Consider the following 111,392-nt stretch of genomic DNA (forward strand, 5'->3'; position numbering starts at 1 on the left):
CGACACACCTGCACTTCGAATACATCGCCCGCATGGGCGCCGTCATCGACAGGCTGAAGCTCCCGGGGCAACCCCTCACGGCCGTGCACCTCGGCGCCGGGGCGCTGACCCTGCCCCGCTACATCGCGTGGACGAGGCCCGGGTCCCGCCAGCAGGTCGTCGACATCGAGCCGACCCTCGTCGACCTCGTCCGTGCCGAACTGCCGTTCCCGAGCGGGGGGCCGAGCGGCGCATCCATCCGTGTCCGAATCGGCGACGCGCGCGCGGTGCTCGGGCGCCTGCCCGCGGGACTCGTCGGCACCGTGGACCTGCTCATCTCGGACGTCTTCGCGGGGGCGCAGACCCCCGCCCACCTGACCTCGGTCGAGTTCTACCGCGCGGCCGCGGCCGTACTCGCTCCCGACGGCGTGCTGCTGGTCAACATCGCCGACGGACCCGGCCTGCGCTACGCCCGCCGCCAAGTCGCGACGGTGCGCGAGGTGCTGCCCAACGTCATCGTGCTCGCCGAGGTGCAGGTCTTGAAAGGTCGGCGCTTCGGCAACCTGGTGATCGCCGCATCCGCCGCCAAACTTCCGACGGCCTGGCTGCCGCGCCTGATGGCCGCCGGCCCGCACCCCGCCAAGGTCGCCGAGGGTGCGGAGCTGGATGCGTTCGTCGCGGGCGTCACTGTCACGACGGATGCCGACGCCACCGATTCTCCGGCCCCGTCGTCGTCGCTGTTCGACCGCTGAGAAAACAACACGAAGCGAGCAGCGGCGCGCCCGGCGCGGCTCGGCCGGTTGTGCGCCCCCGCGTTGCACACTGGAGGAGCGAAACACGCGGTGAGGAGGTCACGGTGAGCTATATCCACGGGTACGACCCCGAAACACTGCGCGAGATCGTAGACATGAACGAGTGCCGCGAGCGCTTGCTGGAACTCGGCGACCAGCGGAGCCTTCCCGCCCTGCTCGAGCGCGTCTGGCTGCTGAAGGTGCTCGACCGTCTCGAAGAGGCGAACGTCATCTCGGACGAGTCCGTGCGCGTGGCCCGCATGGCCGGAACGCGCAAGGATCTGCTGCGCGCCCGCATCCTGCACGCCACCGTCCAGCAGTGGCGCGGAGCGTACGCCGCTGCCGAGCACGAACTGTCGACGTGCGCGGGCGAGGCAGAAGGCCAGGGTTGGTCTGCCATCGCGGCGTTCTCGTACCAGCACCGCGGCAAGGTCCACTACGACGCGGGCGACTACGAGTCCGCGCGTCGCGACTTCAAGCGTGCCCTCTTCCTCCGTCAGGAGTCCGGCGCCCCGGATGAGCAGCTCGAGGCGACGCTGCTCGCCGTCGACGCCGCGGACCGCCGTCGCGCACGCTCGTCCGTCGCGAGCTGACGACACCTCTCACGAGCGCCCCGCAAACCTCCGCGGCCGATGTCGTAGGGACGGTTTAGGTTTTTCGACATGTCCGATCTGCAACGCGTGCGCACCTGGGCCGACGCCCTCATCTCGCTCCACCTGGATGCTTCGTGGTCGTTCGGATTCGACAACGCCAAGCGCCGCGCAGGGCTCTGCGACTACACGCGCAAGCGGATCAGCGTTTCGCGCTACCTGTCCGCACGCTATGACGACGACACGAACCACCAGACCCTGCTGCACGAGGTCGCACACGCGATCGCGGGTCCGGCCGCCGGCCACGGGCCACGGTGGAAGCAGGTCGCCCGGAACCTCGGCTACGTGGGCGGCACAACGCACGCCGGCGAGACCGCGATCGAACTCGCCCCGTGGGTCGGCGTGTGTCCCGCGGGGCACCTCGCGCACCGGCACCGACGCCCGACCCGACCCGCCTCGTGTGTGAAGTGCGCGCCGCGATTCGATGAACGCTTCCTGTTCCGGTGGGAGAAGCGCGAGATCTCACGCGCCGAGCGCCTCGCGGCGATGCAGGAACGCTGAGGCTGGACCTCAGCCGCTCAGGCGTACACGCGCAGGTCGCTCGGGATCATCCGGAAGCTGATCTCGTACCGGCCGTCGGCGTCCTCGTCGAGGCGTGTCTCGAGCTCGCCGTCGTGCACGAAAACCGGGATCGAACCATCCACGGGCAAGACCGCCAGCGTGAGCTCGCGCACGAGGCGACGCTCGATGTCGGACGAGCGCGGCATCAGGTGCAGCGCTCGCGCGACAGCAGCGGTCCGTCGGCCGAAGGCGAGGGAGGCGACCGCGCGATACCGCGGTCCACGCGCGTGCAGCACCCGGACGTCGAGCACATCGTCATCGACACTCCAGCGCCGCATCGTCGCAATCCGCTGCGGGTCGTTGCGACCGACGCTGGCGAACACCGACCAGACGCGCATCCTCTCGCCATCCAGCTCGATCTCGATGGGCTCGGCTTCGCGCAGCACACCCCAGGCCGCGACGACGCCCCCGAGCCACTTACCCAGACGGTCCCGATAGCCCTCGCGCCGCGCGACGAAGTCCGGATAGATGCCCACGGATCCGGCGTTGAGAACAGTCACGGGTTGTCCGCCGGTCGACAGTTCGGCGGCGGCGACGCGCATCCCCCGCCCGTCGCGGAGAGACTGAATGCCCTGTTCCACCGTCTCGGCACCGACGGCGCGGGCGAAATGATTGAAGGTCCCGCCCGGCAGCACCAGCAGGGGAAGGTCCGTCTCGCGCGCGACCGCGGCCAGTGTCGAGACCGTCCCGTCCCCGCCACAGACTCCGAGAACCCGCGGAGGGGATGCGCTCGCCAGGGCGCGAGCGACGACGGCGGACGGCGGATCGTCGGGGTCGAGCTCGCTCAGCCGTGCGCTCGGTAGCTCTTTTTCGATCTCGCTGCGGGGGTCGGTGCGGATGACCTCCACACCCGACGAAGGGTTCACGAAGATGAGCACTCCCTCACCGTCTGGCGACGACGGGAGGTCGATGCGCTCGCCCCGCTCCGGCGCCGGACCCTCGGGCGAGGGGCGCGCGGGCACGAGGGCGCGACCGACGAGCGCCACTCCCGCACCGATCGCGAAGCCCCCGACGACATCCGAGAGCCAATGGGCACCCACGTGCATGCGCGAGTATCCGACCGCGGCAGCGAGGGGCGCCACCACGGCCCCGGCGAGCGGTGCCTCGACCGCGACTCCGGTGGCGAATGCCGCGGCGCTCGCGGAATGACCCGAGGGGAACGACGCCGACGTCGGGTAGGCGGCGAGACGTCGGCCGACCGGTATGTCCTTCAAGACCGGGCGCGAGCCGCCGAACAGCTTCTTGCCGATGAGGTTGGCGATGATGCTCGCCACCGTCAGTGAGGCGACACCGCGGAGCGCGGCCCGCGAGCGTCCGGAGACGACGAGCACGCCTGCGAGGACGAACCAGAGCCGTCCGCGGTCTGCTGCGCGCGAGAGGCGGCGGTACCCGCTGTCGAGTGCGCGCCGATCGTGCCGGGCATTCACACGACGGTTGGCGGACCGATCCGCCCGGCGCACCCACCGCGGCATCACGGTCGTCCGGCGGTGGGCGATGAACGGATGCCGCAGGGTGCCGAAACGCATCCCCCGAGGCTACGCTCCGGGCCCGCAGGGCGGGAGTCCTCGGGGCGGCAGTCCCCGGTCCGAGGGTGCGTCTCGTAGCTTGGTGTCAATTCCTGCGGGGTTCTCGTCGTCGTTGACGTAGGAGGGCCATCGTGGGATGACCAGTTGTTTCCGCCAAGAAGCAAAGAAGAGATCCCACGATGACCCAGAATCAGTCTGCCTTGACGACCCTGATCGCAGAAGTCCTCGCCGATCCTGACCTCGCCCATTCCGACGTGTTCCGTCGGATGCTGCAGGCGGGGCTGCAGGACCTTGTTGACGCGGAAGCGACCGCGAAGATCGGCGCGGCCCGTTACGAACGCACGGCGGAGCGCACCACGCGTCGCAACGGTGCTCGCGCGAAGACGCTCGCCACGCCCGCGGGGGAGGTCGACATTCAGATTCCGAAGCTGCGGGAGGGGTCGTTCTTCCCGAGCCTGCTCAGCCCACGCCGCCGTGTCGACAAGGCGCTCTACGCGGTGATCTGCCAGGCCTGGATCGACGGAGTCTCCACCCGCAAGGTCGACCAGCTCGTCCGCGCGCTGGGCAACGACACCGGCATCAGCCGGTCCACCGTCTCCCGCATCTGCTCCGAGATCGATGAGGTGGTGCACGAGTTTCTGCACCGCCGGCTCGATCACACCTGGTTCCCGTACCTGTTCCTGGACGCCACCTACCTCGACGTGCGCCACCGTGGCCGGGTTCTCTCCCAAGCCCTCATCGTCGCGACCGGGGTCAGCGGCGACGGCCGTCGGGAGATCCTCGGGATGGCTCTCGGCGACGCGGAGACGACGGACTTCTGGACCGAGTTCCTCCGCTCCCTCCGCGACCGCGGTCTGAAAGTCTCCACCGACACAGACCCGCTCGGCGTGACCCTCGTCACGTCCGACGCTCACGCCGGCATCAAAGCCGCCGTCAAAGCGATCCTCCCCGGATCGGGCTGGCAGAGATGCCGCGTCCACTTCGCTCGTAACGTCACCCAGAAGCTCGGATCGGCACGCTCCAAGCCCGTCAACGCGCTGATCTCGACGATCTTCGCGCAGACCACCCCCGAGGCCGTGATCGCCCAGTATCACCAGGTCTCCACGTCCCTCCGCGGGTCGTTCCCGGAGATCGCAGACATGCTCAATGCTGCCGAAGCAGACCTCACCGGATTCGCGCCGCTCCCGCGTGAGCATTGGCAGAAGGTCTGGTCCAACAACCCGATCGAGCGCCTCAACCGTGAGATCAAACGCCGCGCCGACGTCGTGCAGATCTTCCCCGACCGCGACTCCGTCACCCGCCTCATCGGCGCCGTCCTGCAGGAGCAGCACGAGGAATGGCAATACGGTGAACGCCGCTACCTCTCCGACATCTCCATGCGCAAACTCGTCCACACACTCCAAGACCACGCCGAGCCTGAGCGCCCCGACCTGTTCCTCACCGCCTGACCCTCACCCATCAAGGAAGCAGCCGGATTGACACCACAACACGGGACTTGACCCGGTCCGACGTAAATCTGACAGGAATATCGGACCGCGAGGGGCCTGGAATCGCCTCACCAGTCACATCAGACCGCACCGTTCCTTTCAGATTCACGCAAATACGGCCGAGGCCGCCCCGACAGCACCGCCTAGCCACCAGCCCCGGTGCGACACTGGGGAGATGCGCATCCTGCTCAAGCTCGTGATCGACTGCGACGCGGATGCCGCGTGGCGGGCCCTGCACTCCCCCCGAGCCGTGGCCGAGCTATACGGATCGCTCGTCCGCCTCGAATCCGCCGAGCCGGGCGGCCTGCCGACGCGGTGGGAGCCGGGAACGGATGCCGTCGTCGACATGTCGATCGGCGGCATCGTGCCGATGGGCCGGCAGCTCATCCACGCGAGTGACAGGATCGCGGAGGACTCGCGGGGGCCGGTGCGCATCTTCCGGGACAGCGGCATCCCCCTCACCGGACCGCTCGCCTCGCTGGATGTCTGGGACCACCAGCTCGCCGTCTCACCCGCACCCGGCGACCCCGCGCGAACTCTGTGGCGCGAGCGCCTCACCATCGGCGGCCGCACCGCTCCCCTGCTCTGGCCCGGACTCTGGGCGGCGTGGCAATGGCGGGCCCTGCGCATCCGGGCCCTCGCCCCGACGTGGGTGCATGATCTCGACACGACGGACGCGGCTGGGGTCGCACCCGCCGGCTGAGACCCGCCAGACCTACCCGGGCAGGATCGGCCGGTTCTCGTAGAACGTCTGCAGAACGACCGTCGTGCGCGTACTCACGGACGCGACGCCCCGGATGCGCCGGATCAGCGTCTCGAGTGCGCGCGGTGACGCGACCCGAACGAAGAGCATGTACGCCGCGTTGCCCGCTATGGAGTGACACGACTCGATCTCGGTGATGTGTTCGAGCAGCTCGGGGGCATCGTCGGGCTGCGCGGGATCGAGCGGGGTGATCTCGATGAACGCGGCCAGGGGCTTGCCGACGGCCTCGACGTCCACGATGGCGCGATACCCGGCGATGACACCCCGGGTCTCGAGTCGCCGCATCCGCGCCTGCACGGCCGAAACCGACAGTCCGACGGCAACCGAGAGCTGCGCGAGGGTGGCGCGGGCGTCTCGCGAGATCTCGCGCACGATCGACAGATCGACCGGGTCGTCCAGCGCCGTTGGGTGACGCGGCGCATCCTGATCTTCCATGCGGCGAGCATATCAACCGGACATTTTCCTGTCGGCAAGCAGTGTGGCCACACGAGTTCCTACAATTCTCGAGATGATGCCCGCGCGGGGCGCAGCACGGAACGGAGACGGACATGACGATCGACACAACCCTGGACAGCGACACCGCTGCGGGCCCTGTGGGCGACGTCGAGACGAGCCTCGCCTGGATCTCGCTGCGCCACGCCGCGGTCGACCTGCAGACGCTGCAGGCGCACGATGGCTCGATCCCCGATCACACGCAGCACGCCGGGGCTGCCGGGCTTGTCGACGCGATCGTGCACGGCATCCGTGAGCTCGCCCCGCTCTTCCCCCACGATGCGGAGTACCTCGAGGCGTCCGTCGGCGACTTCGAGCGCTGGGTGCGCGGCGACTTCGGAGTGCCGGACTTCCTCGACTCGCTTTTTGCCTTCCAGCCCCAACAGCACCGCGTCAACGGGTTGCGACACCTCGTCATCTTTCCGATGTACACGCAGAACGGATCGAGCAACCGGTACGTCGAGGCGCTGATCGTCGAGACCATCTGGCCCGAGTTCATCGCCCTCCTCGAGGCCGGCGACTACACGAACCGGCTGTTCGTCTCGCTGCGCCTGATCGATTTCACACCCGGATATCACACGAACTCGGCGGTGCTTTTTCCCGAGACGGTCGCGGTGCGCGAGATCCCGACCTTTACGTGGGGTGCGATCTTCCAGGACCGCGAGGCAGCCCGCTATCGCCGCGTCGTCCGCGCCGCGGCGGAGATCACGCGCCTCGAACTGCCCGCCGAAGCGGCCCGCCTGCTCGACGACCAGGCCCTCGCCGAGCGGACCTTTGTGATGTGGGACCTGATCCACGACCGCACCCACATGCGCGGCGACCTGCCGTTCGACCCGTTCATGATCAAGCAACGGATGCCGTATTTCCTCTACTCGCTCGAAGAGTTGCGGTGCGACCTGACCGCGTTCCGGGAATGCGTCGCGATCGAGAAGCGCCTGACCGAGGCGGGCTCGAACGACGCCGAGACGCTCGATCACGCGCGTCTCGTGCAGTACGCGGTGATCTTCGACCGCATCTTCCGCTTCGCGATCACGGGGTCGCGGGTGCGCAACTACGACGGGCTCGGCGGCCAGCTGCTGTTCGCCTGGCTGCACCAGCGCGGGGTGCTGCACTGGACCGACACCTCGCTGAGCTTCGATTGGGACGGCGTTCCCGCGGCCGTTGTTGCCCTCGGAGACGCGATCGACGAGCTCTACTGGCGCTCGATCGATCGCCCGAAGACCGCCCACTGGCTGGCGGCATACGAGCTGATCCGCGGCGTGCTGGAACCCCACCCGGGCTCGACCTGGGCCGCGGGGCTGCCGCGCGACATCCTGATCGGTCCGCCGAAGGGCTTCACGGATGCGGTCATGGACGACGAGTTCCCCCTGTCGATGTTCTACGAAGCCCTCGACCGCAAGATGGCACCGGTCATCGCGTCCACGACCGGCATCCGCGGCGATGCCTGAGCGCGGCCTGGCGCCAGCATCCCCCGATCTAGGCTGAGAGCGTGACCCGACTCCACGACGCCGCCGTGCGCGGCTTCGCCTCTGACAACTACTCCGGCATCCACCCCGAAGTGCTCGCGGCGATCGCGACCGCGAACGAGGGCCACGAGGTCGCGTACGGCGAGGATGCGTACACCGCACGCCTGAACGAGGTCATGGTCGACCAGTTCGGCGCGGGCGCCGAGGCGTTCCCCGTCTTCAACGGCACGGGAGCGAACGTCGTCGGGCTGCAGTCGATGCTGCCGCGGTGGGGCGCGGTTGTTGCAGCCGCGAGCGCACACATCAACGTCGACGAGGGTGGGGCGCCCGAGCGGGTCGCCGGAATCAAGCTGCTGACCGTGCCGACCGAGGACGGAAAGCTCACGCCCGAACTCGTGGATCGCGAGGCGTGGGGCTGGGGCGACGAGCACCGCGCCCAGCCGCTCGTCGTCTCGATCACGCAGTCGACCGAGCTCGGCACCGTGTACACACCGGATGAGGTCCGCGCGCTCGCCGACCACGCGCATTCGCTCGGCATGCGTCTGCACATGGACGGCGCCCGCCTGTCGAATGCCGCCGCGTCACTCGATCTGCCGCTTCGCGCTTTCACGCGCGACGCGGGCGTCGACGTGCTGAGCCTCGGCGGCACGAAGAACGGGGCGATGCTCGCGGAGGCGATCGTCGTGCTCGATCCCGAGGCATCCGAGGGTCTGAAATTCTTGCGCAAGCTCAACATGCAGCTCGCGTCGAAGATGCGGTTCGTGTCGGCGCAGCTGATCGCCCTGTACGAGGGCGATCTGTGGCTGCGGAACGCCGCGCACGCGAACGCGATGGCAACGCGACTGCGCGCGGGCATCGAGGCGGGGATCGCGGATGGCTCGATCCGGGGTGTCGCGTTCAGCCAACCGACGCAGGCGAACGGCATCTTCGCGACGCTGCCCGCCGGGGTCGCCGACCAGCTACGTGAGCGGGTGCGCTTCTACGATTGGGACGCTTCGCTCAGCGAGGTGCGCTGGGTGTGCTCTTTCGACACGCACGAGGACGACATCGACGCGTTCGTTGCCGACATCGCGCGGGTCACGAGCGCGGTCAACTAGCCGAACCACTGTGTACACAAGTGCTATAGTTACCACTATGGACACACTTTCGGACGAAATGTCGACGCGCGACCTGCGCGCGCAACTTTCCGACGTGCTGGGGCGCGCCATGTACGCAGGCGAACGAATCGGCATCACACGCAACGGCAAGCTCGCCGCGGTCGTTGTTAGCGCCGCCGATCTGGAGGCGCTCGAGGAGTTCGAGATGGCTCAAGACGTCGCCGCCTACCAGGCTGCGAAGTCCGCCGACGACGGCGAACGCGTCACGCTGAGTGAATTGCGGAACGAACTGTCGTCGTGAGATATGCGGTCGACCTCAGTTCTGCGGCCGCCCGCGAGATCAGAAAACTCCCGAAACCGGCGCGCGATCGTGTTCTTGACGCGATAGAAGACTTGGCGGACGACCCGCGACCGCGCGGAAGCAAGAAGCTCGTCGGAGAGCAAACGGCCTGGCGCATCAGGGTCGGCGACTATCGCGTGATTTACGACGTCATCGACGAACAACTCACAGTCACCGTCGTTCGAGCCGCTCACCGACGCGAGGTCTACAAGGGCTGACCCAGGGTCGCTTCGAGGCGGGGATCGCGGATGGCTCGATTCGGGGCGTCGCGTCCAGACGGCCGACGCAGGCGTACGCCATCTTCGCGACACTGCCCGCGGGGGTCGCGCGGGTCACGAGCGCGGTCTAGCCCGCCGCTCGCGAGGCTCGAGCATCGCGCACGGCGACGGCGACGCCGACCAGCGCTGCCGCACCGACCGTCGACGCGAATCCGAGCGGGATCAACCCCGTCAACCCGTCGGTATACCCGGACGAGATGTTCCCCCAGACGATGACGACCCACGGGACCACAGCGCCCGCCGCGCCGCCGACGACCGCTCCGGAAACAGTGATGGCAGCTGACACAACCCGTCCGCCCCGGACCCTGTCGATGATCACGAGCGCGACGAGCGCTCTTATCGATGCCCCAAGACCGCTGATTCCACCCAAGTACCCGCCTCCCATCGTGAGGCCCAGCAAACCTCGAGCCCCGGGAGACGACCATTCATTCGCGGCGAGATACGAAACAATCGCCAATAACGTGCCCAGGATCAGGCACGACACGACACGACGACGAGGAAAAACGTCAAACCGTAGCGCCGCCATGCCAGTCGCTCGGAGCCCATGCTTGAAGCTACGGCGCGCGGCTCGGTTGGCGGCGTGGGTGCTTCGGCGAGTCCGCTACGCCCGCGCCACGGATGCGTGCTCGTCGTCCCCCTCGACTTCGAGATCGCGCTCTGCCGCGTCGTTCTCGTCAGCATCTGTGTCGTTCTCGTCAGTACCCGCTTCGCCGGCCGAGGCATCCTTGTCCTCATCCTCGTCGTCCAGCGGCACCTCGCCGCGGATGAGCTCCTTGACGCCAGCCATGAAGCTCGACATCTCGTGCTGCTGCCAGCGGAGCTGGCGCGTACGGTCCTCGGCGTCGCGCATGACCCCGGTCGAGTGGGTCGTGACCAGATCGATGATGCGCTGCGCCTTGTCGCGCGCCCGATCGAGCTGTTCGTTCGCGCGCACATTGGCGTCGGCCTCGATCTGCGCGGCCTGGGCGCGCGCGAGGCGCTCGTAGTCCTCCGCCTTGGCCGAGATGCGCTTCGCGTGCTCCAGCGATGCGGCGACCTGCTCGTTCGCGTCCTGCGTGATGCGCTCGGCATGGGCGACAGCCTGGTTGTGCAGTACGAGGAACTCCTGCTGCGCGTCATCCTGGCGCCGCGTCAGCGATTCCTCGAACTCGAGCACGCGTGCCCGCATCTCGCGGACGGCGGCCTCGGCATCCGCGCGGTCCTGAGCCGTCTCGCGCGAGACGAGCGCCCGCAACGCGGCGGCACCCTTCTCCGCCTCGGTGCGGATCGCGGCGGCCTCCTGCTCGGCCTGCGAAACCTTCTCGGCGGCGTGTGCACGCTCGCGCTCGAGCATCGCCTCGTGCGCGGTCAGCTCGGTCTCGATGCGCAGGCGCGCCTGCTGGGCGTCGCTCTCCGCCTGCGAACGGATCGCCTCGGCATCCGCCTCCGCTTCACGCCTGCGCGTCCGAATCTCTTCGCGCGCCGACTCGAGCAGGCGCTCGGTCTGCACGGTCGCGTTCTTGATGAGCACGCTCGCCTGCCCCTCGGCGACGCGCAGGATCTCTTCGAACTGCTGACGACCCTCGGATGCTTCGGATGTCGCACCGACGAGCTCTTCGGTCAGCGCCTGCACCTGCTGCTCGACATCCGCGGCCCTCGTCTGTGCCTCGCGCAGGTCGGCCTCAAGCTTCTCGATCGACTGCCGGGCCTGCGTCAGCTCACGGCTGCGGGTCGTCGCGGCCTTCTCTCCGCGCCGGATGCGCGCCTCGAGCGCCGAGACGCGATCACCGCGTTCCTGCAGACGGGACGACAGGGTCGCCACCGCCGCATCGACCTCGTGCTTCTCGTAACCCCGGAAAGCCGTCGTGAACGAGAGGGAATCGCCCGCGTCGCCCGCTCCGCCGATCAGCTCGTCAAAGGCCGACGCCGCCGCATCCGGCTGCTCGTTGCCCGTGTTCTGCGTGGTCATGTCGCGTCCCCGTCTCTCTGCTCCGCGACGGTCTGTTCTCCAGACAATCCGGAGGCACCGTCGCCGATCTTCCCGCCACGCACGCGCGTTCCCGTCCGCGCGAGGACGCGGCCCACGCCGCGCCGCGCCGGGTTGTGCGGGAGAGGTGCGGGGTACGTCGTCGCCCGCGGACGGATGACGACGATCGGGTGTTGCGTAGCGGGTGCCGCCCGATCACGACGAACAATACCGCTACGAGCTATCGCGCAGGCGACGTCATTCACAGCCTTGTTCTGAGGCCGCCCCTGCCGCGTGTCAGCGCCCGGAAGTAGGCCCGGCCGGACGGCCCGTCACGAGCGACGCGAGTGTCGGTCGCCAATGGCGTGAGACATACTCGACCGCTTCGTCCACACCCAGCGCGCGGGTGGAGTTGCCGACGCGCACCCACAGGTCGGTGGAGGGTCCCCCGTCGCGTGGCGCGGTCAAGAAGACCGGCTTCGGCGACGGCGGGCAGTTGAGGGCGCACACCGTGCCCGCATCCGCGAGCGCCGCGAACTGGATGTGCGGCAGCGCAGCGGCGTTGCGCCCCACGAGAGTCGAGAGCAGGTCGCGCAGCCAGAGCTCGAACCGGTCGTGGTCGGGTGTGCGAAGGGTCGAAAGGTCCCGTTCCAGGCCCCGCACGACACCGTCATCGCTCGCACCGATCACGAGAACCCCGCCATTGCTGTTCAAGAAGGCGGCGACGGTCTTCGCGATCGCGAGCTCCATCCGCGGGTCCTTCTTGTGCTCGCGGACGTTCCATCGTGCGGTCTCTTTGAACTCCACGTGGTCGGATTCGCCCGCAACGAGCAGAGCCGCCACATCGACGTCGCCGTAGTTCGGGCGGATGAACGCGGCAATCGACGCCGCGACGAACGTGAGCCCGATGCTCGACCCGAAGGCGAGCAGGAGGGTCGTCGGCATCCACAGGTACTGACCGTAGAAGAGCAGTCCCGCCAGGAGGAGCCCGACGCTGATGCCGAGCAGCGAGATCACGGCCATCGTCGTCAGGCCTAGGCGCAGTCGACGACCGAACAGCCGACGCACGACCCACGCGACCGCGTAAGCGAAGGCGAGCGCGATGGGCAGGGCGATCGCGAACTCGACGAGGAGGGGACTTGCAGGCATCCGCTGTGGGCCCGACTCAGCGCAGGGCGCCGACGCTCGCCAGCGCCAGGCGGACGAGCGTGCCGCGACCACCTTCCATCTCGGCGGCGAGCGCGTCGGACGCGGCCTCTTCTGGCGACATCCACGTGACCTCGAGCGCATCCTGGCGGGGCTCGCACGTCCCGGTCACGGGCACGACGAAGGCGAGCGACACCGCGTGCTGACGATCATCGTGGAACGCGGTGACACCGGGTATCGGCAGGTACTCGGCGACCGTGAAGGGCGTCACCTGAGGAGGCAGCAGGGGGAAGGCCATCGGGCCGAGGTCGTTCTCGAGGTGGCGGAAAAGCGCGTCCCGCACCGTCTCGCCATGCCGTACACGGCCACTGACGAGCGAACGGGTGATCTCGCCGACCGGTGTGGCGCGCAGCAGGATGCCAACCTCGGTCACGGAGCCCACGCCATCCGTCCGCACGGGCACGGCCTCGACATAGAGCATCGGCAGCCGGCGCCGTGCCTCGGCGAGCTCGACCTCGCTCAGCCAGCCGGGATTCGCCGCGCTTCCCGTCGTCGGCGATCCGAACGAACCGTCGTCGCGCGGATCGCTCGAGCGTCCGAACGACGCTCCCATGCCGCTCAGCCGATCGGGCCCCTCGGGGCCGTCGTCTTCGGAGGGATCGGGGTCAGGTGTGCGCACCGGCATGTCTCTTGTATACCTCAGCCGTCCGCGCGACCCCGTACATGCGAGAGGAACGGTGGGACGGATGTGTCGGATGTGACACCTGCGGCGCCCCTTCAGTCCCGTGGGTCACTACGTTCCTCCGAGATGTCCGCTCTCGTGGTGTCGGCGGGGTTTGCGAGGATGGGGGCATGTCGCCCGAGTCGCCGTCGCCCGAGCCGTCCACCACGCCTTCGCTCGAACCGCCGCACCTCGATGCCGATGCGGCGCTCTGGTCGGATGCTCCGGCCGGGCGTCCGCTGCTGGTGCTGCTGCACGGCTACGGCTCGGATGAACGCGACCTTTTTGGTCTGGTGCCGCATCTGCCGCCCGCCTTCGTCTTCGCGGCGCCCCGCGCTCCCCTGACCCCGCCGTGGCCGGCTCCCGGGTACTCGTGGTACCCCCTCGACGGCCTGAACGGCCGAGACTCCGCGACCGTCACGCGGGCGGCCGAGCGACTCTGCGCCTGGCTCGACGAGCACGCGGCCGGGGCGACATCGATCGGCCTTCTCGGGTTCTCCCAGGGCGCGGCCATAGCCCTGCAGGCGCTGCGACTGCAGCCGGAACGGTTCGCCTTCGCGGTCAACCTCAGCGGCTACGCCAGCGCCGGAGCGCTTCCCGGCGACGAGGTACTCGCCGTCACCAAGCCCCCGGTGTTCTGGGGCCGCGGAACACATGACGACGTCATCCCCGAACCGCTCATCGCGCAGACGACCGCCTGGCTACCCGAGCACAGCACCCTCAGCGGATCGGTCTACCCCGGCCTGACGCACAGCGTCTCGCAGACCGAGCTGGACGACGTGACGGCCTTTCTCGAGGCGCGCCTGAAGCAGCTCTCGACCTGACCCTCCCCCGCGGCCAGCGCAAGACCCGAGCCGATGTCGGTGCGGGGGACGAAGATGGACAGATGGCCGATGTCTGGGCGAAATTCGGTCCTGCCACGCAGGACTGGTTTCGTGGCGCCTTCCTCGAGCCCACTCCCGCGCAGGTCGGCGCGTGGGATGCGATCTCTGCCGGGCGGCACGCGCTCGTCGTCGCGCCGACCGGCTCGGGCAAGACCCTGTCCGCCTTCCTCTGGGCGATCGACCGGGTCTTCCGCGAGAAGCCACTCGAGGCGGAGCCCCGCGCGGGCGGGCGGAGAAAACGGGCGGATGCCCCGCAGCCGACCACGGGCATCCTCTACATCTCTCCGCTGAAGGCGCTGGGCGTCGACGTGGAGCGCAACCTGCGTTCGCCGCTCGTGGGCATCGCCCAGTCGGCACGTCGGCTGGGCATCGCTCTGCCCGACGTCACGGTCGGCGTGCGCTCGGGCGATACGCCGTCGAACGAGCGGCGACGACTGGTGCAGGATCCGCCCGACATCCTGATCACCACCCCCGAATCGCTCTACCTGATGCTCACGAGCCAGGCGGGCGAGACGCTGCGGGGCGTGCACACTGTCATCGTCGACGAGGTTCACGCCGTCGCGGCCACCAAACGCGGAGCGCACCTGGCGGTCAGCCTCGAGCGACTCGACGCCATGCTCGAGCATCCGGCGCAGCGCATCGGGCTGTCGGCGACCGTCCGCCCGATCGACGAGGTCGCTCGGTTCCTCGGCGGCGCGGCGCCCGTCGACATCGTGGCGCCCCCCGCATCGAAGACCTTCGATCTGCGCGTGACCGTGCCGATCGACGACATGCTCAATCCCCCACCCCCGCCCGGTTCGGGCGCGCCGGGCTCGGGTGGGAGTGGGTCGGGCGGTCCGGATGGCGGAACGGATGGTTCGGGTTCCGCCAACGCCCGGGATCCGGACAGCCGTGGCACCGACGACACCGGCAACGGCGGCGATGCCGGCGACGGCGACGGCGACGGACCGGACTGGTACAACGCCGACAGCCGCCTGCGCCCCGAAGCGACCGAGATGACGGGGTCGGTCTGGCCGCACGTCGAAGAGGCGATCGTCGACCGCATCCTCGAGAACCGCTCGACCATCGTCTTCTCGAACTCCCGCCGACTGGCCGAGCGCCTGACCGGTCGGCTCAACGAGATCTACGCCGAGAGGCTCGGGCTCGAACTCCCCGACCCCGCCGTGCCCGCAGCCGTGATGGCTCAGGCGGGCTCGACCGCCGGCGCCGATCCGGTGCTCGCCCGCGCGCACCACGGTTCGGTGTCGAAGGAGCAGCGCGCTCAGGTCGAAGAAGAGCTGAAGGCCGGTCGTCTGCGGTGCGTCGTCGCGACCAGCAGCCTCGAGCTCGGTATCGACATGGGCGCGGTCGACCTCGTCATCCAGGTCGAGTCGCCGCCATCGGCCGCGAGCGGGCTGCAGCGGATCGGGCGCGCCGGGCATCAGGTCGGCGAGGTCAGCCGCGCGTTCCTGTTCCCCAAGCACCGCGCCGACGTCCTGCACACGGCGATCGTCACCGAGCGGATGCTGGCCGGACGCATCGAGTCGATCTCGGTGCCGCAGAATCCGCTCGACATCCTGGCGCAGCAAACCGTCGCGGCGTGCGCGCTCGGGGCGATCAACGTCGAGGACTGGTACGAGTCGGTGCGCAAGAGCGCCCCGTTCCGCACGCTGCCGCGATCGGCCTACGAGGCCACACTCGACCTGTTAGCCGGCCGCTACCCCTCGGACGAGTTCGCCGAACTCCGGCCTCGCGTGGTTTGGGACCGCGACGCCGGCACACTGACGGGGCGCCCCGGCGCTCAGCGCCTCGCGGTGACGAGCGGCGGGACGATCCCGGACCGCGGTCTGTTCGGCGTCTTCGTCGCGGGTGAATCACGGGGCGGTCGCGTCGGCGAGCTCGACGAAGAGATGGTCTACGAGTCGCGCGTCAACGACGTCTTCACCCTTGGCACGACGAGCTGGCGGATCGTCGAGATCACTCACGATCGGGTCAATGTCGTGCCGGCCTTCGGGCAGCCGGGCAAGCTGCCGTTCTGGCATGGTGATGGGCTGGGACGCCCCGCCGAACTCGGCGAGGCGCTCGGAAAGTTCTCAAAAGACCTGTCCGAGGCGACACCCGACGCGGCCCGCGAGCGGCTCCGCGACGGGGGTCTCGACGAGCGCGCGAGCGACAACCTGCTGGCCTACCTCGCGGAGCAGCGCGAGGCGACCGGCACGCTCCCGACCGACACAACCTTCACGGTCGAGCGCGGGCGCGACGAGGTGGGCGACTGGCGCATCATCCTGCATTCCCCGTACGGCATGAGTGTTCACGCGCCCTGGGCACTCGCCGTCAACGCGCGCATCCGCGAACGCCTCGGCGTCGAGGGATCCGCCGTCGCGAGCGACGACGGCATCATCGCGCGGGTTCCGGATGCCGCGGCCGAGCCGCCGGGTGCGGAGCTCTTCGTCTTCGAGGCCGACGAACTCGAACAGATCGTCACGGACGAGGTCGGCGGTTCTGCCCTCTTCGCCTCACGATTCCGTGAGTGCGCGGCCCGCGCGTTGCTGATGCCGCGCGTCAACCCGAACAAGCGCAGCCCTCTCTGGCAGCAGCGCCAGCGATCGGCGCAGCTGCTCGAGGTCGCGCGGCGGCACCCGACGTTCCCGATCATCCTCGAGACGCTGAGAGAGGTCCTGCAGGACGTCTACGACCTGCCCGCGCTCCTTAGGCTCGCGCGTGGGATCGCCGAGCGCCGCATCCGCCTGATCGAGACGACGACGACCCAGCCCTCGCCGTTCGCACGCGACCTGCTGTTCGGATATGTCGGAGCGTTCATGTACGAGGGCGACTCGCCTCTCGCCGAACGCCGCGCTGCCGCGCTGTCGGTCGATCCCGCCCTGCTCTCGGAGCTGCTCGGTCGGATCGAGATGCGCGAGCTGCTCGACCCCGACGTCATCGCGCAATTCGAGCGCGAGGCGCAGCGACTCGATCCCACCCGCCGCGTGAACGGCATCGAGGGCGTCGCGGATCTGCTGCGGATGCTCGGGCCCCTGGACGCCGCCGAGGTCGCCGCGCGCCTCATCCCGGCCGATGTCGACGGCTCGGTCGTGCGCGCACTGCGGGCGGATCCCGCCGACCCCGATGCGGATGCACCCGCGGAGGATGCGGCACCGGCGCTGCCCGACGCGACGGCGGCGGAGGCATCCGCTCTCCTGACCGCACTCGTCGACGCCCGGCGCGCGATCCCCATCACGATCGGCGGCACGCACCGCGTCGCCGCGATCGAGGACGCCGGTCGCCTACGCGACGCGCTCGGTGCGGCGTTGCCCGTCGGAATCCCGCTGGCGTTCCTCGAGCCGACCGAGGACCCGCTCGGCGATCTCGTCGCTCGGTACGCACGCACGCACGCCCCGTTCACCGTGGATGCGCTCGCCGAACGGCTCGGGATCGGTCCCGCCGTGGCACGTCATACGCTCCTGCGCCTGGAGTCGCAGGGGCGCCTGACGAGCGGATTCTTCCTCCCCGCAGGAGTGGACCGACGGGATGAAACGGAGTGGTGCGACGCCGAGGTGCTGCGCCGCCTGCGCATGCGCTCGCTCGCGGCCATTCGCGGCAGCGTCGAGCCCGTGCCGCCCGAGGCGTTCGCGCGGTTCCTGCCGGTGTGGCAGCACGTCGCCCGGCCGCTGTCCGGGATCGACGGCGTGGTCGCGGCGATCGATCAGCTCGCGGGCGTGCCGCTGCCGGCGAGCGCGTGGGAGTCTCTCGTGCTGCCCTCCCGCGTGTCGGACTATCACCCCGGGCTGCTCGACGAGTTGACGGCGGCCGGCGAGGTCATCTGGTCCGGCCAGGGCTCGCTGCCCGGACGCGACGGATGGGTGGCTCTGCACCCCGCGGACGCCGCGCCGTACACGCTGGCCCCGCCCGAGGACGAACCCGCCGCAGACTCGCTCGATCGACGTGTGCTCGATGCCTTGGCCGTCGGGGGCGCCTACTTCGCCTCTCAGCTGCGCGATGCGGCCGGTGCCGAGAACGAGCAATCCGTGACAGACGCCCTCTGGCGCCTGACCTGGTCGGGTCATGTCACGAACGACACGTTCGCGCCGCTCCGGGCCCTGACGGCCGGTGGATCGCAGGCCCACCGCACGACGCGGCGCCCACCCCGTGCCCGTCTCTTCCGCGGCGCCGCCCTGCCCCGCCCGGCCGCTCCCCCGCGCCCGACCGGTGTGGGCGGACGCTGGTCGCTGTTGCCCGAACCGGAGTCGGATGCTTCGGCGCGGGCAACGGCATCCGCGGCACTGCTGCTCGATCGCTACGGCGTCGTCACGCGCGGGTCGGTCCAGGCCGAGGGCATGCCCGGCGGTTTCGCCCAGGCTTATCGGGTGCTCGCCGGCTTCGAACAGGCCGGTCACTGCCGCCGGGGGTATCTCATCGAAGGGTTGGGGGCGGCACAGTTCGCGGCATCCGCCACGATCGACCGACTGCGCGAGTTCGCGGCCCTGCCCGATCCCGCCCCCCTGCGTGCCGTCACTCTCGCCGCGACCGACCCCGCGAACCCCTACGGCGCGGCCCTCCCGTGGCCCGTGATCGACGGCGTCACCCACCGCCCGGGACGCAAGGCCGGCGGCATCGTCGTGCTGGTCGATGGGGCCCTGGCCGTGTACCTCGAACGGGGCGGCAAGAGCGCGCTCGTCTTCACGGAGGACGATGACGTGCTCGCGGCGGCCGCCCTCGACCTGGCGACGACCGCACGGGCACGACGCCTCGACACACTCACGGTCGAGCAGGTCAACGGCGCTTTCGTCTACGGCACTTCAACCGCTCGCGCCCTCCGCGAGGCGGGGTTCGTCGAGTCGCCGCGCGGCCTGACGCTGCGGCGGACGACGGCGGGAGATGCGATTCGAGCGGGCGCTCGTGCCTGAGGGCGACACCGTCTTCCGCGCCGCGCGACGGCTGTCCGAGGCTCTCGCGGGTTCGGTCGTGACGCGGTTCGACATCCGCGTCCCCGGCAGTGCGACAGCCGATCTGCGGGGCGAGACCGTGCATGACGTCGTTCCGCGCGGCAAACACCTGTTGCACCGGATCGGAGACTTCTCGCTGCACTCGCACCTCAAGATGGAGGGCGAGTGGCACGTCTACCGGCGGGGCGAGAAGTGGCGAAAGCCGGCATTCAAGGCGCGCGCGATCGTCGGGACCGCGGACTGGGATGCCGTGGGGTTCGATCTCTCTATGGTCGAGGTGCTGCCCACGACCGATGAGGAGCGCGTCGTCGGGCACCTGGGTCCCGACCCGCTCGCCGACGACTGGGATCCGGTCGAGGCCGCGCGGGTGCTCGCGACCGACCCGCGACCGATACACGTGGCGCTGCTCGACCAGCGCACCGTGGCGGGCTTCGGCAACGAATACGCGAACGAGATTCTGTTCGTCCGAGGCATCCTGCCCTCGCGTCCGGCGACCGAGGTAGACACCGCCGCGGTGATCGATGTGGGGGCACGGATGCTCCGCGCCAACCGCGACCGCACCCCACGCACGTTCACGGGCGATGCCCGAGCGGGCCGCACGACGTGGGTGTACGGGCGGGCACGGCGGCCCTGTCGGCGGTGCGGAACGGCGATCCGGGAAGGCTCGCTCGGCGCTACGGCGACGTCCGAGCGCAACGTGTTCTGGTGTCCGAACTGCCAGCGCTGACCAGAAACCTCACGCCTATCAGTGGCCGACGTAGCGGCCCGGCCGGTGGTTGAGCGCGAGCACCAGGCTGAGCAGCACCGCCCCCGCGGCCGAAAGCAGCACGAGCGGCCAGGGCACGACCCAGAGAGCCGCGACGATGATCGCGACATCGAAGATCATCTGCACCCAGCCCGCGCGGAAGCCCCACCGCTCCTGGACGATCAGCGCGATGATCGTAATGCCGCCGAGGCTCGCGCGATGCCGGAAGAGGATGAGAAGTCCGATCCCCACGAGCAGATTGCCCCCGAAGGTGCCGTAGACGGGATCGATCTGCGGGATCGGGAACGCCAGGTTGTGGAGCACGGAGAAGGCGGAGACGAGACCGATCGCCACGGCTGTCCGCACCGTGAAGTCCAGCCCCTTTTTCCAGAGCGCGAGCACGGCGAACGGAAGATTCACGATCGCGAAGAGCGCCCAGAAGGGCAGCGTGGTCGCGTAGTCGAGCAGCAGGGCAACGCCGGCGGTACCACCCGTGACCGCTCCACTGGCCTGCAGCAGGTGAAGCCCGAGCGACGCGGTGAACGTTCCCGTCAGCAATCCCAGGATGTCTTCGGGCACGGTGTGCGCCAGGGCCGGATCGCCGAAGACCGGGTCGGTCGGAGCAGCGGTGCCATCAGAGCGGATGTCGTGTGCGTGTGTCACGGGGTCCTTCGTGAGGTTCGTGGGTCTGGACAGGAGGGGTCATCCGTCCGCACTCATCTTCGCAAACTCGGCGTCCTCCGAGAACGGCACCCTCGCGGAACCGAACGGGGACTTTCACGCAAAAGAAGTTCACGAACGACCCATCGGGAATACCCATGCCTACGAATGAGTTACAACCGGTGACTTCGGCTTTACATACCGCCGTAGGAGGGAATCGTGGGCAAGAACTACGTGGACATCGAACGCGATAACGGAGAAACCCTGCGTTACCGCAAGCACGTCAATGGTCGCGGCCTGATCGCGCACGGCGCGAAGGTGCACGCGAGCGCGCTGATCGAGGCGGGCGCATATGTCGAACCCGGGGCGCAGGTTGCCGCCGGAGCTCGTGTGCTGCGTGGCGCGTGGATCGAGGCGGACGCCGTCATCGGGCCGGACGCCGTCATCGAGGAGCACGCGCACATCGGCGCGGGTGCAGCGATCGGTTCCGGTGCACGCATCGGCGTCCGCGCGTCCGTGGGCGATCGCGCACGGGTCGCGGGCGGCGCCAAGATTCGCGACGACGAAATCGTCGCGAACGGCCAGATCGTTGCCACCGACAAGCGCGGACTGCGCTTGGCGGCGTAAGCCACGCGAGCGCGGACTGCGCTTGGCGGCGTAAGCCACGCGAGCGCGGACTGCGCTTGGCGGCGTAAGCCACGCGAGCGCGGACTGCGCTTGGCGGCGTAAGCCACGCAAGCGCGGACTGCGCTTGGCGGCGTAAGCCACGCGAGCGCGGGCTACGCTGGCCGGATGGTTAAGGGTGGTGGGGCTCCGAGACGCCCGCGCCGTCCTGTGCGTGCGGCATCCATGCGCCCCGCGACTCCGAAGAAGGCGGCACGCTCGAAACCCGCGCCTTCTGTCGAAGAACCGCCCGGTCCCGTTCTGGTCGGGCCGCTGCGGCTGGGCGTGTTCCCGGGTGCAGCACCCGGAATCTGGGTCGATCGTTGGCGGGAACGCCTGCCCGACGTACCTTTCGAACTCGTTCCGACCGAGGCGGCGAATCAGGAGCGGGCGCTCCGTGCCCACGAGGTCGATGCGGCCCTAGTCCGTCTCCCGGTCCAGCGCGAGGGATTGCACGTCATTCCGCTCTACGAAGAGACCACGGTCGTCGCGTTCGGCACCGATTCGTCGCTCGGAGCCGCGGAAGAGCTGGCGTTCGACGACCTCGCCGGCGAGATCCTGTTCGTCCCCGCGGACGATGTGCTGGGTCCGCTCGACATTCCCGGCGTCGTCCCGGCTCGCGGGCCGCAACTCGCGACGACCGCGGACGCGTTGGAGACCGTCGCCGCCGGCGTGGGGATCGTAATCCTGCCCCTGTCGCTCGTGCGCCTACACCGCCGCCGCGACGTAACCCACCGGCCGCTCGCGGGTGCCCCGACATCCGCCGTCGCCCTGGCGTGGGTCGCCGAGAACACGAGCCCCGAGATCGAGGCGCTGGTCGGCATCGTTCGGGGCCGCACCGCTCGCTCGTCGCGGGGTTGACCGCGCCCGCCGATTACACTCGGGCAACATGACCTATGCCGGCACGGGGACCGATGGCGCCCGACCACTGCTGTACCTGTGCGTGCGCCCCCAGGCCGGTGCCGCCGAGGGTGAATATCGCTCGTTCCGCGAGGCCGCGCACCTCGACGAGGACCGCCTGCACGCCCACGACCTCGTGCGCGAACCGCTGCCGGCCGACGCTCTCGACACGTACGCGGGGTTCCTCGTGGGCGGCAGCCCGTTCAACGTCGCCGACCCCACGGGCACGAAGACCGACGTGCAGCGCCGCCTGGAGGCGGACCTCGAACGGATCGCGGATGCCGCGGCATCCGGTGTCACGTCGGGGCTGTTCACCTGCTACGGCATCGGCATTGTGACGCGCATGCTCGGTGGCGAAGTCACGCGGGCCTACCCCGAAGACACGGGTCCCGCGACGATCACGCTCACCGAGACGGGCGTGCAGGACCCGCTCTTCGGGATACTCCCCCCGCGCTTCTCGGCCCTCACGGCGCACAAAGAGGGTGCGGCCACGCCGCCGCCGGGCGCCGAACTTCTCGCCACGAACGATGTCTGTCCCGTGCAGGCGTACCGCGTCGGCGACACCCTGTACGCGACGCAGTTCCATCCCGAACCGACGGGTCGAGCCTTCACCGAGCGGATGGTCGTCTATCGCGACGACGGATACTTCGATGCCCGCGCCTTCGACGAAATCGCGGCGCGCGTGCTCGGTGCGTCGATCAGCGAGCCCGCGCGCATCGTGCGCGCATTTGCGGAGCGCCTGGCCTGAGGCTCGCGTCTCCACCGCTCTGAGCGGTCAGTCGCCCTGCGGCCGGAGGATCCGGAGCCCCGCGATCGCGAGCGGTGTGCCGACGACCGCGACAGCCGCCACGATCGCGGCGATGCCGATCTCTTCGCTGCGCGGCTGGTCGGCCAGGCGCGCGACGGCGATCCAGGCGAGTCCCCACCCCAGCGCAAGGCCGGGTGCGACGCGCCATCCGCTCGCCCAAGCGATCGCGAGACCGATGACCGCGACGACGACGATGACCGCGATACCCCAGGCGTGAGCGTGATCGGCCCAGTAGGTCGGCCCGATGGCGGTCAGCCAGGCGGCGACGTTCGCGACGGAAGCGACCGCGACCCAGCCGAGATGCAGGCCGGTCACCCCGTCGACCAGGATCGAGTCGGTGATGCCGCCGCGAGGCATCCGCGTCACCACGGCGCGCTGGAAGGTGATGCACAATGCGGCCAGCAGCACGAAGATCGCCAGCGTGGTGCCCCAGAGTGTGAACACCTGAACCGTCACGATCCAGAGCCCGTTCAGCACCATGCTGAGCGCGATCCACCATCCCATCGAGCGCTGCCGCGCCGAAGCGCGCTGCGCGGGCAGGGCCTGCCAGATCGTGTAGGCCGCGAGGCCTGTGTAGATGACCGACCAGATCGAGAACGCGGGGGTGGCTGGCGCGAGCAGGGTCGCATCCGCGGCGAGCGCGCCGCCCTGAGCCTGGGCGATCGGTGTGCCCCCGAAAACTCCGACTCCCACCATCGCGGCGATGAGCATGAACACGAGCGCAGAGATCACGACGATCTGGCGCACAAGATCGAGGCTCTGGGCCTCGGTCGGCCGTCCCGGATGGGTCATTTCTTCAGCCTATGCCGGGCTGGATCGGGGCGGCGGAGCATTGACAACCGCGCCTCAGCGCTCCGGACCCACGACGACGGCGGCCTCGGGCGGCACGACGACCTCGTCGTCGGCGACGAGCGCCGTAGCGTCGGTCGTCAGCAGAATGACGCGGCCGGGCGCGACATCCCACGACACGGCCTCGTCCGTGAGGTTCACGAGCACCGACAGATCGCCGCGGCCGAGAGCGAAGGCCCGTGCCCCGACGTCGCCCGAGGCTCCCTCCGCCGATGCCGCACGCAGCGCCGCGAACGACGGGTCGGTCAGCTCGGGCCATGCACTGCGCAGGGCCGCCAACTCGCGATAGAGCTGCAGCAGACGCGCGTGGTCGCCCTCGGATGCCTCGGCCCAGTCGAGCTTCGACCGCGTGAACGTCTCGGGGTCCTGCGGGTTCGGCACGACGGACTCGTCCCAGCCCATGCGGGTGAACTCCTCGAGCCGGCCCTTGGCGGTCGCCTCGCCGAGCTCGGGCTCGGGGTGCGAGGTGAAGAACTGCCAGGGCGTCGAGGCGCCCCACTCTTCGCCCATGAACAGCATCGGTGTGCCGGGCGCGGTCAGAGTCAGCACGGCGGTGACGGCGAGGCGGCCGTACGACAGCGACTGCGAGAGCCGGTCGCCGGCGGCACGGTTGCCGATCTGGTCGTGGTCCTGAGCGAATGTCACGAGGCGCCACGTCGGCACCTCGGCCGGAATCGGGAAGCCGTGCTCCCGCTCGCGGAACGACGAGTACGTGCCGTTGTGGAAGAACCCGTCGGTCCAGACCTTCGGCAGGGCGTCCAGCGCGCCGAAGTCCTCGTAGTAGCCGACGGTCTCGCCGGTGACGGCGACGTGCGTGGCGTGGTGCCAGTCGTCGCTCCACTGGGCCGTCAGTCCGTAGCCGCCTGCCTCGCGCGGCAGGATGAGCTTCGGGTCGTTCATGTCCGACTCGGCGATGAGCGTCAGCGGCCGACCGAGGTGCGCCGAAAGGGCGTCGGATGCCTCGGCCAGCTCTTGCAGGATGTGCTTGTCACCGCTGTCGAGCAGCGCGTGCACGGCATCCAGGCGCAGCCCGTCGACGTGGTATTCGCGCAACCACATGAGGGCGTTGTCGACGATGTACGACCGCACCGCGGGCTCGTCGAGGTTGATGGAATCGCCCCAGGTGTTGCGTTCACCGCTGCGCAGGTACGGTCCGAACTCGGGCAGATAGTTGCCGCTCGGCCCGAGGTGGTTGTAGACGACGTCCTGGATGACCGCGAGCCCGACGGCGTGGGCGGCGTCGACGAACCGCTGGTAGGCGCGTGGCCCGCCGTACGCCTCGTGGACGGTGTACCAGAGCACCCCGTCGTACCCCCAGTTGTGCACGCCGTTGAAGCCGTTCACGGGCAGCAGCTCGATGTGGGTCACGCCGAGTTCGATCAGGTGCGGGAAGCGCTCGGTCGCGGCATCCAACGTCCCCTCCGGCGTGAAGGTTCCGATGTGCAGTTCGTAGATCAGTCCGCCCGCGAGCTGGCGCCCCGTCCAGTCGTCATCCGTCCACGCGAAATCGGTCAGATCGACGTGAGCGGATGCCTCGTGCACACCGTGCGGCTGGCGCTTCGAGCGGGGGTCGGGGCGCAGAGCTCCGCCGTCGATCACGAAGCCGTACTCCTCACCGTCGGCGAGGTCGACCGGTGCTGACCACCAGCCGTCCGTGACCCGCTCGAGGTCGAGCTCGCTCGCATCCCCCCGACGGAGTTGGACCTGGCCTGCGTTCGGTGCCCACACCTCGATGCTCATGTACCCAGCCTGTCATCCCGGCCGGAATCATCCCACCTCTTGACGCGCCCCCGCGCCGTCGGTAGCGACTGCGGGTCGGCGTCCCGCTCGACATTTCACGAGATCGATACATCCCCGAAAATCGCGGGGCGGTTTGCCTCGAGAACATGGGTTTCTATCACCTGACAGAAACCCATTCATCCATCGCAACGTTCTCACCGCACCGATCTCACACAGGGAGTCGCCTTGATCATCTTCGGAGTCGCACTGACCGTGCTCGTGATTCTCGTCGTCGGGATCGTCGTCGCCAGACGAATAGACGGCGATAGTGCCAACTTCCTCGTCGCCGGTCGGCGCCTCGGCGTTCCGCTCGTGGCGGCGTCGCTCACGGCCGCGGCCGTCGACGCGAACGCCACCGTCGGCAACACCGACCTGACGGCCGACTTCGGGTTCTGGTCGGGCGCGTCTCTCGCACTCGGCCTGGCGATCTGCCTGACCCTGGTGGGCCTCTTCCTCGCGAAGCCCCTGAACGCGATGAAGCTCTTCACCCTCGGCGACTACTTCCGCATCCGCTACGGCCGCACGAACGAGGTCTTCGCGAGCGTCATCATGGTCATCGCGTTCACGATCCTGCTCGCCGGAAACCTGGTCGCCTGCGGATACCTCATGGAGCGGTTCGCCCGCATCCCCTACGCCTGGGGCGTCATCATCGCGGTCGTGCTCGTGCTCTCGTACACGATCGCCGGTGGGCTCGTCTCGGACGCCTACACGGGCGCCATCCAGACCACCATCACGGTCGTGGCCTCGGTCGCCCTGTTGATCTGGACGGCCTTCAGCTTCGGCATCATCATCCCCGAGGGCATGGGGCCGTTCGACTTCGAGCAGCTCTCCAGCGCCGAATTCGGGGCACCGATCAACTGGGCAACCCTCATCGCCCTCGGCATCGGCGACATCGTCGCGATCGACTTCATGCAGCGTGTGTTCGGCGCCCGCAACCCGCAGGTCGCGCGTCGCGCATGCCTGAGCGCCGCGGCGCTGACCGCCGGTGTCGGCATCATCTTCGCGCTCGTGGCACTGACCGCATCCGCTGCTCTCGGTCTTACCGCCGCCGACGGACCGGTGCTCTACCAGCTGCTGGATGGCTGGGCCCCGCCGCTGCTGTCGATCCTGGTGCTCTCGGGCATCGTCGCCGCGTCGTTCTCGACCGCGTCCGGCGCGATCCTGGCAACCTCGGCCGTGACGGTGCGCAACATCTTCCGCGTGCGTCGCCCGGCGGACAGCGAGCGCGACCCGCTGCTGCGCTGGACCCGCGTGGCGATGTTCCCGGTCGTCATCATCGGCTCGCTCCTGGCGATCCAGACCAGCCAGACCGCGATCCTGCTGACCCTGGCCTTCGACCTGATGCTGGCGTGCCTCGCCGGTCCGTTCATCATCGGCATCTTCTGGAACCGTCCCGGCCGCAACGCGCTGTTTATCTCCGCGGCCGTCGGATTGGTGGTGCGGATCGCTCTGCTCGGCGTGCAGCCGACGCTGTACGGGCTCGAGAACAACATCTTCTACATCCCGAACACCCTGTTTGACACGAGCATCGACGGGTGGGCGACGCTCATCGCCTTCGCCGTCAGTCTCGCCGTCTTCTTCCTCGTCACGTGGCTGTCGCCGCGCACCGAGGGCGAACTCGCGGACGAGCGCGACGCCGTCGAGGCTCTGCGACTCGAGCAGGCCGATGTCCTGGGCGAGGCCGCCGCGACGGACGGGGCGGCGGATCCCGTGCGAGCCTGACCCTTCCGCACGAGCGGAATCCCGCGGCGGTCTGCCTCAGCTTGCGTCTTCGACCAGGCGCAGGCAGGCCGCCGCGATCCGGTCGGGCAGGTCTTTGGGTACCGCACCCTCTTGGCGAAAGCGCACGACGACATCGACCAGCTGGATGCAGCACGTCCCGAGAAACTGGGCGTCTGCGTCCGGACTGATGCGCGTTGCCAGCTCGCCGTAGATCCGGATCAGCTCGTCGCGGGCCGCGCGGAACGGCGCGAAGGCCTCCCCCGCGATCTCGGGGGACAGGTACATCGTGCCGATGTTGTGCGGCTCGGCGAGCAGTGTCTGGACATCGGCGCGGGCGAGCGCGAAGAGCGCCCGGCGAGCGTCCGGCTCGGCCAGGTACTCGGCCGCGCGATCGAGAGTGGGATCGATGGATGCCTGCAGCAGCTCGAGCAGGATCTCTTCCTTGCCCGAGAAGTAGTAGTACATGCTGGCCTGCCGCATGCCGGCTCGCTCGGCGATCCGTCGTGTGCTGGTGGCCGCGTACCCCCGTTCGGCGAACAGGGAGGCCGCGGCATCAACGAGCTGCTGGCGGGATTCGACGCCGGGCTCGCCCGGCTGGAGGCGCGGACGGCCCGGCATCGACGTCGTCATCCCTCTATTCTGCGCTCTGATCCCGGCGGAGGTAGGCCAGCCATCCGCCGTACGCGCTGATGTCCGCCGCGCCCTCGAGGGCAACGGGCTCGGCGAGGAAACCGGCCACGCTGCTGCCGTCCTCGAGCGTGACGCGGCCGATCGTCATGGGCTGGGGCAGCGCGGCGACGAATGAGCCGAAGCCGTGCGCCGGGAGGGTCCAGACCTCGCCCGCGATCGCCGCACCTCTCGCTTCGACACGCCCTTCGTCTACACGACGGAGCCCCGGCTTGGGTGGCACCGTCGGCAGGGCGTGCAGGCGGTACGACGCTGCGGTGCGCACCGCGCGCGAGAAGCGCCCGCCGGCCGCGGTCAACTGGTGATTGAGCGGCTGTCCCGTGAGGTGAGCGCCGACGACCAGGATGTCGATTTCGGCGTCCACGATCCGCCGCGCCAGCTCGGCCAGGCGGCGGTCGCTGAAGGCGGGCGCGGTCAGCATGACCCCGAACGGGAATCCGTCGACCGTGCCCGCGGGCAGGGCGAGCGAGGCATAGTCGAGCAGGTTGGCGAAGTTCGTGTACCGCCCCATACGAGCGTTGGCGCCGATCGGGTCGGCCGCGACCTCGGTGAGCGTGGGGTGCCAGGTCGTCGTCGGCGTCAGCAGCGCCGCGGTGCCCTCGAGCAGGCGCGCCCCCGCGAGCCCCAAGCGACGCAGGCGTTCGCGATCCCGGAAGGCATCAACCGCGGTGAACTTCTCTCCCCCGCCGACGATCGTCGCGACCGTCGGGTCGATGTCGGAGCCGACGAGGTCGGCGTTCTCGCGGATGAAATCGCCCACGGCCGCGGTCCGTTCCGCGACGAAGGCACCGCCGTAGAGAAGCACGGCGCCCTCGAGCAGCGGAGCGATGTCGACCTCGACGATCTCCACTCCGGATGCCGCGAGCCGATCGACGACCCCGCGGAACGCCTCGACCCATCCGGGCGCCAATCCTTCGAGGTGCTCGGGCGTCGGAATCGCGACGCGGGGCGCGGGCTCGAGCCCCGGCAGAGCTTCGGCGACCCGGATGAGCGGGTCGATCCCGTCCGCGCCCTCCATCGTCTCGGCGGCGAGGCGACCGAGACCGAGGTCGCGCGCGAATACGGTGACGACATCGATCGACCAGCAGGCCGGCACCACGCCCGTCGTCGGCACGAGACCGACCGTCGGCTTGATGCCGAAGATGCCGTTCAAGGCCGCGGGTACGCGCCCGGAGCCGGCGGTGTCGGTTCCGAGGGCGATATCGACGAAACTGAGGGCGACCGCGACGGCGGATCCCGAGCTCGACCCACCCGAGATGCGGTCGGGCCGCCACGCGTTGCGGACGGCGCCATAGGGGCTGCGCGTACCGACCAGGCCGGTGGCGAACTGGTCGAGGTTGGTCTTGCCGAGCACGATCGCACCCGCGGCCCGCAGTCGGGCCACGGACGGCGCGTCGACCTCTGGCGCAAACGCGAAGGCGGGACATCCGGCCGTCGTCGCAAGACCCGCGACATCGATGTTGTCCTTCACCGCGACCAGCACACCGGCGAGCGGCAGACGCTCGCCCGCGGCGACGCGCGCATCGATGTCGCGAGCCTCGGCGAGCACCTCGGGCTCTTCGCGCAGGGCGATCCAGACTTCGGGACGGTCGGCAGCCGCGATCCGCTCGTACGCCTGCTGAACCTTCTCGACCGCACTCACATTGACACTCACGACTCAACCTCCACTGCTGCGAGAACCTGCCCGGCGGCAACACGCTCGCCGGGTGCGACATAGACGGCGGCGACGCGCCCGGCCACCGGGGTAAGCACGGGCGACTCCATCTTCATCGCCTCCAGAACGACGAGTCGGTCATCGACCGCAACGCGGGAACCCTGCTCGACGTCGACGCGCCAAACGCTCGCCGCGAACGGAGCCGTCACGGCTTCGCATCCCTCGGGCACGACGATGTCGGCGGCCGGGGCCGGAGGTGCGTCGTAGGTGCGCTCGAACTCGCCCGAGGCGCGCCACGCATCCTTCTCGGCCGAGAACGCGGCCTGCTGGGTCGTGCGGAAAGCCTCGATCGAGTCGGCCTCGGTCGCGAGGAACTCCTCGTACTCGGCGAGCGCGAAGCGGCCTTCTTCTGTCCGGAAGTCGCCGCGTCCGGCATCCACTTCGGCGCGCAGGTCGAGCAGTTCCTCGGCCGACACGGGGTACCACTTGATGCGGTCGAACGGCCGGAGTGCCCAGGGGTTCTGATCGAACAGGCCACCCCGTCGGAAGCGATTCCAGATCTGCACCGTGCGTCCCACGAACTGGTACCCGCCCGGACCTTCCATGCCGTAGATGCACATGTAGGCCCCGCCGATGCCGACCGAGTTCTCGGCGGTCCAGGTGCGGGCCGGGTTGTATTTCGTCGTCACGAGTCGGTGGCGCGGATCGACGGGGGTGGCGACGGGCGCACCCAGGTAGACATCGCCGAGGCCCAGCACGAGGTAGTCGGCCTCGAAGACGATGCGCTTGACGTCGTCAACGCTGTCGAGGCCGTTGACACGCCGGATGAACTCGATGTTCGAGGGCGTCCAGGGGGCGTCGTCGCGCACGCTCGACATGTACCGGTCGATCGCCAGCTGCGTCGCCGGGTCATCCCACGACAGCGGCAGATGGACGATGCGCGAGGGCACCGTCAGCTCGCGGGTCGCCGGCAGTGCGGCCTCGATGGACTGCAGTTCACCGAGCAGCTGCGATGCGCGGAGCACCGCCGGATCGGTCTGGATCTGCAGCGAACGGATGCCGGGGGTGACGTCCCGCACGCCCGCTATGCCGCGAGCCAGCACGGCCTCTTCGAGGGCGTGCACCCGCATCCGGAGCCCCAGATCGAGCACGTTGTCGCCGTACTCGACGAGGATGTGGGCGTCGCCGTCACGCCGGTAGGTCACGGCCGGTGCGAGCAGGTCGTCGCCCTCGGTGATCGCGGCGCGCCGGGCGAGGATGCCGTCATCACCGTCACCGTCGCTGTCTCCGCCGCCTGCACCCCTCCCCGCGACGAGCGGCGCCGCGAACACGAGCGCGTCTTCCTCACGGATGGCGGCGAAGCGGACCGTGTCGCCCGGGCGCAGCTGCCCGACCTTCCAGAACTCGCCGCTGGCGACGACGGCGGGGCAGACGAATCCCCCGAGGCTCGGGCCGTCGAGCCCGAGGATGATCGGGGTGTCGCCCGTGAAGTCGAGCGCCCCGACGGCGTACGGGGTGTCGTGGATGTTGGAGGGATGCAGGCCCGCCTCGCCGCCGTCCTCGCGCGCCCACTGGGGCTTCGGGCCCCGCAGTCGCACGCCCGTGCGCGCCGACTGCACGTCCACCTCATAGACCGCCCGATACAGCTCGTCGATGTCTTCGCGGGTGAAGAATTCGGGCGCCGCGTGCGGCCCCTCCAGCACCCCGATGACCCATTCGTGTGTCAGGCGGGGGCGCCGCTCGAGCGGAGTCGCCATCGGAGCGGCGATGCCCTCGCCCGCCCCCGGCCGCAGGACGTCCCCGGCTATCAACGAGCGACCTCCGTGGCCCCCGAACCCGCCGAGCGTGAACGTCGAGGCGCTGCCGAGGTACGACGGCACGTCGAACCCGCCGCGCACGGCAAGGTAGGAGCGCATGCCGAGGGTCGTCGCCCCGACCGCCACGACTCCGCCGGCGGGAACCTCGAACGGCTCCCACGCCGCGACCGCGCGGCCGTCGACGGTGACGGGAGCCTCGGCGCCCGTCACACACACGATGGTCGGCGCCGAGAATCGCAGGCGCGGGCCGGACATCGTGATCTCGAGCGCCGGGGCATCCGCATCGTTCCCCGCGGCGAGGTTCGCCTCGCGGAAAGACACCGGATCCATGGGTCCCGACGGCGGCACGCCCACGTTCCAAAGCCCGATGCGACCGGGCAGATCCTGCACGGTCGTCATCAGGCCCGGGGCCAGCACGTCAATGCGCGGACGCGGGTCGTCCGGGTCGCCGAGCGTGCCCGTATCGTGTGCCATGGCGCGCACGACGGGATCGTGGCACAGGGCCTCGAGCATCCCGATCCCCGTGACGATGCCGTCGATGCGGGTCTCGGCGAGGGCGTCGCCGAGCAGGTCGAGCGCCGCGTCGCGGTCGGCGGCGTGCACGATGACCTTCGCGAGCATGGGGTCGTAGTCGGAGGTGACCTCGAGCCCGGTCTCGATCCAGGCATCAACGCGGATGCCGTCGCCCTCCGGGAACGATGCGTTCGTGACGAGTCCGGGTGACGGTGCGAACCCGCGCGCGGGGTCTTCCGCGTACACGCGAGCCTCGAAGGCGTGGCCGCGCGGCACGTGCTCGGTCTCGAACAGGCCGCCGTCGAGTGTGCCCCCGCGGCCGAGCTCGAGCATGAGGGCGACGAGGTCGATGCCGAACACGGCCTCGGTGACCGGGTGCTCGACCTGCAGTCGCGTGTTGACCTCGAGGAACGCCGCCTCTTCGCGCACCGGGTCGTAGATGAACTCCACCGTGCCCGCGGAGCGATAGTTCACGGATGCCGCGAGCCGGCGTGCGGCGTCGTGCATCTGTCGCCGGACGGCATCAGGGAGGTTCGGCGCCGGGGCCTCTTCGATGACTTTCTGGTTGCGGCGCTGCAGCGAGCAGTCGCGGTCGCCGAACACCGCGACCCGGCCCTCGCCGTCACCGAAGACCTGCACCTCCACATGGCGCGCGTGCGTGACCAGGCGTTCGAGGAACACCCCGCCCGCTCCGAAGCTGCGCGCCGCGATCGCGGCGACATCCCCGTACCCCTCGCGCACCTCATCGGCGCTCGAGCAGACCCGCATCCCGATCCCGCCGCCACCGCCGGTCGCCTTGAGCATGACGGGCAAGCCGATGCGCTCGGCCTCGGACACCGCCTCTTCCGCGGAAGAGAGCAGCCCGGTGCCCGCGAGCATCGGGACCCCCGCGGCCTCGGCATACGCGCGGGCGGTGTGCTTCAGCCCGAACGTTTCGATCTGCTCGGGCGTCGGGCCGATCCAGACGAGCCCCGCCGCCTCGGCCGCGCGGGCCGCCTCGACGTTCTCGGACAGGAAGCCGTAGCCCGGATGAATCGCCCCCGCGCCGTGCTCTAGCGCCGCGGCGATGATCGCGTCGGCGCGCAGGTACGACTCCGCGGCGGGCGCTGGCCCCAGGCGCACGGCGATATCGGCCTCGCGCACGTGGGGCGCGGCACGGTCGGCGTCCGAGAAGACGGCGACGGTGCGCAGCCCGAGTTCTTTCGCCGAGCGGATGATGCGGCGGGCGATCTCGCCGCGGTTCGCGACGAGCAGGGTATCGAAAGACATCGGAGCCTCAGCGGTTCAGGGGCGGGTGATGATGGCCCGCAGCGGCGTGACGTTGAAGTCGTTGCAGGGGTTGTTCATCTGCGGGCAGTTCGAGATGACGATGATGACGTCTTTATCGGCCCGGCAGGCGACGCGGCGGCCGGGAGCGGACATCCCATCAACGATCCCGAGCGCACCGTCCTGCTCGACCGGGACGTTCATGAACCAGTTCAGGTTCGACACCAGGTCGCGCGCGCCGAGCCCCCACTTCTCGCCCTCGAACAGGAAGTTCTCGCGGCATGCGTGCTGGTAGGCGGTGTGGTGGCCGTAGCGGAGGGTGTTGGACTCCTTGCTGCACGCTCCGCCGATCGTGTCCTGGCGGTCGATCTCGTTGCCGACGACCGTCATGAGCGGCTCGCCGAGGTTCGAGCGCAACACCGTCCCCACGTCGACGTAGGCGTTGCCCTGCCACGCGAGGGTGTCGGGCACGCTGTAGCGCTCCGACGTGTCGTCGAGGGCGAAGATCAGGCAGTCGCCGGACTGGTTGCCCCCGACATCCACGAGCGTGAAGACCTCACCCGCTCGCACGATGGCGGACCAGGAAGCTCGGGGCGCGATGACGTCGTCCACGACGTTCTCACCGGGAACGAATGCCTCGGACCAGTCGAGGGGGCTGCCGTCGGCGTAGACCGGACGCGGCGGGACGGTTGTCTGAACGGTTGTGGCCATGATGGGGTTCCCTTCAGAGCCCGGCGAGGCCGGCGTAGGCGATGGAGTTGGCGTAGGCGCGCTGGCGCTCCGGGGTGGCATCGACGTGCGCGTCACCGGTCCGGCTCGCTCGCTCGGCCCAGGCGTGCACGCGCAGCGGCGAGGCGACGTAATCGGGCCGCGGATCACGCGGGTGCGGCGCATTGGCGATCAGCACGATCAGCGGCAGCTCGGCCAACAGGTCGACGTGTGTGCCCGCACCCGCAGACCCGCGCCAGTCGAGCGCGCCATCCTCAAGCACGTGCACGCCCTGGAAGAACGACACAGCCGGGGGGATGTCGCGCCGGTCGAGCCCGTGCTTCGAGCCGGCCATCCGCAGCAGCGCGTGACCCGACGGCGTCGGGCCCTCGGGCGTCGCATCGCCGTACTTGTACACGTTCCAGGCGTCGCCGGACGCCCCGCAGAATGCGTCGTGGTGGCCGGACGTGTCTTCGAGAACCGTCGCGAGCACGCGCCCGTCACCCGAGAGCAGCGGATGCTCCGCGCCGAGGTACGCCTGCCACGGGATCTTCTGGGTGTCGGCGACGTTCAGTCGCTCGCCCGTGTTCAGGGCGTTGAAGAGAACGACGCTCGCCGAGGCATCCCCTTCGGGATCCTCCAGACGGATGCGGGTGCCCCGCGCCACCCGAAGGTGCGTATAACCGCCCGGCGCCACGGTTTCGGACCACAGCAACGCCGCCCTGTCGATCCCCTCGGGAGGCATGGGAGTCGTGCTCGCGGGCACGAACGGCATCCACTTCGACTGCGTCGCCCGGGCCCGCGCATCCGCTCGCGCCTGCTCCACGCTGCCGAGCGCTTCGCTTCGGCCCATATTGTCGAGGCCGGTGCTGTCCAGCCCGGTGTTGTCGCTCGCCACGATCGGACCCCATTTCTATCGACTGACAGAAATGGAATCAGATCTACGTTTCGCCCACGTTTCGGGGGCGACCGTTCGCGCTACTCGTTGGCGAGGAGCGCTACGGGGTAGGTCGACAGCAGCTCGGCCAGCGCGACCTCGCCGCCCTCGTAGCGGCGCCCGGTCAAGAGGTCGATCGCGGGCACCGACGGGCGCAGCAGGACGGTGTCCTGCCACCCGCCGAGAGCCTCCAGCCCGGCGGGCAGCCGGGTCGCGACAGTCTGAACGCCGCCCCGATCGAACCCGATCGCGTGGTGCGCCGCGGACCCGACGAAAGTGAGGGGCGTGTAACGCGTGAAGAGCTCCGGCCGGTAGCGGCGCGTGCGGAGCGCACGAGAGGTCACGAGCAGCTTCGCGGCACCCGACGCATTCACCGCTGGCAACTCGCCCGCCTCGAACCCGGCGTCGATTCCGGCGAGCATCTCGGCGCGCGCGCCGAAGTCGACGGCGCGGCGGTTGTCGGGGTCGACGAGGCTCGTCTCCCACAACTCCGACCCCTGGTAGACGTCCGGCACACCGGGCGCGGTCAGCTGCAGCAGCTTCGCCGAGAGCGAGTTCGACCACCCGTAGGGCGCGATCTCGGCGACGAGCGTCTCGAGGATCGCGGATGCCTCGGCGTTGTCGAACGCGGCGTCCACCAGCGCGTGCATCCGGGCCTCGAAGGCCTCGTCCTGATCCCACCAGCCGGTCGACTCGGACGCCTCGCGGGCCGCCTTCTCGGCGTAGGCGTGCAGGCGCTCACGCGAAGCGGGCCAGGCACCGACGATGGCCTGCCAGAGCAAGTTGTCGAAGCCGCCGTGTCCCGTGGAGGCGATGGCACGGAGAGCCGTGAGCGCTTCGAGCCACCGTGCGGGCAGCTCCGACAGCACCGACAGGCGCGCACGAACGTCCTCGCCACGCTTCGTATCGTGCGTCGAGAGTGTCGTCATGGCGTGCGGCCAGGATGCCTCGCGCACGACCTGGGCGGCATGGAACCCGGCCACGTCGAGCGCGAACTCGGACGGGTCGGCGCCGACCTCGGTCAGGGTACCGAGGCGCGAGGCGCGATAGAACGCGGTGTCCTCCACGCCCTTCGCCATGACGGGCCCGGTCGTCTGCTGGAACCGGCGGGCGACCTCGAGCGAGGCATCCGCCAGCTGAGGCAGCACCCGGTCGAAGGCGCCGGCGAGGTCGGGACGCCGGCGCATGGCCTCCTCCGCTGCGGCGTCGAACTCGTCGCGGCCGGCGGGAAGGTACGAGCGGTAGACAGGGAAGCAGGCGAGCAACTCGGCGATCGCGTCGGCCGCCCCCGTGACGGGTTCGTCGAGCAGTCGCACCAGGCGCGCGACCTCGGCACCCTGAATCGTCTCGGCGATCGTTCGCTTGGTGTCGTGGATGAGGTCGCTCCACGATGCCTGCGGATCGAGGCCGTCCTCGGTGCGGACCGCGGCATCGATCGCATCCAGCGCCGCTTCGCCAGCGGGATCGATCAGCACCCGGTCGATCACGGCGAGCGCGTCGTACCCGGTCGTGCCATCCGTCCGCCACCAGCTGGGGAGCGTCTCGCCGTGCTCGAGGATCTTCTCCACGAGCACGTACACGCCCCCGGTCGCCTCGGCGAGCCGGTCGAGATAGGCGCCGGGGTCGAGCAGCCCATCGGGGTGATCAACCCGGATGCCGTCGACGAGACCGTCTCGCACCCAGCGGAGGATCTCCGCGTGAGCCTCGTCGAAGACCCACGGCACCTCGACGCGGACGCCCGCCAGGGTCGTGACCGCAAAAAAGCGGCGGTAGTTCAGCTCGGCGGCCTCTCGGCGCCAGAACATGAGTTCGTAGTGCTGACGGTCGACGATCGCGCGCACCGTTTCCGGGTTCGCGAGCGTCTCACGCTCGTCGCCGTGCACCGACTCGGGCGCGAGCGGGAACACGTTGTCGAAGTAATGCAGGGTGCCGTGCGGGGCCTGTTCCGTCTGCGTGAGCTCGATGCGGATGTCGCCCGCGCCGATGATCTCGTCGAGCTCGCCGCCCAGCACCGGTACGCGGATGCGGCCGCCACCGAACTGCCAGTCCACGTCGAACGCCTCGGCGTAACGCGAGTCACGCCCGTAGGTCAGCAGGTCCCACCACCACGGGTTCTGCGACGGAACCGCGACCCCCATGTGGTTGGGGACCGTGTCGACCAGGATGCCGAGTCCCGCATCGCGGGCGGATGCGGCAAAACGATCGAGTCCCTCGGCTCCCCCACGGGCGGGGTCGACGAGGCTCGGGTCGACGACGTCATAGCCGTGATCCGAGCCCTCCGTCGCCTTCAGCAGCGGCGACAGGTAGGCCCAGTCGACCCCGAGGTCACGGAGATATCCGGTAACGGATGCCGCGGCATCCAGATCGAAAGAGGAACGGATCTGCAACCGGTAGGTCGAGAGGGGCTTGTGAGTCACTGCAGCTCCGAGCGGATCGGGTCACCTGAAATCTCATCCACCTGACTCTGAGCCAGCACGGCGAGTGACGCGGCGACGGAATGGTCGACGTCCGGTTCGGGCACGGTGTGTGCGCGCAGCACCACGAGCGACGACGCCGCGAGGCGGATCGCTCCGCCGGGCTCTACGGGCTCGCTGTCGGCGAGTTCACCGGCCGTGTCGACGATGATGTCCCACTTCGGCGAGTACGCCCGGTGGGGGATGTGGAAGTCGATGATCTCGTCGCCCGCGTTGAACAGGATGAGGAAGTGCTTGTCGACGATGGGCTCACCGCGGCGATCGCGCTCGCGGATGCCGCCGCCGTTGAGGAAGACTCCGACGGCGCGTCCGAACCCGGAATCCCAGTCCTCGGGCTGCATGGCCGACCCATCCGGTCGCAACCACACGATGTCGGGAATAGGCGAGCCCTCCTGCATCTTCACCGGGCGACCGTCGAAGAAGCGGCTGCGGCGGAACGTCGGGTGGTCCTTCCGCAAGCGCGCGAGGGCCGCGGTGAATTCCAGCAGTGGGTTATCGACGGAGTCCCAGTCGACCCAGGTCAGCTCGTTGTCCTGCGCGTACCCGTTGTTGTTGCCCTGCTGTGTCCGACCGAGCTCATCGCCATGCAGCAGCATCGGGACGCCCTGCGAGAGCAGCAGCGTCGCGATGAAGTTCCGCTGTTGACGGGCGCGCAGGGTCAGCACCTCGGGGTCATCCGTCGGACCCTCGACGCCGAAGTTGAACGAACGATTGTGCGATTCGCCGTCGTTGTTGTCTTCGCCGTTGGCCTCGTTGTGCTTCTCGTTGTAGCTGACGAGGTCGCGGAGCGTGAAGCCGTCGTGTGCCGTGACGAAGTTGATGGATGCCACCGGCCTGCGACCCGAGTGCTCGTACAGATCCGCGGATCCCGTCAGGCGCGAGGCGAACTCGCCCAATGCCTGGGGCTCGCCGCGCCAGAAATCGCGCACGGTGTCGCGATACTTGCCGTTCCACTCGGTCCACTGGGGCGGGAAGTTGCCCACCTGGTACCCACCGGGGCCGATGTCCCACGGCTCGGCGATGAGCTTCACCTGCGAGACCACCGGGTCCTGCTGCACGAGCTCGAAGAACGTCGCGAGGCGATCCACCTCATAGAACTCCCGCGCCAATGTCGAGGCGAGGTCGAATCGGAAGCCGTCGACGTGCATCTCGAGCACCCAGTAGCGAAGCGAATCCATGATCAGCTGCAGCGTGTGGGGGTTGCCCACATTCATGCTGTTGCCCGTGCCGGTGTAGTCGGTGTAATACCGCTTGTCGTCGTCCTCGAGGCGGTAGTACGCGTTGTTGTCGATCCCGCGCATCGAGAGCATCGGGCCCATGTGGTTGCCCTCGGCCGTGTGGTTGTAGACGACGTCGAGGATGACCTCGATGCCCGCCGCATGGAGCGCGCGGACCATCCCCTTGAACTCCTGCACTTGCTGCCCGAGGTCGCCCTGGGACGCATAGGTGTTCTGCGGCGCGAGGAACGCGATCGTGTTGTAGCCCCAGTAGTTCGCGAGCCCGTTCTCTTGGAGCGTGCTGTCGTTGACGAACTGGTGCACCGGCATGAGCTCGATCGCCGTGACCCCGAGCTTGACGAGGTGATCGATCATCGCGGGGTGGCCGATGGCGCTGTAGGTGCCGCGGATCTCTTCGGGGATGCCCGGGTGCCGCATCGTCAGACCCTTGACGTGGCCCTCGTAGATGAAGGTGGACGCGTAGGGCGTCTTGGGCTGGCGGTCACCGGCCCAGTCGAAGAAGGGATTGACCACGACGCCCATCATCATGTCGGCGGCCGAATCCTCGTCGTTGCGAGAATCGGGATCGCCGAAGTTGTAGCCGAAAACCGACTGGCCCCAGTTCACCTGCCCGGCGACCGCCTTGGCGTAGGGATCGAGGAGCAGCTTGTTCGGGTTGAACCGGTGCCCTTCCTCGACATCGCTCGGGCCGTGCACGCGGTAGCCGTAGCGCTGACCGGGCCCGACCTGCGGAAGGTAGGCGTGCCAGACGAAGGCATCGAGGTCGATGAGCTCGACGCGCGTTTCGGTTCCGTCCTCCTCGAAGAGGCAGAGCTCTACGCGCTCCGCCGCCTCACTGAACAACGCGAAATTCGTGCCGTTCCCGTCATATGTCGCACCGAGTGGGTAGGTCGAGCCAGGCCATGTTTGCACTGCCAAAGACTACCCATCGACGCACGATGGCGCTGTGGCTTGCGCAACGCCAGCGGGTGCCCTATAGCGGTGCCGAGGGTCCTCAGCTGAGTTCCGTGGCCGCGTCCCAGGCACGGGAATGGGGACCGCGTGGCAAGAGTTCGCCCTCGACGATCTCGTAATCGATGCCCCCGTCGAAGAAGTCCTGGGGCAGGCTCGTCGAAGATCGGTTCGCGCCCATCGGATTCTTGCCGGTCATTTAGCACCCCTGACTTGTCCCGCCCTGCCGACCTGTCCAGCTCTTACTGTGCGGCACGGGTCGCGATAGCGGAACCCGATTGACTTCGCGGCGACAGACGCGTACGGAGAAACCCGTCGGTATGGCAGCAGACAACGATTAGTCTGATGGGGTGGGCACCATTTACTACGGCGGGGACGCTTCCGCCATCGACATCGAAGACCGTGCGCTGGCGCACCTCAAGGTCGTCATCGCGACCAAGCTGCGCCGCGGCGAGAGCTTCACGCTCACGTGGCGCCACCCCGAAGACCAGCCGCGCGGGCGCAGCACCGTATGGCTCAGCCCGTCGATCCCTCTGCGGTTCGTCTTCGACGACCCCGAGCCCGCGGTCCTGAGCCGGGAGTGGATGGAAGAGCTCGCTCAGTCGGCCAACTCGTCGGGCGGCATCATGCTCGTCGCTGAGCACTTCGACGTGGATCCTTCCGAGAATGAGTCGACGATCGAGGTCGGCGCGATCGTCGCGAAAGAAGTGGACGTCGAGAACGCCACGGTCGGTTCCGTTCAGCAGGAGGCTCGGGCGAAGGCGAAGTCCAAAGCAAAGGTCGACGCCGGCGACTGATCAGCCGACTCTCCCCCGCGCCTCCGTCAGGAGTCGAACGGCATTTCTTCTTGCGGTTCCGAGACCACGAACAGGCCGTTGGGGCTACTCGCCGACACCATGAGCGCCTCGATCCAGAGTCGGTTCAGCCGCGGTTCGCGGCTGCCGTGGAAGGCGAACTGCAGGGGTACGGACGGATGCATCCAGAAGCTCCGCCGCGAGATGCCCTCGCTGTCCAGGTCGACGGTGAACATGAACGACTCCGAGCGGCGCAGCTTGTTCATGATCACGATCCGCAGGTGGGCGAGGGTGCGGTCCTCGATGTCGATCGAGTTGTTCAGCGTGTCGTAAATGAAGCGGCCCATGCGATGAGCCTAATGGCGTGTACCCACCCGAGGAATCGCGATCATGCCCCCTGCGGCGGCTGCAGCAGAAGTGCCACGCGTTCCTCGAGATAACCCGCCAGCGGCACGTGTCCGGCGGCCGGACTCCAGCGGATGCTGGGGGTGCCGTTCACCAGGGCGAGGGGTCCCGTCGGTTCGCCTCGTCCCAACGCGGCCAGGTCGAGCATCTTCCAGTCCAGGTGGACGGTTTCGCCGTCACCGAATCCGCCGCGCGTCGCGGCAGCCGCCACTTCTGCGCGGGCGCGTGCCGCATCCGACGCGAACCCACGCCGGCCGGGGTCGCCCGCGCGCACCACATTTCCGGCGGCGTACACGGTGCCCTCACCGACCAGCAGGACCCCGAGGCGCCAGGCGTCGCCTCGGGGCACGATCTTCGGCGCGCGGAGCCCCGCGAGAACGCGCGGTCGTACGACCTCACCCAGTCGCTCACGCGGCGCGTCCGCGGCCACCAGGCGAGCGCGGGCAGCGTTCAGGAGAGTCGCCGCGTCATCCACCACATCGCTATTGTGCGCGATCGAGCGGCCGACCATGAGCAGGGCGTGTGGAATCAGCGCGCGGGCGTATGGAAACCGTCAGGATCGCCAAACCGGCCGCACGCGAGGAGTGAGATCGAGTTCGCGGGGCACCCCGTGCCCTCTTGCCCAGAACCTCACCAGGAGTTCCCGTGCTCGATCTGATCTACGTCCTCGCGACCGTCGCGCTCTTCGCGCTCGTCGCCCTCGTCGCGCGGGGGGTCGAGAAGCTGGGCCCACGGTCCGGAGGCTCCGTCCAGCGCGAAGCGATGGATGGAGGGGACCGGGGATGACATTCTTCACGATCCTTGCCGTCGTGCTCGCGGTGGCCGCGCTCGTCTACCTCGTCGTCGCACTCGTGAATCCGGAGCGCTTCTGATGAACCCGTTCCTGAACACCGAGACCATCCTGTTCGGCGTACTGCAGGGCGCCACGCTGCTGATCCTGCTCGCGCTGATCTACCGCCCGCTCGGCGATTACATCGCCCACGTGTACACGAGTTCGCGCGACCTGCGCGTTGAGCGCGTGACCTACCGCGCCGTTGGCGTCGACCCTCGCGCCACTCAGACCTGGCAGGCCTACCTCCGCGGCGTCCTGTTGTTCTCGCTCGTCGGGGTCCTGCTCGTCTACGCCCTGCAGCGCACGCAGGCGATCCTGCCCGGCTCGCTCGGCCTGCCGGCGGTCGGCGAGGGCCTGTCGTTCAACACGGCCATCTCGTTCGTCACCAACACGAACTGGCAGTCGTACTCGCCCGAGGTGACGCTCGGCTACACGGTGCAGCTCGCCGGACTCGCGGTGCAGAACTTCGTCTCGTCGGCGGTCGGCATCGCCGTGGCGATCGCGCTCGTCCGAGCCTTTGCGTCGCGTCGCTCGGGCACGATCGGCAACTTCTGGGTCGATCTCGTGCGCGGCATCACCCGCATCCTGCTGCCCCTCTCGATCATCGCCGCGATCGTCCTGCTGGCGGGGGGCGTCGTGCAGAATTTCGCGGGCTTCACCGATGTCACGGCGATCACCGGCGCCACGCAGTCCATCCCGGGCGGACCCGTCGCCTCGCAAGAGGCCATCAAGCTCCTCGGCACGAACGGCGGAGGCTTCTTCAACGTCAACTCGTCGCATCCCTTCGAAAACCCCACCCCGTGGACCAACCTCGCCGAGATCCTGCTGCTGCTCGCGATCCCGGTATCGCTTCCGCGGGCGTTCGGCCGAATCGTCGGCGACAACCGTCAGGGCTACGCGATCCTCGCGGCCACGGCGACGATCGCGATCGCGTCGATCACGATCGGCTCGTGGCTCGAGGCGATGGGCAACGGCACCGCACCGCGGCTTGCGGGAGCCCCGCTCGAGGGCAAAGAGACCCGCTTCGGGATCCTCGGTTCCACTCTCTTCGCGGGCGCCACGACCCTCACCTCGACGGGCGCGGTCAACTCGATGCACGACAGCTACACCGCACTCGGCGGCATGATGCCGATGCTCAACATGATGCTCGGCGAGGTCGCGCCGGGCGGTGTCGGGTCGGGCCTCTACGGCATGCTGATCCTCGCCATCCTCGCCGTCTTCATCGGCGGCCTGCTCGTCGGCCGCGGACCCGAGTACCTCGGCAAGCGGATCGGACCGCGCGAGATCAAGCTCGCCAGCCTGTACATCCTCGTCACGCCCACCCTCGTGCTTCTCGGCACGGCTGCCAGCTTCGCCATCCCGGGCGTGCGGCAGGACGTCGAGTCGGTGTCGATCTGGAATCCCGGCATCCACGGCCTGAGCGAGGTGCTTTACGCCTTCACCTCGGCCGCGAACAACAACGGCTCGGCGTTCGCGGGGCTCACGGCCAACACCCCGTGGTTCAACACGGCGCTCGCCGTCGCGATGCTGCTCGGACGCTTCATCCCGATGGTGCTGGTACTCGCGCTCGCGGGCTCGATCGCGGCACAGGACTCGGTGCCCGCGACATCCGGCACCCTGCCCACCCACCGGCCGCAGTTCGTCGGCCTGCTCGTCGGTGTCACCGTCATCGTCACCGCACTCACCTACTTCCCCGTGCTCGCGCTCGGGCCTCTCGCCGAAGGGCTTGTCTGACCATGTCCACCGCAACCCACACCCCCACTCCGGCCCCTGCTCCCGCCGAGGCGGCACCCGCCCGCGCGTTCGGGTGGGGAACCCTCGTGGCGGCCCTGCCCGGCGCGTTCCGCAAGCTCAACCCCGCCGCCCTCGTTCGCAACCCCGTCATGTTCCTCGTCTGGGTCGGCGCGGCACTCACCACGCTGATCGCGATCGCCGAGCCCTTCGTCGGCGGAGCGGAAGAGTCCGGCGGGGCCCCCGTTCCCGCGGGCTTCACATGGGGCATCGCCATCTGGCTCTGGATCACGGTGCTGTTCGCGAACGTCGCCGAATCGGTGGCCGAGGGCCGCGGCAAGGCGCAGGCCGCCAGCCTGCGGAAGACCCGCACGAGCACGATGGCCTCCCTCGTCACGCGATACGACGCCGAAGCGGATGCCTCCGCCGAACGCGCCGAGCTGGCAACCGTCGCCTCGGGTGATCTTCGTCCCGGCGATCACGTCGTCGTCACGGCGGGCGAGCTCATCCCGGGCGACGGCGACATCGTGTGGGGCATCGCGACCGTCGACGAGTCGGCCATCACCGGCGAGTCCGCGCCCGTCGTCCGCGAATCCGGCGGCGACCGCAGCGCCGTCACCGGCGGAACCCGCGTACTTTCGGACCGCATCGTCGTCCGCATCACCTCGAAGCCCGGCGAAACATTCGTCGACCGGATGATCGCGCTCGTCGAGGGCGCGAGCCGCCAGAAGACTCCGAACGAGATCGCCCTCGGCATCCTGCTCGCGAGCCTGTCGATCGTGTTCTTGATCGTCGTGCTGACGCTCAACCCGATCGCCTCGTACGCCGCTTCGCCCGTCAGCATCCCCGTGCTCGTGGCGCTGCTCGTCTGCCTCATCCCCACCACGATCGGGGCGCTGCTCTCCGCCATCGGCATCGCCGGTATGGACCGTCTGGTGCAGCGCAACGTGCTGGCCCTCTCGGGGCGGGCCGTCGAAGCGGCGGGCGATGTCACCACCCTGCTGCTGGATAAGACCGGAACCATCACGTACGGAAACCGCCGTACGAGCGACTTCGTGCGGATGCCCGGGGTCGCTGATGACGAGTTAGCCCGAGCCGCGGCGCTGTCGTCGCTCGCCGATCCGACACCCGAGGGCACCTCGATCGTCGAGCTCGCGACCGCGCGAGGCTTCACGGCGACGCAACCGGCCGGCGCGGTCTTCGTGCCGTTCACGGCGCAGACCCGCATGAGCGGACTGGACCTCGCCGACGGTACGCAGGTGCGGAAGGGAGCCGGGTCGGCGGTCGCGGCGTGGCTCGGGGCATCCGGGGTCGACGTTCCCGCCGACCTGCGCACGCACGTGACCGACGCCGCCGACGCGATCGCTCAGAGCGGCGGCACCCCCTGGTCGTGGCACGCATCCGCGCACTGACGCGGCGGATCGCGCCAGTACCGGCGGATGCCTCACCCGTCGTGCGGTTCGGCGATGCGACGGTCGACCTCGTCGCCCACGCGGTGACGCGGGGCGCGGACGCGCGGGCGGTGCGGCTGACGCCGACCGAGTGGCGGGTGCTGGAGTTCCTCGTGCGAAACCCCGGCCGGCTGGTCACACGTCAGACACTGCTGACCGAGATCTGGGGCAGCGAACACATTGCCGACACCGGATACCTGCGCCTGTACATCGCACAGCTGCGCAAGAAGCTCGAGGACGACCCCGCGCATCCGGTGCACTTGCTCACCGAATCGGGCATGGGCTACCGCTTCGTGCCCGACGAGTAGGCACCCTCACACCGCGAAACGGGCACCCTCGCGCGCAGAACGGGCACCCTCGCTCCGCGGAACGGGCACCCTCGCCGAATCAGCCGAGGCCGGCGCGATCCTCGTGGCCGTCGTCCGGTAGAACGTGACCCGCGACCGGCTTACGCGAGAGCCCGACCGCCCCAGCCTCCGGACCCTTCGCGGTTGCGGCGGCAACGGCGACGGACTCGTCGACGTCGGCGTAGCGCGGGCGCAGCTGCACGGCCTGAAGCCGCTTCTGCTCGCGCTTGGCCTTCCGCGACGAGTACGTGAGGTTGAGCGCCTCGACCAGGATCGCGAACGCCATCGGCGCGTAGATCAGGGCCTTGTCGATCGAGACCCCGAAGCCCTCGGCGATCAGGAACACACCGATCAGCAGCAGGAACGACAGCGCCAGCATCTTCACCGTCGGGTGCTTGTTGACGAACGTGAAGATGAATCGTGCCGCAAACAGCATGATGCCGAACGACAGGACGACCACCGTGATGATCACGAGCAGGTTCTCGGTCATGCCGACCGCCGTGATGACCGAGTCGAGCGAGAAGACGATGTCGAGCAGCAGGATCTGCGTCAGCACCGAGGCGAACGTGATGGTCTTCGGACCAACCCCGCCGTGTTCCTCTTCGGCGCCCTCGAGCTTGTGGTGGATCTCGGTGACGGCCTTGTAGACCAGGAACAGACCGCCGGCGATCAGGATGAAGTCCTTCACCGAGAAGCCCATGCCGAACCAGACGACCACGTCGTCCTTCAGCGTGATGATCCAGCCGGCGAAGAACACCAGGACGACGCGGATCACCATTGCGAGCGTCAGCCCGAGGTTTCGCGCCTTCGCCTGCTGCTCGACCGGCAGCTTCGACGCGAGGATCGAGATGAAGATGACGTTGTCGACGCCGAGAACGATCTCGAGCACGAAGAGGGTCAGGAAGACGGCGATCAGGTCGGGCGTCAGGTCCAGGGAGAAGTCCACTCGCTCATGTTAGGCGGATGCCTCGGCCAATCTCACCCGACATCCTCATCGACCACGTCCCGATCGACGACGCGTACACCACGCAGGGTCGTTCCGATCAGCGGGTACAGCAGCACCGACAGCATCCCGGCACCGACGAGCGCCGCCGCCAGACCGGGCGAGAGAAGCTCTTCGGATAGCCCGATGCTCGTGACGGCGACGATGACCGGCAATCCCGTCGCGCCGAGGAATGCCAGCGCGAGACGATCGCGGGGCGTCGATCCCGCCGGGGCGGAGAGCATCGACGGCAGCCCGCGGATGATGAGCAGCAGCACCAGGAAGACAGGGACGAGGACGACGGTCGCGCCGTCCGCGAGCAGAGCATCGAGGTCGAAGGTGACCCCGGTGTAGATGAAGAAGATGGGTACGAGCAGACCGAAGGCGACGGCTTCGATCTTCGACTCGACCTGCGCGCGGTCGTCCTCGGGCGCGTTGCGCATGATCAGCTGCCAGATCACCCCGGCGACGAAAGCACCGAGCAGCATGTCGAGGTCGAGCAACAGGCTGAGCGCGACGAGCAGCGCGAGGATCAGCACGATCGCACGGATCGCGAACTGTCCAGACGTGTGCAGCGTCGCGGTCACGATGCGGTGGAGGCGCCCGTGCGGCATCCGCGAGGCGAGGAACACCGCGGTCGCCGCAACCACCACGAACAAGAACAGCACGATCGTGGCGACGCCGATCTCGCGTCCGCCGAGGAAGAGCGAGATCGCCACGAGCGGCCCGAACTCGCCCACCGCACCGATGCCCATGACCGCACGTCCGAACGGGGTCGGCAGCATTCCGGCATCCCGCAGGATCGGCAGCAGCATGCCGAGCGCCGTCGAACACAGGGCGATGCCGATGACCACGGCCGCCTCGCCCGGCGCGATCACGAGCCCGACGGCGATGCCGGCGACGAGGCCGATCAGCCAGCCCCCGACGGCGCGGGCGCCCTCGCGACCGCGCAGGACGCGAAAGTTGATCTCGTTGCCGGCCATGAAGAACAACAGCGCCAGGCCGAAGTCCGCGAGGCGCTCCGAGATCGGACCCTCCTGGATCCAGCCGAGCACGCTCGGGCCCGCGATGATTCCCAGCACGAGTTCGAACACCACGATCGGGATACGCAGGCGGCTCGAGAGCCCGCGGACGAGCAGCGGGGCGATGACCGCGATCGCCGCGATGACCACGAAGTCGAGATCGCTGAGCTGCACGGGCTCACGCTATCGTCTGCGCGCTCCCGCGCGTGTGCCGCCCGTCCGGCCGGGGATCAGCGCCAGACGTCGTCCGCGATCGCCACGACCTCGCGGATCTTCGCCCATTGCTCGCCCTCGGTGAGCACGTTGCCCTCTTCGGTCGAGGCGAATCCGCACTGCGGGCTCAGGGCGAGCTGTTCGAGCGGGGCGAAGACGGATGCCTCGTCGATCCGGTTCTTGATCGCGTCGACGTCTTCCAGCTCGCCCGACTTCGACGTGATGAGGCCGAGAACGACCGTTTGGTCGCCCTCGGGCAGGAAGCGCAAGGGCTCGAAGCCGCCGGCACGCTCACTGTCGTACTCCAGGAAGAAACCGTCGTAGGCGACCTCGCCGAGGAGCTGTTCGGCGACGGGTTCGTATCCGCCGGACGAGATCCAGGTCGAGCGGAAGTTCCCACGACAGACGTGGGTCGTGATGACCATGTCGTCAGGCTTGGCCTCGAGAACCCCGTTCAGCAGGCCGGCGTATCGCTCAGCGAGTCCGTCCGTTCGGATACCGCGGTCCCGCGCCTTCGCGAGTTCCTCGTCCGAGCAGAGGTACGCCCAGGCGGTGTCGTCGAACTGCAGGTAGCGGCAGCCCGCGTCGTAGAACGCGGTGACGGCATCGCGGTACGCCTGCACGAGGTCGTCGATGATGTCATCGCGGCCCGCATAGACGTTCGGATCGATGTGATCGGGCTCGAGGCGGAAGTCCAACACGGTGGGTGCGGGGATGGTCGCCTTCGCCAGTGCGCCGGTGCCGGTCGTCAGCGCCTGCAGCGAACGGTAGTGCTCGAGGAACGGATGCGTGTCTGAGAACCCGACCGGTCCGCTCAGGTGCAGGCCGCGGGGACGCGTCTGCACGCCCTGGAACTGAATGCCGTGGTCGAGTTCGACGACGTCGACCCCGTCGAGCATCCCGAAGAAATCGAAGTGCCACCACGACCGGCGGAACTCGCCGTCCGTCGCGACGCGCAAGCCGTTGTCGGCCTCTTTGCGCACGAGATCGGCGATCTCGGTGTCCTCGACGGCCCGCAGCGCGTCCGCGTCGATCTCACCGGCGGTGTGGGCGGCACGCGCGCGCTTGAGCGCTTCGGGACGTAGGAAGGAGCCGACGATATCGGCACGGTACGGCGGATTGATGCTCACCCCGACACTTTATCGACGCGCTCTCCGCGACGCTCCCGGCGCGTCACACGGCGAAGCACTGCACGAAGCTGGACGCGCGGCACGCCGCGTGGAGCATCCTTCTGTCAGCGCTTCCGCGCGGGCGGCGTCTCGCGCGGCACACGCACCGCAGCTCCCGCGACGGCGAACAGTGCCGCAACACCCAGGTGCGCCACGATCCACCAGGGTCCCTCGGTCGGCACCGGAAAGACCGGGTTCCAGACGATCGCGACGGCGAAGAACACGAGCGTCCACCACCACTGCGCGCCCTGGAGCGCGTACCAGGCGACGATCAGCGCCATGATCGCGACGATGAAGCGGATCAGCAGGTACCAGTCCGCCTCGAGCAGCGGGATCCCCGAGAGCAGCGCCGCAGCGGCGATGAGGCTGGGGACGAACGCGGGGCGGTACATCTGGCTTTTCGGGGGTGTGGCGGCCATGGCCCTATCCTCACAGACCCACGTGCTCGTCGAGCCAGACCATCAACCCCGACAGCGAAAAATAGGCGATCGTCGCGTGCGTCGCGTTCGGAACCTCGGACAGCGTCACGTCCAGGCCGAGGGATGCCTCGTGCTTCGCGAATTCGCGGGTGTCATCGGGGTGGATGAGCGTATCTTCGAGGCCCTGGGCGATGTACAGCGGGGCGTCGAAGGCGACGCTCCCCGCGGAATTCTGGGCGAGCAGGTCGTCCCACGGCGGGGTGGTGGTCGGGTCGCTCAGCACGAAGTTTCCGACGAGCGGCTGCCCGATCGCGTGCAGTTCTTTCGTGTGCGTGAGCAGGCACAGCTCGTTCATCTCGGGTGCGGCCGCGACGGCCGCCTGCGTCAGGATGTCGGACAGCTGTGCCCCGGGCACCGTATCGCCGTAGACACCGGCGTACGCCGTGAAGGCGTACGAGCCGATCGTCACGCCCGAGATGTCGTCGATGTCGGCGTCGAGCAGCGCCGTCAGGTCTGCCGCGGGTGCCGCGACCGCGACCGCGCGGACATCGAGCTCGGGGGCGTAGTCCGCGGCGCGCTCGGCGGCGAACAGCACGGCCTGGCCACCCTGCGAGTGACCCCACAGCACAACGGACTCTCCGGCGCCCGTCGCGGGGATCGACTGCGCGGCTCGGACGGCGTCGAGCACATTGTTGCCCTCGGTCGCGCCCACCAGATACGAGTCCGGGCCGGGATACCCCATGCCGGCATAGTCCGTCGCGACGACGACGTAGCCGCGATCGAGCATCAGGCGCAGCCCCTCGATGTCGAGGAAGGGGTCGGCCGCGAGCGACGGGGCGCACTCTCGGGCCGAGCCGGTCGTCGGGTGACCCCACGACAGCACCGTCCGCCCCTCGGCGGGCGCGGGACCGAGTGGCGCGACGACAATGCCCGAGACGATCACGGGTTCGCCGTTCAGGTCGGTCGAGCGGTACAGGATCCGCCACGCCCGCGTGTCGAAAGGTAGGCCGATCAACTCTTCCGAGCGGACGATCTCGCCCGGAGCGCCCGAGCCCTCGGGTACGGGATCCAGATAGAACTCCTCGAGTCCCGGCCGCTCGAGCAGGTCGCCGACGATGCGGGCCTCGAGCACCGCGACACCGCCACCCACGAGCGCCAAGACCGCCGCGAAGAACGGGATGGCCCATCGGTGCTGCAGCGCGTGCCGGTGTCGGTTCGCACGCGCGGGACGCGGGCCCTCTGATGTCACGGAGCTACCGTCTCACGACGACCTCCCCGAGCGCACGCCTCAGAACACGTCGGCGCCTGTTTTCAGCATCCGCTACGTCCATGGAACGCGCGGATGCGGCGATCAGCAGCCGTCCTGGGGCCAGCGGACTAGACCTGGACGGGGGTAGCGTCCGGGCGGGACGCTCGGCCGTGGACCTCCCTGTGCAGGCGCTCCATCCGCTCGTCGAGCTCGGCGGCCGTCTCGGCGGCATCGCGCAACGAATCGAGCAGGCGCGAAGGCACCTGCTTGTCGTACTTGTAGTAGATCTTGTGCTCGAGGCTCGCCCAGAAGTCCATGGCGATCGTGCGGAACTGCACCTCGACCGGCACATCGACGCGGCCGCTGGAGAGGAACACCGGCACCTCGACGATCACGTGGAGGCTCTTGTATCCGTTGTCCTTCGGTACGGCGATGTAGTCCTTGACGGCGCGCACGGTGATGTCGTCTTGCGTCGTCAGCAGATCGAACAGGCGGTAGGCGTCCGCGACGAAGCTGCACGTGACACGGATGCCGGCGATATCGGTGATGTGCTGCCGGATAGTGGGGAAGTCGGGTTCGATTCCCCGTCGCGCGACCTTTTCGGCGAGGCTGTCGGGCGTCTTCACCCGACTCGAGACGTGCTCGATGGGGTTGTAGTCGTGCATCAGCTGAAACTCGTCGCGCAGAATCGTGATCTTCGTCTCGACCTCCTGCAGGCCGAAGCGGTACTCCAGCAGGAAACGCTGGAACTCATCACGCATCGCCCGCATCTCGGCGAGAGTCGCGGTAAAGGATTGCTCGCCGGTGGGCATACTCATGGCTCCACGCTAGGACTCGGGACTATGAGGGCCCCGTGAGTCGCTCCGCCGCACGGCTCGCCGTGCGCAGGCGATCGGCGCTCGCACGGCGCGCAGCCTCGGCCTCGTCGCGCTCGGCGGTCGCGGCATCGGCGTCGGCACGGATCCGCGCGAGCTCGCTCTCGAGGGCCTCGACCCGCTCGCGCAACAGCGTCTCGCGCTCGCGCGCGGTCGCCAGTCGGGCCTCGGCGCGCGCGGCGTCACGCTCGGCATCCGCTGCCTCGCGCCGGACCGCGGCGGCGGCGCGTTCGGCCTCGCGGAGAGCACGCCGCTCGGCGAGATCGTCCCGCCCGCGAGCGGGCGCGGGTTCCGCCGCGACGGGCGCCTCGCCCGCGACGGCGTCCGTCAGATCGACAGGGTCGACGCCGGATGCTTCCAGCGGACGCAGCAATCGGCCCGTCCGGACGGCGGCGGCCGCGGCCTCATCCCGCGCAGCAGCCCCCAGGGTGCGCTCGACATCGGCAACGATGCCCGCCCCCGTCGCGACGCCCTCGCCCTCGGCGAGGTCCGTTGCGGTGCGGACGAGCTCGGCCACGAGCATCCGCCTCTCTTTATTGAGAGAGGTCAGACGAGCCGCATCGCGATCATCCTGAGCCTCGCGCATCTCGGCCGCGAGGCTGGACAACTTGCCGACCGCTTCTGCCGCGCGGCGTGAAAGCAGGTTGACGACCCAGACCGACGTCGGGGGCTTGCGCAGGCCTCGGATCTGGGCTGCCGTCTCGCGATCCGGCGCGGCGGCCGCGAGCGTTTTTCGGGCCGCGATGAAATCGGCCGGCGCGAGCCCGTACAGCTCCTCGGCAGCTTCTTCGAACGTCGTGTCGGCCATCCGGCCATTCTGACTGATCGGCGTAGATAGCACCCCGGGGGTCTGCCGGCAACCCCCGCCACCCGTCCGGACAGCGGCCATAGCGTGGATTCCGTTCGAAAGGACCAGCGGCCTCCGGCCGCTCGAAAGGAGAATTCCGATGGCAAACGCATCGACAAAGAGCGCCACGCAGGACAAGACGCAGGCCAGCACGCGAGGACGCCGCCGGCCCGCGAAGGGTAGCGCCGGGGCAGCTCTGACCGACGAGCAGAACGCCGAGAGCGGCTTCCAGGCCTCGAAAGAACTCAGCGAGAACCTGCAGAAGGTGCTCGTCGATCTGCTCGAGCTGCAGCTGCAGGGCAAGCAGGCCCACTGGAACGTCGTGGGAACGAACTTCCGCGACACTCACCGCCAGCTCGACGACATCATCGAGGCGGCGCGCGGGTTCAGCGACACGGTCGCCGAGAGGATGCGGGCCCTCCACGCCGTTCCCGACGGTCGCTCCGACACGGTCGCCGAGACGACGACCCTGCCCGAGTTCCCGCACGGCGAGGTCGACACGACCGAGACGATCGACCTGATCACCGAGCGGCTCGAGGCGACGATCTCGACAGTGCGCGAGGTGCACGACCCGATCGATGACGAGGACCCGACGAGCGCAGACATCCTGCACGCCGTGCTCGAGAGCCTCGAGCAGTTCGCCTGGATGGTGAGCGCCGAGAATCGCACCCCCGCCACGTGAGCGGACCTCTGGTCACCACCGACGCTGACCTCGCGGTCCCGCTCGAAGACGGCGAGCCGGGTTCGGCCGCGCTGAGGGCGGAGACGACCCTGCGGTCGGTCGTGGCCTTCGGCACCCACGTCGATGCGACGATCGATTGGGCCGTCGAACTCGGCGGCGCTGTGCCGGTTCCGGGACGCGGGAGCACACGCGAACGCTGGGAAGCGCTCGCCACGGCGGCACGGGCGGATGTCGCGGGCGCGCGCATTCTCGAACCGCACCTGGACGCGCTCGCGATCCTGGCGGAGGCCTCGACACAGGGCCTGGTGACGACGGCCGACCTCGTCCGGATGGGCGCCGACGCGAATTCTTCCTGGGGCGTCTTCGCCGCCGAGGGTGACGGCGTCCGCCTGGAGGCACGCCAGGCGGAGGATGGGTCGTGGACGCTCAACGGCGTCAAGCCGTGGTGCTCACTCGCCGACTGCGTATCGCACGCGCTCGTCACCGCGTGGACGGGTCCGGGCGAGCGGCGCTTGTTCGTGGTGGCGATGCGGGACCCATCCGTTCGTCCGCAACGCGACACCTGGGTCTCGCGCGGACTCGCGCAGATCAGAAGCACGCCGGTCGAGTTCGACGACGCGGCCGCCCTCCCGGTCGGCGGCGATGGCTGGTACCTGCGGCGTGAAGGCTTCTGGTGGGGCGGCGTCGGCGTTGCCGCGTGTTGGTGGGGCGGCGCGCTCCCCCTGCTCGATGCCCTCGCCCACGCGGCCGCCCGCCCCGATGCGGATCAGCTCGCGCACACCTCCTACGGCGCCGCGGACGCGCGCCTCTGGGCTGCGCGTCTCGCGCTCGCCGACGCCGCACGGCTCGCGGATCGCATGGACCCGGTTCCCGCACGGCTGATCAGCGAACGCGTACGTGCAATCGTCGCCGACGCCGTCGAGACCGTGCTGACGATCGCCGATCGTGCACTCGGCCCCGCGCCCCTGGCATCCGACGAAGCGCACGCCCGCCGCGTCGGCGACCTGCGCATCTACCTGCGCCAACATCACGCCGAGCGGGACCTGGCTCGGCTCGGCCGGGCGTTGACGCAGTCCGATGCGTCCCCGCGGACGACGTGAGCGTCGCGTTCGACCATCGCGAGCCCGGCACACCCGAGTCGGAGTGGCAGCGTGCGCGTCCATGGGCGACCGCGCGCCCGCTTGATCTGGACGTCGACATCGACATCGACATCGACGTGCTGATCGTGCTGGCCGCGCACCCCGATGACGAAACACTGGGCGCCGGCGGCCTCATCGCGACGGCAGCGCTCCGCGGCATCCGCGTCGTCGTCGTGGTCGCGACGGATGGCGACGCTTCGCACCCTGATTCGCCGACGTGGCCGCGGCAGGCTCTTGCGCGCGAGCGCCGCGTCGAACTCACGCGGGCAATCGACCTGCTCGCTCCCGGAAGCGCCCTCCGCTTTCTCGGCCTGCCGGACGGCCAGCTCAGGGAGCACAGGAAGCGTCTGACACGACAGGTTCGTTCCGCGATCCTCGAGGAGACGACGGAAGACCCGCTGCGCACCCTGGTCGTCGCGCCCTGGCGCGGAGATGGGCACCGCGATCACCGCGTTCTCGGAGAGGTCGCCGAGGAGTTTTCCGCCGAACTCGGCCATCGGGCTCTGGGGTATCCGATCTGGTTCTGGCATTGGGCGCACCCGTCCGACACCGGCATCGGCACCGGCATCGCGACCGAATCCTGGACCGTGCTGACGCTCGGGAGGACCGCGCACGCGGCGAAACGCCGGGCGCTCACTGCGCACGCGACGCAGGTGCGCCCTCTCTCTTCGGCGCCCGGCGACGAGGCACTCATCCATGAAGGCATGCGCGCGCACTTCGAACGCGATGTCGAGGTGTTCGTGGTTCCCGCGTCGGGGGGCGGCGGGGCCGAAAGCCTCGCGCCCTCCTTCTTCGAGGACTTCTACGCGCGTCACGACGACCCGTGGGGGTTCGACACGCGCTGGTACGAAGAGCGCAAGCGGGCGCTCATGATGGCCGTTCTGCCCCGGGCGCACTTCCGTGACGTCCTCGAGCTCGGCTGCGCGACCGGGGCACTGACTGTCGAGCTGGCAACACGGGCCGATCGTGTACTCGGGCTCGACGCATCCGACGAAGCCCTCGCCCGCGCCCACGAGCGCCTGGAGCGGCAGGGCGACGCCGAACACGTCACGCTCGAGCGCGCCACCCTGCCCTCCGAGTGGCCGGAGGGCGAGTTCGAGCTGATCGTGATGTCCGAGATCGGTTACTACTGGAGCCGCTCAGACCTGCTCGATGCCGCGCGACGCACGGTCGCCAGCCTGTCCTCCGACGGCGTCCTGGTCGCGTGTCACTGGCGCCATGCCGTCGCCGAGTATCCGGGCACCGCCGACGACGTGCACGCGGCCCTCCGGGACCTGCCGGGCCTCCGGCTGTTGGCGCGGCACGAAGAAGAAGACTTCTTCCTCGACGTTCTGGTCCACAGCGGTACGCCGTCCGTGGCTCGTGCCGCCGGGCTCGTCTGATGACGGCACCTACGGCGATGGCGGTCGTCATCCCCGCGCACGACGAGGAAGAGTTGATCGGTGCGTGCCTGGACTCGATACGCGCCGCCGTCAGAGACGTGCGGCGCGTCGTCGGTCGCGCAGTATCTCGCGTGAGCGTGCATGCCGCGCTGGATGCCTGCTCCGACGCGACCGCACGGATAGCCCGGGCTGCGGCAGCGGACGTGATCGTTCCCGCGAGGCGGGGGGTCGGTGCTGCACGGGCTGCGGGTGTCGCCGCGGCTCTCGCGGCGCACGAGCACACGCCCCTGCGCCGCCTGTGGATCGCGCACACGGACGCCGACTCGGTGGTTCCCGCGAACTGGCTGACGCATCAGTGGGAGCTGGCCTCGGCGGGCGCGGATGTCGTGCTGGGCACCGTCCGGCCCGACTTCCGGGATCTTTCCGCCGAGCAGACGACGGCCTGGTGGGCGACGCACGTGCCGGGCACCGCCAACGGTCACGTGCACGGGGCGAACCTCGGCACGCGCGCGAGCATGCTCGTCGCGGCGGGCGGGTTCGAGCCGGTTCTTGAACACGAGGACGTCCTGCTCGTCGCCGAGGCGAGAGAGCGCGGCGCCCTGCTCGTAGCTTCTGACGAAGCCTGGGTGCAGACGAGCGGTCGCTCCGTCGGTCGCACATCAGGCGGGTACGCGGGGTATCTGCGCGAGCAGCTCATCCCGCTCGCCCTGTCTCGCGCGGCATACGCCCCGACCGCCTGAGCGTCGGCGAGAACAGGAGATCTCGCCGGAACAGGACGATCCTGCACATATCGTCCTGTTTCCGGCGGATCTCCTGTTCTCAGCGAAGAAGGACCCGCACCGCGCTGTGCGGTGCGGGTCCATCGAGTACGAGCGGGATCAGCCCAGGATGTCGCCGAGCATGCCGTCGACGTCGGAACCGATGTCTCCGGTGACACCATCGACGAGGTCACCCACCTCGGCGCCGATGTCACCCACTCCACCGATGTCGCCGATCGAGGTGTCGGTGTTGTTGCCCGATCCCACGGGCGCCTCAACAGGCGCCTCGACAGGAACATCGATGTCGTTGCCGGAACCGATGGGGGTGTCGTTGCCCGACAGCACGTCGCCGTTCAGCGAGTCGCTGACGACGGGTCCCTCCACCAAAGGAGCGTTGATGATGCCGCCGTCTACGCCGACGTTGCCGGCGTTCGTGTCGGGCGAAACCGTCAGGTCACCGGCCGAGACACCGGCGAGAAGGTCGTCGACGATGTCGAACATTCCCGTGACACTGGTCTGCGTCGACGTGTCTTCCGTGGTGGATTCCGCTGCGTTCGCGGGGATCGCGAAGCCGGCGACGGCGAGGGCCGCAGCTCCCAGTCCCGCGGCGCCCATCATTCCGATTCGAGTCGTGTTCTTGCGCATGAGATTTCTCCTTCACATCGCTTTCGTGACGTGCGACTTGCGCCGCACGAGGGGTCATCCGACGCAGGTCGATAATCGGATGGGTCCCGTCGGCGAACGGCGCCTTCGGGCGCACGGAGCGGCCCTCAGACTCCCGCAAAACGACGGGGATCGGCGCGTCTTCCTGGCAGGTTCGTGTGAGCGTCGATCCGCGCTCGTGCGAGATGCCTCAGGTAATGGCGGAGACGGCGCGGGCGATCACGAGCACCGACATGATGAACCCGGCGAGTGCTTCGACCGCCATGAACGCCTTCGCGCGGCGTGTGATCGGGAGCGCGTCTGCCGGCGAGAACGCCATGCCCGCCGTCAGCGAGATGTACAGGTAATCGAAGTAGCGGGGCCGCCACACCCCGAACCCCGGAGTCGAGTCCTGCGGAAAGATGAAATCGGCCTTCGTGACGTCACGCGTTCCCCGAGCACGGGCCACCGGGCCGCCGAGATCGAGCTCCCAATACAGCAGTCCGAACGCGATGGCGTTGGTCACCCACAGTTGCAGGGCGGCGAGCAGGATGCTGATGCCCTCGGCATCCGGGGCCGTCAGCAGTTCGTAGACCAGCTGCACGAGCAGCGCCTGCGTCACGAGCAGCAGCAGAACCCCGAGGATCAGCGAGAACCAGCGGGACCAGGTCGTCTGCCGCACGAGATGGTGCGGGTTCAAGACGATCAACGGAATGACGAGCAGGGCACAGACACCGACGGCCACCCACCGCAACGGCTCCAGGAAGAAGCTCGGCAGCAGCAACCACAGCACGAGGACGGTGAGAACGCCGGCGATGGCCGGCCACCGGTGTTCGTACGGCGCCCTGGTCTCTTCCGCCGTGGTCATGCGCTCATTCTGTCGGAACGGCGGCTCGAACCCGCGCCGCCGTTCCGACAGGGGATGCGTTCAGCTCGCGAGCTGGTCGGCCTCGCGCAGGTGGCGGTACGAGCCCTTGAAATACAGCAGCGGCTCGCGCGTGTGCCACTCCGGCGCGCTCATCTCCACGACCTTGCCGATCACGATCAGGTGGTCTCCGGCGACGTATTCGTCCCAGAGCTCGCAGTCCACCCACATGAGGGTGTCGTGGATGACGGGATTGCCGGATGCGGCGGGTGTCCAGTCGATCCCGGCCCATTTGTCCGTTCCCTTGCGGGCGAACTGGTTCGAGACGTGGAGCTGATCGTGCGCGAGCACGTTGACGGCGAAGCGCCCGCTCTGCTTGATGCGCGGGTAGGTCGTCGACGTCAGCATGACGCTGAACGAGACGAGGGGCGGATCCATCGAAACGCTGTAGAACGACTGGCAGGTGAAGCCGACGGGTTCGTCCGCCTCCAGTCCGCTGATGACCGTGATGCCCGATGCGTAATGCCCGAGCGTGTCACGGAACAGTCGCGCGTCGATTGCGGTCGGCGCTGAGATGGGCGCCGGGGTGAGTGCTGACTCGTGCATGGTGTTCCTCCTATCGGTGACGACGCAATCGGGTTCAGGGGAGAGGTGCTGCCGTCGCGCCTGCCACGTGCGCCAGGCGCGCGAGGTTCGCCGCGTACTCTGCCGCAGCCGCGCCCACGACGTCCTCGAGCTGATCCATCTGGGTCAGCGAGAGGTAGAAGCCGCGACCCGGAACCATAGCGCCCAGCTCGACGAGCAGGGGCGCGAGGTTGTAGGTCGGACCCATCGCGTGGCTGAAGTCCGCGCCGGTGTGCACCGGGATCGCCGTGACGCCCGCCAGGCCGTTCGCCGGGTATCGGTCGAGAAACGCCTTGAGCAGACCCGTGTAGGTGGCCTTGTACGTCGGCGACGCGAAGACGACCAGGTCGCTCCCGGCGACGGAGGCGTTGAGGGCCGCCATCTCTTCCGAGGGCCAGGCGAAGATCTCGGCCGTGTGATCGGCGAGATCGATCACCTCGAGCGAGTACGCGCCGGGGGCGAGGAGCTTCTCGACGAGCAGCTCCGCGACCTTGCGCGTGCGGGATGCCGGCTTGGGATTGCCGACGACGATCGTGACTTTGAGCGACATTTCACTTCTCACATCTGTACCGATTGACAGGAAATCGAAGGTGTCGTGTCGCCGTGCACACGCATGCCAAGCCGGGAACGAGGCTGACGACGCCTTCACACCACCGGGATTTTTTGGCCCGGCGGGCCCGCAACGGCTTACGCTGCGACATCAGTATGCACGCGGTTTGTTTCGCGCGTGTCACAGATTCCCGAATATGGAAGGGCACATTACGCCGGGCGTCGCGAACACGGAGCCGCTGCCCGACACGGGGGATAGCGTGTGAGGATGACGACCGAATCCGAGCCGACCCCCGACCGGATCGCGCCCACCGAGGGCGCGACCGCGTTTCCCTCGCTGTCGGCCGACGACTTCAAGGCCGTGTTCCGCGGTCACCCGGGGGGCGTTGCCGTGATCACCGCCGACGATGGCACCGGTCCGGTCGCGCTGACCGCGACATCCGTCTCGTCCGTGAGCGCCGACCCGCCCCTCCTCGTGTTCTCGGTTTCCGCTCAGTCCTCGAGTGCCCGCGCCCTTGCGGCAGCCGACACCGTCGTTGTGCATCTGCTCGACGCTCAGGATCTGCCCCTCGCTCGATTGGGCGCAACGAGCGGCGTCGATCGTTTCGCCGACACCGATTCGTGGTCGCGTCTGGTCACCGGCGAACCGGTCTACCACGGCGTACGGGCGTGGATCCGCGGCGCCGTCGTGAACCGGATGGATGCCGGCGGCTCCACGATCTTCGCGGTGCATGCCCTGCAGTCCAGCCTGTCGCGGGATCCCGCGGTGGGCGAGGCGGGCGACGCGCTGGTCTACCACAACCGCACCTGGCATCGGCTCGGCGACCACTCGCGCATCGACTGAGCGCCGGCTCGGACCGACGGCGGCGTCGTGTCAACCCCCGTGACCGCAGGCGAGGTCCGCTCGTAGGTTGGGCACCATCCCGATGAGGAGGTGGCCCATGGCCGAAATTCGCGCACTCGCGCTCAACTGCACGCTGACGAAGTCCCCCGAGCCCTCGAGCACCGAGCTGCTCACGACCCAGATCCTGCAGGCCCTCGCCGATCTCGGCGCGCAGACAGCCCAGGTGCGTGTCATCGACGAGAACGTCGCACCCGGCGTCGAGAAGGACATGGGCGAGGGCGACGGTTGGCCGGGCATCCGGAAACAGATCCTGGCATCCGACATCGTCGTGATCTGCACGCCGATCTGGATGGGTCACATGTCGAGCGTCGCGCAGGGCGTGCTGGAGCGCCTCGACGCCGAGCTGTCCGAGACGGACGACGCGGGTCGCCCGATCCTCTTCGGCAAGGTCGCCGTGACCGGGATCGTCGGTAACGAGGACGGCGCACACAAGGCGACCGCTGACCTGTACCAGGGTCTCTCGGACGTCGGTTTCACCCTGCCGGCGCAGGGCGGCACGTACTGGGTCGGTGAGGCGATGCAGACGGTCGACTACCGGGATCTCGACGAGACGCCCGAGGCCGTGTCCAGCGCCACGACGACACTGGCCCGGAACGCCGTGCACCTGGCCACGCTGTTGCAGGAGCATCCGTACCCCTAAGTTCGAAAGCACCGAAGGTGCAGGGTCGAGAACGGGAGTCGGATATGAGTGATCCGTCGAGCTTCATCAACCCCGAGATTCCCCCGAGCGGAACCGGATGCGTCGAGTGCGACGACACGGGCAGTTGGTGGGTCCACCTGCGCCGATGCGCGGCGTGCGGCCACATCGGCTGCTGCGACGATTCGCTGGGCCGCCATGCGACGGCGCACTGGCAAGAGACCGGGCATCGCGTCATCCGCTCGTTCGAACCCGGCGAGGACTGGTTCTGGGACTACGAGACCGAGGCTGGGATCGACGGGCCCGACCTCGCTCCCCCGCAGGCGCATCCGGTGGATCAGACCGCGCCGGGGCCGGCGTCGCGCGTTCCCGGTGATTGGCGGCGCATACTCATGCGGCGAGCGCGCTAGCCAGAATCGCCTGCAGCACGACACCGGGGGATTCGATCGCGGCGAAGTGTCCGGCATCCGGCACACGTTGTTCACCGAAGGCCGGAATCGTCCGAGCGAACCACGCGCTGTCGGATTCGGATGAGAACGCGTCCCGCTGACCGCGCACCGAACGGACCGGGCACGTGATCCGCTCGAAGCGTCGCAGGTCATAACCCGCCACGGCACGGGCGGCGTGCACGAACGAAGCTGGCCGCAGCTCGTCGGCGAACGCGCCGATCACGCTCGCGTCGATCACACCCCGATCGGCGAACAGCGGGCTCGAGAGCAGACGAAGCATCCCGACGCGACGCAGACCCCGCACGATACCGATGCTCCCGAACACGTCGAGGATGCGCATCGCCAGCAGCATTCCCGCGAACCACGGCAGACGGATGCCGCCCCGCACCGGCCTTCGCACCGCTTCGACGACTGCGGGCCCCGTGGGAGAGACGAGCACGACGGATGCCGTCGCCTCCGGTGTGCGTGCGGCAAGATCCAGCGCCAGGAATCCACCGAGCGAATGGCCGACGAGACGCCAGCGCCGATAACCGAGGGCGAGCGCGATCTCGGCGATGGCCCCCGCGTATGCGCCGATGCTCGCCTCTCGCCAGTCGGGGGCCGCGGACTCGCCCCAGCCCGGCAGATCCGGAATGACCAGATCGACCAACGGCAGCCCGTGTTCGTCGGCGTAGGCGATCAGGGGCGTCCACGTCGTCCACGATCCGGCGGCGCCGTGCACGAGGATCGTCGCGGTGTTGCTCGAGCGGCGTCCCGACCTCACCACGACGCGTCCGAGCGATGTCTCGACGACGGCACGCTCGAGCCCGAGCGCCGTCTCGTCGAGGATCAGCTTCATACCCCCTATTCGGAGCGGCGGTCGACAGAGATTGGCGGCCCAGCGCGGAATGTCCACCGCGTGTCGGGCAGGTGTCGATCGCGCATCGGTCTTCACCAATTTCCCCGTCGCGCTCGAAAGCGTGTCACGCTGGGCCTAGGTAGACGTGTGACCGGGGTCCTCGACGTTTCCCTCCTGAGTAAGGAAGGGACCTCGACCATGGTCCAGAAGTTCATTCACAGAGGCGCTGTCCTCCTCGCGTCCGTCGCCGTCATCGGTGTTGCGATTCTCCCGACTGCGGCATACGCCGACACGACGATTGATGGCCCGATCGGCCTCGGCGTGGCAGAAACCTTCGCGGTCCTGGGTGGATCCGCCGTCACGGTCGCCGCCAGCGGCAGCCCGAATACCACAACAATCAGCGGAGACATCGGCATCAGCCCGACCGACTCGTACACCGGCGAGTCGAACGTGGTGCAGACGAACGGCACCGTATACCGCCCCGGGTCTCTGGCGGATCAGGCGCAGATCGACCTCACCACCGCGTACAACACCGCCGCGAGCTTGACGCCGATCCAGTCCGGCCTGACGGACCTCACCGGTCTGTCCCTTGTACCAGGTGTGTATTCGGGTGGCGCTCTCTCGGTTAACGGCAACCTCACGCTCGCCGGCGGTGACGCGGACTCGGTCTGGGTCTTCCAGGCATCGTCCTCCCTGATCATCGCGGGCGCCGCGACGATCACCGTGGATGCACCGGCGAACGCGTGCAACGTCTTCTGGCAGGTCGGCACCTCTGCCACCATCGGCGGCGGCGCGGACTTCGTCGGCACCGTCATGGCCGACCAGGCGATTTCCGTCGGGGCCAACGCCACCGTCGAAGGACGCCTGCTCGCGCGAATCGCGGCCGTCACGCTCGACAGCGACACGATCATCCGTCCCGTGGGATGCTCCGCCACCGGCGGCGCCGTCAGCACGAGCCCGACGATCACCTCCGCCGGCCCCACGGCGGGCACCGCGGGCACGCCGTACTCGTACACCGTCACCGCATCCGGAACGCCGACACCGACCTACACGATCACGGGCGGCACGCTGCCGACGGGCCTCGGCCTCGACGCCACCAGCGGCGTCATCTCGGGAACCCCGACCACCCCGGGCACATACACCTTCACCGTCACCGCCTCGAATGGCACATCAGCCGACGCCTCGGCGACGTACACCGTCGTGATCGCGACGCCCACGGTCGCCGCGCAGACCGTGGCGGCGGAGGCCGTGGCGGCGGGCGAGCAACTCGCGGAATCGGGCTCTGATCTGACCCTTCCGATCGTGCTCGGCGGCGCGCTACTAGCCGCCGGTGCGGCGTTCTTCTGCATCGCACGGGGCGCGCGAATCGCCCGGCGGCGCTAGGGTCGTCGCGGACCGGCCCCGCGGGTCGGTTCGTGGCACAGGCCTTGTCATTTATGACAGGCCTCTCATATAGTTCTCATGTACCTACCGGCTCTGGGGAGTTAACGGGGAGAAAGTGACGGCGTTGTATGTCGTCTATCGCCACGAGCGACCCTGTGCGCGTCACGCATCCCACGGAGGCGTGGGTTCGCGAGTACGCCGTCGAGCGGGCCGAGGGTACCTCGGCGCTCCGCGGACTCGTCGTCGGAGCCATATTCAGCCTTCCCCTGTGGGCACTCCTCATCGCGGGCGGCAACGCGCTGCTCTCACACCTGACCTGATCCCCCACACAACGAAGAAGCCCGCCGCAGAGGATGCGGCGGGCTTCTTTGTTTACGCGTCAGGCGTCGTACCTGCGGGCGTCAGACGCTGGCAGATGCCTCACGCTTGGGCAGCACCCATCCCCGGCGGGGGAAGTGGCACGTGTAGCCGTTCGGGATGCGCAGCAGGTAGTCCTGGTGCTCGGGCTCGGCCTCCCAGAACGGACCCGCGGGCTCGATCGTGGTGACGGCCTTGCCCGGCCAGAGACCCGAGGCATCCACGTCCGCGATCGTGTCGCGCGCAACGCTCTCCTGCTCGGCGGTGAGCGGGAAGATCGTGGAGCGGTAGCTCGAACCGATGTCGTTGCCCTGACGGTTCAGGGTCGACGGGTCGTGGATCTGGAAGAAGAACGCCAGGATGTCGCGGTACGTCGTCTGCGTCGGGTCGAACACGATCTCGACCGCCTCGGCGTGACCCGGGTGGTTGCGATAGGTCGCGTGCTCGTTCTGCCCACCCGTGTAGCCGACGCGCGTGTCAAGCACACCGGGCTGGCGGCGGATCAGGTCCTCCATGCCCCAGAAACAGCCGCCGGCGAGGACAGCCGTCTCGGTCCCGGGGGTGCGGGTGATGCTTCCGTCGTCGGTCATGATGCGTTCTCCTGAGTTGTCGTCGTGTTGTCGGTGTCGCCGAAGAGGGCGCGGAACTCACCGTAGCCCTCGGCCTCGAGCCGCGCGACGGGGATGAAGCGCATAGCGGCCGAGTTCATGCAGTAGCGTAGGCCGCCCGCCGCGCGGGGCCCATCGTCGAAGACGTGTCCGAGGTGACTGTCGGCTCCGCTGGAGCGCACCTCAGTGCGCTTCATCCAGAGCGTGCGATCGACCTTCTCGGTCACGGCCGCGGGATCGATGGGCCGGGTGAAGCTCGGCCAGCCGCTGCGGCTGTCGTACTTGTCGGTGGACGAGAACAAGGGCTGCCCCGATACGACGTCGACATAGATGCCCTGCTCGTGGTGGTCCCAATACTTGTTGCGGAAGGCGGGCTCGGTGCCCTCTTCCTGCGTCACCCGGTACTGCTCCGGGGTGAGACGCGAAAGCGCCTCGGGAGTCTTGCGATAGTCGTTCGCCACGGTTCCTCCTCGATCAGACGCGGCTGGCTGTCGCGTCATAGAAGAGAACGGATGAGTCCCCCGTTTTGGTCCCGCGAAGCTGTGAGCGAGCCGTGAGTTGTCTGCCCTGTTCACCCGGCCGCTTCGTGCACATCGCGCGCCTTCAGGGTGCGGAACGAGGACACCATGTTGGTGCCGAGCAGCACCTTGCCGCGCGAGTGCAGCTTCTGCAGGTCGGCGTACGCCTCCGAAATTCGGCGAAGGGGATAAATGCCCGAGACGAGCAGAGCCTCGGCCCAGGCCTCGGCAGAGGCGCCGTTCATCTCGCGACCCGCGAAGCGGATCGAACCCGCGGCCCGTACCCGCGGCGACCCCGGCAAGAGGCCCGAGATCGCCCGCCCGGTGACCGACTTGCCCGATCCGGACTCACCGACGATGCCGACGCGTTCGCCGTCGTGCACGGTGATGCTGACGTTGCTCACGGCCTCGACCTCGGTGCGGTCGCCGGTCGGCAGGTGCACCTTGAGGTTCTGCACCCGCAGGATGGGCTCGGCGTCCGCGACGCGTGTGTCGCGCTCGTCCTGCCGTTGCGTCGTGGTGAGAGACATCACTTCACCCGCCCGATCGTGGGGTTGAGGGCGTCGTTCAGGCCGTCACCGAGGATGTTGACGGCGAGCACGACGAGGAAGATGCACATGCCCGGGAAGAGCGCGAGCCACCACGCCTGCTGCATATAGGGCTGCGCGGAGTTCAGCAGCGCGCCCCAGCTGGGGCGGTTGGTGTCGCCGATACCGAGGTACGCCAGGCCCGACTCGACCAGGATGGCGCGGCCGACAGTCATGCTCGTCGCCACCAGCACAGGCGGCATCGCGTTGGGAATGACGTCCGACCACAGGATGCGGATGCCTCCGAAACCGGCGGCCTTCGCGGATTCGACGTAGCCGAGCTTCGAGATCCGCATGGCTTCGGCCCGGACGATCCTGGCCCCGCTCGGCCACATCGTGATCGCGAGGATCGCGACGATGATGACGATGTTCGATCCGAGCAGCGCCGCCGCTACGAGCGCGAGGATCAGTCCCGGGAGCACCTGGAAGAACTCGGCGACCTTCACCAGGGCGGTGTCGATGAACCCGCCGTAGTACCCGGCGAGGCCGCCCACGATGATCCCGATCGTCATGCACAGCACCGCGACGCTGAAGCCGACGAGCAGCGAGATCTGGCCGCCGTAGACGACCCGCGCAAGGTAGTCACGGCCGAGGGCGTCGGTGCCGAGGGGGAATTCACCGCTCGGGGGCAGCAAAGGTGGGTTGCCGGTCGAGACCGGGCTGCCCACGAAGTACGGACCGACCACCGAGACGATGACGAAGATCAGCAGAAGCGGAAGGAAGATCAGGGTGGAGGGCTTCCGCAGGAAGATCCCCCAGACGGAGGGTCTGCTCGCGACCCGCCCCTCCGTGGGTGCCGGGGGAACGCCGCCCACCGGTGCGTCAGCGCCGAGCTCGATTGCCTCGCCTGTCGTGGTCATGCGGACACCTCGACCTTTCGCGTGCTGCTGATCTTTCGAGTGAGTTGCGACCGCAGGCGCGGATCGACGAGGCCGTAGACGAGGTCCGTGAGGATGTTGACGATGATGATCGTGACCGTGAGGACGATCACGACTCCCAGCACGACCTGGTTGTCCTGCCGCCCGATCGCGTCGATGAAGAGAAGTCCCATGCCGGGCCAGCCGAACACGCGCTCAACGAGCACCGACCCCGCGAGGATGAACCCGAGGCTGTAGCCCGAGATCGTGACCATGGGAAGCAGGGCGTTGGGCAGCGCGTGGCGCCAGAGCACGCGCCGCGGCGTGAGGCCCTTCGAACGGGCTGTGTCGATGAAGTCCTGGCTGAGCGACTCGATCATCGATGCCCGCATGATGCGCGTCTTGTAGGCGACCTCGCTCGTGGCCATCGTGATGATCGGCAGCACCATGTACTGCAGCGCGATGCCCTCCTGCCCGTACGGCGCCTTGCCCTGCGTCGGCAGCCAACCGAGCGTGAGCGAGAAAATCATGATGAGCATCATGCCGAGCCAGAAGTTCGGCACCGAGAACAGGGCGACGGCCGCGCCCGAGATGCCGCTGTCGAGCCAGCGGCGGCGGGTGCGTGCCGCGATCGACCCCAGGATGACGCCGAGGGTGGTCGAAATCAGGAACGACGGGACCGCGAGCGCCAGGGTGTTGCCGGCTCGACCGAGGATGAGTTCGAGCACCGGCTCGTTCGTCCCGAACGAGTATCCGAGGTTTCCGGTGAACACGTTCCCGAGGTAGATCAGATAGCGCTCCCAGAGCGGCTTGTCGAGTCCGAACGCCGCCGTGATCTGCGCCTCGAAGGCGGGCGAGATGGGGACATCGCCGACGAGGCTCTGGATGGGATTGCCGGGGGCGAGTTCGAGCAACAGGAACAGCACGGTGATCACGGCGACGAAGAGCAGCACCGAAGAGATGAGCAACCGGGCGATGCGTCCGACGAGTGCACGCATCAGCGGCCCTCCCCCGCGTCATCCCCGTCGTCCGGTCCGCTCAGGGGAAACGAACTGTTCCCGCCACCGTCGATCTGCATCGTCTGGGCCGTCACGTGACTCGTCCGCTCGTCGGCGAAGAAGGCCACGGCGTTCGCGATGTCGACGGGCATCCCGACCTTGCCGACCGCGACCTTGCGGGCGCTCGCGCGGAGGTGCTCCTCGCGGTCCGTGTCGCGCCTTCCGAGCATCGAGCGGCTCGTGCCGACCAGGCCTGGGGCGATCGCATTCACCGTGATGCCCCACCGTGCGACATCCATCGACAGGGCGCGCGTGAGACCCAGGATGCCGGCCTTCGCCGCCGAGTAGGGTACGGAGCGCGGCGCCGCGGTGATGGCCGCCATGGAAGAGATGTTGATGATGCGGCCGTAGCGGCCTCGCCGCATGAGTGCGACGCCCGCCTGGCACATCAGGAACGTTCCGGTGAGGTTGACGCGGATGAGTTCGTTCCAGGCCTCGAGGCTCAGCTCGCCGATATCGGCGCGATCGGCCCCTGGGGTGCTGCGGCATTGTTCACGAGCACGTCGAGGCGACCGAAGCGTTCGTCGACCGTCTCGAGCATGCGGGTGACGTCCGCCGGGTCGCCGATGTCTCCGACGAGGGCGACGGCGGTCCGGCCTTCCGCCTCGAGTGACGCGACGAAGACATCGATACCGCTGCCCGGTGCGGCATCCGCATCCCCCTGATTGCGAACCCCACCCGGCTCCCGATCCGTCACGACCACCGCGAAACCGTCGTCTGAGAGGCGGCGCGCGATGGCCTGCCCGACTCCGTCGGATTTGCCACAGCCCGTGATGAGGGCGACGCGAACGTCGAGCATCGGATCTCCTTTGATTCACCGCTCTGAGAACAGTGGAATCACCCTCGTCGCCGATGCGGGCGCGCTCAACGCCGCATTCCGCGGGACGGAAACTTTCAGTCCCGCTGAATGGGCGTGGGCGGACGCGCTCACTTCTCCATGCGAAAGGACGCAACACACCGCTCTAGGTCACGCACCACGGCGGGCTGCATGGGTGCGCAGCTGTCAACAACCCGCGGGGTCGGCATCCGTCGCGGGCGAGGCATTCTCGCGCTTCATGCGCTCGCGCGTGCCGCCATCGACAGTCGTGCCCACGCGCGTCGAGGTGTAGATCGAGCCGGTCGTCTCGGGGGCGGGGTCGCCCTTCGCGGACTCGGCGTCGATGATCTTTGCCGACACGCTCTTCGTCAGGTCCGGAGCCAGCCGGTGCGAGACATCCGCTCCGCGGGCTTTCCACCCGACGGGCTGACGTTCACGGGGATTGACGCATGCCTCGACGATCGCGTCGACGACCTCGGCCGGATCGTCCATCGCGGCCATGCGAGCGGTGCGCCCCGTGTAGTTCGCCGCGTGGTCCCACCAGGGCGTGTCGATGGCCCACGGCATGACCGTCCCCACCTTTATGGTGTCGGAGTGTCCCGCGAGGCGAAGCTCCTCGTTCAGTGAGCGGCTGAGGCTGAGGACGGCGGCCTTGGAAGCCGCGTAGCTCGACTGGTACGCCAGCGGCACCTCGCTCTCCACCGATCCGATGTTCACAAGCACGCCCGCGCCGCGATCCAGGAAGTGCCGCAGCGCCACGTGCGCCCCGTTCATCAGGCCGGTGACGTTCACGTCGATGACGCGGGAGTGGTCTTCCATCGGGACGTCCCAGAAGAACCCGAGTGCTCCGATCCCGACGTTGTTGACCCATACGTCGAACCCGCCGAACCGCTCGATGGCGGTCTCGGCGATGACGCGGACGTCCGTGATCGAGCTGACATCCGCCGCGACGGCGACTGCGTCGCCACCATGAGCCACTATCTCGGCGACGAGTTCATCGAGCACGTCGCCGCGTCGAGCCGCAACCACGACCCGAGCGCCGAGTTCCGACAGCCGCAGCGCCGTGCCCCGCCCGAGTCCGCTGGTGGCGCCGGTGACGACCACGGTCTTGCCTGCGATGTCTGCTCCACGCGAGCTCATGCGGTGTTCCTTTCCCCGATGCCTACGACGCTAGGCGTACCCTCGCGCCACCGTGGGCCCTTGACGTCGAGGGTGGCTCAGGGGTACAGGCGCCCACGCCGATCACGCGGCTCCGGCGGGGGCGGGACCTCCTTTGCCGCGACGATCGCGGATCGGGGGATGCGCACGATCCCCCGTTTGCCGTCCACCACCACCGTTGTCGCGTCCTCGCTCAGCAGCACGCCCAGCGCATCCGTCGCCTGCCCCGAGGGCAGTAGGTAGCGCACGACCACCCGTCGTCCGGGCGCCGGGAGCATCACCAGGCTCCGGGCGCGTAGTCCTTCAGGAACACCCCGAACAGGTCCTCGCCGGCCTCGCCGCGGACGATCGGGTCGTACACGCGAGCGGCACCGTCGACGAGGTCGAGGGGTGCGTGGAACCCCTCTTCGGCGAGGCGCACCTTTGTGGGGTGCGGGCGCTCGTCGGTGATCCATCCGGTGTCGACGCTCGTCATCAGGATGCCGTCGGTCTCGAACATCTCGCGGGCGCTCGTGCGCGTGAGCATGTTGACGGCGGCCTTGGCCATGTTGGTGTGCGGATGGCCCGGGCCCTTGTAGCCGCGACCGAACACCCCTTCCATGGCGCTGACGTTGACGATGTACGTGCGCGGCGCGGGGCTCGCGGCGAGCGCAGGCCTCAGCCGCGAGACGAGCAGGAATGGCGCGGTCGTGTTTGCGAGCTGCACCTCGAGCATCTCGAGCGGATCGACCTGGTCGACGCGTTGGGTCCACGAGTTGATGTGGTCGAGGTCGGGCACGAGTCCGCCCGCGTCTATCGCGGTTCCGGCGGCGAGCCGATCGAGTGAGCTCGACCCGGCGGCCATCGCCTGCTCGGTCAGCTCGTCGGCGCGCGAGGCCGCCGCGGCGAGGATCGGATGAGCCGTGACCGAGCGCTCGAGCGCCTGCGGGTGCGGATCGTTCGTGTGGCCGAACGTGATCAGCTCGGGCAGCGGGCCATCCGGCAGCGGCGCGAGTTCGGCGTCGACGAGTGGCTGGTACGCCCCCGGCGAGCGCCGGACGGTCTGGGTCGCGTTGTTGATCAGGATGTCGAGGGTTCCCGCCGCCGCGACGTCGTCGGCGAGCCCGATGACCTGTGCGGGGTCGCGCAGATCGATGCCGACGATCTTCAGCCGGTCGATCCACTCGGCCGAGTCGGGAAGGCTGCTGAAGCGCCGCACAGCGTCGCGGGGGAAGCGCGTCGTGATCGTCGTGTGGGCACCGTCACGCAGCAGGCGCAGGGCGATGTACATGCCGATCTTCGCTCGGCCGCCGGTCAGCAGCGCGCGCCGGCCGGTGAGGTCGGTGCGGGCGTTGCGCTTGTCGTGGCTCATCGCCGCGCATTCGGGACAGAGCTGGTGGTAGAACGCATCCACGAGTGTGTACGGCTTTTTGCAGATGTAGCAGCCGCGCGCCTTCATGAGAGTGCCCGCTGTCGGTGCGGTGGTCGCGGTGCTGATCGGGATGCCGCGGGTTTCGTCGTCGATCCGGTCGGGCGCGCCTGTCGCGGTGGCGGCGACAACCTCGCGGTCGGCCTGCGCGATCGCATCGCGGATCTCGCGCCGACGGACCTTCTTGACGGCCTTGAACATCGCCGCCGTCGCTTGGCGGACCGAGACGTAATCCGGATGCGTCTGATCGACGTCCGACATCCCGGCGAGTACCTTCAGCGTGATCGCGAGTTCTGCGGGGTCGATGCCGCTCGGGGGCGGATCGGGAAGGGCGGAGGTCTCGTCGGGCACACGCGATTCTACGTCGGTCTGCGCCGACGGGCCGTGCCCCGCCACGATCGCGAACTGTCGCGACCTGTTAGCGTGCGTGGATGTCCGCAGCCCGCAGCATCCGCGTCTCGGCGGCCGTCATCACCGACGCCGCGGGTCGACTGCTCGTGGTCCGGAAGACGGGCACGACCGCGTTCATGCAGCCGGGTGGCAAGCCCGAGGCGGGCGAGAGCGCCGCCGAGACCCTGTCCCGCGAGTTGGCGGAAGAGGTCGGCATCCGGGTGGCGCCCGGCGACCTGCGTCCGCTCGGCGAGTTCACCGCCGCCGCCGCGAATGAGCCGGGTTTCGAGGTGGTGGCGGATGTCTTCGGCGCCGACATCGGCGATCAGGAGCCGAAAGCTGCGGCCGAGATCGCGGAGTTGCTTTGGATCACCCGCGACGATGCGGATGCGCTCGAAATCGCCCCGCTCGCCCGCGAGTACTTCCTGCCCGCGGAGATCTAGCCCGGCTGATTCGCTTGCCGGACGTGTAGCGTCAGCCACACAGGGTCACCGCGGCTCTCGAAGGAGCACGTCCATGGGTGACAAGTCCGCGCGTAAAGAAAGCGGCAAGACCGCAGCTTCCAAGACCCTCAAGGAGAAGCGCACCGCGAAGGCCGACAAGAAGGCCGCGAGCAGCCGGGTCGAGAACACCGACGCCGTGACGCGGGTCAAGAACCGCTAGCCGAGAACAGACCTACGGCACGAGCGCGTGATCATGCACTGCTGAGCTCGCGCTCGCGCCGTTCAGGTCGAGGTAGACCTGCCGCTCCATGACCGAAAGGGTCATCGTGTTGCGGCGGGCGAGCGCGGCAACCGCGTCGTCGATGAATCCCGGGTCGAAGCTGTGCAGCGTGATCGTGTCAACGCGGTGGATCGGCTTGCCCGCCAACGCTGCAAGAACCTTCGCGGGATCCCGGTGCGTGTAGACCGTGGTGCGGTCGGCGAGCTTGCTGCCGTAGTGCAGGCGCGCCGCATCCGGGGCACCGATCTCGATCCAGGCCGTGATGTGCCCGGTCATGTCGCGCACGAGCACGGCGGGTTCATCCGTCGACGAGATCCCCTCGCTGAACGTGATGCCCTCTTCGAACTCGAGCAGATACGCCAGCACGCGCGTCATCATGTAGGCGTCGGTTTCGGACGGATGCCTCGCCACCCGAAGCGTCACCTCGTCGTAGACACCGCGGTCGACATCGGCGAGTTGCACCGCGAACGTGTGGATTACTGCGCCTGCGGCCATAGCGTCCGAGTCTACGTCCGAGATATCCGCCCGACTGATTCGCTCCGGCCCTAGCGCGGGCAGGACCGGGAACGCCAGGGTGAAATGACACCCGCGAGAGGACACCACTGACATGTGGACGCAAGACATTGATCCGCTCGATTCCATCGCCCTATCTGCTCTCGTGGCAGCCATCCCGATCGTCGTGTTCCTGGTGTGCCTGGTCGCGCTGCGCCTGAAGGGCATCTACGCGGCCCTGATAGCCCTCGCGGTCGAGATCGTCATTGCCCTCTGGGTGTTCGGCATGCCCGTCACGGCCGCCGGGGGCGCGGGTCTGCTCGGGCTGCTCACGGCCATCTGGCCGATCGCCTTCATCATCGTGATGGCGGTGTGGCTGTACCGGCTGGCGGTGGCGAGCGGACGCTTCGATGTCATCCGCGGCTCGATCGGCGGTATCTCGCCCGATCAGCGCATCCAGGTGCTTCTGATCAGCTTCGCGTTCGGCGCCTTCCTCGAGGGCGCGGCCGGATTCGGCGTGCCCATCGCGATCTGCGCCGCCCTGCTCGTACAACTCGGATTCCGCCCCGTTAAGGCCGCGATGATCTCACTCGTCGCCAATGCGGCCGCCGGCGCGTACGGGGCGATCGGCATCCCCGTGATCGTTGCGTCGCAGGTAAGCGGCATCCCCGTGATGGAGCTGTCGCAGGCGCTCGTCCTGCTGCTGCAGCCGCTGACCCTGCTCATCCCGTTCCTGCTCGTCATGATCCTGGACGGCTGGAAGGGGCTGCGCGAATCCTGGCCCGCCGCGCTCGTCGCGACCCTGGTGTTCAGCGGCGTGCAGGGATCGATCCTGTGGTTCCTCGGACCCGAACTCGCCGATATCGGCGCGGGCTTGGCCACCATGGTCGCCATCTTCGTCTTCGGGCGGGTGTGGCAGCCGAAGCACATCTTCCGCGAGGACGGCGGCACGGCACCCGCGCCCACGCGCTATTCGCTCGGGCAGATCGTGGCCGCCTGGAGCCCCTTCTACATCCTCACCGCGTTCGTCGCCGTGTGGAGCATCCCGGCGTTCAAGGCCCTGTTCGCGCCCGACGGCGCCCTGGCGGCGACCGTCCTGATGTTCCCCATGCCGGGGCTGACGGACGCCGTCTCACCGCTGCCGGCAACCCTGTCACCGCGACGTGGAACTTCACCCCGATCAATGCCACGGGCACCGCGATCCTTCTCGCCGTGATCGTCTCGTTCCTGGTGATGCCGACCATGAAGGTTCGAGATCTTTTCGGTCAACTCGGTAAGACGCTCGCCGAGCTCTGGCAGGCGCTGGCACTGATCGCGGTCATCCTGGTGCTGGCGAACATCGCGAACTTCTCGGGCGGTACGACCTCCATGGGCGTCGCGCTCGCGGCGGTCGGTCCGATCTTCCCGCTGATCGCCCCGATCATCGGATGGATCGGGGTGTTCCTGACCGGCTCCGTGGTCAACAACAACACCCTCTTCGCACCCCTGCAGGTCGCGACGGGCGAGCGGATCGACGTGTCACCTGGCCTCCTGGTCGCCGCGAACACGGCCGGTGGCAACACGGCCAAGGTCATCTCGCCGCAGTCCATCGCGATCGCGGCGGGAGCCGTCGGGCTGTCGGGGCGCGAGGGCGAGATCCTGCGTGCGTCGATTCTCTACAGCCTCGGAATGCTCGCGTTCATCTGCATCTGGAACTTCGTGCTCTCACTGCTCGTGTGACGGGACGCACGAACCGCGACATCAGCGCGTCGAGGGCAGGTGTGTGACTTCCATCTCGGGAGCGCCGCCAGTTCTCGACGCGGCTCCGACTTCCGCCTCGATCGACGGCGGAGCCGCTGCATACGCCGACGACAGGCGCCGGTACGGCTTCGACACGAACGCGAGCAGCACGACGACGAGCAGCACGGCGCTCGCGGCCACGAACGCCAGCGCGATACCTCGGGCCTCTCCCGGGCCGAGCAGCCATCCGAGCGAGTCCTGACCCTCTTGCGTGTTCATGAACGGGATGAGCCAGAACTGCGCGAGGGGTCCGATCAGGAACGACGACAGGGGCGCCACCGCGGACTCGATGCTCGCGGCGAACCCGAAGACGCGGCCCTGCTTCTCGAACGGCACAACCCGCTGGATGATCGTCTGCTCGGCCGCCTCGGCGATGGGCATCAGGCACATGAACACCAGGATCCCGAGCCCGTAGAGCCACCACCACTCGCGGATCGCGAAGGTCATGCCGAGCAGCGCGATGCCGATGTTGACCAGGAGCATCGTGCGGACCGGGTTCTTGCCCAGCCCGAACTTCGCGACGAGCGCGCCACCGAGGATGAACCCGATGCTCGTGACGCCGAGCACCACGCCCCACACCTCGACCGAGAAGAGGGTCAGCCCGTACGGGTCCATCAGGGCCATGAACACGCCGCCGACGAGGTTGTTGAACGTCGAGAACAGGATCAGGGCGAGGAGCCCCGGCACCACGACGATCGCGGGGATGACGCCGCGGAATCCGAAGTCCTTCGGTGCGCCCTCGACGCGCGCGATGCCGCGCTCGGGGATCGGCACGAAGAAGAGGTGGCAGAGCGCGAGTGCCGTCGCGACGATCGCGATCACGACGGTCCAGCCCATGCCGAGCAGCCCGACCGACAGACCCGAGAACACGCTCGTCACCATGAACGCGATGCCCTGCACGGCCCCCACGAGCCCGTTCGCGCGGTCGCGGCGATCGGAGGGCACGAGCAGCGTGACCGTCGTCGAGAGCGCGATGTTGCGGAGGTTCTCGACCACACCGCCGACGAGGATGACGCCCGCGAACACCCAGAACCAGGGGCCACCCCAGTCGACGAGCACGTTCTCCGGGAACGACAGGTACAGCGCACCCGCGAGCAGATATGTGACGAGCGTGATCATGCTCGACAGCACCATCACGGCCTTCTTCTTGGTGCGGTCGACGATCACCCCGAACACGACGCCGAAGACGGCGACCAGCAGCATGTACGACCCACCGATGATCGCGGTCGCGAGCACCGACCGCGTTTCGAGATAGGCCCAGAACGTCAGGGCCCACCACAGGTAGCTCGAGGTCACGTTCGCGATCGCGGTGTTCGCGAGCACCTGATAGAACGCGCGCACCGTGCCGTGATTTTGGAGGGCAGCGGCGCCTGCGACGGGTTCGGTCATGCGGATTCCTTCTTCGGTCTCAAGCTTGTCGTGTCGTGAAATCGTCGGCAGATCGCCGGAGAGGTCTAGTCTGGATGTGTACACCGTTCACATCACTTGCTCACACCGTACACACCCGACATAACGGACGCAATGGCGAAACGACAGACGACTCAGGCGCGGACCTATCATCATGGTGACCTCCGACACGCGCTCGTCGTGGAGGGCGTGCAGCGCGCCCGCGCGGGGGGCTTGGACGCCGTGACGATGCGCGAGGTGACCCGTGCCGTCGGGGTCTCGCCGAACGCCGCCTACCGACACTTCGCGGATCGTCAGGACCTCATCCGCGCCGTGGCGGCCGAGGCTCAACTCGCACTCGCCCATGCGATCCGTGCCCGTATCGACGCGGCTCCCTCCGGTCTCTCCCCCGCCGACGCCGCGGTTGAGCGTCTGCGCCGAATCGGGCTCGCGTACATCGACTTCGCACGCACGGAGCGCGGATGGTTCACGCTGGCATTTGCGGTACAGGATGAGCAGCCGAGCGCCGGAATCGTGACGCTCGACGATGAGGTCGTACCGCCGTTCCAGCTGCTGCTCGATGCGCTCGACACCATGCGCGACACGGGCGCCCTCGATCCGGAGCGCCGCCCCCACGCTGAGTGGGCGTGCTGGGCAGCGGTCCACGGGTTCGCAGAGATCGCCGTGCACGGGCCTCTGCAGTGGCAGCCCGAGCCCGTGATCGATGCGCTCGCCGCCGCGGTCGTCGAGGCTGCCATCACCGGGGCGCGGGGCGCACCGGCCCCGACGCCCGAACGCTGAGGCACACTGGATCGCATGGCCGACCACAGCGAAAGCACGAAGACGTGCGCATCCTGCGGCCGTGAAATGCAGTGGCGAGCCAAGTGGGCGAAGAATTGGGACGCCGTGAAGTATTGCTCGGATGCCTGTCGCACCCGCGGTGTCACGACCCAGGACCGCGAGCTCGAGCGAACCATCCTGACGTTGCTCGCCAACCGAGCCGCCACCTCGACGATCTGCCCGTCGGATGCTGCGCGCGCGATCGGTGGCGAAGAGTGGCGCGATCTGATGGAGCCCGCGCGCCGCGCCGCCCGCCGACTCGTCGTGGCGGGCGAGGTTGACATCACCCAGCGCGGCCAGGTCGTCGACCCCTCGACCGCGAAGGGGCCGATCCGAATCCGACGCCACCGCGCCTGAGCGAGCGCGGCTAGGCGGGCCGCGCGACCTGGTTTGCGGACAGAGCGGCGACGACGTCGCCGTGACGCGACAGTTCGAGGTAGCGGGCCACGGCATCCCGACTCTTGGTCAGGCAGGCGAGCCGCTCCTCGAGCGCCTCGAGTTCGCCCGCGAGTTCTTCGGCGAGCGCGAGCGAGCATTCGGGTGGCGACTCGAGTTCGCACTGGCGCTCGATGTCGAGCACGACGCGCGCCATCCGTGTCGACAGCCCCGCCTGCACAAGGCCTCGAACACGCAGCGCCCGCTGCACGTCCGCCTCGTCGTAGGCGCGATAGCCGTTGAGGGCACGCTCGGATTCCAGCAGCCCCTGCTGCTCGTAATACCGCAGCATCCGAGGCGGGATTCCCGTCCGCGCGGACAGCTCGCCGATCTTCACGAGACCCTCCACCGGTCGGAGATTGACATTGACATTGATGTCAGAGTTTAGCCTGGGTGCATGAGCACCTCAACGGCCGCGGCCCAGACGTCCGCGCCCGTCTCCCGATTCCCCCTTCGCGCCCTGCTGTTGCTGAGCTTCGGCGTGCTCGTGACGGTCACCGCCGAGTCGCTACCCGCCGGTCTGATGCCGGAGCTTTCGGCCGACCTCGGTGTGTCGTCCGCCCAGATCGGATTGCTCATCTCGGTATGGGCGTTGACCGTCATCGTCACGAGCATCCCTCTCACTCGCGCGACCGCTCGATTCGACCGCCGGCTCGTGATCGCCGTTGCCCTGGCCGCCTTCGCGCTCGCGAACGTCGCAACCGCGTTCGCTCCGGGGTACGAATTCGCCTTCGCGACGAGGATCCTGGCCGCGATAGCGCACGGCGCCTTCTGGGCGGTCGTCATGGTCTACGCCACCGCCCTGCTTTCTCCGGCGCACCTCGGTCGGGGGCTGGCAATCGTGACCGGCGGCGGCACCGCCGCCACGATCATCGGGCTTCCCCTCGCGACCCTGGTCGCACAGGGCCTCGGATGGCGCGCAGCCTTTGTCGGGTTGGGTGCCATCGCCCTCCTGCTCGGCGCCGTCGTTGTGCTGAAGATGCCCCCGTACCTGGCGTCAACCGCGACGCACGGCGAGCGGTCGAGCGTGTTCCGCGACCCGTCCCTGCCCGCCCTGGCGGCGTTCGGCATCGTCGCCGTCCTGATCGCGACGGCGCAGTTCGCGTCGTTCACCTACATCCGGCCCTACCTCGAGGTATCCGCGTCCATCGAGGCCGGGTGGGCCGCCGGGCTGCTGTTCGTGTATGGCGCCGCGGGTCTGCTCGGCGTCGTCGCGGCCGCGGTGGCGGCGGACCGGTACCCGCGTGGGTCGCTGCTGGTGGTCCTGATCGTTCTCGTCTCGGCCTTCGTCGCGCTGACCGTCGCCTCACGCAGCCTTCCGACGGTCATCGTCGCGCTCATGGTGTGGGGATTCGCCCTCGGCGCGGTCTTCCCGCTGCTCCAAACGATCCTGATGCGCACCTCGACCCCGCGCACACGCAACCTCGCGGGAGCGGGGATCGTGGTGCTCTTCAATCTCGGGATCGCCGCGGGGCCGGCCATCGGAGCGGTCGTCGGCGGCGCAGAGTCTCCCACCTCGATCACCGCGGCCTCTGCCGTGGCCATCCTGATCGCCGCGGGCTTCGCCCTTGCAGGTTTCGGCCTCGGTCGACGCCGCGACCGACGAGCAAGCGCCCAGTAGTCGACGCGGCACCCCAGACAGGCCAGGATGGGGCGATAGCCACTCCGGAAAGGGTGATACCCGTGGGCACGACCGTCTTCGAACGCCAGAAGCCCCCCGCATCCGTCATCCGGCACGCCCTCACCGGCACCCGGCAGAGCTCGTTCTGGCTCGATGACTTGCCCGCGCGACCCGCGTACCCGACACTGGCGGGCGAGCGCACCGCCGATCTCGTGGTCGTGGGTGGCGGATACACCGGCCTGTGGACGGCACTCCTCGCGCGCCGGCGTTATCCCGGCGCGCGGATCGCCCTGCTCGAAGCGCGCAAGATCGGATGGGCCGCCTCGGGCCGCAACGGGGGGTTCTGCGAGGCGAGCCTGACGCACGGCCGCGAGAACGGACTCGCGCGCTGGCCCGACCAGCTCGACGAACTCGAACGCCTGGGGCTCGCGAATCTCGATGCGATCGGATCCGACCTCGAAGAATGGGGAGTCGACGCCGAATTCGAACGGGTCGGCTCGATGGGCGTAGCGGTCGAAGAGCACCAGCTCGACTGGCTGGACGACTGGGTCGTCGATGCCGCCTCGCGGGGTGAGGGTGAACACGTCGTACGGCTGAACGAGGCGCAGGTCCGCGCATCCGTCAACTCCCCGACGTACCTCGGCGGTGTGTGGGAGAAGCACTCGACCGCGCTGGTTCATCCCGGCAAGCTTGCGTCCGAACTCGCGCGCGTCGCGAGCGAGCAGGGCATCGAGATCTTCGAGAACTCGCTCGTGAAGCGGATCGACGACGCGGATGCCGACGGCAACGTCCGCCTCATCACCGCTTCGGGAGCTATCAGCGCACCCCGGATCGTGCTCGGGACGAACGTGTTCCCCGCGCTCCTGAAGCGCAATCGGCTGATGACCGTGCCGGTCTATGACTACGTGCTCATGACCGAGCCGCTGACGACCGAGCAGTTGGCCGCCATCGGGTGGGGTGACCGCCAAGGGCTCAGCGACCTCGCGAACCAGTTCCACTACTACCGGCTGAGCGCCGACAACCGCATCCTGTTCGGCGGCTATGACGCCGTCTATCACTACGGCCGAGCGGTTCGCCCGGCGTACGAGAACCGGCCGACGAGCTACGAGACCCTCGCCAGCCACTTCTTCACGACATTCCCGCAGCTGGATGGTCTGAAGTTCAGCCACAAGTGGGCGGGCGCGATCGACACGTCGACCCAGTTCTGCGCCTTCTACGGGACGGCCCGCGAGGGACGGATCGCCTACGCGGCGGGGTTCACGGGGCTGGGCGTGGGGGCATCGCGCTTCGCCGGCGAGGTCATGCTCGACCTTCTGGAGGGCGCCGACACCGAACGGACGCGCCTCGACATGGTGCAAAAGCGCCCCCTGCCGTTCCCGCCCGAGCCCGCCGCGGCGATCGGCATCAACATGACGCGTTGGTCGCTCGACCGTGCGGACCACAACGAAGGCCGCCGCAACATGCTGCTGAGAACCCTCGACGCGCTCGGTCTGGGATTCGACTCGTGACGGAGGCGCGCGATTCCGGGCGGCTCGCCGCGGGAACGGCGACGGATGCCTCGCTGCTGCCTGTTGCCTTCGACCTCCTCGACGCGGCGAAGGTCATCACGGGCACTCCCGCTACGCGCTACCTGGCCCTCGACACCACGGCCGAGCGCGAGGTCGGAGTGTGGGAGCACACGGTCGGCGTCTCGCGCGATATCGAGGCCGATGAGGTGTTCGTGGTGTTGGCCGGCGACGCCACCCTGGAGTTCATCGAGCCCGCGCTGGCGCCGATCGAGCTGCGCCCCGGCGTCGTCGTCCGTCTCGAAGACGGCATGAGCACGATCTGGACGGTTCGCGACACCCTCCGCAAAGTCCTCGTCGCTCCCTGACTTCCTCCCCCAGCCCGACCCGACAGGAACACCATGACCGCTACACCCGACCCCGCGGCCGATGCCCGCGTCCGCGCGGATGACCGCGGCCACGTCTTTCACTCCTGGAGCGCTCAGGCGCTGATCGACCCCGTTCCGGTCGCGGGCGGGTCGGGTGCCACTTTCTGGGACTACGCGGGCAACAGCTATCTCGACTTCTCGTCGCAGTTGGTCAACCTCAACCTCGGCCACCAGCATCCGGATCTCGTCACGGCGATCCAGGAGCAGGCGGGGCGTCTCGCGACGATCCAGCCCTCGATGGCGAACGACGTGCGCGGCGACCTGGCGCGCCGGATCGCCGAGGTCGCGCCCGACGGCATGAACAAGGTGTTCTTCACCAACGGCGGTGCCGACGCGAACGAGAACGCCGTGCGGATGGCGCGCCTGGTCACGGGCAAGCGCAAGGTGCTGTCGATGTATCGCAGCTACCACGGCAACACCTCGACCGCCATCACGCTGACCGGAGACCCGCGCCGCTGGGCGAACGAGCCGGCGGATGGATCGGTGGCGCACTTCTTCGGCCCCTACGCCTATCGCTCGCCGTTCCATTCCTCGTCGCCCGAGGAGGAATCGCAGCGCGCGCTCGAGCACCTCGAGCAGGTGATCGTTCTCGAGGGCGCATCGACGATCGGGGCGCTCATCCTCGAGACGATCGTCGGCACCAACGGCGTGCTCATCCCGTCCCCGGGGTACCTCGCGGGCGTGCGGGCGCTGTGCGATAGGTACGACATCGTCTTGATCGCCGACGAGGTGATGGTCGGCTTCGGTCGGGTCGGCGAGTGGTTCGCGTTCCAAGCGTTCGATGTCGTGCCCGACCTCATCACCTTCGCCAAGGGGATCAATTCGGGCTACGTCCCGCTCGGCGGCGTCGTGATCTCGGACCGCATAGCGAAGCACTTCGACACCGTGGCGTTCCCCGGCGGACTGACCTACTCGGGGCATCCGCTGGCCTGCGCCGCGGGCGTCGCGACATTCGAGGTCTTCGAGCGCGACGGGATCATCGAGCGCGTCCGAGACCTCGGCGAGCGTGTCGTCGGACCGCGGCTGCGCGCCATCGCCGACCGGCACCCGTCGGTGGGCGAGGTGCGCGGGCTCGGTTTGTTCTGGGCGATCGAGCTCGTGAAGGACCCTGCGACGCGCGAGCCGCTCGTGCCGTTCAACGCGAGCGGGACGGATGCTGCACCGATGGGTGCCCTCGCCGCCGCGTGCAAGAGCGCAGGGCTCTGGCCGTTCACGCACTTCAACCGCATGCACGTGGCGCCGCCGCTCGTGATCTCGGAGGCGGACCTGAACCGTGGACTCGACATCATCGACGGGGCGCTCGACGTTGCAGACGAGTATGTGAGCTGATTCGCGCGCCGGCTGAATCGCGCGTCGGATGCGTGTCTACTTCGAGGGCAGTCCGCGACGCTCCAGCGCCGAGCGGAGCTTCTCTCGACCGCGCAGGGTCGCGGCGCTGCGGATGCGCCCGAGAATCGTGCCGATCCATCCGTGCGACATGCCCTGGCCCGCGTAGTACGTGCGGACCGCGTCGTCGTAGGCCACGATCGCCGCGTCGGGCGCCGGTCGATACGTCTCGCGGTGACGCACGACGTCCTGCGGCAATCGCGGCTTGATGCCTGCTCGGTCTGCGGGATCGGGATGCCCGAGCGCGATCCCCATCACGGGGAATGCGCTCGGTGGCAGCTCGAGCAGATCTGCCAGTTCTTCGGGTCGGTTCCGCACGGCGCCGACGTAGACCGCGCCGAGTCCGAGCGACTCCGCCGCGATGGTCGCGTTCTGCGCAGCCAGGGCCGCGTCGATGAATCCGACGAGCGTGCTCTCGATGTACTCGACGCCCTCCGCCGTCTCTCCGCGATGCTCGGCGACACCGCGGTGCCGCGACCAGTCGGCGACGAAGATCAAGAAGACCGGTGCTCGGCGGATGAACGCCTGGTCGCCTGCCAGCACCGAGATCGCGGCCTTGTGTTCGGGATCGCGGACTTCGATGACCGACCACGCCTGCATGTTCGAGCTCGTCGCCGCGGACTGCGCGGCCGACACGATGAGGGTGACGGTGTCGTCGTCGATCCCCTCCTCCGTGAAGCTCCGCACCGAACGGTGTCGCTGCAGCAGGGCTATGACGTCGTTGGCGGAAGCGATGGATGCGGGGGCTGCGCCGCCGTAGCGCTGGTCGAGCACGCTCGAGTTCACGCCCTCCGACGCACCGCCGGGCACGCCGTCGCTCGTGCCGTCAGACATCCTGATCAGCCCGCCGCAGCGAGCGCCTGCTCGAGGTCGGCCAGCAGGTCGTCGCGGCTCTCGATGCCGACCGACAGACGCACGACCTCTTCGGGCACGGCGAGTTCGGTGCCACGGACGGATGCGTGGGTCATCGCATCTGGATAATTCAGCAGCGATTCAACTCCACCGAGCGACTCGGCCAGGGTGAACAGACGCGTGGATTCGGCGAAGCGGCGGGCGGTCGCGGCATCCGGCAGCGCCAGCGAGACGATGCCGCCGAACGCCGACATCTGCGACGCCGCCAGCTCGTGTCCCGGGTGGGATTCCAGGCCCGGGTAGTAGACGCGGGCGACCCCGGGGTGGGCGTCGAGGAAGCGTGCGATGGCGTCACCGTTCTCACTGTGCCGCTGCATCCGCACGCCGAGCGTCTTGATCCCGCGGGTCGTGAGCCAGGCGTCGAGGGGGCCCGAGACCGCACCGGCCGCGAACTGTAGAAAGCGTGCCTGCTCGGCGAGAGCGTCGTCGTTCATGACAAGCGCGCCACCCACGACATCCGAGTGCCCGCCGAGGTACTTCGTCGTGGAGTGCACGACCACGTCGGCACCGAGCGAGAGTGGCCGCTGCAGTGCGGGCGACGCGAACGTGTTGTCGACCACGACGACCGCACCGGCGGCGTGCCCGAGGCGCGCGAGGCCGGCGATGTCGGTGATGCGCAGAAGCGGGTTGCTCGGGGTCTCGACCCAGACCATCCGCGCGGGGCGTTCTTCGAGGGCGGCGGCGACCTGGTCGAGGTCACTCATGTCGACGACCCGCAGCCCCACGCCCCACGGTGCGAGCACGCGGGCGATCAGGCGATAGGTGCCGCCGTAGACGTCGTTGCCGAGCAGCACCTCGTCGCCGGGCTTCAGGACGGAGCGCAGCAGAGCGTCTTCGGCGGCGAGTCCGGATGCGAACGACAGACCGTGCTGTCCGCCCTCGATCGCGGCGAGCTGGGTTTCAAGTGCCGTGCGGGTCGGGTTGCCGCTGCGGCCGTATTCGTAGCCACCGCGGAGTCCGCCGATGCCGTCCTGCGCGTAAGTGGTCGAGAAGTGCACCGGCGGAATCACGGCGCCCGTAGCGGGATCGAACTCTTGGCCGGCGTGGATGGCGAGGCTGTCGAAACCCGCGAAATCTGACGTGCTCATCGGATGCCTCCTGCGGCGTTGTCTGCGGTGTTCGTTGCGGATGCGGCGGATGCCTGGGGTGGATCGACCGCTGGATCGACCGCTGGTTCCACCGAGAAGCCGTTGTCGGTCATCCAGCCGTCGTCGAAGATCTTGCCGAGGTACCCGCGGCCGTGATCGGGCAGGAGCACGACGACGACGTCGTCGGGTCCGAGTTCGCGGGCCGTGCTCAGTGCGCCGACCACCGCCATCCCGCTCGATCCGCCGACGAGCAATCCTTCTTCCCGCGCGAGGCGGCGGGTCATCGCGAACGAGTCGGCGTCCGAGACGCGCTGCCACTCGTGCACGACGGAAGGATCGAACGTTTCGGGCCAGAAGTCTTCGCCGACGCCCTCGACCTTGTAACCGTGGATGTCTGAGCTGGAGTAGATGGAGCCGATGGGGTCGACACCGATGATCCGGGTGGTGCCGTCCGAGACCTCGCGCAGGTAGCGGCCCGTGCCGGTGATCGTGCCGCCGGTGCCGACGCCCGCCACGAAGTGGGTGACGCGCCCCTCGGTGGCGCTCCAGATCTCGGGACCGGTCGTTTCGTAGTGCGCGCGGGGCCCGTTCTGATTCGCGAACTGGTTCGGCTTGAACGCTCCGGGGATTTCGCGGGCGAGCCGGTCGGAGACGCTGTAGTACGAGCGCGGATCCTCGGGCGGCACACTGGTATCGGTGATGACGACCTCGGCCCCATAGGCCTCGAGGACGGCGACCTTGGGGCCCGCGAACTTGTCGGGAACGACGAAGATCATGCGGTAACCGCGCTGCTGCGCGACGAGGGCGAGGCCCACCCCCGTGTTGCCGCTGGTGGGTTCGACGATCGTGCCGCCCGGGCCGATCAATCCGTCACGCTCGGCGGCGTCGAGGATATTGGCTGCGATGCGGTCTTTGGATGAGCCGCCCGGGTTGAAGTATTCGATCTTCGCGAGAACCGTGGCGGTGATGCCGTCGGTGACGTGGTTCAGGCGGACGAGGGGTGTGTTGCCGATGAGGTCGGTGACGCTCTGCGCGTATCGCACGGGATAAGTCCAAGCTGCGGGGCCGCGATGCTCTCGCGGGGTGTTGTCAGGGGTCGTTGAAAGCGAGTGCGAGGCACTCAGCGGCAACAACGACAGGACAGCACGCGGATAGCTTACATAGGCGAGCTGCGGGATGCCTAGCTGCACACCGATTCGAGCGCCGCGATGCCTGAGCCCGTCGAAGCGAGCACCGGGCGCACGTGTCGACCAGGCAGGGCACAGCGGGTGACTTCGACGAGCTCAGTGACCGGGCGGGCCCACGCTCCCTGAGCCTGTCGAAGGGAGCACCGGAACTCCCGCGTCGACAAGGCAGGGCACAGCGGGTCACTTCGACGAGCTCAGTGACCGGGCGGGCCCAGCGGGGTACCGCTAGAACGGGGGTGGATCCGTGTTCGGGACGAAATGGATCGCCGAGGGTGGCCTGTCGATGTAGACGTGACCACCGGGTGAGGTCCACTCCAGGACCCCGCCTCCGAGTTGTCGGACCGTCCAGGCTGTTTCGCCTTTCAACGTGTGGTGTCGTTTGCAGAGACAAGCCAAGTTGCAGACGCTGGTTTCGCCACCCAGTGCGTAGTCGCGGGTGTGGTCCCGATCGCACCGGTGCGCGGGTTGCCGGCACCCGGGGAACCGGCAGTGCTGATCCCTCGCGCGGAGGAAACGCTTCATGTCTGCGGATGGTGTGTAGCGGTCGACGGCGAGAACGCGCCCGGTGATCGGGTCAGCGAGAACTCGATCCCATCCGGTCGCGTGTCCCGCGAGCTGGCGCGCGGTGGCCGGGTCGATCGGACAGCGGCCGACCAGTTCGGCCGGCTCATCCGTCACACCGGCGAGTGCGAGAGCGGGGACGGTGACGTTCACGATCCCGCGAATAGCCCCCAGTCCGCCGGCCCCGTCCGAGAAGCCGGCACCCGTTTTCACGGACGGGGTCACGGTGAGCATCATGTCCGCCACCAGGTCGGCCCGGATCTGATCGAGGGTGCGGGTGTCCGTCGGGTCGGCGTTCTTCAACGCCTGGGCTTGTTGCGTGATCCGGTCGTGCATCGCGTGCGCGAGCACGGCGGGTTGGGTGGAGATGAACTCCGCCATCCCGTCCCCGATATCGCGCACGCACGCACCCCGCGACGCCCGAGCCTCCTTATGGCGCTCCGCCAAGGGTCGCGGCTGCAGCGACTCCGCCAACCGCGCCAACGATGCCCCGAGCCGCCCGGGCGTGGTCCCCTCGGCCCGGATCAGCGCTTCACGCTCGAACTCCGCCCGCGCTTCCGGATCGGTGAGGGGGAGTCCGTGTTCCATGATCACCGCGACGTGGCCGCGAGCGATGCGCCCCTCGTCCCACGCCGCGAACGTGGCCGGGAACGACTCCTCCAAAACCGCAGCGTCGTTCATGCGACGTTGCACGGTCCTGTCGGACATGTTCATCGCTGCGCCGAGTTCTGCCGCCAAAGCACGGAACGGCAGCTCAGCTTCGCGGGAGGAAGGTGAGGCGAGTTCGGCAACGCGGCGCGCACCGACGCGCGCGGCCCTTGCGAACAATCGCGCGAGCGCGGCCTCAGTACGCGCGTTCGCACGCCACACGTCGATGCCCTCCACGGCTAGCTCCCGCGCGATCGCGTCCACCCCAGTCGTTTCGACGTCACCATGGTTCGAATGCATGTTCGAAACTCTACGGATGACCACCGACATTCGAACCTCGAAAAGTGCCCAAAAACGGTGAAATCACGCCGAAAAGATGAGACTCCTCACATCTTGCGTCGCGCGCGAACCCGCAGGCGGGTGGCTCCGCTGGTCGCTTCGACAGGCTCAGTGACCGGCGCTTCGACAGGCTCAGTGACCGACGGGAATGCCCAACGGCGCAGGCCGGTTGCCCACACCATGCGCGCCATCGTCTACTCCCAGACCGGAACATCCGACGTCCTCCACGAGATCGACTCGCAGATCCCCGAGCCCGGCGCGGGCGAGGTCCGCGTTCGCGTGATCGTTTCGGGCGTCAATCCGACGGATTGGAAGAGCCGGGCGGGCGGCGCCTCAGCCCCGACGCGCTTCCCGGAGCAGGTACCCAACCAGGACGGTGCAGGCATCGTCGACGCGGTCGGTCCGGGCGTCGAGCACCTCGCGCCCGGCGATCGGGTCTGGATGTTTCTCGCAGCATTCGACCGCCCGTCCGGCACCGCGCAGGAGTACACGCTCCTGCCCGCTCATCTCGTCGCGCCCCTCCCCGAAGGCGTCTCGTTCGACGTCGGCGCATCGCTGGGCGTGCCCGCGCTGACGGCGCATCGAGCGCTCACCGTGCACGACGGCGGCCCCTCGCGGCTCGCCCCCGGTTCACTCGCGGGCCGGACCGTGCTGGTCGCGGGTGGGGCCGGCGCCGTCGGACACGCCGCCATCCAGCTCGCGCGCTGGGCCGGCGCGACCGTCGTCACGACCGTGTCTTCCGACGCCAAAGCGGACCTCGCCCTCGCGGCCGGAGCGCACACCGTCGTCAACTATCGCGAGCAGCACGCTGCCGCCGAGATCCGCGCCGCCGCCCCCGATGGGGTGGACATCGTGGTCGAGGTCTCCCCCGCGCGCAACGCAGAACTGAATGCCGCCGTCCTGGCGAACCAGGGCTCCGTCGCCGTCTACGCGACCGATGGCGGAACCGAGATGAGCCTCGACATCCGCACGCACTTCGCCCTCAACATCCGGTACCAGTTCTTGCTGCTCTACACGATGGGGACGGATGCGATCACGGCCGCTGTCGAGGATGTCACGGCCGCACTTCGCGACGGTGCGCTCCCCGTCGGACAGGAAGCCGGCTTGCCGATCACTCGATTCGCCCTGGAACAGACCGCCGCCGCGCACGACGCGGTCGAGGGCGGGCTCGTCGGCAAGGCACTCATCGACGTGGCAACGAGCTAGCGCGCCCGGTCACCGCCCCGCTAGCGCGACCCCCAGCCATCCGGCCAGATCCCGAATCTCGGCCTCGACCATCTCGCGCTCGTCGTCGTCGTAGGGCAAGACTTCGTGCACGGCGTGCACGACGAGCGTCTCCTTCTTCTTGTCGAGTTCGGCGTCCAGCAGCCCGACGAAGCGATCGCCGACGAGGATCGGATGCGCGAAGTATCCGTACACCCGCTGCGCCTTGGGCTTGAACTGCTCGAGCACGTAGGTGAAGTCGAACAGTTCGGTCAGTCGCGGACGGTCGAAGAGCATGCGGTCGTACGGGTTCAGGATGGCGGCGCGCCCGCCCGGGTCGTCGTCGAGAGCGGCGAGCGCCTCAGGATCGACCCGCCACTTCCAGCTGCTGCCCTCGACTTCGGCGGGTTCGCCCACCGTTCCCACGGGCGTCCAGGGTGACTTCTGCTTCGCGATGCCGGCCGCCTGCAGGCGCCGTTGATGCAACAGCACCTCAGCCTCGGCCGGCTCGAACACCGGCAGGTCGGCCGGATAGACCCGCTCCGGCAGGTCCCACAGGCGCTGGCGGCCCACCCGGCCGGCGATCGCGACCTCGCCGATCCGCGCGAGGATCTCGAGCATCCGCGGCACTTCGTTCGGCCCGTACCATCCGCTCGAGCGGTCGCGTTGGACGACGCTCGTGTCGGTGAAGTCGGATGCCGCGAGTGGGCCCTCGGCGCGAAGTCGGGACAGGATGTCTCGGCGAAACGCGTCGTTCGCCTCGAGGTAGTCGACCGTCGCCTGCCGGCGCGGGCCCTCGCGCATGATCGACAGCATCGGGGCGAGCAGGCTGCCGGCCCAGAAGCATCCGTCGTGCTCGAAAAGCAGCCGATCGGTCTCGACGGCTTTGCGGAGCTGGCCTGGTTCGTAGCCCCAACCGATCCGGCTCCACGGCACCGTCTGCTCGGCAGGGGCGATCGTGGCGGTGGGATCGATCTTGATCGCGCCGATTTGCTCCGCGACCTCAACGACATCGCCCGGCCGATCGACGTCGAGCAGCTGAGCCCGGACCGCGATGCGGCGCGCTTCGTTGCGGGACAGCCGATGCATGGGGCGACGCTACTCGCTCAACCGAGCGCCTGCGCCCCGATCACCGAGAGCAGGCTCAGCTTCTCGTAGCTCTCGCTGCCCGGGACAGCCGTGTAGACCATCAGCGACTGCGCCTGCGCGGGGTCGACCAGCCGCTGACAGTGCAATTCGAGCGCACCGACCTCGGGATGCACAAAGTGTTTCGTTTCGTGCGGCCGCAGTCCCACCTCGTGCTCCGCCCAGAGCGTGCGGAACTCGTCGCTGCGCGCGAGCAAAAGCTCGGCGAGTTCGGCAGCGCGCGACCGGGGGCCACGCAACGCCGTGATCTCACGCAACCCCGACGCGTACATCCTGCTGAGGAACCCGTGCTCCTCTCGGGCGTAGAACTCCCGCGTGGCGGGATCGGTGAACCAGCGAAAACCGAGGCTGCGTTCGGGACCCGTGAGAGAGACCTTGTCGCCCATCAGGGCGACGCCCATCCGGCTCTGCCCCAGCGTCTCGCCCAGTTCGGTGACGATCTCGGCGGGTGTGTCGTCGAGTCGATCCAGGATGCGGAGCATGCCCGGGCTGATGTGATCTCGTCCACCGCCCCGCGCGGGTGGAGTGTGGCCCGCGAGATGGAACAGGTGGTCGCGTTCATCGAGCGAGAGGTGGAGCCCCTGGGCGATGGATGCCAGCATGTGCTCGGACGGCTGCGGGCCCCTCTCCTGCTCGAGACGGGAGTAGTAGTCCGTCGACATATGGCTGAGCGCTGCCACCTCTTCCCGGCGCAGCCCGGTGGTTCGGCGCCGAGCACCGCGCGTCAGTCCGACATCCTCCGGCTGCAGCGCCTCGCGGCGCGTCCGGAGAAACTCGGCCAATCCCCTGCGGTCGATCACGGTGTTCCCTCATCTCCCTGCGTCCGTCATGTCTACCCCGTGTGGACAACCGGAGCCACGGTCCGACGATCCCCCCTTCGTATCGGGGGATCGAGAGGCCCTGGATGGCCTCGGCGCCGCGGGCGATCGTGGGAACACCAGAACACGAGACATCCGAGGAGCACACCGTGCCACGCAAGAAGATCGACATCACCCTTCCCGACCTCACCGGCAAGCGCGCGCTCATCACGGGCGCCAGCGATGGGATGGGCCTGATCATGGCGCGCCGGCTCGCCGCGGCCGGAGCCGAGGTCATCGTCCCCGTGCGAAACCGCACGAAGGGCGAGAACGCGCTCGCGACGATCCGCGCCACGATTCCCGATGCCGCGGTGTCGCTCCGCGATCTGGACCTTTCGTCGCTCGAGTCCGTTGCGCGCCTCGGCGAGACCCTGCGCGCCGAGGGCGAACCGATCCACCTGCTCGTCAACAACGCGGGCGTCATGAGCCGCGGTCTGCTCTTCGGGCCGATGGGACCCGGTCGCGTAGGCGGAACGCCCGGCGAGCAGCCCCTGTTCCGGCCGCTCCGCAGCATGAACGACGCCGCCCGCATGTGGGAACGCTCCGAGGAACTCACCCAGGTAAAACTCCCGACGGCATGACAATCTGAGTTCGATGACGATGTTCCCCCTCGGCCGACCGGCACGCACAACGATCGCCGCGCTCGGTGCCCTCTATACGGGCGCCGTTCTGTGGGTGACGCTGCGTCCGTTGCCGTGGGCGACCGAGGGAAACCAGGAGGCCTATGGCATCCTCAATCCTCAATCGTGGATCGGATGGTCGACCTGGACGGAGGGGTCACCGCTTGAGATCGTGGCGAACATTCTGATGTTCCTGCCCATCGGGCTGGCCTCGGGTCTGCTCTTTCGCGGCCTGCTCGGCGTCATTCTTCCTGTCGTGCTGACGCTCGCGATCGAGCTGGCTCAGATACCGCTGGCGGACCGAATCTCGCATCCGCGCGATCTCGTCGCCAACGCGATCGGCGCCATCCTGGGACTGTTGATCGCCACCGCGGTGCTTCGAGGACGGGCCAGGCTCACCCGAATGTCAGAACGGGCTTGACGACCTCACCGGACTCGCTGTCGGCGAATGCCCGCGCGATCTCGGCAAACGGATACGTCCGAACGAGCCTGTCGAACGGGAACTCACCCGCCAGATATAGCTCGATCATCTCGGGGATGAACAGCTGCGGGATGACGCCGCCCTCGACGACAGACGTGATCCGGATGGCGCGGGCCACGGCCTGCGACAGGTTCACCTTCGACTCCGCTTCGGGGTTCGCTGCGGCCAGCAAAACGGCGTGGCCGCGGTGGCCCAGCGATCGGAGCATCCCGTCCACGACACCGGCGTTTCCGGTCGTGTCGATCGCATAGTCCACGCCGGTCCCGCTGATCGAGGCGAGCTCTTCGACGGTGTCCACCTCTCGCGCGTTGACGGTGTGGGTGGCACCGAGCTCGCGGGCGAGTTCGAGCCGCTCCGCCACGACATCCACCGCGACGATCATTCGAACCCGTGCGACGCGTGCACCCAGGATCGCCGACATACCGACCGCCCCCGTGCCGAACACCACAAGCGTGCTATCCATCCGCGGCTCGATAACCTTCAGAACCGTGCCCGCCCCGGTCTGCACCCCGCACCCGAGCGGTGCGAGCACCTCGAGCGGCACATCGGTGCGCACCTTCACGACGCTGCGCGTCGGCACGTTCGCGTACGTGGCGAAAGCGGACTGACCGAAGAAGTGCGAGATGACCCGGTGCCCACCGGCGTCGACCAGGGACGTCGTGCCGTCGGGGCGTCCTCCGGCGAAGTTCTGCTCATAGGAGTTCACGCAGAATGACGGGTTCCCGCTCAGGCAATCGACGCAGATGCCGCAGCTCGCGACCGTCAGAACGACGTGATCGCCGACCTCGAGGTGCGTCACGCCGTCGCCCACACGTTCGATCACGCCCGCGCCCTCGTGCCCGAGCACGATCGGAAAGGTGGTCGGGATCCACCCGTCCCGCACAGCCATGTCGGTGTGGCACACGCCGGTCGCGACCATGCGGACCTGCACCTCGCCCGCGCGCGGATCGTCAAGCGTCAGCTGCGCCATCTCGAACTCGCCTTCGAGCTCGGGCATGACGGCTGCGGTGATGGTGGAAGTCATGGGGTGGATCCTCTCGTCGCGGATCACCACAGTCTGTGCGCATGAGCCGGCCACGTCCGCCCCCTTTCGCTCCGCACCGAATGGTTGTAAGGGCGGCGCGGCGAGACGTCGCATCGGCAGCCCGGAAGAGGCACTCGGCGTTCGCTCAGGAAGCCGGCCGCACGCCCTCGTAGGCTGGATGCACCAAGGGGAGTACTCCGACACGGTCGGCTCGTCATTACGGATGCATCGCATCCCGGGTCACCGGTCCTCGATCTGAGGATGGAGAAGACCTTGGCGTCGATTCGCTCACGCCAAGGTTAGGAATCCCGCTTGAACATCACGCCGCTCATCTGGATCATCACGATCGCCGTCACGATCGCGTTCTTCGTCTACGAGTTCTTCGCGCACGTGCGCAAACCGCACGAGCCGACGATCGGCGAATCCGCCCGCTGGTCGGCCTTCTACATCGGCCTCGCGCTGCTGTTCGGCGTCGGCATCGGCGTCGTCAGCGGCTGGACCTACGGCGGTGAATACTTCGCCGGCTACCTGACAGAGAAGGCCCTGTCGATCGACAACCTCTTCGTCTTCCTGATCGTCATGACCGGCTTTGCGGTGCCGAAGATCTACCAGCAGAAGGTGCTGATGATCGGCATCGTCATCGCGCTCATCCTGCGCGGAATCTTCATCGCGGTCGGCGCCACGCTGATCGAGAACTTCTCGTGGATCTTCTACCTGTTCGGCGCCCTGCTGCTCTTCCTCGCCTACCGCCAGGCGTTCGCGCACGGTGAATCGAACCCCGCGGACGGAAAGTTCATGCGCTTCGTCCGGCGCCACCTCCCCGTCACCGACGAGTACCACGGCGACAAGTTGACCGTCCGCAAGGGTGGCCGACGCTGGGTCACGCCGATGTTCCTCACGATCATCGCGATCGGATTCGTCGACCTGATCTTCGCCGTCGACTCGATCCCCGCCATCTACGGCCTGACGGAAGAGGCGTACATCGTGTTCACCGCGAACGCGTTCGCGCTCATGGGACTGCGCCAGCTGTTCTTCCTCATCGGCGGGTTGCTCGAACGTCTCGTCTACCTGGCACAGGGGCTGGCCGTCATCCTCGCCTTCATCGGCGTCAAGCTCGTGCTGCACGCCATGCACGTCAATGAGCTGCCGTTCATCAACGGCGGCGAACCGATGCTGTGGGCCCCCGAGATCCCTATCTGGTTCTCGCTGCTCTTCATCGCCGCGACGATCGCGGTGGCGACGATCGCGAGCCTCATGAAGACCCGCAACGACAACCGACCCGTCGCCGAGAAGGTGGAGGAGCAGCTGCCGGAGAAGGGGTCAGCCCTGTAACTAGCTCGGCCCTGTAACTCAGCCCTGTAGCTGGCTCAGCAGCTCGATGTGGTCGGCGGTGCCCGTGAACTCGGTGATCCGCCCGTTCACGATCCGGTACATCCCGAACTCGGCGACATTCACGTGTCGCCGGGTCGGGGTGATCCCACGGAACTCACCGACATGGGTGCCACCCGCTCGCACGTGCGCGGCCACACGATCGTCTTCGACGACGAGTTGGATGCGTCGCCACTGCCAATCCGGGAACGCCCGGAGCAGCTCGGCGACGCCGTCGATCCATGCATCCGCGCCACCCGGCAGATGCGCGCGCCGAACCGCCGGGTCGAGGAACGAACGGATCGCCTCGAGATCGTGCCGGTTGCACGCCTCGAGATACTCGGCGAACCACTCACGCATCTGCCACGGTTCCACTCCCCCATTATCCGAGGAGCCCGCCGGGAGGGCCCCGCTCAGCGGAGTTCGAGAACCCTGGCCGCGGAGACCCGACCACCGACCTCGACCTGTTGCCCGAGATATCGCAGGTGGGTGTGCAACAGCGAACCCGCGCCCTGAACGATCTCGAGGTCTTGGCCGAGCTCGGCCGACAGACGCACCGCTGCCGAACCCGTCGCCTCGTCTTCGCGGATGCCGAGCTCGGGCGCGAACATGCGTGCCCGAACGCGCTTTCGCGTCTCGTCGAACCACGCCCATACGTAGTGCATGCCGAGGCCATAGGCATCCGGATCCACCGCTTCGACCTCGTCGGGGTTCGCGAGCTGGTCGAGCTCGAACGGTGGGGCCCACTCCGGAAGCGCGGTCGCGAAGACGAGGTCGCGATCGAACCGCACCCGCACGCTCCCCGCTGGCACGTCGATGTGTTTGATCTCGTCGCCGTTGTCGCGCAACCATGCGGCGAGCCCGACCGTGGGATGCCCTGCGAAGGGCAGCTCGCGAGTGGGCGTGTAGATCCGCGCGGTAGCGGCACCAGCCTCGACCGCATCGATGAAGATGGTTTCGCTGAACCCGAGATCGGCCGCTATCGCCTGCTCGCGCTTACGGGTTGAAGAAGACGCCCAGACGATTCCGAGCTGGTTGCCGTGTGCGCCCGCCGCGTCGACGAACACGTCCACGACGTTTACGAGAAGGCTCACGACGGCCCATTCTGACAGGGAACGGCCGGAATCGTCTGCGTCCTTCCCGCCTGTTCTGCGAACGTGATGGACGGTACCCTATGGGTGCTGTTCACCGACGAGCGGAGGCCCTTCATGACGCGCGAGATCACGGACGAGGACGCGGTCATGGACCAGATAGCGGAGCGACTCGCCGCACGATTCCCCTCGACGCCGATCGAGCAGATCTCAGCCGTCGTGCGAGAAGCGCACCTCGCTCTGGCGGGCGCCCATGTGCGCGATTTCGTTCCGGTCCTGGTCGAGCGAGAGGCCACGTCGCGATTGAAGTCTGCGGCGACCTGAGACGGCATCGTCGTCGCACTCACGCGGCCAGGTGACGGGACTCGCGCAATCGGCGGACCACGCCGTTCTCCACAAGCACGGGCACGTAGTGACGCAGCCGTGCACCATCGAGGGATTCGAGCTCTTCCGCGATCAGGGCGAAAACGGCATCCTCGCCGAGTACGGGGAACCGTCGTCGAAGTCGCTCCGCGAGATGAACGAGCGCCTCGAACTCGTTATCGGGATGGGTGCAACTCATCTGTCAATTCTCGCGGACATCGAGGTCCGCGGGCCCGAATCGTCCTTCATCGTGTCCGCCGCGGCTCGGGAACGACGACCGGGTGATTACGGTGGGGACATGAAGGTCATCGCTGTTTACAGCACGAAAGGCGGAGTCGGGAAAAAGACCGCCGCCGTCAATCTCGCGTGGGAAGCCGCGAAGGAGTTTCGCGTCCTGCTGTGGGATCTCGATCCGCAGGGCGCCGCGACCTTCCTGCTGCAGGTGAAACCGAAGGTGAAGGGTGGCGTCGCCGCCCTCGTGGCCGGCGACAGCAAGGTCAGCGGAGCCATCCGTTCCACCGCGTACGACAACCTCGATGTGCTGCCCGGCAACGCGAGCTATCGCGACCTCGACCTCGTGCTCGATCACGCGAAGAAGTCCGAGCAGCGGGTCGCGAAGATCCTCGAACAGGTCGAGCGCGACTACGACGTCGTGATCCTCGACTGCCCGCCCGGCGCGTCGCTCGTCGCCGAGAACGCCGTGTTCTCGGCGGATGCCGTCGTCGTTCCCCTCGTGCCGTCGCCGCTGTCGATGCGTTCCCTCGAGCAGGTCGTGGAGTTCGTCGGCGCATCCGTCTCGAAGGCCCGCATCGTCGGATTTCTCTCGATGGTCGATCGGCGCAAGACCCTGCATCGGACGACCGTCGAGCAGCTGCCTCAGGCGCAGAAGGCGGTCACGGATGTGGTCGTCCCCGCGACCGTTCATGTCGAGCGCATGGGCACCGAGCGGGCACCGATCGGGAGTTATGCGCCCGGCGTCGAAGCTGCGCGTGCCTACGGCGAACTCTGGGCGCTGATCCGGGGAGCGGTCAAGCCGAAGGCGCGCCGCAAGAAGAGCTGAGCGGCACGCCGCCTATATCGAACGACGTGGCCCGGATGGAGCGCGAGCACGCCGGCGCCCGTCGCACCTGCGCCCCCATGGAGTGGCTATTCGTCGACGGGTTCGTCGGCCGGCAGGCTGTGCCAGATGTCGAAAGTCACCGACTCCGCCCCGTGCACATCTCCGACGGAGAGCAGTCCGATGAGTTGCTCGTGCCGCTCGACCGACGCGCGTCCGTCAAGCGTGAACCGCACCAGCTCGGCGCGACGCACCAGCGGACCGAACTGCTCGAGCACAGCCTCGAGAGCACGATTCCCGAGTGCGGTGACCGGGATCATGTGGAACTCATCGTCCGCATCCAACGCCGCCGCCAGGTCATCGGCACGGAGAGCCTCGGCGAAGCGGTGATTCGCCTCTCGCATGCGACCGACATCCTCGACACTCAGCTTGCCGGCCGTCTCGCGTACAGCCAACCCGTGCATGGCGGCGATGACGTCCCGGGCATCCCGGACGACCCGCGGATCGATCGTACTGACGGCCGTTGACCTACCGGGCACCGCGACCACGAGTCCGCTTGCGCCGAGACGCAGGAGAGCCTCGCGCACGGGCGTGCGGCTGACGCCGAGCCATTCTGCGAGATCGCCGTCGCGCAGCTGCTCCCCTGGCTCGAAGGTGCCGTCCACGATGGCGTCGCGCAGACGCCGATACACATCGTCGCGGAGGAGGGAGCGGTCAACGCCAGAGCGGCCCGTGGGAATCGGCATGCAATACATTGCGCACAACCCGGGCATGGACGCAAATCATTAATCATCCGTTGCGAGTGTGTACTACATGCAATATATTAAATCCCACGAGCGATCATCAATTCACACCGCAGGGGCGAGTCCGGCGGGGCGACCCGAAAGGAAGAGCATCATGAGCACCATGTCTGAGGCAATCACGAACGTCGTCCTCGTCCACGGAGCGTTCGCCGACGGCTCGGGATGGCGGGGCGTCTACGACAACCTGACCACCCGGGGCTATCGGGTCACGATCGTGCAGAACCCGCTGACGTCGCTGGCCGACGACGTCGCCGCGACGATACGGGCGCTGGAAGCCCAGGACGGACCGACGATCCTGGTCGGCCACTCGTGGGGCGGAACAGTCATCACCGAGGCGGGCATTCACCCGAATGTCGCGGGGCTCGTCTATGTCTCAGCGCTTGCTCCCGATGCCGGCGAGTCGTCGACCCAGCAGTACGAGGGCTTCGCCCCCACCCCGGAGTTCGTGATCGACGTCGCGGAGGATGGCTACGGCTTCGTCCGGGCGGACACGTTCCAGGCGGGATTCGCCGCCGACGTCAGCGACGCCGACGCCGCCTTCCTCAGCGACTCGCAGGTCCCGATCAACTTGTCCGTCTTCGGGACCGCGGTGCAGAATGCGGCATGGCGCACGAAGCCGAGCTGGGCGGTCATCGCGAAGGAAGACAAGGCCTTCGATCAGGCGATGCTGAACCACATGGCCGAGCGCATGGGCGCGACGATCACCCACGTCGCGGGCAGCCACGCCCTGTTCATCACGCAGGCGGGCGTCGTCTCCGACGTGATCGTCGACGCGGCTCGGAACGCCCTCGTCAGCGCCGTGTGACCGCCTGCCGACGACTACACTCCCCTACGTCGCGGCGACCCGCGGGCGAGCCTGCCGCACCCGGAACCACAAGCTCAGCTCGCGCGTGGCGCGCAGAACGGGATCCGCATCATCGACCGCCTCGAGGTCGTCGAACGTGCTGCGGAAGCCGGCGGGAAGAGCTGTACGCGCCTCATCGATCGGCTCGTAGCCCATCGTCCATTCCGCGAGCTGCCGTGCCGGGGGCCTGCTGTCGACCAGTACCCGGACATCCGCATGCCGAGGATCGGCCGTGATGCGGGCGAGCAGCGCGCGCACCGGGAGTTCGGGACCCTCGAGGTACTGGATGAACCGACCGTTGCGGTAGAGAAGCATCCCCGTGATGTCCGCCTGAGCGTTCGCCGCCCGACTCTGTGTCAGCAGTTCTTCGAGTTCGGACTCGTCGAACAGGGTCACGGCGAAGCTCGTATAGACGAGCGAGTACAGTCCGTCCGCTGGTTCGCCGGACGCGTCCGCGCGGGTCATGCGTCACCCACTGGGGTCGCGGTCTCTTGCGTGCCGCTCACGTACGCGGCGGCCACGGCTTCCATGGCATCAGCGAGATGAGCGAAGGTACCGATGGGTTGGGTGTGGGTGTCGAGGGCGACGAAGCGCCCATCGTCATCGCGGTCGATGCATCCGAGAAAATGACCCGGTCGACTCCCCACATAAAACCCGTCATCGACGCGCGCCCACACGACATCGCGCTCTTGTGTCTCTGTCTGCACCGCTTTTCAGTCCTTCTCTGGCGCAGGAAGGACCCGAGCCGCATTGCTTGTGGCTCTCACGCTAGCCGCTGTGGGCAGACGAGCGGCGGGGCTTGCGCGTTCGCGGCGGATTGGGTACTGGTCCCGCAAAGTAATTGCGGCGCCGACGGATGTCGCGCCCGCGCCGCAACTTCGGCGTTGCGGTCTCGGTTCAGTCAGGATTGGAGTTCCTGGGCCTCGGCGATCCGCGAGTGCCCACCTGGGGCGTGATGCTGGGCGAGGGCTTCCGCAACGTCTACGTCGCACCCCTGCTGATCCTGTGGCCCGCCCTCGCCATCGGCGTGACCGTCGGAGCCTTCGTCCTCTTCGCAAACGCGCTGCGCGACGGGCTCGAGGACCGCCCGACCGTACCGCCGCGGAAGCGGGCGAAGAGGGAGTCCCCGAAGAAACTGCCCGCCTCCGACGGCGCCGATCAGCCGAAGAACCGCCATCTCCTGGATGTCGAGGGCGTCTCGATCGGGTTCCGCACGCCCACCGGAACGACGCCCGTCGTGCACGCCGTGTCGTTCCACCTCGACCGCGGTGAGGTCCTCGGCATCGTGGGAGAATCCGGGTCGGGTAAGTCGCAGACGGTTTTCTCGATCCTCGGGCTCCTGCCCGAGGGTGGCGAGGTGACGGGCGGTCGCATCTGGTTCGACGGCGTGGAGACAGTCGACGCTTCGGGGACTCGGCAGGATCGCCTGTCGAAGCTGCGCGGGCGACGCATCGCCTACATCCCGCAGGAGCCCATGTCGAACCTCGCGCCCTCGTTTACGATCGGGCGCCAGCTGGTGCGCCCGATGATGAAGAACCTCAAGCTTTCGCGGGCCGAGGCCACGCGGCGCGCGATCGATCTCCTGTCACAGGTGGGCATCGCCGATCCCGAACGCACAATGGCCGCCTACCCGCACGAGATCTCGGGCGGAATGGCACAGCGCGTCCTGATCGCGGGGGCGGTGAGCAGCGAACCGGATCTGCTTATGGCCGACGAGCCCACGACGGCATTGGACGTGACCGTGCAGGCCGAGGTCCTCGACCTGCTGAGAGACATGCGCAGCACCCTGGGCGTCGGCATCGTGGTGGTCACCCATAATTTCGGCGTCGTATCCGATCTCGCCGACCGGGTTCTCGTGATGCGAGAGGGTGCCGTGGTCGAAGAGGGTGCCGTGCGACGGGTCCTGCGTGATCCGCACGCGCCGTACACGCGCAGACTGCTCGGCTCGATGCTGCAGGACAAAAAACCGCTCACGCCCCTCGCGGGAGGCATCCGATGACCGAACCCCACCTCGTCGATGTAAGCGACGTATCCGTCGAGTATCGAACACGGTCGCTGCGCGCGAAGCCGTTCCGCGCACTTCACTCGGTTTCGATCTCCGTCTCGCCAGGTCGCACCCTCGGTCTCGTCGGCGAGTCCGGCTCGGGCAAGACAACTCTCGGACGCGCCCTATTGGGCCTTGCCCCCGTCACCGCGGGGTCGATCACCTTCGAGGGCGCCGACATCACACACGCCAAGAGACGCCAGCGGCGAGCGCTCAGCCGAGATATCCAGGTCGTCTTCCAGGATCCCTACACGTCGCTGAACCCCGCGATGCCGATCGGCGAGATTCTTCGCGAGCCGCTCGGCGCGCAGGGAGTGCCGCAGCGCGAGGCCCGCGTCCGCGTCCGAGACCTCCTCGACCGCGTCGGGCTGCCCGCGGACGCCGCCACGCGTCTCCCGCGCGACTTCTCGGGCGGTCAGCGGCAGAGAATCGCCATCGCGCGGGCGCTGTCGCTGTCACCCAAGCTCATCGTCTGCGACGAACCCGTGAGCGCCCTCGACCTGACGACCCAGGGGAAGGTCCTGGACCTTCTGCTGGAGCTCCAACGCGAAACGGGCGTCGCCTATCTCTTCATCTCCCACGATCTCGATATCGTCCGGCACATCAGCCATGACGTCGCGGTCATGTATCGGGGCGAAATCGTCGAGCGCGGCAGCGCAGAGCGCGTCACCTCGGAGCCGACGCATCCGTACACTCGACGCCTTCTGCTGTCCTCGCCCGTACCCGACCCGGACGAACAGGCCACGCGACGCACTCAACGACTCGAACTCGCTCGCGACGAACGACAGGAAGCGTCACGATGACCGCGATCGCCACCGCAACGACGGCCGCAGAGGGCAGTATGCTGCTCGATCCGGACCGACTCTTCCCCGCCGACCCCACCACGAGGGCGATCGCCCGGGGTCTGCACGCGACCGTCGCGGATCTGCCGATCCTGTCCCCGCACGGGCACGTACCGGCGCGGCTTCTTCTCGATGACGAGGCGTTCCCCGACCCCACGCGACTGCTCCTCTCCGGCGATCACTATGTCACCCGGCTCCTGCAGACGGCGGGGGTCGATCCGGCCGAGCTCGGCGTCGGGGGCGTCGAGGTGCGCGATCCCCGTCGCGCCTGGCGCTCGTTCTGCGAGAACTGGGACGTCCTCAGCGGCACCGCGTCGGGATACTGGCTCACCGATGAGCTGTCGCGCCTGTTCGGCATCGATCGCGAACCGTCCGCTTCCTCCGCTGACGCACTGTACGACGTCATCGCCGACCGCCTGCAGCAGCCGAACTTCCGGCCGCGCCGTCTGCTGGACCGTTTCCGGATCGAGGTTCTCGCGACGACGGACGACCCGATGGACGACCTCGACGTGCACCGGGCTCTGGCGGACGACGCCCATTTCGATGGCCGGGTCATTCCCACCTTCCGCCCCGACGCATACCTCGACCCCGAAGCTCCGGGGTTCCTGCGCGGCGTCGAGCGTCTGGCCCAGTGGCACGGCACTCCCACCGACGATTACACGGGATACCTCGAGGGGCTGGAGTCGCGCCGCGCCCATTTCATCGCTCATGGAGCGACCTCCGCAGACCATGGCGTCGTCGATGCTCTCGCGGAACCGCTCGCATCCGACGAGGCCGCCGCCCTGTTCCGGCGCGCGGTCCGCTCCGAGTCGACCCCGGCCGAGGCGCGCGCGTTCCGGGCTCACATGCTGTTCCAGATGGCAGGGATGAGCGTGCGCGACGGCCTGGTGATGACGATCCATCCCGGTGTGCTGCGCAATCACCACACCGAGACGTATCGCTCCTTCGGGCCGGATACCGGCCACGACATCCCCGTCGCGACGGAGTACACGCGCAATCTCCGACCGCTGCTGGAGGAATACGGACTCGCTCCGGACTTTCACCTCGTGCTCTTCACGGTTGATGAGACGACCTTCTCGCGCGAGATCGCCCCGCTCGCCGGTTTCTACCCGAGCGTGTTCATCGGACCACCCTGGTGGTTCTTGGACGCGCCCGACGCCATCCTCCGGTTCCGGGCCGCAACGACCGAGATCGCAGGATTTTCGCGATCTGCCGGATTCATCGACGATACGCGCGCCTTCCTGTCGATACCGGCACGCCACGACATGGCCCGACGCGTCGACGCGTCCTATCTCGCACGCCTCGTCGCGGAAGGCCGCATAGGACGGGCCCGCGCGCAGCGGATCATCGTGGACCTGACGGACGCACAGCCTCGAAAGGTCTTCAAACTGTGAGTCCGAGGCTCTCCCGCGCGGCGCTCGCCGCGCGCGGTACGGCATGCCCGCCGGCTCCTGCGCGCATCGCCCACCTCGGTGTCGGCGCGTTCAGTCGATCCCACCAAGCGTGGTACACGGCTCGCTCGCCCGAAGCAGCCGAGTGGGGAATCGTGGGATACACCGGGCGGACCTGATATCGCGACCGCCCTCGAGCGCCAGGACGGTCTCTACACGCTTCTGACCCGTTCGGACGAGGACGACGAGGCCGAGATCGTCGGGAGCATCCGCTCAGCGGTCGACGGGCGCGATACGGCGACGTTCGTGCAGCAGTTCGAGGCACCCGAAACCGCCATCGCCACGCTCACCATCACGGAGGCCGGCTACCGACTGCCCGTGGCCGGTGACGGGCACGACACGATCGAGATCGGCGATGACCTCGCACTGTTGACGGCGATATCCCTGCCGCGTGACACCGACGCCCTTCCGACCCTCAGGACACCCCTCGCGCGCCTGCTGCTCGGTCTGGAACGACGGCGCCTCGCGGGCGCTCCGCCGATCGCTCTCGTCCCCTGTGACAATCTGCCCGCGAACGGTACTGTGCTGCGCGATGCCCTCCACCACGCCGCGGAGCGCACCTTTCCTGAGCTCATCCCCTACCTTTCGACCGATGTCACGTACGTCTCGACATCCGTCGACCGCATCACCCCGCAGATCGATCCGAGTGTGCCAATACGTGTCGCCGAGCTCACCGGCTTCGCCGACGACGCCGCGGTCGTGGCCGAGCCGTTCTCCAGCTGGCTGCTCTCCGGCGACTTCCCCGCCGGCCGCCCGTCCTGGGATGCCGTCGGCGCGAAGTTCGTGACGGATATCGAGCCGTTCGAGCTTCGTAAACTGTGGCTCCTGAACGGCGCGCACTCGTTCCTCGCCTACGCGGGCTTGCTGAGGAGACACACGACCGTTGCGGATGCCATGACGGATCAGCTCATCACCGCAGGACTCGAGGAGTTCTGGAACGAAGCTGCGCGCAATCTGCCCTCCTCCGTGGACCTCGACCTCGACGCCTATCGATCGGCGCTCCTGTCCCGGTTCCACAACAGGGCGATGGCGGACGCGTTGACTCGCATCGGGCGGGACGGGGTCGGGAAGTTGCGAGCGCGGATAGCTCCGGTTCTCCGGGCCGAGCGGGCCGCGGGCCGGCGAGGCACGGGCGCGGCGCGCGTGCTTTCGTACTGGGTAGAGGGAACTCTGGCGAGCAGACTTCCGAGCGATGCGGCAAGCGCGGCAATCGACTCTGCGCGGTCTCGCGTTCGGAGCGAAGCCCGCCGTGCACTGGTCGCGCTCGTCGTCCCCGAACTCGCCGATGACGAAGAACTGCTCGGCGACACGATGGTGCTCGCCGAGTTCGATCACTAAGACCTGACCTCGAGGAGAGACGACATGCTGAAACCCATCGCTACGGCGACACGCGAAGCCAACAAGCTGGATGGACTCTGGCGGTTCGCCATCGACGACGGCAGCGCGCAGGATGCGCGATGGTGGACCTCGCGTCTGCCCGGCCTGCGCGAGGTTCCCGTTCCTGCCAGCTACAACGATCTCTTCATGGATACCGCCGTCGCGTCCCACGTGGGCTGGGTGTATTACCAGCGCCGCCTGCGGGTGCCCGAGTCATGGACGGATTCGGCCATCATCCTGCGCATGGATGCCGCGACCCACGAGGCGTCGGTCTATGTCGGAGACGAGCTGGTGGGATCCCACGTCGGCGGGTACACACCCTTCGAAGTGGATATCACGGCACACGCCAACGCCGGTACGGAGGTGCGTGTCACGATCGCGGTGAACAACGAACTCACCCGCGCCAGCATCCCCCCGGGCGAAGTCGTTACGGGTCCGGACGGGAGGCGTCGCCAGACGTTCCAGCATGACTTCGCGAATTACGCGGGGCTGAACCGGTCCGTCTGGCTTCTGCGTGTTCCGCGTGATCGGGTTCGCGACGTGACCGTCACGACGCGATCGATCGGCCCCCGGGCGATCGTCGACTACGACGTCGTCGTCGACGATGCGGCCGCCGACGTCGTCGTCAATGTTCGTGATGCGGACGACCGCGTGGTGGCGACCGGTGAGGGAGCCCGCGGCAGCGTTGTCGTCGAACACCCGCACCTGTGGGCACCCGGCGACGGCTACCTCTATCGACTGGACGTCGAAGCCCGCAATGGGGACGGCGACATCGTCGATGTCTATGAGCAGCCCTTCGGCATTCGTACCGTCGCGGTGCGCGGTACGCAGTTCCTCATCAACGATGTACCTTTCTCGTTCACGGGCTTCGGCAAGCACGAGGACGCACCCGTCCGGGGACGTGGTCACGACGACGCTTTCATGGTGCACGACTTCGAGCTCATGCGGTGGATCGGCGCCAACTCCTTCCGTACCTCGCACTACCCCTATGCAGAAGACGTCATCGACTACGCGGATCGGCACGGGATCGTCGTCGTTGACGAGACCGCCGCGGTCGGTCTGAACATGGCGGTCGGCGGCGGCGTCTTCGGACAGCGCTCACGACCCACATTCGGTCCGGATGGCTACGGCGACGCCACGCGCACGAGCCATGAGAACGCCATCGAAGAGCTGATCGCGCGGGATAAGAATCACCCGTCCGTCGTGATGTGGAGCCTGGCGAACGAGCCCGACTCGGGGGTCGACGGCGCACGAGAGTACTTCGAACCGCTCGTGGAGCTGGCTCGCCGGCTCGACCCCAGCAGGCCCATCACCTACTCGAACGTCGCCCTGGCCAGCCACGAGACGGATCGGCTCGCCGACCTGTTCGACGTGCTCTGCCTCAACCGCTACTACGGCTGGTACGTGTTCACCGGGGACCTCGCGGCGGCCGAGGTTCGCCTCGAGAAGGATCTGACGGCCTGGGCAGCGGCCTACGACAAACCCATCGTCATGGCAGAGTACGGCGCGGATTCCATAGCGGGCATGCACTCAGCGACGAACGAACCGTGGAGCGAGGAGTACCAGGCCGACCTCCTGCGGATGTACCATCGCGTCTTCGATCGCATTCCGTCGATCGTCGGCGAACACGTATGGAACTTCGCAGATTTTGCGACGGGGCCGAGCACTCACCGTGTCGGTGGCAACAAGAAGGGTGTCTTCACGCGCGATCGCAAACCGAAGGCCGCCGCGTTCGCGCTGCGCGATCGCTGGGCCGCATCGGGCGGCGACGCAACCCCGTAGACGCTGGTCGAGCCGCGATCAGCGCGACCACACCGGCAGATCGATTCGGCTGCCCTGCAGCCCGCCGTGCGCGACCTCCTGCTGGGCGACGATCGTCGATACCGCGTCGAACGCCGCCTCACCCGTGCCCGGGTTGCGCGCGTACCGCGGGTGCGCGCCGGAACTGATCTGAATGCCCAGGCGATGTCCCGCGGCGAAATGGTGGAACGTCGGCCAGAGCGGCAGCGACACCTCACGGAAGCCGTCGGCATCGGCGTCAGGATCTGTGGCGCGCGTGCCCACCGAGCCGATGCGCCGAACTCCATCGCAGACGGTCATGGAGCGACCGTCGGGCCCGACATCCGTGATCCGCACGAAGACGTCGAAACTCGGCGCGCTCGATCGGACCCGGATGTGTGCGACGGGCTCCCCCGCAAGCTCGAGCGGTGTACTTAGCGCGCTCGAACGGAAGGTCACGACGTCCGAGCGCTTCTCGTGCTCGGCGTTGTCGACGGGATCGGTGTCGGGGAGCAGGCTCGGACCGCCGACGGCGGGCGTGGGCTCGTCGGGATCGTACGTGTAGCGCGTGGACCCGGGCGGGACGGCATTCTGGCCGACGGTGCCCTCCGCTCCGAGGAGCCAGGACTGCGACGTGACCGCGGGTGGCGGCCACTCGGGCAGATCGTGCCAGACATCCGTTCCCGTCTGAAAGGCACGGACGGGCGCGGGCCTGTCCCACGGCTCGTCGGCGAAGACACTCTTCAGGAACGCGACGCTGTCGCGATGCGCGGGCGCCGCCTTCCCGGAAGAGATATGACCCCAGGGACCGATCGTGAGGAACGGCGCATTGCCCGCCTCGACGAGCTGACGGTACGTGCGCAGCTGCCAAGGCGTGAAGATGTCGTACCAGCCCGTGAGCATGAACACGGGCGCGGTCACGTCGGGCACCGAACCGGTGTGGGACTGCTTCGTCCAGTACTCGTCGCCCAGGTCTTCGTGCCGGACCCAATCCTGGTACCAGCTGATCTGACGGCCAATCGCCGCCGAGTCGCCGGCGCTCAGCGGCAGGACATCGAACGCCTTCTCGAGCTTCGGGTCGGGAAAGAGCATGCCGAGGAGCGCGAGGCCTCCGCGATCCATCCGATCCATCATCCGGGTCCACCCGAGCGAATTCCGCAGGGCGAACGCACCGTTGTTCCAGGTGATCGCACCGAAGTCGGCCATCGTGATCTGTAGCACGTACGCCTCCGGGGCGTTCTCCGGCTCGTCGCGTTGCATCTTTCCCGCGACCGCCCACTGCGTGTAGCCCATGTAACTTTCGCCGAAGGTCGCGAGCCTCCCCGTGAACCATGGCTGGGCGCGCGTCCAGCGGTGGGTCGCGATGCCGTCGCGCTGCTCGTCCACCTGCGGCTGGAACACCCCCGGAGAACCCCACGTGCCGCGCGAACTGACGAACAGGACGGTGAATCCCTCGTATGCGAGGACACGTGCCGCACCACCCAGCGATCCGCTGCGCCCGTACGGTCCACGGATGACGATCGTCGGGAGCGAGCCGTCTGCTCCGATCGGTCGGTAGAGGTCCGCGAGCAGTTCGATGCCGTCATCCATCGGGACCCGGAGATCCTTCTCGATCTCCACGGCGTACGGACCGAGCTCGGCGCCCTTGCGGCTCGGGCCATCCATGACGCGGGTGAGTCGCTGTCTGAAAGTTGTCATAGCCGCCTCCTCGCGGATCATGAGCGGTGCGGACCGCTGGAGAGGAACGATACACGATAAACGGAATGAATGATTCCGTTTCGCGGATTCGCCCCGCGTAGACTGGCGAAATGCCCGAGACCGACGTCGTCCGCCCGCTCCGGAAGGATGCCGCACGCAACCGCGAGACGGTTCTGAGCGTCGCCGAGACGATCTTCGCCCGTGACGGGTTGGGGGCGTCGATCGAGGCGGTCGCCGCCGCCGCGGGGGTCGGCGTGGGCACCGTTTACCGCGCTTTCGGCTCGAAAGCTGCGCTCGTCGACGCTCTCTTCGCCGAGCGCGTCGCCGAGTCCGTCGCGATGATCGAACGGTGCAGCAGTGCCCCCTCAGGTCACGAGGCGCTGACGTCGGTGCTGCGTGCCTTCGTCGAACTCCAGTCGCGTAGCAGAGCCTTCCAGGAGTTCTTGTTCCGCGACATCGAACAGGATGCCGCGCGGCTGCGTGCCGAGGTGGAGCCGTTGCTGACGGGGATCGTCGAGCGCGCCAAGCGCGAGGGAACCGTGCGCGCCGACTTCGCGGCGACCGACATTCCGATCCTGACGCACACGATCAGCCGGGTGGCGACGAGCACCCCGGGATTCGGGCCCGAACTCGCCCGGCGGCACCTGGAATTGCTGATCAAAGGCCTCGGGCCGACCCCCGACGAAACGCCCGTCCCACCGCCCCTCGCCGATTCCGCGTTCCCGGACTGGATGCGCGGCCTGCCGGGGTGACCGACCGGGTCAGCCGTGCAACAACTCCAGGATCTCGGCGGTCGGGGCGACCTCTCCGATGACGGGGAAGGCGTTGCTTCTCGTAGCGTTTCCAGCGGGTCTCCGTGCGTTTGTATCGCTGCGATGCTGGGAGGCGGTTCAGGCCGAGCTTCTTCAGGATCCGCCAGACACCGGACGCGCTGACGGTGACGTCGTGGTACCGCTTCAGATACATCGTGATCTTCGCCGGGCCGAAGTGATACTGCTGACGCAGCCAGAGGATCTTCTCCACGACTTCCGCGTCCGTCGCGGTCGGTGAGTGGTGCGGGGCGCTGGAGCGGTCCTTCAACCCCTCGAAGCCTTCCGCCCCGTAGCGTTTGAGCCAGGCGTAGTACGCCTGCCGGCTCACGCCGAAGTAGCGGCAGCTCGCCGCGACGTTCCCGCTGACTTCCTCGACGTGACGCAGGACGGCGAGCTTGTGATTGGCCCGTCGCTCGATAGCTCGCAACGCAGACGCGGACAGAGTTGATGTCATGAAGTCTTCCTCCCAACTGGAAGACCCGGCTGTCAACAACCTCCGTCAGTTCTATAGCACGCCCGAGCTCATTCGGCAACGCGGACACTGGCGGACCCTTGAGCAGGTCGAGTTGGCGACACTCGAGTGGGTGTGGTGGTGGAACAACCAGCGCCTCCACGGCGAGCTCGACATGCGCACTCCCATCGAGGTCGAGGACGCCTGCTACGCCGACCAAGAATCAGCCCAACCGGCACCTGCCGGACAAAGCTGCCAATAGGAACGAAAGTCAGGCCGATTCAAACCCCTGACCACGCCCTGCCCACAACCGAACTGCAGCCAACAAAAACGAGCCCCGTCCCAGCTGATTGAAATCAGCCGAAACGGGGCTCAAACTGGCGGTGACGGTGGGATTTGAACTCACGACGCCGACATCTACTTCGGTGGCTTATGCCTGAATCACGCGGATTCGATCACGTTAGCATGTCACCTCGTTCGTCTGGGTCGGGCCCGATCGGGTCTACTTGTTGCCAGGGCGTTGCCGCGAGCTTGGTTCGGCCACGTCCCCTGTCGCCCTGCATGACGAGCCGAGGGGCCGTCCGCCCCTTGGCAGCACGCCGGTGCTCGCGCATGCCAATCCATCGCGCTCTGAGTCTCACGCCTTCCGCTGGCGCCGGTGGATCGACTTGTAGGTGAGGTAGGCGTGCAGCCCCTCGGGGCCGTACTCCACACCGAGACCGGAGTCGCGGCGGCCGCCGAAGGGCGCCGCATGGTTCGAGGCGAAGAAGTTCACGCCCACGCTGCCACTGTCGACACGTTCGGCGACCTGAAGCGCCACCGTCTCGTCGCCCCCGAACACGATGCCACCGAGTCCGAACTCGGTCGCGTTGGCGAGATCGACAGCCTCGTCGACGTCCCCGTAGCGGAGCACGGTCAGCACGGGTCCGAAGATCTCCTCGCGTGCGACACTCATGTCCCGGGACACCTGGGTCAGCACAGTGGGTTCGACGAAATTCCCCGCGCTGAACGGTGCCGGCATCGACGCCGCGTCCCCTCCGAGCGCGACGTGAGCGCCTTGCGCTCGTGCTCCCGCGATGTGGGCGAGCACGCTTTCCTTCTGCGCGACGCTCGCCGACGGGCCGAAGACCGTCGCGGGGTCGAGGGGATCCCCCTGGGGGGCGGCAGCGACGGTGCCGACGATGGTCGCAACGATCTCGTCGTGGCGGCTGTCGGGTACGAGGATCCGGGTCGAGATGTAACAGGTCTGTCCGGTGTTGCGCAGGGTGGAGCGGATGAGCGCGGAACGGAGGACCCCCAGGTCGGCGTCGGGGAGGACGATCGCACTCGACTTGCCGCCGAGCTCGAGTGTCACCGGCCGGAGCAGCTCACCGCACTGGCGGGCGATCTTCCGACCGACCTCGGTCGAGCCCGTGAACGCGACCTTGTCGATGTCGGGATGGCGGACGAGCTGGTCGCCGAGCTCTCCGGACCCCGTGACGACGTTGACGACGCCTGGCGGTATTCCCGCCTCCGTCAGCGCCTGCACGATGAAACGCACCGACAGGGGTGTCAGCGATGCCGGCTTGATGACGACAGTGCACCCGGCGAGCAGTGCGGGCGCCAGCTTGACGACGACGAGGTTGATCGGGAAGTTCCAGGGTGCGATGAGCGCGCACACGCCGATGGGATCACGCCGCACGAGGGTCTCGTGCGTACCGGCGGGTGCGGGTCGAACGTCATCCGATTCGAGCAGCGGTGCCAGGGTGGCGAAGTAGCGGAAGATGGATGCGGCGTTGGTCGCCCCGCCACCGCTCTCCGCGACGGGGGTCCCGTTCTCGAGGGTGTTCGTCAGCGCGAGCGGCTGTGCGAGCAGCTCGAGCCGGTCGGCCGCTCGGCGCAGCACAGCAGCACGCTCCGACGGCGCCATCCGCGGCCATCGTCCTCGATCGAACGCGCGCCTCGCACTCGACACCGCGGCTCCGAGGTCGGCGCTGTTGCCGATCGGCACGCTGCCCCACTCGTGCGCGGTGGCCGGATCGATCACGCCGCGTCGTTCGGAGGAGTCTGCGGGCGTCCACACGCCGTCGACGAAGATGTCGTCCGCATGCCGGATCGGAAGCGGCAGGGAGTCGATGCGATCACTCGTCGCGATGCCGGACGGAGGCATCACCGCAACACCGCCGTCTTCAGCAGCACCCGGGAACGCTCGAGCTCCGCGCGGGCCATCCGCACCCCCGCGTCGGTGAGCAACTCGGGCAGCACCTCCGCTTCGAGGCGATCCGTGTACTGGGCGGGCGTCATGGAGAACCACGTCGAGGACACCGCGACGCCGGTGTGCGTGAAGCGCCAGAGCCGATCCGCGTCGCGCACCAGCGCATCTTCGAGGCCGTAGGCGACCATGCGGGTGTCGTGCCCTTCGATGATCGCGCAGACGGCGTCGATGAAGTCCCGGTCGTAGCCCAAGGGGGGCAGCACCTCCCGCGCCACGATGCAGCCCTGCCGCTCGTGCTCGAAGCGGATGCCGGAGCGCCGCCAGTCCGGGCCGAAGCCCTCCGGGATGATGCGGGATTCGTCGACTCTCGCCCACCCCGTGTCGTGCAACAGAGTCGCGACCCGCACGAGCAACCGGTCCGTTTCGGGATGGGCGTCGCACAGGCGCTCGGCGAAGGTGAGCGAGATGGGCAGGTGGATGTCGTTCCGCCGTGCCCGCGTCTCCGGTTCGACCGCTCGCCAGATCTCGTCGAGATCGGTTTCGCGTGAGGGGGCACTGCTGATGGGTGAGGCGTCGACGACGCCCGTAGACGGGATGGGCCGCATCGGGTACGCCTGGGCGAACGCCGCTGCCAGCTCGGTGTCGACCGGTGCGTCCCTGGCCGTCGTGGCTGTCGTGGGGGTCGAGTTGGACATGATTCTCCCGGGGTGTGTCAGATGAACTGGCGGCCGCCGTCGACGACGAGCGTCTGGCCGGTGAGGTACCCGCTGTCCGGGCCGGTGAGAAAGAGCACGGCACCGACGATGTCGTCGGGCTGTGCCGCTCTCTTGAGCGCCGAGCGCGTGACGCCGTAGCTGTCGGCGTCCTCGATGAGGTTGTAGCTCGCCTCTGTGAGGGTGAAGCCGGGTGCGACCGCGTTGACGGTGATGCCCCGGGGGCCGAGCTCGCGGGCGAGTACGCGGGTGAGTCCGATGACGCCCGCTTTGGAGGCGACGTAGTGAGCCCACTGCTCGGAGCCGCTGAACACGGTGGCGCTCGAGATGTTGACGATGCGCCCCCCGTCCAGCAGAACCTCACGCGCGGCTACGGCCATGACCCACGGGCCGCGCAAGTTGACGGCCATCACCCGGTCCCACTCCTCGACCGTGATCTCACTGAACGGTGCCCGACGGATGGCGGCGTAGATCGCGGCGTTGTTGACCAGAGCGGCGAGCGGTCCGGCCGCGGCAACCGCGGCCTCCACGGCAGCCGTCGCGGAAGCCGGATCGGTGACGTCCACGAGAACAGCGTGAGCCCGGCCACCGGCGACCTCGATCAAGCGCGCCGTCTCGCGCGCCTGGTCGAGGTCGATGTCCGCAGCGATGACGGGGACCCCGCGGCGGGAGAGCGCCAGGGCGATCGCGCGCCCCAGCCCTCCCCCGGCTCCGGTGATGAGCGCGGACCCTGCCGTGGTCGTCACGTCATCGCTCCCGTCGCTCCACGCTTCAGCGCCCGTGACCATGGGCGCCGACGAGCGCATCCTCGGGCGCGGCCGTCTCGTCCACGATCTCGACGACCCCGGTGGATCCGTCGACGCGCAGCAGCTGCCCGGTGCGGATGGTCGTCGATGCCGTCCCCGTGCCGGTGACGGCGGGCAGGTTGTACTCCCGGCAGACGATCGCCGCGTGGCTCATCATTCCGCCGATGTCTGTCACGGTGGCCTTGATCTTCCCGAAGATCGGGCCCCACGAGGGGGCGGTGACGGAGGCCACGAGGATCTCGCCCTCCTGCACCTGGTCGAGCTCGTCCGGGCTGGAAATGACCCGTGCCCGCCCCTCGACGGCTCCGGGCGACGCTGCCATTCCTCGCAGGACGTTCCCGCCGCCTTCGTCGTCGGAGAGCCAGGTGTTCACCTGCTCCGTCGTGATGCCGTAGAGCATGGAGGTGAAGGGCTCCGTGATCTCCACGGGCGGCGTGTTGAGGGCGATCTGCGGCCGCTGCGTCTTGAGCGCGTCGACGATCCCGCGGCGACGCTCCACCTCGGCGGGCCAGTAGGAGGGCCCGACCGGCTCGGCGCCGACGCCCCATCCGGTGACGAGGTCGAACAGGGCATCCCGCAGCTCGTTGCGACCGAGGTAGAAGATGCCGTCCTCGTCCGGCCAGAACCCCTCCTCCTTCAGCATGCGAGACAGCTCCCGCACCTTGCGCCAGAA

General features: G+C 68.3%; 113 protein-coding genes and 4 pseudogenes (2 of these 117 only partly in view). 54 read left to right on the plus strand and 63 right to left on the minus strand.

Annotated features, from left to right (window positions below):
- The 3 genes from CGU34_RS14030 to CGU34_RS14040 form a co-directional block, all read left to right on the plus strand.
- Positions 1–731: the 3' portion of a spermidine synthase gene (locus CGU34_RS14030; RefSeq protein ID WP_036300764.1), read on the plus strand. Its footprint begins 154 nt before the window's first position; only the last 731 of its 885 coding nucleotides appear in the window; its start codon lies beyond the left edge, outside the window; the stop codon is at positions 729–731.
- Positions 732–835: 104 nt separating this feature from the next.
- The gene (locus tag CGU34_RS14035) at positions 836–1,363 is read left to right on the plus strand and encodes a hypothetical protein (protein WP_036300767.1); all 528 of its coding nucleotides are present in this window, start codon (positions 836–838) and stop codon (positions 1,361–1,363) included.
- A gap of 69 nt (positions 1,364–1,432) precedes the next feature.
- Positions 1,433–1,921 carry a SprT-like domain-containing protein gene (locus tag CGU34_RS14040; protein ID WP_036300770.1) on the plus strand — a complete coding sequence of 163 codons (489 nt, stop codon included), beginning with the start codon at positions 1,433–1,435 and terminating at the stop codon, positions 1,919–1,921.
- 17 nt (positions 1,922–1,938) lie between these two features.
- Here CGU34_RS14040 and CGU34_RS14045 read toward each other — a convergent pair whose 3' ends face one another.
- Positions 1,939–3,507, minus strand: coding sequence for a bifunctional phosphatase PAP2/diacylglycerol kinase family protein (locus CGU34_RS14045; protein ID WP_232711684.1), 1,569 nt, complete (start codon positions 3,505–3,507; stop codon positions 1,939–1,941).
- A gap of 179 nt (positions 3,508–3,686) precedes the next feature.
- Here CGU34_RS14045 and CGU34_RS14050 point away from each other — a divergent pair, with 179 nt between their 5' ends.
- Entirely contained in the window at positions 3,687–4,955 is a 1,269-nt protein-coding gene (locus CGU34_RS14050; RefSeq protein WP_100809674.1) for an IS256 family transposase, read from the plus strand.
- A gap of 214 nt (positions 4,956–5,169) precedes the next feature.
- Positions 5,170–5,697 (plus strand): hypothetical protein, encoded by a 528-nt coding sequence (locus CGU34_RS14055; RefSeq protein ID WP_100814430.1) that lies wholly within the window; start codon positions 5,170–5,172, stop codon positions 5,695–5,697.
- A 12-nt stretch (positions 5,698–5,709) separates the two neighbouring features.
- Here CGU34_RS14055 and CGU34_RS14060 read toward each other — a convergent pair whose 3' ends face one another.
- Positions 5,710–6,156 (minus strand): Lrp/AsnC family transcriptional regulator, encoded by a 447-nt coding sequence (locus CGU34_RS14060; RefSeq protein ID WP_100814525.1) that lies wholly within the window; start codon positions 6,154–6,156, stop codon positions 5,710–5,712.
- A gap of 149 nt (positions 6,157–6,305) precedes the next feature.
- Here CGU34_RS14060 and CGU34_RS14065 point away from each other — a divergent pair, with 149 nt between their 5' ends.
- From CGU34_RS14065 to CGU34_RS14080, 4 genes are read left to right on the plus strand one after another with little or no spacing between them, the layout of a single operon-like run.
- Positions 6,306–7,697, plus strand: a complete 1,392-nt coding sequence (locus CGU34_RS14065; RefSeq protein WP_100814431.1) for a DUF6421 family protein — start codon at positions 6,306–6,308, stop codon at positions 7,695–7,697.
- 41 nt (positions 7,698–7,738) lie between these two features.
- Positions 7,739–8,812, plus strand: a complete 1,074-nt coding sequence (locus tag CGU34_RS14070) for a threonine aldolase family protein (protein ID WP_100814432.1) — start codon at positions 7,739–7,741, stop codon at positions 8,810–8,812.
- Between the two features lie 58 nt (positions 8,813–8,870).
- The gene (locus CGU34_RS14075; RefSeq protein WP_232711685.1) at positions 8,871–9,113 is read left to right on the plus strand and encodes a type II toxin-antitoxin system prevent-host-death family antitoxin; all 243 of its coding nucleotides are present in this window, start codon (positions 8,871–8,873) and stop codon (positions 9,111–9,113) included.
- Positions 9,110–9,370, plus strand: a complete 261-nt coding sequence (locus CGU34_RS14080; protein WP_100814434.1) for a type II toxin-antitoxin system RelE family toxin — start codon at positions 9,110–9,112, stop codon at positions 9,368–9,370. The genes CGU34_RS14075 and CGU34_RS14080 overlap by 4 nt, the downstream gene beginning before the upstream one ends.
- Before the next feature lie 127 nt (positions 9,371–9,497).
- Here the strand turns inward: CGU34_RS14080 and CGU34_RS14085 are convergent, their stop codons facing one another.
- The 4 genes from CGU34_RS14085 to CGU34_RS14100 form a co-directional block, all read right to left on the minus strand.
- Positions 9,498–9,716: a hypothetical protein gene (locus CGU34_RS14085; RefSeq protein WP_157811330.1), complete on the minus strand. Its 219-nt coding sequence runs from the start codon at positions 9,714–9,716 to the stop codon at positions 9,498–9,500.
- Between the two features lie 315 nt (positions 9,717–10,031).
- Entirely contained in the window at positions 10,032–11,378 is a 1,347-nt protein-coding gene (locus CGU34_RS14090; RefSeq protein ID WP_100814436.1) for a cell division initiation protein, read from the minus strand.
- A gap of 294 nt (positions 11,379–11,672) precedes the next feature.
- On the minus strand, positions 11,673–12,524 hold the full coding sequence (locus CGU34_RS14095; RefSeq protein ID WP_100814437.1) for an AlbA family DNA-binding domain-containing protein: 852 nt from the start codon (positions 12,522–12,524) through the stop codon (positions 11,673–11,675).
- Positions 12,525–12,540: 16 nt separating this feature from the next.
- Positions 12,541–13,206: an NUDIX hydrolase family protein gene (locus CGU34_RS14100; protein WP_036300783.1), complete on the minus strand. Its 666-nt coding sequence runs from the start codon at positions 13,204–13,206 to the stop codon at positions 12,541–12,543.
- 167 nt (positions 13,207–13,373) lie between these two features.
- Between CGU34_RS14100 and CGU34_RS14105 the strand changes: the two genes are divergently transcribed.
- The 3 genes from CGU34_RS14105 (at position 13,374) to CGU34_RS14115 (ending at position 19,775) form a co-directional block, all read left to right on the plus strand.
- On the plus strand, positions 13,374–14,066 hold the full coding sequence (locus CGU34_RS14105) for an alpha/beta hydrolase (RefSeq protein WP_100814438.1): 693 nt from the start codon (positions 13,374–13,376) through the stop codon (positions 14,064–14,066).
- Positions 14,067–14,128: 62 nt separating this feature from the next.
- Complete coding sequence (locus tag CGU34_RS14110) at positions 14,129–19,009, plus strand: Lhr family ATP-dependent helicase (protein ID WP_100814439.1); 4,881 nt, start codon at positions 14,129–14,131, stop codon at positions 19,007–19,009.
- Entirely contained in the window at positions 19,002–19,775 is a 774-nt protein-coding gene (locus tag CGU34_RS14115; protein WP_100814526.1) for a DNA-formamidopyrimidine glycosylase family protein, read from the plus strand. The genes CGU34_RS14110 and CGU34_RS14115 overlap by 8 nt, the downstream gene beginning before the upstream one ends.
- A gap of 18 nt (positions 19,776–19,793) precedes the next feature.
- On the opposite strand, the gene CGU34_RS14120 is transcribed toward CGU34_RS14115, so the two are convergent.
- Complete coding sequence (locus tag CGU34_RS14120) at positions 19,794–20,456, minus strand: YitT family protein (RefSeq protein ID WP_440344741.1); 663 nt, start codon at positions 20,454–20,456, stop codon at positions 19,794–19,796.
- Between the two features lie 216 nt (positions 20,457–20,672).
- Here CGU34_RS14120 and CGU34_RS14125 point away from each other — a divergent pair, with 216 nt between their 5' ends.
- From CGU34_RS14125 to CGU34_RS14135, 3 genes are all read left to right on the plus strand, one after another.
- Positions 20,673–21,080, plus strand: a complete 408-nt coding sequence (locus CGU34_RS14125; protein WP_100814440.1) for a transferase — start codon at positions 20,673–20,675, stop codon at positions 21,078–21,080.
- A 222-nt stretch (positions 21,081–21,302) separates the two neighbouring features.
- The gene (locus CGU34_RS14130; protein WP_198517820.1) at positions 21,303–21,977 is read left to right on the plus strand and encodes a LysR family substrate-binding domain-containing protein; all 675 of its coding nucleotides are present in this window, start codon (positions 21,303–21,305) and stop codon (positions 21,975–21,977) included.
- A gap of 28 nt (positions 21,978–22,005) precedes the next feature.
- The gene (locus tag CGU34_RS14135) at positions 22,006–22,764 is read left to right on the plus strand and encodes a glutamine amidotransferase-related protein (protein WP_100814442.1); all 759 of its coding nucleotides are present in this window, start codon (positions 22,006–22,008) and stop codon (positions 22,762–22,764) included.
- A gap of 27 nt (positions 22,765–22,791) precedes the next feature.
- Here the strand turns inward: CGU34_RS14135 and CGU34_RS14140 are convergent, their stop codons facing one another.
- Positions 22,792–23,616 carry a tryptophan-rich sensory protein gene (locus tag CGU34_RS14140; protein WP_100814443.1) on the minus strand — a complete coding sequence of 275 codons (825 nt, stop codon included), beginning with the start codon at positions 23,614–23,616 and terminating at the stop codon, positions 22,792–22,794.
- A 54-nt stretch (positions 23,617–23,670) separates the two neighbouring features.
- Positions 23,671–25,413 (minus strand): malto-oligosyltrehalose trehalohydrolase, encoded by a 1,743-nt coding sequence (treZ, locus tag CGU34_RS14145; RefSeq protein ID WP_100814444.1) that lies wholly within the window; start codon positions 25,411–25,413, stop codon positions 23,671–23,673.
- A gap of 225 nt (positions 25,414–25,638) precedes the next feature.
- On the opposite strand from treZ, the gene CGU34_RS14150 reads away from it, so the two are divergent.
- Positions 25,639–27,174 carry a sodium:solute symporter family protein gene (locus tag CGU34_RS14150; protein ID WP_157811331.1) on the plus strand — a complete coding sequence of 512 codons (1,536 nt, stop codon included), beginning with the start codon at positions 25,639–25,641 and terminating at the stop codon, positions 27,172–27,174.
- Positions 27,175–27,210: 36 nt separating this feature from the next.
- Here CGU34_RS14150 and CGU34_RS14155 read toward each other — a convergent pair whose 3' ends face one another.
- From CGU34_RS14155 to CGU34_RS17050, 8 genes are all read right to left on the minus strand, one after another.
- Entirely contained in the window at positions 27,211–27,804 is a 594-nt protein-coding gene (locus CGU34_RS14155; protein WP_100814446.1) for a TetR/AcrR family transcriptional regulator, read from the minus strand.
- 4 nt (positions 27,805–27,808) lie between these two features.
- Positions 27,809–29,515 carry an allophanate hydrolase gene (locus tag CGU34_RS14160; RefSeq protein WP_198517822.1) on the minus strand — a complete coding sequence of 569 codons (1,707 nt, stop codon included), beginning with the start codon at positions 29,513–29,515 and terminating at the stop codon, positions 27,809–27,811.
- Positions 29,512–33,114, minus strand: a complete 3,603-nt coding sequence (gene uca, locus CGU34_RS14165; protein WP_100814447.1) for an urea carboxylase — start codon at positions 33,112–33,114, stop codon at positions 29,512–29,514. The genes CGU34_RS14160 and uca overlap by 4 nt, the downstream gene beginning before the upstream one ends.
- Positions 33,115–33,129: 15 nt before the next feature.
- The gene (locus tag CGU34_RS14170; RefSeq protein ID WP_100814448.1) at positions 33,130–33,822 is read right to left on the minus strand and encodes an urea amidolyase associated protein UAAP2; all 693 of its coding nucleotides are present in this window, start codon (positions 33,820–33,822) and stop codon (positions 33,130–33,132) included.
- Between the two features lie 13 nt (positions 33,823–33,835).
- A complete protein-coding gene (locus CGU34_RS14175; protein ID WP_232711686.1) occupies positions 33,836–34,717 on the minus strand; it encodes an urea amidolyase associated protein UAAP1 in 882 nt (293 codons plus the stop codon).
- A gap of 80 nt (positions 34,718–34,797) precedes the next feature.
- Positions 34,798–37,173 (minus strand): malto-oligosyltrehalose synthase, encoded by a 2,376-nt coding sequence (treY, locus tag CGU34_RS14180; protein WP_100814449.1) that lies wholly within the window; start codon positions 37,171–37,173, stop codon positions 34,798–34,800.
- Positions 37,170–39,380: a glycogen debranching protein GlgX gene (glgX, locus tag CGU34_RS14185; RefSeq protein WP_100814450.1), complete on the minus strand. Its 2,211-nt coding sequence runs from the start codon at positions 39,378–39,380 to the stop codon at positions 37,170–37,172. Before glgX ends, treY begins: the two co-directional genes overlap by 4 nt.
- 82 nt (positions 39,381–39,462) lie before the next feature.
- Positions 39,463–39,618, minus strand: a complete 156-nt coding sequence (locus tag CGU34_RS17050) for a hypothetical protein (protein ID WP_157811332.1) — start codon at positions 39,616–39,618, stop codon at positions 39,463–39,465.
- A gap of 151 nt (positions 39,619–39,769) precedes the next feature.
- On the opposite strand from CGU34_RS17050, the pseudogene CGU34_RS14190 reads away from it, so the two are divergent.
- Positions 39,770–40,069 (plus strand): annotated as a pseudogene (locus CGU34_RS14190) (DUF7882 family protein); the annotation flags it as partial.
- A 173-nt stretch (positions 40,070–40,242) separates the two neighbouring features.
- Here the strand turns inward: CGU34_RS14190 and CGU34_RS14195 are convergent.
- Together CGU34_RS14195 and CGU34_RS14200 are read right to left on the minus strand one after the other, a co-directional pair.
- Entirely contained in the window at positions 40,243–40,560 is a 318-nt protein-coding gene (locus CGU34_RS14195) for a DUF7882 family protein (RefSeq protein WP_100814451.1), read from the minus strand.
- Between the two features lie 41 nt (positions 40,561–40,601).
- A complete protein-coding gene (locus CGU34_RS14200; protein ID WP_232711687.1) occupies positions 40,602–41,096 on the minus strand; it encodes a glutaminase in 495 nt (164 codons plus the stop codon).
- Positions 41,097–41,263: 167 nt separating this feature from the next.
- On the opposite strand from CGU34_RS14200, the gene CGU34_RS17245 reads away from it, so the two are divergent.
- From CGU34_RS17245 to CGU34_RS17570, 5 genes and pseudogenes are all read left to right on the plus strand, one after another.
- On the plus strand, positions 41,264–41,404 hold the full coding sequence (locus tag CGU34_RS17245; RefSeq protein WP_198517824.1) for a hypothetical protein: 141 nt from the start codon (positions 41,264–41,266) through the stop codon (positions 41,402–41,404).
- The gene (kdpF, locus tag CGU34_RS14205) at positions 41,401–41,490 is read left to right on the plus strand and encodes a K(+)-transporting ATPase subunit F (protein ID WP_100814453.1); all 90 of its coding nucleotides are present in this window, start codon (positions 41,401–41,403) and stop codon (positions 41,488–41,490) included. Before CGU34_RS17245 ends, kdpF begins: the two co-directional genes overlap by 4 nt.
- Entirely contained in the window at positions 41,490–43,184 is a 1,695-nt protein-coding gene (kdpA, locus tag CGU34_RS14210) for a potassium-transporting ATPase subunit KdpA (protein WP_100814454.1), read from the plus strand. Before kdpF ends, kdpA begins: the two co-directional genes overlap by 1 nt.
- 2 nt (positions 43,185–43,186) lie before the next feature.
- Positions 43,187–44,566: pseudogene (gene kdpB, locus CGU34_RS14215) on the plus strand (potassium-transporting ATPase subunit KdpB); the annotation flags it as partial.
- A gap of 2 nt (positions 44,567–44,568) precedes the next feature.
- A pseudogene (locus CGU34_RS17570) lies at positions 44,569–44,940 on the plus strand (winged helix-turn-helix domain-containing protein); the annotation flags it as partial.
- Between the two features lie 79 nt (positions 44,941–45,019).
- Here CGU34_RS17570 and CGU34_RS14225 read toward each other — a convergent pair.
- From CGU34_RS14225 to CGU34_RS14255, 7 genes are all read right to left on the minus strand, one after another.
- Entirely contained in the window at positions 45,020–45,925 is a 906-nt protein-coding gene (locus tag CGU34_RS14225; protein WP_100814456.1) for a TerC family protein, read from the minus strand.
- Positions 45,926–45,957: 32 nt separating this feature from the next.
- A complete protein-coding gene (locus tag CGU34_RS14230; RefSeq protein WP_100814457.1) occupies positions 45,958–47,157 on the minus strand; it encodes a cation:proton antiporter in 1,200 nt (399 codons plus the stop codon).
- A gap of 56 nt (positions 47,158–47,213) precedes the next feature.
- On the minus strand, positions 47,214–48,326 hold the full coding sequence (locus CGU34_RS14235; protein WP_232711688.1) for a 5-methyltetrahydropteroyltriglutamate--homocysteine S-methyltransferase: 1,113 nt from the start codon (positions 48,324–48,326) through the stop codon (positions 47,214–47,216).
- A 104-nt stretch (positions 48,327–48,430) separates the two neighbouring features.
- Entirely contained in the window at positions 48,431–48,784 is a 354-nt protein-coding gene (locus tag CGU34_RS14240) for a DUF6804 family protein (protein ID WP_157811333.1), read from the minus strand.
- 10 nt (positions 48,785–48,794) lie between these two features.
- Entirely contained in the window at positions 48,795–50,033 is a 1,239-nt protein-coding gene (locus CGU34_RS14245) for an alpha/beta fold hydrolase (RefSeq protein WP_232711689.1), read from the minus strand.
- A gap of 128 nt (positions 50,034–50,161) precedes the next feature.
- A complete protein-coding gene (locus CGU34_RS14250) occupies positions 50,162–50,851 on the minus strand; it encodes a GTP pyrophosphokinase (RefSeq protein ID WP_100814459.1) in 690 nt (229 codons plus the stop codon).
- A 22-nt stretch (positions 50,852–50,873) separates the two neighbouring features.
- On the minus strand, positions 50,874–51,716 hold the full coding sequence (locus CGU34_RS14255; protein WP_100814460.1) for a transposase: 843 nt from the start codon (positions 51,714–51,716) through the stop codon (positions 50,874–50,876).
- A gap of 139 nt (positions 51,717–51,855) precedes the next feature.
- Here CGU34_RS14255 and CGU34_RS14260 point away from each other — a divergent pair, with 139 nt between their 5' ends.
- Genes CGU34_RS14260 through CGU34_RS14275 form a run of 4 tightly spaced genes read left to right on the plus strand, consistent with a single transcriptional unit; the run spans position 51,856 to position 55,698 of the window.
- The gene (locus CGU34_RS14260) at positions 51,856–52,437 is read left to right on the plus strand and encodes a Dps family protein (RefSeq protein WP_100814461.1); all 582 of its coding nucleotides are present in this window, start codon (positions 51,856–51,858) and stop codon (positions 52,435–52,437) included.
- Positions 52,434–53,537 (plus strand): acyl-CoA dehydrogenase family protein, encoded by a 1,104-nt coding sequence (locus CGU34_RS14265; protein WP_232711690.1) that lies wholly within the window; start codon positions 52,434–52,436, stop codon positions 53,535–53,537. The genes CGU34_RS14260 and CGU34_RS14265 overlap by 4 nt, the downstream gene beginning before the upstream one ends.
- Entirely contained in the window at positions 53,534–54,958 is a 1,425-nt protein-coding gene (locus CGU34_RS14270; protein WP_100814462.1) for a bifunctional PIG-L family deacetylase/class I SAM-dependent methyltransferase, read from the plus strand. Before CGU34_RS14265 ends, CGU34_RS14270 begins: the two co-directional genes overlap by 4 nt.
- Positions 54,958–55,698 carry a glycosyltransferase gene (locus CGU34_RS14275; protein ID WP_232711691.1) on the plus strand — a complete coding sequence of 247 codons (741 nt, stop codon included), beginning with the start codon at positions 54,958–54,960 and terminating at the stop codon, positions 55,696–55,698. Before CGU34_RS14270 ends, CGU34_RS14275 begins: the two co-directional genes overlap by 1 nt.
- Positions 55,699–55,836: 138 nt before the next feature.
- On the opposite strand, the gene CGU34_RS14280 is transcribed toward CGU34_RS14275, so the two are convergent.
- From CGU34_RS14280 to CGU34_RS14295, 4 genes are all read right to left on the minus strand, one after another.
- Positions 55,837–56,361, minus strand: a complete 525-nt coding sequence (locus CGU34_RS14280; protein WP_100814464.1) for a hypothetical protein — start codon at positions 56,359–56,361, stop codon at positions 55,837–55,839.
- 208 nt (positions 56,362–56,569) lie between these two features.
- The gene (locus CGU34_RS14285; RefSeq protein ID WP_100814465.1) at positions 56,570–57,226 is read right to left on the minus strand and encodes a DUF1345 domain-containing protein; all 657 of its coding nucleotides are present in this window, start codon (positions 57,224–57,226) and stop codon (positions 56,570–56,572) included.
- Between the two features lie 60 nt (positions 57,227–57,286).
- A complete protein-coding gene (locus tag CGU34_RS14290; RefSeq protein WP_198517826.1) occupies positions 57,287–57,829 on the minus strand; it encodes a flavin reductase family protein in 543 nt (180 codons plus the stop codon).
- Between the two features lie 34 nt (positions 57,830–57,863).
- Positions 57,864–58,397, minus strand: coding sequence for an NADPH-dependent FMN reductase (locus CGU34_RS14295; RefSeq protein WP_100814466.1), 534 nt, complete (start codon positions 58,395–58,397; stop codon positions 57,864–57,866).
- A gap of 267 nt (positions 58,398–58,664) precedes the next feature.
- On the opposite strand from CGU34_RS14295, the gene CGU34_RS14300 reads away from it, so the two are divergent.
- From CGU34_RS14300 to CGU34_RS14310, 3 genes are all read left to right on the plus strand, one after another.
- Positions 58,665–59,240: a flavin reductase family protein gene (locus tag CGU34_RS14300; protein WP_100814467.1), complete on the plus strand. Its 576-nt coding sequence runs from the start codon at positions 58,665–58,667 to the stop codon at positions 59,238–59,240.
- Positions 59,241–59,337: 97 nt separating this feature from the next.
- Positions 59,338–59,940, plus strand: coding sequence for a flavodoxin family protein (locus CGU34_RS14305; protein WP_100814468.1), 603 nt, complete (start codon positions 59,338–59,340; stop codon positions 59,938–59,940).
- 44 nt (positions 59,941–59,984) lie between these two features.
- Complete coding sequence (locus CGU34_RS14310) at positions 59,985–60,347, plus strand: UBP-type zinc finger domain-containing protein (RefSeq protein ID WP_100814469.1); 363 nt, start codon at positions 59,985–59,987, stop codon at positions 60,345–60,347.
- Here CGU34_RS14310 and CGU34_RS14315 read toward each other — a convergent pair.
- A complete protein-coding gene (locus tag CGU34_RS14315) occupies positions 60,328–61,224 on the minus strand; it encodes an alpha/beta fold hydrolase (RefSeq protein ID WP_100814470.1) in 897 nt (298 codons plus the stop codon). The two genes, CGU34_RS14310 and CGU34_RS14315, sit on opposite strands and share 20 nt — an antisense overlap.
- Positions 61,225–61,422: 198 nt before the next feature.
- Between CGU34_RS14315 and CGU34_RS14320 the strand changes: the two genes are divergently transcribed.
- Both CGU34_RS14320 and CGU34_RS14325 read left to right on the plus strand, forming a co-directional pair.
- Complete coding sequence (locus tag CGU34_RS14320) at positions 61,423–62,607, plus strand: ice-binding family protein (protein ID WP_100814471.1); 1,185 nt, start codon at positions 61,423–61,425, stop codon at positions 62,605–62,607.
- Positions 62,608–62,735: 128 nt separating this feature from the next.
- On the plus strand, positions 62,736–62,927 hold the full coding sequence (locus tag CGU34_RS14325) for a hypothetical protein (RefSeq protein ID WP_100814472.1): 192 nt from the start codon (positions 62,736–62,738) through the stop codon (positions 62,925–62,927).
- Between the two features lie 81 nt (positions 62,928–63,008).
- On the opposite strand, the gene msrA is transcribed toward CGU34_RS14325, so the two are convergent.
- The 10 genes from msrA to CGU34_RS14375 all read right to left on the minus strand — a co-directional run bounded on the left by msrA (position 63,009) and on the right by CGU34_RS14375 (position 70,326).
- The gene (msrA, locus tag CGU34_RS14330; protein WP_198517827.1) at positions 63,009–63,554 is read right to left on the minus strand and encodes a peptide-methionine (S)-S-oxide reductase MsrA; all 546 of its coding nucleotides are present in this window, start codon (positions 63,552–63,554) and stop codon (positions 63,009–63,011) included.
- Positions 63,551–64,033, minus strand: a complete 483-nt coding sequence (gene msrB / locus CGU34_RS14335) for a peptide-methionine (R)-S-oxide reductase MsrB (RefSeq protein ID WP_100814474.1) — start codon at positions 64,031–64,033, stop codon at positions 63,551–63,553. Before msrB ends, msrA begins: the two co-directional genes overlap by 4 nt.
- 110 nt (positions 64,034–64,143) lie before the next feature.
- Complete coding sequence (locus tag CGU34_RS17450) at positions 64,144–64,620, minus strand: ATP-binding cassette domain-containing protein (protein ID WP_100814475.1); 477 nt, start codon at positions 64,618–64,620, stop codon at positions 64,144–64,146.
- Positions 64,620–65,537 carry an ABC transporter permease gene (locus CGU34_RS14345; RefSeq protein WP_051513690.1) on the minus strand — a complete coding sequence of 306 codons (918 nt, stop codon included), beginning with the start codon at positions 65,535–65,537 and terminating at the stop codon, positions 64,620–64,622. The genes CGU34_RS17450 and CGU34_RS14345 overlap by 1 nt, the downstream gene beginning before the upstream one ends.
- Positions 65,534–66,532 carry an ABC transporter permease gene (locus tag CGU34_RS14350; RefSeq protein WP_051513692.1) on the minus strand — a complete coding sequence of 333 codons (999 nt, stop codon included), beginning with the start codon at positions 66,530–66,532 and terminating at the stop codon, positions 65,534–65,536. The genes CGU34_RS14345 and CGU34_RS14350 overlap by 4 nt, the downstream gene beginning before the upstream one ends.
- Positions 66,532–67,047 (minus strand): SDR family NAD(P)-dependent oxidoreductase, encoded by a 516-nt coding sequence (locus tag CGU34_RS17575; protein ID WP_100814533.1) that lies wholly within the window; start codon positions 67,045–67,047, stop codon positions 66,532–66,534. The genes CGU34_RS14350 and CGU34_RS17575 overlap by 1 nt, the downstream gene beginning before the upstream one ends.
- Positions 67,035–67,391: an SDR family NAD(P)-dependent oxidoreductase gene (locus CGU34_RS17580; RefSeq protein WP_100814476.1), complete on the minus strand. Its 357-nt coding sequence runs from the start codon at positions 67,389–67,391 to the stop codon at positions 67,035–67,037. The genes CGU34_RS17575 and CGU34_RS17580 overlap by 13 nt, the downstream gene beginning before the upstream one ends.
- 204 nt (positions 67,392–67,595) lie before the next feature.
- Entirely contained in the window at positions 67,596–68,549 is a 954-nt protein-coding gene (locus CGU34_RS14365; protein WP_100814477.1) for an SDR family NAD(P)-dependent oxidoreductase, read from the minus strand.
- A gap of 77 nt (positions 68,550–68,626) precedes the next feature.
- Positions 68,627–68,845 carry a putative acetyltransferase gene (locus CGU34_RS14370; RefSeq protein WP_036299811.1) on the minus strand — a complete coding sequence of 73 codons (219 nt, stop codon included), beginning with the start codon at positions 68,843–68,845 and terminating at the stop codon, positions 68,627–68,629.
- Positions 68,845–70,326 (minus strand): SDR family oxidoreductase, encoded by a 1,482-nt coding sequence (locus tag CGU34_RS14375; protein ID WP_100814478.1) that lies wholly within the window; start codon positions 70,324–70,326, stop codon positions 68,845–68,847. Before CGU34_RS14375 ends, CGU34_RS14370 begins: the two co-directional genes overlap by 1 nt.
- Positions 70,327–70,406: 80 nt before the next feature.
- Between CGU34_RS14375 and CGU34_RS14380 the strand changes: the two genes are divergently transcribed.
- Together CGU34_RS14380 and CGU34_RS17055 are read left to right on the plus strand one after the other, a co-directional pair.
- Positions 70,407–70,808, plus strand: coding sequence for an NUDIX hydrolase (locus CGU34_RS14380; RefSeq protein WP_100814479.1), 402 nt, complete (start codon positions 70,407–70,409; stop codon positions 70,806–70,808).
- A gap of 73 nt (positions 70,809–70,881) precedes the next feature.
- Complete coding sequence (locus CGU34_RS17055) at positions 70,882–71,028, plus strand: hypothetical protein (RefSeq protein ID WP_157811334.1); 147 nt, start codon at positions 70,882–70,884, stop codon at positions 71,026–71,028.
- Between the two features lie 12 nt (positions 71,029–71,040).
- Here the strand turns inward: CGU34_RS17055 and CGU34_RS14385 are convergent, their stop codons facing one another.
- Positions 71,041–71,583 (minus strand): YaeQ family protein, encoded by a 543-nt coding sequence (locus CGU34_RS14385; RefSeq protein ID WP_100814480.1) that lies wholly within the window; start codon positions 71,581–71,583, stop codon positions 71,041–71,043.
- Positions 71,584–71,695: 112 nt separating this feature from the next.
- Between CGU34_RS14385 and CGU34_RS14390 the strand changes: the two are divergent.
- Positions 71,696–73,299: pseudogene (locus CGU34_RS14390) on the plus strand (L-lactate permease).
- Between the two features lie 21 nt (positions 73,300–73,320).
- On the opposite strand, the gene CGU34_RS14395 reads toward CGU34_RS14390, so the two are convergent.
- Entirely contained in the window at positions 73,321–74,748 is a 1,428-nt protein-coding gene (locus CGU34_RS14395; RefSeq protein ID WP_100814481.1) for an MFS transporter, read from the minus strand.
- Between the two features lie 132 nt (positions 74,749–74,880).
- On the opposite strand from CGU34_RS14395, the gene CGU34_RS14400 reads away from it, so the two are divergent.
- Complete coding sequence (locus CGU34_RS14400) at positions 74,881–75,546, plus strand: TetR/AcrR family transcriptional regulator (RefSeq protein ID WP_036299821.1); 666 nt, start codon at positions 74,881–74,883, stop codon at positions 75,544–75,546.
- 15 nt (positions 75,547–75,561) lie between these two features.
- On the plus strand, positions 75,562–75,942 hold the full coding sequence (locus CGU34_RS14405) for a DUF2256 and DUF3253 domain-containing protein (RefSeq protein ID WP_100814482.1): 381 nt from the start codon (positions 75,562–75,564) through the stop codon (positions 75,940–75,942).
- A gap of 10 nt (positions 75,943–75,952) precedes the next feature.
- On the opposite strand, the gene CGU34_RS14410 is transcribed toward CGU34_RS14405, so the two are convergent.
- Positions 75,953–76,357 (minus strand): MerR family transcriptional regulator, encoded by a 405-nt coding sequence (locus tag CGU34_RS14410; RefSeq protein WP_100814483.1) that lies wholly within the window; start codon positions 76,355–76,357, stop codon positions 75,953–75,955.
- Between the two features lie 60 nt (positions 76,358–76,417).
- On the opposite strand from CGU34_RS14410, the gene CGU34_RS14415 reads away from it, so the two are divergent.
- The 4 genes from CGU34_RS14415 to CGU34_RS14430 all read left to right on the plus strand — a co-directional run bounded on the left by CGU34_RS14415 (position 76,418) and on the right by CGU34_RS14430 (position 80,903).
- Entirely contained in the window at positions 76,418–77,641 is a 1,224-nt protein-coding gene (locus CGU34_RS14415; protein ID WP_100814484.1) for an MFS transporter, read from the plus strand.
- A gap of 62 nt (positions 77,642–77,703) precedes the next feature.
- Entirely contained in the window at positions 77,704–79,149 is a 1,446-nt protein-coding gene (locus CGU34_RS14420; RefSeq protein ID WP_100814485.1) for an NAD(P)/FAD-dependent oxidoreductase, read from the plus strand.
- Entirely contained in the window at positions 79,146–79,514 is a 369-nt protein-coding gene (locus CGU34_RS14425; protein WP_036299213.1) for a cupin domain-containing protein, read from the plus strand. The genes CGU34_RS14420 and CGU34_RS14425 overlap by 4 nt, the downstream gene beginning before the upstream one ends.
- 33 nt (positions 79,515–79,547) lie before the next feature.
- The gene (locus tag CGU34_RS14430; protein WP_100814486.1) at positions 79,548–80,903 is read left to right on the plus strand and encodes an aspartate aminotransferase family protein; all 1,356 of its coding nucleotides are present in this window, start codon (positions 79,548–79,550) and stop codon (positions 80,901–80,903) included.
- A gap of 36 nt (positions 80,904–80,939) precedes the next feature.
- Here the strand turns inward: CGU34_RS14430 and CGU34_RS14435 are convergent, their stop codons facing one another.
- From CGU34_RS14435 to CGU34_RS14450, 4 genes are all read right to left on the minus strand, one after another.
- Complete coding sequence (locus tag CGU34_RS14435) at positions 80,940–81,794, minus strand: NADPH-dependent oxidoreductase (protein WP_100814487.1); 855 nt, start codon at positions 81,792–81,794, stop codon at positions 80,940–80,942.
- A gap of 5 nt (positions 81,795–81,799) precedes the next feature.
- Positions 81,800–82,960 carry a cystathionine gamma-synthase gene (locus CGU34_RS14440; RefSeq protein ID WP_100814488.1) on the minus strand — a complete coding sequence of 387 codons (1,161 nt, stop codon included), beginning with the start codon at positions 82,958–82,960 and terminating at the stop codon, positions 81,800–81,802.
- Positions 82,957–84,003 (minus strand): pyridoxal-phosphate dependent enzyme, encoded by a 1,047-nt coding sequence (locus tag CGU34_RS14445; protein ID WP_100814489.1) that lies wholly within the window; start codon positions 84,001–84,003, stop codon positions 82,957–82,959. The genes CGU34_RS14440 and CGU34_RS14445 overlap by 4 nt, the downstream gene beginning before the upstream one ends.
- A gap of 369 nt (positions 84,004–84,372) precedes the next feature.
- Positions 84,373–85,656, minus strand: coding sequence for an HNH endonuclease signature motif containing protein (locus tag CGU34_RS14450; protein WP_157811335.1), 1,284 nt, complete (start codon positions 85,654–85,656; stop codon positions 84,373–84,375).
- A 219-nt stretch (positions 85,657–85,875) separates the two neighbouring features.
- Between CGU34_RS14450 and CGU34_RS14455 the strand changes: the two genes are divergently transcribed.
- Complete coding sequence (locus tag CGU34_RS14455; RefSeq protein WP_036300850.1) at positions 85,876–86,901, plus strand: NADPH:quinone reductase; 1,026 nt, start codon at positions 85,876–85,878, stop codon at positions 86,899–86,901.
- Positions 86,902–86,910: 9 nt separating this feature from the next.
- Here the strand turns inward: CGU34_RS14455 and CGU34_RS14460 are convergent, their stop codons facing one another.
- Both CGU34_RS14460 and CGU34_RS14465 read right to left on the minus strand, forming a co-directional pair.
- Positions 86,911–87,987 carry a DNA glycosylase AlkZ-like family protein gene (locus CGU34_RS14460; RefSeq protein WP_100814491.1) on the minus strand — a complete coding sequence of 359 codons (1,077 nt, stop codon included), beginning with the start codon at positions 87,985–87,987 and terminating at the stop codon, positions 86,911–86,913.
- A 17-nt stretch (positions 87,988–88,004) separates the two neighbouring features.
- The gene (locus CGU34_RS14465) at positions 88,005–88,844 is read right to left on the minus strand and encodes a helix-turn-helix transcriptional regulator (RefSeq protein WP_100814492.1); all 840 of its coding nucleotides are present in this window, start codon (positions 88,842–88,844) and stop codon (positions 88,005–88,007) included.
- 167 nt (positions 88,845–89,011) lie between these two features.
- On the opposite strand from CGU34_RS14465, the gene CGU34_RS14470 reads away from it, so the two are divergent.
- Both CGU34_RS14470 and CGU34_RS14475 read left to right on the plus strand, forming a co-directional pair.
- Positions 89,012–89,482: an SDR family NAD(P)-dependent oxidoreductase gene (locus CGU34_RS14470; RefSeq protein ID WP_100814534.1), complete on the plus strand. Its 471-nt coding sequence runs from the start codon at positions 89,012–89,014 to the stop codon at positions 89,480–89,482.
- Positions 89,483–89,495: 13 nt separating this feature from the next.
- Entirely contained in the window at positions 89,496–89,942 is a 447-nt protein-coding gene (locus CGU34_RS14475; protein ID WP_100814493.1) for a VanZ family protein, read from the plus strand.
- On the opposite strand, the gene CGU34_RS14480 is transcribed toward CGU34_RS14475, so the two are convergent.
- Entirely contained in the window at positions 89,917–91,026 is a 1,110-nt protein-coding gene (locus CGU34_RS14480) for an NAD(P)-dependent alcohol dehydrogenase (RefSeq protein WP_100814494.1), read from the minus strand. The two genes, CGU34_RS14475 and CGU34_RS14480, sit on opposite strands and share 26 nt — an antisense overlap.
- Positions 91,027–91,338: 312 nt before the next feature.
- Here CGU34_RS14480 and CGU34_RS14485 point away from each other — a divergent pair, with 312 nt between their 5' ends.
- The gene (locus CGU34_RS14485; RefSeq protein ID WP_051513961.1) at positions 91,339–92,358 is read left to right on the plus strand and encodes a TerC family protein; all 1,020 of its coding nucleotides are present in this window, start codon (positions 91,339–91,341) and stop codon (positions 92,356–92,358) included.
- Positions 92,359–92,376: 18 nt separating this feature from the next.
- Here CGU34_RS14485 and CGU34_RS14490 read toward each other — a convergent pair whose 3' ends face one another.
- On the minus strand, positions 92,377–92,769 hold the full coding sequence (locus tag CGU34_RS14490) for an ester cyclase (protein ID WP_100814495.1): 393 nt from the start codon (positions 92,767–92,769) through the stop codon (positions 92,377–92,379).
- Between the two features lie 38 nt (positions 92,770–92,807).
- Positions 92,808–93,488 (minus strand): PhzF family phenazine biosynthesis protein, encoded by a 681-nt coding sequence (locus CGU34_RS14495; protein WP_100814496.1) that lies wholly within the window; start codon positions 93,486–93,488, stop codon positions 92,808–92,810.
- Between the two features lie 114 nt (positions 93,489–93,602).
- On the opposite strand from CGU34_RS14495, the gene CGU34_RS14500 reads away from it, so the two are divergent.
- Positions 93,603–93,809, plus strand: a complete 207-nt coding sequence (locus tag CGU34_RS14500; RefSeq protein ID WP_036300825.1) for a three-helix bundle dimerization domain-containing protein — start codon at positions 93,603–93,605, stop codon at positions 93,807–93,809.
- 19 nt (positions 93,810–93,828) lie between these two features.
- Here CGU34_RS14500 and CGU34_RS17060 read toward each other — a convergent pair whose 3' ends face one another.
- Positions 93,829–94,047 (minus strand): three-helix bundle dimerization domain-containing protein, encoded by a 219-nt coding sequence (locus tag CGU34_RS17060; protein ID WP_157811336.1) that lies wholly within the window; start codon positions 94,045–94,047, stop codon positions 93,829–93,831.
- A 99-nt stretch (positions 94,048–94,146) separates the two neighbouring features.
- Here CGU34_RS17060 and CGU34_RS14505 point away from each other — a divergent pair, with 99 nt between their 5' ends.
- A complete protein-coding gene (locus tag CGU34_RS14505) occupies positions 94,147–94,908 on the plus strand; it encodes a ParA family protein (RefSeq protein WP_100814535.1) in 762 nt (253 codons plus the stop codon).
- A gap of 86 nt (positions 94,909–94,994) precedes the next feature.
- Here the strand turns inward: CGU34_RS14505 and CGU34_RS14510 are convergent, their stop codons facing one another.
- Positions 94,995–95,651 carry a GntR family transcriptional regulator gene (locus tag CGU34_RS14510; protein ID WP_100814497.1) on the minus strand — a complete coding sequence of 219 codons (657 nt, stop codon included), beginning with the start codon at positions 95,649–95,651 and terminating at the stop codon, positions 94,995–94,997.
- A gap of 151 nt (positions 95,652–95,802) precedes the next feature.
- On the opposite strand from CGU34_RS14510, the gene CGU34_RS14515 reads away from it, so the two are divergent.
- A complete protein-coding gene (locus CGU34_RS14515; protein ID WP_036300816.1) occupies positions 95,803–96,513 on the plus strand; it encodes an alpha/beta fold hydrolase in 711 nt (236 codons plus the stop codon).
- Positions 96,514–96,537: 24 nt separating this feature from the next.
- Here the strand turns inward: CGU34_RS14515 and CGU34_RS14520 are convergent, their stop codons facing one another.
- Entirely contained in the window at positions 96,538–97,017 is a 480-nt protein-coding gene (locus tag CGU34_RS14520; protein WP_036300815.1) for a BLUF domain-containing protein, read from the minus strand.
- The gene (locus tag CGU34_RS14525; protein ID WP_036300813.1) at positions 97,014–97,259 is read right to left on the minus strand and encodes a hypothetical protein; all 246 of its coding nucleotides are present in this window, start codon (positions 97,257–97,259) and stop codon (positions 97,014–97,016) included. The genes CGU34_RS14520 and CGU34_RS14525 overlap by 4 nt, the downstream gene beginning before the upstream one ends.
- 149 nt (positions 97,260–97,408) lie before the next feature.
- On the opposite strand from CGU34_RS14525, the gene CGU34_RS14530 reads away from it, so the two are divergent.
- From CGU34_RS14530 to uidA, 5 genes are all read left to right on the plus strand, one after another.
- A complete protein-coding gene (locus tag CGU34_RS14530) occupies positions 97,409–98,551 on the plus strand; it encodes an ABC transporter ATP-binding protein (RefSeq protein WP_100814498.1) in 1,143 nt (380 codons plus the stop codon).
- Positions 98,548–99,399 (plus strand): ATP-binding cassette domain-containing protein, encoded by an 852-nt coding sequence (locus CGU34_RS14535; protein WP_036300804.1) that lies wholly within the window; start codon positions 98,548–98,550, stop codon positions 99,397–99,399. Before CGU34_RS14530 ends, CGU34_RS14535 begins: the two co-directional genes overlap by 4 nt.
- The gene (gene uxaC / locus CGU34_RS14540; protein ID WP_232711692.1) at positions 99,396–100,832 is read left to right on the plus strand and encodes a glucuronate isomerase; all 1,437 of its coding nucleotides are present in this window, start codon (positions 99,396–99,398) and stop codon (positions 100,830–100,832) included. The genes CGU34_RS14535 and uxaC overlap by 4 nt, the downstream gene beginning before the upstream one ends.
- A gap of 78 nt (positions 100,833–100,910) precedes the next feature.
- Entirely contained in the window at positions 100,911–102,227 is a 1,317-nt protein-coding gene (locus tag CGU34_RS14545; protein ID WP_157811337.1) for a mannitol dehydrogenase family protein, read from the plus strand.
- A 24-nt stretch (positions 102,228–102,251) separates the two neighbouring features.
- Positions 102,252–104,048 (plus strand): beta-glucuronidase, encoded by a 1,797-nt coding sequence (gene uidA, locus CGU34_RS14550; protein ID WP_036301513.1) that lies wholly within the window; start codon positions 102,252–102,254, stop codon positions 104,046–104,048.
- Between the two features lie 18 nt (positions 104,049–104,066).
- Here the strand turns inward: uidA and CGU34_RS14555 are convergent, their stop codons facing one another.
- On the minus strand, positions 104,067–105,743 hold the full coding sequence (locus CGU34_RS14555) for a CocE/NonD family hydrolase (protein ID WP_157811338.1): 1,677 nt from the start codon (positions 105,741–105,743) through the stop codon (positions 104,067–104,069).
- Between the two features lie 110 nt (positions 105,744–105,853).
- Between CGU34_RS14555 and CGU34_RS14560 the strand changes: the two genes are divergently transcribed.
- On the plus strand, positions 105,854–106,495 hold the full coding sequence (locus tag CGU34_RS14560) for a TetR/AcrR family transcriptional regulator (RefSeq protein WP_051514124.1): 642 nt from the start codon (positions 105,854–105,856) through the stop codon (positions 106,493–106,495).
- On the opposite strand, the gene CGU34_RS14565 is transcribed toward CGU34_RS14560, so the two are convergent.
- A complete protein-coding gene (locus CGU34_RS14565) occupies positions 106,401–107,009 on the minus strand; it encodes a helix-turn-helix domain-containing protein (RefSeq protein WP_198517829.1) in 609 nt (202 codons plus the stop codon). The two genes, CGU34_RS14560 and CGU34_RS14565, sit on opposite strands and share 95 nt — an antisense overlap.
- On the opposite strand from CGU34_RS14565, the gene CGU34_RS17585 reads away from it, so the two are divergent.
- Positions 107,008–107,268: an IS3 family transposase gene (locus CGU34_RS17585; protein WP_100814501.1), complete on the plus strand. Its 261-nt coding sequence runs from the start codon at positions 107,008–107,010 to the stop codon at positions 107,266–107,268. The genes CGU34_RS14565 and CGU34_RS17585 overlap by 2 nt on opposite strands.
- 375 nt (positions 107,269–107,643) lie before the next feature.
- On the opposite strand, the gene CGU34_RS14575 is transcribed toward CGU34_RS17585, so the two are convergent.
- The 4 genes in view from CGU34_RS14575 to CGU34_RS14590 are tightly spaced (at most 25 nt apart) and all read right to left on the minus strand, a layout consistent with a single transcriptional unit that may run on beyond the window.
- Entirely contained in the window at positions 107,644–109,155 is a 1,512-nt protein-coding gene (locus tag CGU34_RS14575; RefSeq protein ID WP_100814537.1) for an aldehyde dehydrogenase family protein, read from the minus strand.
- Positions 109,155–109,895, minus strand: a complete 741-nt coding sequence (locus tag CGU34_RS14580) for an HD domain-containing protein (protein WP_100814502.1) — start codon at positions 109,893–109,895, stop codon at positions 109,155–109,157. The genes CGU34_RS14575 and CGU34_RS14580 overlap by 1 nt, the downstream gene beginning before the upstream one ends.
- 17 nt (positions 109,896–109,912) lie before the next feature.
- Positions 109,913–110,659, minus strand: coding sequence for an SDR family NAD(P)-dependent oxidoreductase (locus CGU34_RS14585; RefSeq protein WP_232711693.1), 747 nt, complete (start codon positions 110,657–110,659; stop codon positions 109,913–109,915).
- Between the two features lie 25 nt (positions 110,660–110,684).
- Positions 110,685–111,392, minus strand: partial view of a PEP-utilizing enzyme gene (locus tag CGU34_RS14590; protein WP_100814504.1) — the 3' portion only. Its footprint extends 1,155 nt past the window's final position; only the last 708 of its 1,863 coding nucleotides appear in the window; the start codon falls outside the window, past its right edge; it ends in the stop codon at positions 110,685–110,687.

Source organism: Microbacterium lacus (genome assembly GCF_002812805.1).
GTDB lineage: Bacteria > Actinomycetota > Actinomycetes > Actinomycetales > Microbacteriaceae > Microbacterium > Microbacterium lacus_A.

What these genes read in the sequence shown, in the direction of transcription:
- CGU34_RS14275 (WP_232711691.1), top strand. Translation starts at nt 54,958, where the DNA reads ATGACGGCACCTACGGCGATGGCGGTCGTCATCCCCGCGCACGACGAG.
- CGU34_RS14380 (WP_100814479.1), top strand. Translation starts at nt 70,407, where the DNA reads ATGTCCGCAGCCCGCAGCATCCGCGTCTCGGCGGCCGTCATCACCGAC.
- CGU34_RS14110 (WP_100814439.1), top strand. Translation starts at nt 14,129, where the DNA reads ATGGCCGATGTCTGGGCGAAATTCGGTCCTGCCACGCAGGACTGGTTT.
- CGU34_RS17050 (WP_157811332.1), bottom strand. Translation starts at nt 39,618, where the DNA reads ATGACCGGCAAGAATCCGATGGGCGCGAACCGATCTTCGACGAGCCTG.
- CGU34_RS14580 (WP_100814502.1), bottom strand. Translation starts at nt 109,895, where the DNA reads ATGTCCAACTCGACCCCCACGACAGCCACGACGGCCAGGGACGCACCG.
- CGU34_RS14450 (WP_157811335.1), bottom strand. Translation starts at nt 85,656, where the DNA reads ATGCATTCGAACCATGGTGACGTCGAAACGACTGGGGTGGACGCGATC.
- CGU34_RS14055 (WP_100814430.1), top strand. Translation starts at nt 5,170, where the DNA reads ATGCGCATCCTGCTCAAGCTCGTGATCGACTGCGACGCGGATGCCGCG.
- CGU34_RS14105 (WP_100814438.1), top strand. Translation starts at nt 13,374, where the DNA reads ATGTCGCCCGAGTCGCCGTCGCCCGAGCCGTCCACCACGCCTTCGCTC.
- CGU34_RS14370 (WP_036299811.1), bottom strand. Translation starts at nt 68,845, where the DNA reads ATGCTCCCGGCGCCCGGACGACGGGTGGTCGTGCGCTACCTACTGCCC.
- msrA (WP_198517827.1), bottom strand. Translation starts at nt 63,554, where the DNA reads ATGACCGACGACGGAAGCATCACCCGCACCCCCGGGACCGAGACGGCT.
- CGU34_RS17585 (WP_100814501.1), top strand. Translation starts at nt 107,008, where the DNA reads ATGAAGTCTTCCTCCCAACTGGAAGACCCGGCTGTCAACAACCTCCGT.
- CGU34_RS14300 (WP_100814467.1), top strand. Translation starts at nt 58,665, where the DNA reads ATGACGACCGAATCCGAGCCGACCCCCGACCGGATCGCGCCCACCGAG.
- CGU34_RS14535 (WP_036300804.1), top strand. Translation starts at nt 98,548, where the DNA reads ATGACCGAACCCCACCTCGTCGATGTAAGCGACGTATCCGTCGAGTAT.
- CGU34_RS14140 (WP_100814443.1), bottom strand. Translation starts at nt 23,616, where the DNA reads ATGACCCATCCGGGACGGCCGACCGAGGCCCAGAGCCTCGATCTTGTG.
- kdpA (WP_100814454.1), top strand. Translation starts at nt 41,490, where the DNA reads ATGAACCCGTTCCTGAACACCGAGACCATCCTGTTCGGCGTACTGCAG.
- CGU34_RS17580 (WP_100814476.1), bottom strand. Translation starts at nt 67,391, where the DNA reads ATGCTCGACGTTCGCGTCGCCCTCATCACGGGCTGTGGCAAATCCGAC.
- uxaC (WP_232711692.1), top strand. Translation starts at nt 99,396, where the DNA reads ATGACCGCGATCGCCACCGCAACGACGGCCGCAGAGGGCAGTATGCTG.
- CGU34_RS14555 (WP_157811338.1), bottom strand. Translation starts at nt 105,743, where the DNA reads ATGACAACTTTCAGACAGCGACTCACCCGCGTCATGGATGGCCCGAGC.
- CGU34_RS14075 (WP_232711685.1), top strand. Translation starts at nt 8,871, where the DNA reads ATGTCGACGCGCGACCTGCGCGCGCAACTTTCCGACGTGCTGGGGCGC.
- CGU34_RS14260 (WP_100814461.1), top strand. Translation starts at nt 51,856, where the DNA reads ATGGCAAACGCATCGACAAAGAGCGCCACGCAGGACAAGACGCAGGCC.
- CGU34_RS14365 (WP_100814477.1), bottom strand. Translation starts at nt 68,549, where the DNA reads ATGAGCTCGCGTGGAGCAGACATCGCAGGCAAGACCGTGGTCGTCACC.
- CGU34_RS14280 (WP_100814464.1), bottom strand. Translation starts at nt 56,361, where the DNA reads ATGCGCAAGAACACGACTCGAATCGGAATGATGGGCGCCGCGGGACTG.
- CGU34_RS14345 (WP_051513690.1), bottom strand. Translation starts at nt 65,537, where the DNA reads ATGACCACGACAGGCGAGGCAATCGAGCTCGGCGCTGACGCACCGGTG.
- uidA (WP_036301513.1), top strand. Translation starts at nt 102,252, where the DNA reads ATGCTGAAACCCATCGCTACGGCGACACGCGAAGCCAACAAGCTGGAT.
- CGU34_RS14575 (WP_100814537.1), bottom strand. Translation starts at nt 109,155, where the DNA reads ATGCCTCCGTCCGGCATCGCGACGAGTGATCGCATCGACTCCCTGCCG.
- CGU34_RS14090 (WP_100814436.1), bottom strand. Translation starts at nt 11,378, where the DNA reads ATGACCACGCAGAACACGGGCAACGAGCAGCCGGATGCGGCGGCGTCG.
- CGU34_RS14040 (WP_036300770.1), top strand. Translation starts at nt 1,433, where the DNA reads ATGTCCGATCTGCAACGCGTGCGCACCTGGGCCGACGCCCTCATCTCG.
- CGU34_RS14400 (WP_036299821.1), top strand. Translation starts at nt 74,881, where the DNA reads ATGGCGAAACGACAGACGACTCAGGCGCGGACCTATCATCATGGTGAC.
- CGU34_RS17055 (WP_157811334.1), top strand. Translation starts at nt 70,882, where the DNA reads ATGGGTGACAAGTCCGCGCGTAAAGAAAGCGGCAAGACCGCAGCTTCC.
- CGU34_RS14530 (WP_100814498.1), top strand. Translation starts at nt 97,409, where the DNA reads ATGTCGCGCCCGCGCCGCAACTTCGGCGTTGCGGTCTCGGTTCAGTCA.
- CGU34_RS14480 (WP_100814494.1), bottom strand. Translation starts at nt 91,026, where the DNA reads ATGACTTCCACCATCACCGCAGCCGTCATGCCCGAGCTCGAAGGCGAG.
- CGU34_RS17060 (WP_157811336.1), bottom strand. Translation starts at nt 94,047, where the DNA reads ATGAGTTGCACCCATCCCGATAACGAGTTCGAGGCGCTCGTTCATCTC.
- CGU34_RS14500 (WP_036300825.1), top strand. Translation starts at nt 93,603, where the DNA reads ATGACGCGCGAGATCACGGACGAGGACGCGGTCATGGACCAGATAGCG.
- CGU34_RS14315 (WP_100814470.1), bottom strand. Translation starts at nt 61,224, where the DNA reads ATGAAGCTGATCCTCGACGAGACGGCGCTCGGGCTCGAGCGTGCCGTC.
- CGU34_RS14195 (WP_100814451.1), bottom strand. Translation starts at nt 40,560, where the DNA reads ATGGGCCGCTTCATTTACGACACGCTGAACAACTCGATCGACATCGAG.
- CGU34_RS14505 (WP_100814535.1), top strand. Translation starts at nt 94,147, where the DNA reads ATGAAGGTCATCGCTGTTTACAGCACGAAAGGCGGAGTCGGGAAAAAG.
- CGU34_RS14170 (WP_100814448.1), bottom strand. Translation starts at nt 33,822, where the DNA reads ATGGCCACAACCGTTCAGACAACCGTCCCGCCGCGTCCGGTCTACGCC.
- CGU34_RS14435 (WP_100814487.1), bottom strand. Translation starts at nt 81,794, where the DNA reads ATGTCTGACGGCACGAGCGACGGCGTGCCCGGCGGTGCGTCGGAGGGC.
- CGU34_RS14155 (WP_100814446.1), bottom strand. Translation starts at nt 27,804, where the DNA reads ATGACGACGTCGATGCCGGGCCGTCCGCGCCTCCAGCCGGGCGAGCCC.
- CGU34_RS14100 (WP_036300783.1), bottom strand. Translation starts at nt 13,206, where the DNA reads ATGCCGGTGCGCACACCTGACCCCGATCCCTCCGAAGACGACGGCCCC.
- CGU34_RS14255 (WP_100814460.1), bottom strand. Translation starts at nt 51,716, where the DNA reads ATGGCCGACACGACGTTCGAAGAAGCTGCCGAGGAGCTGTACGGGCTC.
- CGU34_RS14405 (WP_100814482.1), top strand. Translation starts at nt 75,562, where the DNA reads ATGGCCGACCACAGCGAAAGCACGAAGACGTGCGCATCCTGCGGCCGT.
- CGU34_RS14285 (WP_100814465.1), bottom strand. Translation starts at nt 57,226, where the DNA reads ATGACCACGGCGGAAGAGACCAGGGCGCCGTACGAACACCGGTGGCCG.
- CGU34_RS14295 (WP_100814466.1), bottom strand. Translation starts at nt 58,397, where the DNA reads ATGTCGCTCAAAGTCACGATCGTCGTCGGCAATCCCAAGCCGGCATCC.
- CGU34_RS14135 (WP_100814442.1), top strand. Translation starts at nt 22,006, where the DNA reads ATGACCTATGCCGGCACGGGGACCGATGGCGCCCGACCACTGCTGTAC.
- CGU34_RS14385 (WP_100814480.1), bottom strand. Translation starts at nt 71,583, where the DNA reads ATGGCCGCAGGCGCAGTAATCCACACGTTCGCGGTGCAACTCGCCGAT.
- CGU34_RS14130 (WP_198517820.1), top strand. Translation starts at nt 21,303, where the DNA reads ATGCGCCCCGCGACTCCGAAGAAGGCGGCACGCTCGAAACCCGCGCCT.
- uca (WP_100814447.1), bottom strand. Translation starts at nt 33,114, where the DNA reads ATGTCTTTCGATACCCTGCTCGTCGCGAACCGCGGCGAGATCGCCCGC.
- CGU34_RS14250 (WP_100814459.1), bottom strand. Translation starts at nt 50,851, where the DNA reads ATGAGTATGCCCACCGGCGAGCAATCCTTTACCGCGACTCTCGCCGAG.
- CGU34_RS14565 (WP_198517829.1), bottom strand. Translation starts at nt 107,009, where the DNA reads ATGACATCAACTCTGTCCGCGTCTGCGTTGCGAGCTATCGAGCGACGG.
- CGU34_RS14440 (WP_100814488.1), bottom strand. Translation starts at nt 82,960, where the DNA reads ATGAGCACGTCAGATTTCGCGGGTTTCGACAGCCTCGCCATCCACGCC.
- CGU34_RS14560 (WP_051514124.1), top strand. Translation starts at nt 105,854, where the DNA reads ATGCCCGAGACCGACGTCGTCCGCCCGCTCCGGAAGGATGCCGCACGC.
- kdpF (WP_100814453.1), top strand. Translation starts at nt 41,401, where the DNA reads ATGACATTCTTCACGATCCTTGCCGTCGTGCTCGCGGTGGCCGCGCTC.
- CGU34_RS14305 (WP_100814468.1), top strand. Translation starts at nt 59,338, where the DNA reads ATGGCCGAAATTCGCGCACTCGCGCTCAACTGCACGCTGACGAAGTCC.
- CGU34_RS14045 (WP_232711684.1), bottom strand. Translation starts at nt 3,507, where the DNA reads ATGCGTTTCGGCACCCTGCGGCATCCGTTCATCGCCCACCGCCGGACG.
- CGU34_RS14065 (WP_100814431.1), top strand. Translation starts at nt 6,306, where the DNA reads ATGACGATCGACACAACCCTGGACAGCGACACCGCTGCGGGCCCTGTG.
- CGU34_RS14460 (WP_100814491.1), bottom strand. Translation starts at nt 87,987, where the DNA reads ATGCATCGGCTGTCCCGCAACGAAGCGCGCCGCATCGCGGTCCGGGCT.
- CGU34_RS14320 (WP_100814471.1), top strand. Translation starts at nt 61,423, where the DNA reads ATGGTCCAGAAGTTCATTCACAGAGGCGCTGTCCTCCTCGCGTCCGTC.
- CGU34_RS14430 (WP_100814486.1), top strand. Translation starts at nt 79,548, where the DNA reads ATGACCGCTACACCCGACCCCGCGGCCGATGCCCGCGTCCGCGCGGAT.
- CGU34_RS14520 (WP_036300815.1), bottom strand. Translation starts at nt 97,017, where the DNA reads ATGACCCGCGCGGACGCGTCCGGCGAACCAGCGGACGGACTGTACTCG.
- CGU34_RS14290 (WP_198517826.1), bottom strand. Translation starts at nt 57,829, where the DNA reads ATGCACGAGTCAGCACTCACCCCGGCGCCCATCTCAGCGCCGACCGCA.
- CGU34_RS14310 (WP_100814469.1), top strand. Translation starts at nt 59,985, where the DNA reads ATGAGTGATCCGTCGAGCTTCATCAACCCCGAGATTCCCCCGAGCGGA.
- CGU34_RS17450 (WP_100814475.1), bottom strand. Translation starts at nt 64,620, where the DNA reads ATGTCTCTCACCACGACGCAACGGCAGGACGAGCGCGACACACGCGTC.
- CGU34_RS14515 (WP_036300816.1), top strand. Translation starts at nt 95,803, where the DNA reads ATGAGCACCATGTCTGAGGCAATCACGAACGTCGTCCTCGTCCACGGA.
- CGU34_RS14510 (WP_100814497.1), bottom strand. Translation starts at nt 95,651, where the DNA reads ATGCCGATTCCCACGGGCCGCTCTGGCGTTGACCGCTCCCTCCTCCGC.
- CGU34_RS14395 (WP_100814481.1), bottom strand. Translation starts at nt 74,748, where the DNA reads ATGACCGAACCCGTCGCAGGCGCCGCTGCCCTCCAAAATCACGGCACG.
- CGU34_RS14325 (WP_100814472.1), top strand. Translation starts at nt 62,736, where the DNA reads ATGTCGTCTATCGCCACGAGCGACCCTGTGCGCGTCACGCATCCCACG.
- CGU34_RS14475 (WP_100814493.1), top strand. Translation starts at nt 89,496, where the DNA reads ATGACGATGTTCCCCCTCGGCCGACCGGCACGCACAACGATCGCCGCG.
- CGU34_RS14050 (WP_100809674.1), top strand. Translation starts at nt 3,687, where the DNA reads ATGACCCAGAATCAGTCTGCCTTGACGACCCTGATCGCAGAAGTCCTC.
- treZ (WP_100814444.1), bottom strand. Translation starts at nt 25,413, where the DNA reads ATGAGCATCGAGGTGTGGGCACCGAACGCAGGCCAGGTCCAACTCCGT.
- CGU34_RS14240 (WP_157811333.1), bottom strand. Translation starts at nt 48,784, where the DNA reads ATGGCCGCCACACCCCCGAAAAGCCAGATGTACCGCCCCGCGTTCGTC.
- CGU34_RS14095 (WP_100814437.1), bottom strand. Translation starts at nt 12,524, where the DNA reads ATGCCTGCAAGTCCCCTCCTCGTCGAGTTCGCGATCGCCCTGCCCATC.
- CGU34_RS14350 (WP_051513692.1), bottom strand. Translation starts at nt 66,532, where the DNA reads ATGCGTGCACTCGTCGGACGCATCGCCCGGTTGCTCATCTCTTCGGTG.
- CGU34_RS14415 (WP_100814484.1), top strand. Translation starts at nt 76,418, where the DNA reads ATGAGCACCTCAACGGCCGCGGCCCAGACGTCCGCGCCCGTCTCCCGA.
- CGU34_RS14455 (WP_036300850.1), top strand. Translation starts at nt 85,876, where the DNA reads ATGCGCGCCATCGTCTACTCCCAGACCGGAACATCCGACGTCCTCCAC.